105 protein-coding genes and 1 tRNA gene (1 of these 106 only partly in view) are annotated in these 112086 nt (G+C 69.3%); 59 read left to right on the forward strand and 47 right to left on the reverse strand.

Going from position 1 to position 112086, the window contains the following annotated elements:
• A partial coding sequence (locus tag MKK67_RS26630; protein ID WP_243971167.1) for a PQQ-binding-like beta-propeller repeat protein occupies positions 1–1412 on the reverse strand: 1412 nt, incomplete at its 3' end.
• Positions 1413–1754: 342 nt separating this feature from the next.
• Here MKK67_RS26630 and MKK67_RS26635 point away from each other — a divergent pair.
• A complete protein-coding gene (locus tag MKK67_RS26635) occupies positions 1755–2054 on the forward strand; it encodes a hypothetical protein (RefSeq protein WP_243971169.1) in 300 nt (99 codons plus the stop codon).
• 372 nt (positions 2055–2426) lie between these two features.
• Here the strand turns inward: MKK67_RS26635 and MKK67_RS26640 are convergent, their stop codons facing one another.
• Positions 2427–2960 carry an ankyrin repeat domain-containing protein gene (locus MKK67_RS26640; protein ID WP_243971171.1) on the reverse strand — a complete coding sequence of 178 codons (534 nt, stop codon included), beginning with the start codon at positions 2958–2960 and terminating at the stop codon, positions 2427–2429.
• Positions 2961–3185: 225 nt separating this feature from the next.
• On the opposite strand from MKK67_RS26640, the gene MKK67_RS26645 reads away from it, so the two are divergent.
• The 3 genes from MKK67_RS26645 (at position 3186) to MKK67_RS26655 (ending at position 4991) form a co-directional block, all read left to right on the forward strand.
• Positions 3186–3776: a flavodoxin family protein gene (locus tag MKK67_RS26645; RefSeq protein ID WP_409568452.1), complete on the forward strand. Its 591-nt coding sequence runs from the start codon at positions 3186–3188 to the stop codon at positions 3774–3776.
• Complete coding sequence (locus tag MKK67_RS26650; protein WP_243971175.1) at positions 3773–4666, forward strand: sigma-70 family RNA polymerase sigma factor; 894 nt, start codon at positions 3773–3775, stop codon at positions 4664–4666. Before MKK67_RS26645 ends, MKK67_RS26650 begins: the two co-directional genes overlap by 4 nt.
• A 106-nt stretch (positions 4667–4772) precedes the next feature.
• Positions 4773–4991 (forward strand): hypothetical protein, encoded by a 219-nt coding sequence (locus MKK67_RS26655; protein WP_243971177.1) that lies wholly within the window; start codon positions 4773–4775, stop codon positions 4989–4991.
• Between the two features lie 478 nt (positions 4992–5469).
• On the opposite strand, the gene uvrB is transcribed toward MKK67_RS26655, so the two are convergent.
• On the reverse strand, positions 5470–8211 hold the full coding sequence (gene uvrB / locus MKK67_RS26660; protein ID WP_243971179.1) for an excinuclease ABC subunit UvrB: 2742 nt from the start codon (positions 8209–8211) through the stop codon (positions 5470–5472).
• Positions 8212–8293: 82 nt separating this feature from the next.
• On the opposite strand from uvrB, the gene MKK67_RS26665 reads away from it, so the two are divergent.
• The 10 genes from MKK67_RS26665 to MKK67_RS26710 all read left to right on the forward strand — a co-directional run bounded on the left by MKK67_RS26665 (position 8294) and on the right by MKK67_RS26710 (position 19069).
• The gene (locus tag MKK67_RS26665) at positions 8294–8779 is read left to right on the forward strand and encodes a VOC family protein (RefSeq protein WP_243971181.1); all 486 of its coding nucleotides are present in this window, start codon (positions 8294–8296) and stop codon (positions 8777–8779) included.
• Positions 8780–8937: 158 nt separating this feature from the next.
• Positions 8938–9555 (forward strand): hypothetical protein, encoded by a 618-nt coding sequence (locus MKK67_RS26670; RefSeq protein ID WP_243971183.1) that lies wholly within the window; start codon positions 8938–8940, stop codon positions 9553–9555.
• Complete coding sequence (locus tag MKK67_RS26675; protein WP_243971185.1) at positions 9542–9931, forward strand: transcriptional regulator; 390 nt, start codon at positions 9542–9544, stop codon at positions 9929–9931. The genes MKK67_RS26670 and MKK67_RS26675 overlap by 14 nt, the downstream gene beginning before the upstream one ends.
• A gap of 77 nt (positions 9932–10008) precedes the next feature.
• On the forward strand, positions 10009–10728 hold the full coding sequence (locus MKK67_RS26680; protein WP_243971187.1) for a di-trans,poly-cis-decaprenylcistransferase: 720 nt from the start codon (positions 10009–10011) through the stop codon (positions 10726–10728).
• A gap of 50 nt (positions 10729–10778) precedes the next feature.
• Positions 10779–12047 carry a bifunctional phosphopantothenoylcysteine decarboxylase/phosphopantothenate--cysteine ligase CoaBC gene (gene coaBC / locus MKK67_RS26685; protein ID WP_243971190.1) on the forward strand — a complete coding sequence of 423 codons (1269 nt, stop codon included), beginning with the start codon at positions 10779–10781 and terminating at the stop codon, positions 12045–12047.
• Between the two features lie 482 nt (positions 12048–12529).
• Positions 12530–13897, forward strand: coding sequence for a carbohydrate porin (locus MKK67_RS26690; protein ID WP_243971192.1), 1368 nt, complete (start codon positions 12530–12532; stop codon positions 13895–13897).
• A gap of 566 nt (positions 13898–14463) precedes the next feature.
• Positions 14464–16530 carry a methyl-accepting chemotaxis protein gene (locus MKK67_RS26695; RefSeq protein ID WP_243971194.1) on the forward strand — a complete coding sequence of 689 codons (2067 nt, stop codon included), beginning with the start codon at positions 14464–14466 and terminating at the stop codon, positions 16528–16530.
• Positions 16531–16626: 96 nt separating this feature from the next.
• Entirely contained in the window at positions 16627–17043 is a 417-nt protein-coding gene (locus MKK67_RS26700) for an FKBP-type peptidyl-prolyl cis-trans isomerase (protein ID WP_092043916.1), read from the forward strand.
• 36 nt (positions 17044–17079) lie between these two features.
• Positions 17080–18450 (forward strand): Wadjet anti-phage system protein JetA family protein, encoded by a 1371-nt coding sequence (locus MKK67_RS26705; protein ID WP_243971196.1) that lies wholly within the window; start codon positions 17080–17082, stop codon positions 18448–18450.
• Positions 18443–19069 carry a DUF4194 domain-containing protein gene (locus MKK67_RS26710; RefSeq protein WP_243971198.1) on the forward strand — a complete coding sequence of 209 codons (627 nt, stop codon included), beginning with the start codon at positions 18443–18445 and terminating at the stop codon, positions 19067–19069. Before MKK67_RS26705 ends, MKK67_RS26710 begins: the two co-directional genes overlap by 8 nt.
• A gap of 116 nt (positions 19070–19185) precedes the next feature.
• Here the strand turns inward: MKK67_RS26710 and MKK67_RS26715 are convergent, their stop codons facing one another.
• Positions 19186–20862 carry a methyl-accepting chemotaxis protein gene (locus tag MKK67_RS26715; RefSeq protein WP_243971200.1) on the reverse strand — a complete coding sequence of 559 codons (1677 nt, stop codon included), beginning with the start codon at positions 20860–20862 and terminating at the stop codon, positions 19186–19188.
• A 173-nt stretch (positions 20863–21035) separates the two neighbouring features.
• Here MKK67_RS26715 and MKK67_RS26720 point away from each other — a divergent pair, with 173 nt between their 5' ends.
• Positions 21036–24473: an SbcC/MukB-like Walker B domain-containing protein gene (locus tag MKK67_RS26720; protein WP_243971202.1), complete on the forward strand. Its 3438-nt coding sequence runs from the start codon at positions 21036–21038 to the stop codon at positions 24471–24473.
• Between the two features lie 75 nt (positions 24474–24548).
• Here the strand turns inward: MKK67_RS26720 and MKK67_RS26725 are convergent, their stop codons facing one another.
• Together MKK67_RS26725 and MKK67_RS26730 are read right to left on the reverse strand one after the other, a co-directional pair.
• The gene (locus MKK67_RS26725; protein WP_243971204.1) at positions 24549–24848 is read right to left on the reverse strand and encodes a CCDC90 family protein; all 300 of its coding nucleotides are present in this window, start codon (positions 24846–24848) and stop codon (positions 24549–24551) included.
• A gap of 258 nt (positions 24849–25106) precedes the next feature.
• Positions 25107–25322: a hypothetical protein gene (locus MKK67_RS26730; protein ID WP_007569315.1), complete on the reverse strand. Its 216-nt coding sequence runs from the start codon at positions 25320–25322 to the stop codon at positions 25107–25109.
• Positions 25323–25727: 405 nt separating this feature from the next.
• Between MKK67_RS26730 and MKK67_RS26735 the strand changes: the two genes are divergently transcribed.
• The 3 genes from MKK67_RS26735 to MKK67_RS26745 are packed head-to-tail and all read left to right on the forward strand — an operon-like array spanning position 25728 to position 27856.
• Positions 25728–26858, forward strand: coding sequence for a S1C family serine protease (locus MKK67_RS26735; protein WP_243971206.1), 1131 nt, complete (start codon positions 25728–25730; stop codon positions 26856–26858).
• Positions 26855–27106: a hypothetical protein gene (locus MKK67_RS26740; RefSeq protein WP_243971208.1), complete on the forward strand. Its 252-nt coding sequence runs from the start codon at positions 26855–26857 to the stop codon at positions 27104–27106. Before MKK67_RS26735 ends, MKK67_RS26740 begins: the two co-directional genes overlap by 4 nt.
• Positions 27107–27109: 3 nt before the next feature.
• Complete coding sequence (locus MKK67_RS26745; RefSeq protein ID WP_243971210.1) at positions 27110–27856, forward strand: J domain-containing protein; 747 nt, start codon at positions 27110–27112, stop codon at positions 27854–27856.
• Positions 27857–27966: 110 nt separating this feature from the next.
• Here the strand turns inward: MKK67_RS26745 and MKK67_RS26750 are convergent, their stop codons facing one another.
• Positions 27967–29463 (reverse strand): D-alanyl-D-alanine carboxypeptidase, encoded by a 1497-nt coding sequence (locus tag MKK67_RS26750; protein WP_243971212.1) that lies wholly within the window; start codon positions 29461–29463, stop codon positions 27967–27969.
• A gap of 865 nt (positions 29464–30328) precedes the next feature.
• Here MKK67_RS26750 and clpS point away from each other — a divergent pair.
• The 4 genes from clpS to MKK67_RS26770 all read left to right on the forward strand — a co-directional run bounded on the left by clpS (position 30329) and on the right by MKK67_RS26770 (position 34985).
• Complete coding sequence (gene clpS, locus MKK67_RS26755) at positions 30329–30694, forward strand: ATP-dependent Clp protease adapter ClpS (RefSeq protein WP_243971702.1); 366 nt, start codon at positions 30329–30331, stop codon at positions 30692–30694.
• A gap of 37 nt (positions 30695–30731) precedes the next feature.
• A complete protein-coding gene (clpA, locus tag MKK67_RS26760) occupies positions 30732–33242 on the forward strand; it encodes an ATP-dependent Clp protease ATP-binding subunit ClpA (RefSeq protein WP_243971215.1) in 2511 nt (836 codons plus the stop codon).
• Positions 33243–33332: 90 nt separating this feature from the next.
• The gene (locus MKK67_RS26765) at positions 33333–33617 is read left to right on the forward strand and encodes a hypothetical protein (RefSeq protein WP_243971217.1); all 285 of its coding nucleotides are present in this window, start codon (positions 33333–33335) and stop codon (positions 33615–33617) included.
• Between the two features lie 69 nt (positions 33618–33686).
• The gene (locus tag MKK67_RS26770; protein WP_243971219.1) at positions 33687–34985 is read left to right on the forward strand and encodes a flavin monoamine oxidase family protein; all 1299 of its coding nucleotides are present in this window, start codon (positions 33687–33689) and stop codon (positions 34983–34985) included.
• A 97-nt stretch (positions 34986–35082) separates the two neighbouring features.
• On the opposite strand, the gene MKK67_RS26775 is transcribed toward MKK67_RS26770, so the two are convergent.
• The 3 genes from MKK67_RS26775 to egtB are packed head-to-tail and all read right to left on the reverse strand — an operon-like array spanning position 35083 to position 38402.
• Positions 35083–36099 (reverse strand): adenylate/guanylate cyclase domain-containing protein, encoded by a 1017-nt coding sequence (locus MKK67_RS26775; RefSeq protein WP_243971221.1) that lies wholly within the window; start codon positions 36097–36099, stop codon positions 35083–35085.
• Between the two features lie 41 nt (positions 36100–36140).
• Positions 36141–37115: an L-histidine N(alpha)-methyltransferase gene (gene egtD / locus MKK67_RS26780; RefSeq protein ID WP_243971223.1), complete on the reverse strand. Its 975-nt coding sequence runs from the start codon at positions 37113–37115 to the stop codon at positions 36141–36143.
• Positions 37116–37133: 18 nt separating this feature from the next.
• Positions 37134–38402, reverse strand: a complete 1269-nt coding sequence (gene egtB, locus MKK67_RS26785; protein ID WP_243971225.1) for an ergothioneine biosynthesis protein EgtB — start codon at positions 38400–38402, stop codon at positions 37134–37136.
• A gap of 261 nt (positions 38403–38663) precedes the next feature.
• Here egtB and murI point away from each other — a divergent pair, with 261 nt between their 5' ends.
• The 3 genes from murI to MKK67_RS26800 all read left to right on the forward strand — a co-directional run bounded on the left by murI (position 38664) and on the right by MKK67_RS26800 (position 40662).
• Positions 38664–39539 carry a glutamate racemase gene (murI, locus tag MKK67_RS26790; protein ID WP_243971227.1) on the forward strand — a complete coding sequence of 292 codons (876 nt, stop codon included), beginning with the start codon at positions 38664–38666 and terminating at the stop codon, positions 39537–39539.
• Between the two features lie 169 nt (positions 39540–39708).
• A complete protein-coding gene (locus tag MKK67_RS26795; RefSeq protein ID WP_243971229.1) occupies positions 39709–40425 on the forward strand; it encodes a cache domain-containing protein in 717 nt (238 codons plus the stop codon).
• Between the two features lie 15 nt (positions 40426–40440).
• On the forward strand, positions 40441–40662 hold the full coding sequence (locus tag MKK67_RS26800) for a hypothetical protein (RefSeq protein WP_243971231.1): 222 nt from the start codon (positions 40441–40443) through the stop codon (positions 40660–40662).
• A 17-nt stretch (positions 40663–40679) separates the two neighbouring features.
• On the opposite strand, the gene MKK67_RS26805 is transcribed toward MKK67_RS26800, so the two are convergent.
• Entirely contained in the window at positions 40680–40871 is a 192-nt protein-coding gene (locus MKK67_RS26805; protein WP_243971234.1) for a hypothetical protein, read from the reverse strand.
• A 353-nt stretch (positions 40872–41224) separates the two neighbouring features.
• On the opposite strand from MKK67_RS26805, the gene MKK67_RS26810 reads away from it, so the two are divergent.
• The 4 genes from MKK67_RS26810 (at position 41225) to MKK67_RS26825 (ending at position 42614) form a co-directional block, all read left to right on the forward strand.
• Entirely contained in the window at positions 41225–41449 is a 225-nt protein-coding gene (locus MKK67_RS26810; RefSeq protein WP_243971236.1) for an antitoxin MazE family protein, read from the forward strand.
• Positions 41446–41769 (forward strand): type II toxin-antitoxin system PemK/MazF family toxin, encoded by a 324-nt coding sequence (locus MKK67_RS26815; protein WP_243971238.1) that lies wholly within the window; start codon positions 41446–41448, stop codon positions 41767–41769. The genes MKK67_RS26810 and MKK67_RS26815 overlap by 4 nt, the downstream gene beginning before the upstream one ends.
• Positions 41770–41997: 228 nt before the next feature.
• Positions 41998–42210: a hypothetical protein gene (locus MKK67_RS26820; protein WP_243971240.1), complete on the forward strand. Its 213-nt coding sequence runs from the start codon at positions 41998–42000 to the stop codon at positions 42208–42210.
• A gap of 134 nt (positions 42211–42344) precedes the next feature.
• Complete coding sequence (locus MKK67_RS26825; RefSeq protein WP_243971242.1) at positions 42345–42614, forward strand: hypothetical protein; 270 nt, start codon at positions 42345–42347, stop codon at positions 42612–42614.
• Positions 42615–42678: 64 nt separating this feature from the next.
• On the opposite strand, the gene mqo is transcribed toward MKK67_RS26825, so the two are convergent.
• The 5 genes from mqo to leuC all read right to left on the reverse strand — a co-directional run bounded on the left by mqo (position 42679) and on the right by leuC (position 48151).
• Positions 42679–44409, reverse strand: a complete 1731-nt coding sequence (gene mqo, locus MKK67_RS26830) for a malate dehydrogenase (quinone) (RefSeq protein WP_243971244.1) — start codon at positions 44407–44409, stop codon at positions 42679–42681.
• A 454-nt stretch (positions 44410–44863) separates the two neighbouring features.
• Positions 44864–45385: a lipocalin-like domain-containing protein gene (locus MKK67_RS26835; RefSeq protein WP_243971246.1), complete on the reverse strand. Its 522-nt coding sequence runs from the start codon at positions 45383–45385 to the stop codon at positions 44864–44866.
• A 434-nt stretch (positions 45386–45819) separates the two neighbouring features.
• Entirely contained in the window at positions 45820–46086 is a 267-nt protein-coding gene (locus MKK67_RS26840; protein ID WP_243971248.1) for a hypothetical protein, read from the reverse strand.
• A gap of 484 nt (positions 46087–46570) precedes the next feature.
• Positions 46571–46655, reverse strand: a tRNA-Leu gene (locus tag MKK67_RS26845).
• Between the two features lie 83 nt (positions 46656–46738).
• Positions 46739–48151 carry a 3-isopropylmalate dehydratase large subunit gene (gene leuC, locus MKK67_RS26850; protein ID WP_243971250.1) on the reverse strand — a complete coding sequence of 471 codons (1413 nt, stop codon included), beginning with the start codon at positions 48149–48151 and terminating at the stop codon, positions 46739–46741.
• Positions 48152–48394: 243 nt separating this feature from the next.
• Here leuC and MKK67_RS26855 point away from each other — a divergent pair, with 243 nt between their 5' ends.
• Entirely contained in the window at positions 48395–49360 is a 966-nt protein-coding gene (locus tag MKK67_RS26855) for a 2-hydroxyacid dehydrogenase (RefSeq protein ID WP_243971252.1), read from the forward strand.
• On the forward strand, positions 49357–50256 hold the full coding sequence (locus MKK67_RS26860) for an AprI/Inh family metalloprotease inhibitor (protein WP_243971254.1): 900 nt from the start codon (positions 49357–49359) through the stop codon (positions 50254–50256). Before MKK67_RS26855 ends, MKK67_RS26860 begins: the two co-directional genes overlap by 4 nt.
• Before the next feature lies 1 nt (position 50257).
• Here the strand turns inward: MKK67_RS26860 and MKK67_RS26865 are convergent, their stop codons facing one another.
• The 4 genes from MKK67_RS26865 to MKK67_RS26880 form a co-directional block, all read right to left on the reverse strand.
• Positions 50258–50872 carry a cytochrome b gene (locus MKK67_RS26865; RefSeq protein WP_243971256.1) on the reverse strand — a complete coding sequence of 205 codons (615 nt, stop codon included), beginning with the start codon at positions 50870–50872 and terminating at the stop codon, positions 50258–50260.
• A gap of 147 nt (positions 50873–51019) precedes the next feature.
• Positions 51020–51592 carry an NAD(P)H-dependent oxidoreductase gene (locus tag MKK67_RS26870; RefSeq protein ID WP_409568446.1) on the reverse strand — a complete coding sequence of 191 codons (573 nt, stop codon included), beginning with the start codon at positions 51590–51592 and terminating at the stop codon, positions 51020–51022.
• 206 nt (positions 51593–51798) lie between these two features.
• Entirely contained in the window at positions 51799–52458 is a 660-nt protein-coding gene (locus MKK67_RS26875) for a class I SAM-dependent methyltransferase (protein ID WP_243971258.1), read from the reverse strand.
• A 2-nt stretch (positions 52459–52460) separates the two neighbouring features.
• Entirely contained in the window at positions 52461–53624 is a 1164-nt protein-coding gene (locus MKK67_RS26880) for a glycosyltransferase family 4 protein (RefSeq protein ID WP_243971260.1), read from the reverse strand.
• Positions 53625–53755: 131 nt separating this feature from the next.
• Here MKK67_RS26880 and MKK67_RS26885 point away from each other — a divergent pair, with 131 nt between their 5' ends.
• On the forward strand, positions 53756–55006 hold the full coding sequence (locus tag MKK67_RS26885) for a DNA topoisomerase IB (protein ID WP_243971262.1): 1251 nt from the start codon (positions 53756–53758) through the stop codon (positions 55004–55006).
• A 599-nt stretch (positions 55007–55605) separates the two neighbouring features.
• On the opposite strand, the gene MKK67_RS26890 is transcribed toward MKK67_RS26885, so the two are convergent.
• Positions 55606–56274: a LuxR C-terminal-related transcriptional regulator gene (locus MKK67_RS26890; RefSeq protein WP_243971264.1), complete on the reverse strand. Its 669-nt coding sequence runs from the start codon at positions 56272–56274 to the stop codon at positions 55606–55608.
• A 214-nt stretch (positions 56275–56488) separates the two neighbouring features.
• Positions 56489–57385 (reverse strand): GGDEF domain-containing protein, encoded by an 897-nt coding sequence (locus MKK67_RS26895; protein ID WP_243971266.1) that lies wholly within the window; start codon positions 57383–57385, stop codon positions 56489–56491.
• A gap of 77 nt (positions 57386–57462) precedes the next feature.
• Here MKK67_RS26895 and MKK67_RS26900 point away from each other — a divergent pair, with 77 nt between their 5' ends.
• Positions 57463–57816: a hypothetical protein gene (locus MKK67_RS26900; protein ID WP_243971268.1), complete on the forward strand. Its 354-nt coding sequence runs from the start codon at positions 57463–57465 to the stop codon at positions 57814–57816.
• Here MKK67_RS26900 and MKK67_RS26905 read toward each other — a convergent pair.
• Complete coding sequence (locus MKK67_RS26905) at positions 57791–58171, reverse strand: hypothetical protein (RefSeq protein ID WP_243971270.1); 381 nt, start codon at positions 58169–58171, stop codon at positions 57791–57793. The genes MKK67_RS26900 and MKK67_RS26905 overlap by 26 nt on opposite strands.
• 124 nt (positions 58172–58295) lie before the next feature.
• Positions 58296–58535 (reverse strand): hypothetical protein, encoded by a 240-nt coding sequence (locus MKK67_RS26910; RefSeq protein ID WP_243971272.1) that lies wholly within the window; start codon positions 58533–58535, stop codon positions 58296–58298.
• 252 nt (positions 58536–58787) lie between these two features.
• Here MKK67_RS26910 and ruvB point away from each other — a divergent pair, with 252 nt between their 5' ends.
• The 3 genes from ruvB to ybgC all read left to right on the forward strand — a co-directional run bounded on the left by ruvB (position 58788) and on the right by ybgC (position 61523).
• Positions 58788–59837, forward strand: a complete 1050-nt coding sequence (gene ruvB / locus MKK67_RS26915) for a Holliday junction branch migration DNA helicase RuvB (protein WP_243971274.1) — start codon at positions 58788–58790, stop codon at positions 59835–59837.
• 367 nt (positions 59838–60204) lie between these two features.
• Entirely contained in the window at positions 60205–60933 is a 729-nt protein-coding gene (locus tag MKK67_RS26920; RefSeq protein WP_243971276.1) for a DUF4142 domain-containing protein, read from the forward strand.
• A 182-nt stretch (positions 60934–61115) separates the two neighbouring features.
• Entirely contained in the window at positions 61116–61523 is a 408-nt protein-coding gene (gene ybgC, locus MKK67_RS26925; RefSeq protein WP_243971278.1) for a tol-pal system-associated acyl-CoA thioesterase, read from the forward strand.
• On the opposite strand, the gene MKK67_RS26930 is transcribed toward ybgC, so the two are convergent.
• Positions 61520–62308 carry an HpcH/HpaI aldolase family protein gene (locus MKK67_RS26930; RefSeq protein WP_243971280.1) on the reverse strand — a complete coding sequence of 263 codons (789 nt, stop codon included), beginning with the start codon at positions 62306–62308 and terminating at the stop codon, positions 61520–61522. The genes ybgC and MKK67_RS26930 overlap by 4 nt on opposite strands.
• Positions 62309–62625: 317 nt before the next feature.
• Between MKK67_RS26930 and tolQ the strand changes: the two genes are divergently transcribed.
• From tolQ to tolB, 4 genes are all read left to right on the forward strand, one after another.
• Entirely contained in the window at positions 62626–63342 is a 717-nt protein-coding gene (gene tolQ, locus MKK67_RS26935) for a protein TolQ (protein WP_092043862.1), read from the forward strand.
• A 25-nt stretch (positions 63343–63367) separates the two neighbouring features.
• A complete protein-coding gene (locus MKK67_RS26940; RefSeq protein WP_058192919.1) occupies positions 63368–63814 on the forward strand; it encodes an ExbD/TolR family protein in 447 nt (148 codons plus the stop codon).
• Between the two features lie 10 nt (positions 63815–63824).
• Positions 63825–65126, forward strand: a complete 1302-nt coding sequence (gene tolA, locus MKK67_RS26945) for a cell envelope integrity protein TolA (RefSeq protein WP_243971281.1) — start codon at positions 63825–63827, stop codon at positions 65124–65126.
• A gap of 65 nt (positions 65127–65191) precedes the next feature.
• Positions 65192–66550: a Tol-Pal system beta propeller repeat protein TolB gene (tolB, locus tag MKK67_RS26950; RefSeq protein WP_243971283.1), complete on the forward strand. Its 1359-nt coding sequence runs from the start codon at positions 65192–65194 to the stop codon at positions 66548–66550.
• 25 nt (positions 66551–66575) lie between these two features.
• On the opposite strand, the gene MKK67_RS26955 is transcribed toward tolB, so the two are convergent.
• From MKK67_RS26955 to secA, 7 genes are all read right to left on the reverse strand, one after another.
• The gene (locus MKK67_RS26955; protein ID WP_243971285.1) at positions 66576–67667 is read right to left on the reverse strand and encodes a nucleotidyltransferase domain-containing protein; all 1092 of its coding nucleotides are present in this window, start codon (positions 67665–67667) and stop codon (positions 66576–66578) included.
• A gap of 154 nt (positions 67668–67821) precedes the next feature.
• Positions 67822–69054 carry an MFS transporter gene (locus MKK67_RS26960; RefSeq protein ID WP_243971287.1) on the reverse strand — a complete coding sequence of 411 codons (1233 nt, stop codon included), beginning with the start codon at positions 69052–69054 and terminating at the stop codon, positions 67822–67824.
• Between the two features lie 51 nt (positions 69055–69105).
• Entirely contained in the window at positions 69106–71658 is a 2553-nt protein-coding gene (locus MKK67_RS26965) for a sensor histidine kinase (RefSeq protein ID WP_243971290.1), read from the reverse strand.
• Positions 71659–72041: 383 nt separating this feature from the next.
• A complete protein-coding gene (gene ahcY, locus MKK67_RS26970; RefSeq protein WP_243971292.1) occupies positions 72042–73442 on the reverse strand; it encodes an adenosylhomocysteinase in 1401 nt (466 codons plus the stop codon).
• A 137-nt stretch (positions 73443–73579) separates the two neighbouring features.
• Positions 73580–75526, reverse strand: coding sequence for a potassium transporter Kup (locus MKK67_RS26975; RefSeq protein ID WP_243971293.1), 1947 nt, complete (start codon positions 75524–75526; stop codon positions 73580–73582).
• A 270-nt stretch (positions 75527–75796) separates the two neighbouring features.
• On the reverse strand, positions 75797–76468 hold the full coding sequence (gene bioD, locus MKK67_RS26980) for a dethiobiotin synthase (RefSeq protein WP_243971295.1): 672 nt from the start codon (positions 76466–76468) through the stop codon (positions 75797–75799).
• A 13-nt stretch (positions 76469–76481) separates the two neighbouring features.
• On the reverse strand, positions 76482–79379 hold the full coding sequence (secA, locus tag MKK67_RS26985; RefSeq protein WP_243971297.1) for a preprotein translocase subunit SecA: 2898 nt from the start codon (positions 79377–79379) through the stop codon (positions 76482–76484).
• Positions 79380–79628: 249 nt separating this feature from the next.
• On the opposite strand from secA, the gene MKK67_RS26990 reads away from it, so the two are divergent.
• Positions 79629–80546 (forward strand): peptidylprolyl isomerase, encoded by a 918-nt coding sequence (locus MKK67_RS26990; RefSeq protein WP_243971299.1) that lies wholly within the window; start codon positions 79629–79631, stop codon positions 80544–80546.
• 223 nt (positions 80547–80769) lie between these two features.
• Here the strand turns inward: MKK67_RS26990 and MKK67_RS26995 are convergent, their stop codons facing one another.
• Positions 80770–80928, reverse strand: a complete 159-nt coding sequence (locus tag MKK67_RS26995; protein WP_243971301.1) for a hypothetical protein — start codon at positions 80926–80928, stop codon at positions 80770–80772.
• 94 nt (positions 80929–81022) lie between these two features.
• Entirely contained in the window at positions 81023–82105 is a 1083-nt protein-coding gene (hemH, locus tag MKK67_RS27000; RefSeq protein ID WP_243971303.1) for a ferrochelatase, read from the reverse strand.
• 224 nt (positions 82106–82329) lie between these two features.
• Between hemH and MKK67_RS27005 the strand changes: the two genes are divergently transcribed.
• On the forward strand, positions 82330–83019 hold the full coding sequence (locus MKK67_RS27005) for a uracil-DNA glycosylase (protein WP_243971305.1): 690 nt from the start codon (positions 82330–82332) through the stop codon (positions 83017–83019).
• Positions 83020–83386: 367 nt separating this feature from the next.
• On the opposite strand, the gene MKK67_RS27010 is transcribed toward MKK67_RS27005, so the two are convergent.
• Entirely contained in the window at positions 83387–83809 is a 423-nt protein-coding gene (locus tag MKK67_RS27010; protein WP_243971307.1) for a hypothetical protein, read from the reverse strand.
• A gap of 273 nt (positions 83810–84082) precedes the next feature.
• On the opposite strand from MKK67_RS27010, the gene MKK67_RS27015 reads away from it, so the two are divergent.
• From MKK67_RS27015 to MKK67_RS27030, 4 genes are all read left to right on the forward strand, one after another.
• Positions 84083–84544, forward strand: coding sequence for an AMP-dependent synthetase (locus tag MKK67_RS27015; RefSeq protein ID WP_243971310.1), 462 nt, complete (start codon positions 84083–84085; stop codon positions 84542–84544).
• 93 nt (positions 84545–84637) lie between these two features.
• A complete protein-coding gene (locus tag MKK67_RS27020; RefSeq protein ID WP_243971312.1) occupies positions 84638–85444 on the forward strand; it encodes an enoyl-CoA hydratase in 807 nt (268 codons plus the stop codon).
• Between the two features lie 124 nt (positions 85445–85568).
• Complete coding sequence (locus MKK67_RS27025) at positions 85569–85883, forward strand: hypothetical protein (RefSeq protein ID WP_243971313.1); 315 nt, start codon at positions 85569–85571, stop codon at positions 85881–85883.
• Positions 85884–85949: 66 nt separating this feature from the next.
• Positions 85950–87386, forward strand: coding sequence for a phospholipase D-like domain-containing protein (locus MKK67_RS27030; protein WP_243971315.1), 1437 nt, complete (start codon positions 85950–85952; stop codon positions 87384–87386).
• Here the strand turns inward: MKK67_RS27030 and MKK67_RS27035 are convergent.
• The 3 genes from MKK67_RS27035 to MKK67_RS27045 form a co-directional block, all read right to left on the reverse strand.
• A complete protein-coding gene (locus tag MKK67_RS27035; protein WP_243971317.1) occupies positions 87304–88083 on the reverse strand; it encodes an endonuclease/exonuclease/phosphatase family protein in 780 nt (259 codons plus the stop codon). The two genes, MKK67_RS27030 and MKK67_RS27035, sit on opposite strands and share 83 nt — an antisense overlap.
• Positions 88084–88279: 196 nt before the next feature.
• Positions 88280–89182 (reverse strand): alpha/beta fold hydrolase, encoded by a 903-nt coding sequence (locus MKK67_RS27040; RefSeq protein ID WP_243971319.1) that lies wholly within the window; start codon positions 89180–89182, stop codon positions 88280–88282.
• A gap of 23 nt (positions 89183–89205) precedes the next feature.
• Entirely contained in the window at positions 89206–89541 is a 336-nt protein-coding gene (locus MKK67_RS27045) for a GIY-YIG nuclease family protein (protein ID WP_243971321.1), read from the reverse strand.
• A gap of 118 nt (positions 89542–89659) precedes the next feature.
• Here MKK67_RS27045 and MKK67_RS27050 point away from each other — a divergent pair, with 118 nt between their 5' ends.
• The 3 genes from MKK67_RS27050 (at position 89660) to MKK67_RS27060 (ending at position 95235) form a co-directional block, all read left to right on the forward strand.
• Positions 89660–90265, forward strand: coding sequence for a DUF2239 family protein (locus tag MKK67_RS27050; RefSeq protein ID WP_243971323.1), 606 nt, complete (start codon positions 89660–89662; stop codon positions 90263–90265).
• A gap of 244 nt (positions 90266–90509) precedes the next feature.
• Positions 90510–91748, forward strand: coding sequence for an exonuclease SbcCD subunit D (locus MKK67_RS27055; protein WP_243971325.1), 1239 nt, complete (start codon positions 90510–90512; stop codon positions 91746–91748).
• A 10-nt stretch (positions 91749–91758) separates the two neighbouring features.
• The gene (locus tag MKK67_RS27060) at positions 91759–95235 is read left to right on the forward strand and encodes a YhaN family protein (RefSeq protein ID WP_243971327.1); all 3477 of its coding nucleotides are present in this window, start codon (positions 91759–91761) and stop codon (positions 95233–95235) included.
• A 369-nt stretch (positions 95236–95604) separates the two neighbouring features.
• Here the strand turns inward: MKK67_RS27060 and MKK67_RS27065 are convergent, their stop codons facing one another.
• The 5 genes from MKK67_RS27065 to MKK67_RS27085 form a co-directional block, all read right to left on the reverse strand.
• Entirely contained in the window at positions 95605–97095 is a 1491-nt protein-coding gene (locus MKK67_RS27065; protein ID WP_243971329.1) for a carboxypeptidase M32, read from the reverse strand.
• 103 nt (positions 97096–97198) lie between these two features.
• Complete coding sequence (locus MKK67_RS27070) at positions 97199–98998, reverse strand: ATP-binding cassette domain-containing protein (protein WP_243971331.1); 1800 nt, start codon at positions 98996–98998, stop codon at positions 97199–97201.
• A 51-nt stretch (positions 98999–99049) separates the two neighbouring features.
• Positions 99050–99286, reverse strand: a complete 237-nt coding sequence (locus tag MKK67_RS27075; protein ID WP_243971333.1) for a hypothetical protein — start codon at positions 99284–99286, stop codon at positions 99050–99052.
• Positions 99287–99366: 80 nt separating this feature from the next.
• Complete coding sequence (locus MKK67_RS27080; protein ID WP_243971335.1) at positions 99367–99681, reverse strand: polyhydroxyalkanoic acid system family protein; 315 nt, start codon at positions 99679–99681, stop codon at positions 99367–99369.
• A gap of 119 nt (positions 99682–99800) precedes the next feature.
• On the reverse strand, positions 99801–100151 hold the full coding sequence (locus tag MKK67_RS27085; protein ID WP_409568447.1) for a septal ring lytic transglycosylase RlpA family protein: 351 nt from the start codon (positions 100149–100151) through the stop codon (positions 99801–99803).
• Positions 100152–100724: 573 nt separating this feature from the next.
• Between MKK67_RS27085 and MKK67_RS27090 the strand changes: the two genes are divergently transcribed.
• A complete protein-coding gene (locus MKK67_RS27090) occupies positions 100725–101915 on the forward strand; it encodes a site-specific DNA-methyltransferase (RefSeq protein WP_279595006.1) in 1191 nt (396 codons plus the stop codon).
• A gap of 138 nt (positions 101916–102053) precedes the next feature.
• On the opposite strand, the gene mutY is transcribed toward MKK67_RS27090, so the two are convergent.
• The gene (gene mutY, locus MKK67_RS27095) at positions 102054–103394 is read right to left on the reverse strand and encodes an A/G-specific adenine glycosylase (protein WP_243971338.1); all 1341 of its coding nucleotides are present in this window, start codon (positions 103392–103394) and stop codon (positions 102054–102056) included.
• Between the two features lie 127 nt (positions 103395–103521).
• Between mutY and MKK67_RS27100 the strand changes: the two genes are divergently transcribed.
• The 7 genes from MKK67_RS27100 to MKK67_RS27130 all read left to right on the forward strand — a co-directional run bounded on the left by MKK67_RS27100 (position 103522) and on the right by MKK67_RS27130 (position 107708).
• Positions 103522–104004 (forward strand): DUF721 domain-containing protein, encoded by a 483-nt coding sequence (locus MKK67_RS27100; protein WP_243971340.1) that lies wholly within the window; start codon positions 103522–103524, stop codon positions 104002–104004.
• A 100-nt stretch (positions 104005–104104) separates the two neighbouring features.
• Positions 104105–104749 carry a DsbA family protein gene (locus tag MKK67_RS27105; protein WP_243971342.1) on the forward strand — a complete coding sequence of 215 codons (645 nt, stop codon included), beginning with the start codon at positions 104105–104107 and terminating at the stop codon, positions 104747–104749.
• Positions 104750–104938: 189 nt separating this feature from the next.
• A complete protein-coding gene (locus tag MKK67_RS27110) occupies positions 104939–105313 on the forward strand; it encodes an AtpZ/AtpI family protein (RefSeq protein WP_243971344.1) in 375 nt (124 codons plus the stop codon).
• Between the two features lie 73 nt (positions 105314–105386).
• Entirely contained in the window at positions 105387–106142 is a 756-nt protein-coding gene (locus MKK67_RS27115; protein WP_243971346.1) for a F0F1 ATP synthase subunit A, read from the forward strand.
• Positions 106143–106249: 107 nt separating this feature from the next.
• Positions 106250–106477 carry a F0F1 ATP synthase subunit C gene (locus tag MKK67_RS27120; RefSeq protein WP_007566773.1) on the forward strand — a complete coding sequence of 76 codons (228 nt, stop codon included), beginning with the start codon at positions 106250–106252 and terminating at the stop codon, positions 106475–106477.
• Positions 106478–106627: 150 nt separating this feature from the next.
• Positions 106628–107206 carry a F0F1 ATP synthase subunit B' gene (locus MKK67_RS27125; RefSeq protein WP_243971348.1) on the forward strand — a complete coding sequence of 193 codons (579 nt, stop codon included), beginning with the start codon at positions 106628–106630 and terminating at the stop codon, positions 107204–107206.
• A 16-nt stretch (positions 107207–107222) separates the two neighbouring features.
• Positions 107223–107708 carry an ATP F0F1 synthase subunit B gene (locus MKK67_RS27130; RefSeq protein ID WP_243971709.1) on the forward strand — a complete coding sequence of 162 codons (486 nt, stop codon included), beginning with the start codon at positions 107223–107225 and terminating at the stop codon, positions 107706–107708.
• A 236-nt stretch (positions 107709–107944) separates the two neighbouring features.
• Here MKK67_RS27130 and MKK67_RS27135 read toward each other — a convergent pair whose 3' ends face one another.
• On the reverse strand, positions 107945–108820 hold the full coding sequence (locus MKK67_RS27135) for a LysR substrate-binding domain-containing protein (protein ID WP_243971350.1): 876 nt from the start codon (positions 108818–108820) through the stop codon (positions 107945–107947).
• 19 nt (positions 108821–108839) lie between these two features.
• Between MKK67_RS27135 and MKK67_RS27140 the strand changes: the two genes are divergently transcribed.
• Together MKK67_RS27140 and MKK67_RS27145 are read left to right on the forward strand one after the other, a co-directional pair.
• Positions 108840–109328: a tautomerase family protein gene (locus MKK67_RS27140; RefSeq protein WP_243971352.1), complete on the forward strand. Its 489-nt coding sequence runs from the start codon at positions 108840–108842 to the stop codon at positions 109326–109328.
• Between the two features lie 85 nt (positions 109329–109413).
• Positions 109414–110694, forward strand: coding sequence for an NAD(P)/FAD-dependent oxidoreductase (locus MKK67_RS27145; RefSeq protein ID WP_243971355.1), 1281 nt, complete (start codon positions 109414–109416; stop codon positions 110692–110694).
• A 9-nt stretch (positions 110695–110703) separates the two neighbouring features.
• On the opposite strand, the gene MKK67_RS27150 is transcribed toward MKK67_RS27145, so the two are convergent.
• Positions 110704–111573, reverse strand: coding sequence for a formate/nitrite transporter family protein (locus tag MKK67_RS27150; protein WP_243971358.1), 870 nt, complete (start codon positions 111571–111573; stop codon positions 110704–110706).
• 41 nt (positions 111574–111614) lie between these two features.
• A protein-coding gene (locus tag MKK67_RS27155; protein ID WP_243971360.1) for a competence/damage-inducible protein A crosses the window boundary here: on the reverse strand, positions 111615–112086 show its 3' portion. It continues 269 nt past the right edge of the window; 472 of the gene's 741 nt are visible here — the last part of the coding sequence; the start codon falls outside the window, past its right edge; the stop codon is at positions 111615–111617.

Genomic DNA, 112086 nt, shown 5'->3' on the forward strand with positions numbered 1-112086 from the left:
TCGCCCTTCGCCTCTCCTGTCTCGGTGTAGCGGATTTCCGGCCGGTCTCCGGAGGCCGGCACGGTCTTGACCGTGTAGGTCGTCGCCCCGTGGCGGACCTGCACGTAGGCGAGGCGCCCGTCATAAGCGGTGGGCGGCCACGAGACGGCGCCGAGGGGCCCCGGCGCCACCACGGTGCCCTGCGGGGTCGGCGGCGCGAACAGGTTCTTTTGCTCGATCAGCGGGGCCGAGCGTTCGAGCAGCTTCCCCGTCGCGCGGTCGTGGACGTAGATCCAGCCGGTCTTGCTCGCCGAGGCCACCGCCTTGGTGCCGTTCGGCCCGTCGAGCAGGAACGGCGGCGCGGCGACGTCGTAGCCCCACTCGTCATGCGGCACCTGCTGGGAATACCAGCGCAACTGCCCGGTGCGGACGTCGAGCGCCACGAGGCACATCGTGTAGAGGTTGTCTCCCGGGCGCGAGAGGCCGAAATTCTGCGGCGCCGGATTGCCGGTGCCGAGAAAGATCAGGCCGAGATCCGGGTCGTAGGCCGGGGTCATCCAGAGCGAGCCGCCGCCCACGCGCCAGGCCTCGCGATTGGCCGGGGCCGCCGCCTTCTCGGCGGCGATGTCCCGCTGGAGCGGCACGCCGTCCACGGTCTGCGCGACGAAGCCGCCCTCCCAGCCCTCCGACGGGGTGACGTACCAGCGCCAGCGCTCCGCACCGGTCTTGGCATCGTAGGCCGCAAGCCAGCCGCGCCGTCCGTAGCCGCCCTCGATCCCGACCACGGCGCCGCCATCGAGCCCGCCGGCCTCGTCCTCGACATGCAGGCCGTAGCCCGCGCCCGTGACGCCGACGATCACCAGCCCTTCGGCCACCAAAGGCGGCATCTTGAAGCCGAGCCGGCTCGACCCCTGCACCGCCTTGCCGCCGAGCTTGGCGGTGAGGTCCGAGGCGGTCTCGCTCTCGCCCTCCTCCGGGCGCACCGCCTCCTTGTCCCAGACCACCCGGCCGGTCTTGGCATCGAGCGCGATCAGCCGCCCGTCCATGGTCGCCTCGAACACGAGGCCGTCCGACACGGCAAGCCCGCGGTTCGAGGGCGGCCCGAAGATCTTTTCCGTGCGGGCCTTGTGCGCGTAGGTCCAGAGCGGTCGGCCGGTGCGGGCATCGAGCGCCGCGACGTTGTTCTGGGTCGTCGAAATGTAGAGCGTGCCGTCGACCATCACCGGCTGGGCCTGGAAATAGCCCGTCACCCCGGTCTGGAACATCCAGGCCGGCCGCAGCCGCCCGACGCTGGCGCGGTCGATCTGAGTGAGGTCGGAGAAGTTGCGGTTGCTGTGATCGTGCCCGAAGGCCGGCCAAGGGGTCTCGGCGGCGATGGCCGGGAGTGGCAGGAGGGTCGCGAGGGCGATCAGCGCGGGGCGAAATCCGGTCATGGGCGGCACGGCGTTTCCTCTTGTTGGTTGGTTCTCTGTTCACTCATATGCACCGCTCGCGAACACAACGCGCTGCCTCCGGCGCTGCATGGCCGTGGCGAACTCAGCGGGAATTGCCGCCACCTGCGGTTTCAGCTCTCCTTGGGGTTGCCACCGCCGTCTCGATTCGGCTCGTTGAGATCGCCTTGAAAGCTTCGGATAAGTGACCGGCTCATGATCCGGGCACATCATCCCATTCGCAAAAGACATCGACAGCCCGCACCAAAGGTCTATGCTGAGTTCATCTTCGGCCCGATGTCTGCTTCGAACGTAGATCGTCCTCAGGCGCGGTAGGGCACGGACATGATCGGCACCGAAATCTCCCCGGCGCTTCAGGCCGCGATCGAAGCCGTCGTTCGGCAGGAACTCGGCCGCTTCGGTGTCAGCGAGGTCGAGGTCATCGATTCCGAGGACGCCGATGGGGATCCCCTCATCCTCGTCAACGTCCATTATCGGGCTTCCGAAGCCGAGCCCGATTTCAAGGTGGCATCCAAGACGCTCACAAAGCTCAACGACAAGCTGTTCGAACTGAAAGAGCCGCGCTTCGCCTACATAAGGCACAAGGTACCGGAAGCCACGCCCGAGCCGCGCGGCCGGCGGTGAGCCGAGAGCTTCTTGGGACTGCTCGGCGGTTGGCGCGGGCGAATCCCGGCAAGCCGCGGCAGTCGGATCTCAAGCGCGTGATGAAGATTGCTGAAAACATCGTTCTTCCAAGGCCTCTTAAGGGGCCTGGAACTCTAGCATCCACCTCGTCATTCCGGGGCGCCGGAGGCGAGCCCGGAATCCAGAGCCGCCGACGGCGCAAGATCTTGAAATGTCGGTGTTTCTGGATTCCGGGCTCCGCTGCGCGGTCCCGGAATGACAGGGTAATTGGTCTTGTTGCCGTCGCCTAATCAAACGAAGAAGAAAACCGAGACATCGCGATCGTCCTAAGGGCGTCGTCTCCTGCAACCCCGGCCGAAACTCTCTGACCCCTCACCCCGCCTTCCGCGCCGCCGCGTCGAGCTGGCCCGGGGTCGCCTGGGCGCCCATGGCCCGGGCCATGTCGGCGGCGCTCTGGCCGGCGGCATCGCGAAAATCCGGGTCGGCGCCGTGCTCGAGGAGCAGCGTCACCATCTCGGTGCGGTCGAACATCGCCGCGGTCATCAGGGCGGTGCGGCTGCCGGTGCCGGTGCCGTCCACCGCGGCGCCGTGCTGAAGCAGCAGCCGGGCGACGGCGAGGTCGTTCTTGAAGGCGGCGCCGGCCAGCGGGGTCTGGCCGCGGTCGTTGGCGAGTTCCGGGTCGCCGCCGGCCTCCAGGATCACCCGGGTCGTCTCCGACTGGCCGTTATAGGCGGCGAGCATCAGCAGGCTGTCGCCCTTGTCGTTGCGCAGGTTCGCCGGAAGCCCCTGGCCGAACAGCTCGGCCAGCTCCTCGGCATGGCCCATCCGGGCGTACTGGAAGACCCGGCCGGCAAAGGCCAAGGTCTCGTCGTCGAGGACCGGGGGCGTGTTCGTCTCGGGGTTCATCGTCACTCGCCTGCTGCAACCACGTGCAGATCTGGGACGGCAAGCCGGCCCTGTCCAGCACGGCGCGGAGCGCTGTCTCGGAGATTGTCGGTGCGGGATACGCGCCGATGTCACACCGGGCCGGGCTTCCTTGTCATGTCATCCGGGACTGGACCGACAGGGGGGATCATGGCCGACATCATCGTGCAGGCGCTTCGTGAGGACCGGGCGACGGAGCCCGAACCGATGCGCATCGCCATCGTGTTTCACACCGGCTACGGCCATACCGGTCGCCAGGCCGAAGCCGTAGCGGAGGGTGTGCGGCTGGTCGACGGCGCCGATGCCCTGCTTGTGCCCGTCGCGGAAGTGGAGCGGTCCTGGGCCGTCCTCGAGGCCGCCCCGGCGATCGTCTTCGGCGCGCCGACCTACGTGGCCGGACCGTCCGCGGCGTTCAAAACGTTCCAGGAATCGACCTCGAACCTGGTGATGGCCAAGGGCTATCTGTGGAAGGACAAGTTCGCCGCCGGGTTCACCAATTCCGGCGCGATGGCCGGCGACAAGCTCGCGACGCTCATCCAGATGGCCCTGTTCGCGGCGCAGCACGGCATGCACTGGGTCAGCCTCGACCTCCCGCCCGCGAATTGTTCGACCACGGGGTCGGAGCAGGATCTGAACCGGCTCGGCTGCTGGCTCGGCGCGGCGGCACAATCGAATACGGACGAGGGTCCCGACCGCGCGCCGCCGGAGGCCGACCTCGCGACCGCGCGCCATCTCGGCCGGCGCGTCGCGCAGGTCACGCGCCAGTTCGTGCGCGGCCGGGAGGCGCTGAGCCTGTGATCGCGTCGTCCAACGGGGTGGCCCCCGAAACAGGCTTCCAGGCGTCGCGTCCAGGCCTGATCCGGCTCGCCTACCGCATGCTGGGTTCGATGGCCGATGCGGAAGACGTGGTGCAGGACGCCTATGCCCGTTGGCTGGCCGCCGATCAGGTGGCGGTGCGGGAGCCGGCCGCGTTCCTGCGGGTCGTGGTCACGCGCCTCTGTCTCAACCAGCTGAAATCGGCCCGCCATCGGCGGGAAACCTATCTCGGGCCGTGGCTGCCCGAGCCGATCTTCGATCCCGACGAGCCGGACGATCTCGACGACATCACCCTGCCGCTGATGATCGCGCTGGAACGCCTGTCGCCTCTGGAGCGGGCGGCGTTCCTGCTGCACGACGTGTTCGGCATGGCGTTCCCGGAGGTGGCCGAGGCGATCGGGCGGGAAGAAGCGGCGTGCCGCAAGCTCACCAGCCGTGCCCGCGTGCATCTCCGGGAGGCCCGGCCGCGCTTTGCCGTGCCCCGGGAGGACGGCCTGAAGATCGCCGCCGCGTTCTTCGCCGCCTCGCGCAGCGGCGACATGGCCGCGCTGCGCGCCCTCCTGGCCGACGATGTGGTCGCCACGGCCGATGGCGGCGGCAAGGTTCCCGCATCGCCGGAGCCGCTGGTCGGGCAGCCCGCGGTGCTCGCACGCCACGCGGCCATGGCGCGCGACTTCATCCAGACTCCGTCCCGGCTCGTGCGCTACGCCGTCATCGACGGGTTGCCGGGCTTCGTCACCGTCGAGGCGGGCGGCCTTGTCCAGACGACGGCTCTGCACGTTCAGGAGGACAAGGTCGTCGCCATCTACGTGGTGCGCAATCCGGACAAGACGCGGCGGGTTTCTCGCGATGGGGTGCCTGGGAGCGCGTGAGGCTGCGGCGAGTCGATCCGTCCGGCCTGTGGGAACGCTTTCGCCCGGACGGCCGTTGCAGCCGCCACCCGGGCCGTATCGGCCCGATGCCGCCGGAGCGACGACCATGCCGCGCCCCTATGAGCCCTTCGCCGACGCGCTGCGCGTCGCCCGCGAGATCGTCCGCGACCGGGTCGGTGCGGTCACCCGCGCTGCCGTCCAGGCGGATCCGCATGCCTATGACGAGGCCTGCAACGCCCTCGCCCTCAGGATCGCCGAAGCGTTGGTCGACGAGGGCGAGGCGGTGGCGAGCCGCTTCGCCGGCCGGGACGACCGGGCCGCCTAAAGTCTGCGGGCTACACGAGTTCGAGGCGCAATCGTTTGTGCAGGGCTCGACGCGCCCCCCTCTCCCGCGCGGGCTAGGATAGTCAAACATCTGCGGACGAAGCGTGGGTCCCCTCGCCCCGCTTGCGGGGAGAGGCCCGCACGGACCTCGTCGTCCGTGCGGGAAGCGCAGGCGAAGCCGGAGCGGCGGTGAGGGGGCGGCTCAGAGCGGGGCGCGCGTCTTGAGCCGCCCCCTCACCCTCGGCTGCCGCCTCGCTCCGGCGACGACGAGGTCGCCGGAGCCCTCTCCCCGCAAGCGGGGCGAGGGGATACCCGCATCGATGCTGGACCCGAAGCACGGGCCGTCGCGCAAAAACGGCCGACCCCGATGTGTGAATCCGCTAACCCGAGCGGAAGAGGGGACCCGCGCCTTCTGCGCCCACGGCATCACGGCGGCTACAAGCGAAATCGGTGTAGCCCGTAGAGCCTGACGGCGCCGGTCACCCCCGCTTCCGTCCGCCCCCGCCCTTGTATTTTGGCTTCTGGCCGCCGAGGCCCTGGGTCGAGCGGGGCTTGGGCCGCTCCTGCCACGGCACGGCATTGGCCGGCATCTCCCGGTCGGTGCCCGGGCCCATATTGTCGAGGTCGGGCTTCGAGATGCGGGTAGAGCCCGCGCCCCGGGGGGCCTTGCGGCCGTATTTGCCGGCCTCGCGCTCCACGTCCCCCTGCCGGGCCATGGGATCGTCCGAGACCAGCAGCTCCGTGGCCTGGAGCCGCTTCAGCTCGTCGCGCAGGCGCGCCGCCTCCTCGAAGTCGAGATCCGCGGCGGCCGCGCGCATCCGCTTCTCCAGGTCGGCCAGCACCGCCTTGAGATTGTGGCCCACCGTGATCGCGTCCTTGGCCAGGCCGGTATCGACTTGGACGTGGTCGCGCTCGTAGACGCTGTTGAGGATGTCGCTGATCCCGCGCTTCACGCTCTGGGGCGTGATGCCGTGCTCTTCGTTGTAGGCGAGCTGCTTGGTTCGCCGCCGCTCGGTCTCGGCCATCGCCCGCTCCATCGAGCCGGTGATGGAATCCGCGTACAGGATGCAGCGCGCGTCGGCGTTCCGGGCCGCCCGTCCGATGGTCTGGACCAGGGAGGTTTCGGAGCGCAGGAACCCTTCCTTGTCGGCGTCGAGGATCGCCACCAGGGCGCATTCCGGGATGTCGAGACCTTCCCGGAGAAGGTTGATGCCGATCAGCACGTCGAAGGCGCCGAGCCGCAAATCGCGAATAATCTCGATGCGCTCCAGGGTGTCGATGTCGGAGTGCATGTAGCGCACCCGCACGCCGTTCTCGTGCAGGTACTCGGTGAGGTCCTCGGCCATGCGCTTGGTCAGGGTGGTCACCAGCGTCCGGTAGCCGGCAAGGGCGACCGCCTTGACCTCGCCCAGCAGGTCGTCGACCTGCGCGCGCGCCGGGCGGATCTCGATCACCGGATCGACCAGGCCGGTCGGGCGGATCACCTGCTCGGCGAAGACGCCGCCGGTGCGCTCCATCTCCCACTTGCCGGGCGTGGCCGAGACGTGGACCGTCTGGGGCCGCATCGCGTCCCATTCCTCGAACCGCAGCGGCCGGTTGTCCAGGCAGGACGGCAGGCGGAAGCCGTACTCCGCCAGCGTCGCCTTGCGGCGGAAGTCGCCCCGGTACATGCCGCCGATCTGGGGCACGGTGACGTGGCTCTCGTCGGTGAAGACCAGGGCGTTGTCGGGCAGGTACTCGAACAGGGTCGGGGGCGGCTCGCCGGGCCGGCGGCCGGTGAGGTAGCGCGAATAGTTCTCGATGCCGTTGCAGGCGCCGGTGGCCTCGATCATCTCGATGTCGAAGGTGCAGCGCTGGTCGATGCGCTGGGCCTCGATCAGCCGGCCCATCTTGGTCAGCTCCTCGATCCGGCCGTTCAGCTCATTCTTGATGCCCTTGATCGCCTGCTGCAGCGTCGGCCGCGGCGTGACGTAGTGGGAATTGGCGTAGACCTTCACGAATTTCAGCTCGGCGATCTTCTTGCCGGTGAGCGGATCGAACTCGACGATCGACTCGATCTCGTCGCCGAACATCCCGATCCGCCAGCCGCGATCCTCCAAGTGGGCCGGCCACAGCTCGATCGAATCACCGCGCACGCGGAAGGTGCCGCGGGCGAAATCGGACTGGATCCGCTTGTACTGGAGGGCCACGAGGTCGGCCACGAGCTGGCGCTGCTCGATCTTCTCGCCGAGGCTCACGGTGAACGACATCGCCGTGTAGGTCTCGACCGAGCCGATGCCGTAGATGCACGACACCGAGGCGACGATGATCACGTCGTCCCGCTCCAGCAGGGCGCGGGTGGCGGAGTGGCGCATCCGGTCGATCTGCTCGTTGATCGACGATTCCTTCTCGATGAACGTGTCCGAGCGCGGGACGTAGGCCTCCGGCTGATAGTAGTCGTAATACGAAACGAAATACTCGACCGCGTTGTCGGGAAAGAACGACTTGAACTCGCCGTAGAGCTGCGCCGCCAGGGTCTTGTTCGGGGCGAGGATCAGCGCCGGGCGCTGGGTCTGCTCGATGATCTTGGCCATCGTGAAGGTCTTGCCCGAGCCGGTGACCCCGAGCAGGACCTGGTCACGCTCCAACGCGCTGATGCCGCCGACCAGTTCGGCGATGGCGGTGGGCTGGTCGCCGGCCGGCTCGAAGTCGGATTTCAGCGTGAACCGGAGGCCGCCTTCCGATTTCTGCGGCCGGTCCGGCCGGTGCGGCACCCAGGTCTGGCCGTCCTTGAACAGGGGGTTGCCCTCGATCAGCAGCCGCTCCAGCGCCGTCACGGTCGCGGAGGCGCCGCCATCGCCCGCCGGATCCGGCAGCTCGGCGCCCTCGGGCACAGGCCCGTCCTCGGGCGGAATCAGCCCGAGCGCCTGGGCGAGGCGCGGATCGACCTCGGCCGCGTCGCCGAGCGCGTAGCCGGCCTGGGGCGCCTCGGCGAAGCCGTCGCGGGCGATCTCGGCGCGGCGGGTGGCGGCCTTGCTGATCGGCTCCTTGGCGGGGCGCCCCTTGGGCTTGCCCGGGCGCGGCTTCTCCGGCTCCGGCGCGATCGGCGGCGGCCGATTGCGGTTCAGCGCCGGGTTCAGCAACGCGGCCAGATAGGTGTCGAGCGGCTTCAGTTCGGGCTTCGACGCCTTGGCGGAGGTGGCCGAGACGTACGCGGCGCGCGGTTTCTTCGGAGCGGGCATACGCTCAATATGGGCTGCGCACACGCCGCGAGAAACCCTATGCGGCGCAGAGTTTTTCGGCATCCCCGGAGGAGCCTCATCGATGAGCGAACCGATCCATCCCGAGACCCGCATCGGGCACGTGCATCTCAAGGTCGCCGACCTGGACCGGGCGCTCGGCTTCTATTGCGGTGTCCTCGGCCTCGGCCTGACTCAGCGCTACGGCGAGCGCGCCGCCTTCGTCGCGGCCGGCGGCTACCACCACCATATCGGGCTCAACACCTGGGAGAGCCTCGGCGGATCGCCGCCGGCCCCAGGCACCACCGGCCTGTACCATCTCGCCCTGCTCTACCCGAATCGGGCCGCCCTGGCCGATGCCCTGCGGCGGGTCGAGGCCGCCGGCATCCCCCTGGACGGCGCCAGCGACCACGGCGTCAGCGAGGCCCTGTACCTGCGCGATCCGGACGGGAACGGCGTCGAGCTGTACCGGGACCGACCGGAGGCGGAGTGGCCCCGCGACCCGGACGGCGCCCTGCGGATGGTCACGGTGCGGCTCGATCTGGACAATCTCCGCCGCGAAGATGGGTAATTTCAACGTGTAGGTAGAATTCGCCGTGCATTGGCCTGGACCAACCGGGCCGATGCTGAGAAAATTTGCCATCATCACCCGGCGAATTGGCTTGCGGCGGCCGAGGCCCGCCGGTACTTTGCAGTGCAAAGCATGATGCAGCGCGGGGGCTGAAGCTCATGCAGGATCTGGACAAGGCCTTGGCCGACATCGTGGCGATCCGTTCGCAGATCGCCCGCGACACGGCGTTCCGCGGCTTGGGCGCGGCCACCGTCGCCGGTACGGGCGGCCTGGCACTGGCCTGCGCAGTCGGCCAGGCCCTCTGGCTCGGCGATCCGGCGGGTCGGCCGGTTCTGTTCTTCGGCCTCTGGATCGCCGCCGCCCTGGTGGCCTTCGCGCTGATCGGCGTCGAGGCGGTCCGGCGCAGCCGCCGGCTCCATTCCGGCCTCGCCGACGCCATGGTCTGGAACGCCATCGAAGTGTTTTTGCCGGCCGCCGGCACCGGGGCCTGCCTCGCCCTGGTCATCGCCCGCTTCGCCCCGGCCGAGATCTGGATGCTGCCCGGCCTCTGGCAGGTTCTGGTCGGCCTCGGTCTGTTCGCCTCGGCGCGGATCCTGCCCCGGGCGGTCCAGGGGGTCGGCGCCTGGTATCTGCTCAGCGGCCTCGCCGTGCTCGCCATCTCGGCCGAGAGCCACGCCCTGTCGCCCTGGGCCATGGGGCTTCCCTTCCTGGTCGGCCAGAGCTGGCTGGCCGGCATCATCCATCGCGGCGCCCGGGCCTTCGATGATGACCTCTGACCGCGACGACGGACGCTTTTCCTACGAGGGGCTCGACCGGATCATCCACGAGCGGGCGCGGCTGAGCGTGCTCACCTCCCTGGTGGCGCATCCCAAGGGCCTGCCGTTCCCCGACCTCAAGCGCCTGTGCGGGCTGACCGACGGCAACCTGAGCCGGCACTTGGCCGTGCTCAGCGAGGCCGAGCTGGTGAGCCTCGAGAAGGGCTTCGCCTTCAACCGCACACAGACAATCTGCCGCATGACGCCGACCGGGCGCAGGCGTTTCATCGGCTATCTCGGGGTGCTCGAGCAGGTGGTGCGCGACGCGGCCTCGGCGGCGGAGCGAAGTCCCGAGGGCGGGGTGCGCGGCCTCGATCCGGCCACGAAACCGGCCTGAGACCGCCGGATCGCGCAGAGATTGTCAACGCAAACCGCATAAACCTCAACGCTACGCCCATGCCGGGAGACTTTACGATGCAAAGCGAAGCGGGGCCGGGGGGGCTGCACGCCGCGATCATCATGGACGGCAACGGGCGCTGGGCGACGCAGCGCGGCCTGCCGCGGCTCGCCGGCCATCATCGCGGCGTCGAGGCGATCCGGCGCACCGCCGAGGCCTGCCCGGATCTCGGCATCGGCACGCTCACGCTCTACGCCTTCTCGGCCGACAACTGGCAGCGTCCGGAGGACGAGGTCGGCGGCCTGATGCGGCTGCTGCGGTCCTACCTGCGCAACGAGACCCAGCGGCTCGCCCGCACCGGCACCCGGCTGAGCGTCGTCGGCCGGCGCGACCGCCTGCCCCGGGGCATCCCGGAGGCGATCGCCGCCGCCGAAGAGGCCACTGCCGCGGGCCGCCGCCTGCATCTGCGCATCTGCGTCGACTATTCCGCCCGGGACGCGATCATCGCGGCGGCGCAGGCCCTTCAGGGCGCCGACGCCACCCGCGAGAGTTTCGGCGCGCTGGTCGCCGGACAGATGCACGGCTCGCCGGTCGACGTCGATCTGGTGATCCGCACCGGCGGCGAGCAGCGGCTCTCGGATTTCCTGCTCTGGGAGGCGGCCTATGCCGAACTCCACTTCACCGACCGGATGTGGCCCGATTTCGGCCCGGACGATCTCGCCGCGGCGGTGGCCGAGTTCGCCCGCCGGGACCGCCGCTTCGGCGGCCTGAAGACGGCGGTTCCGGCGGCGGCCTGAACGCACGCGCCCGCTTGACGGGCGCGCCGCCTCAGGCAGAGGCTTCCACCATGACCGAGACCCTCGCCAGCCGCCGCGTCCTGCTCGTCATCGGCGGCGGCATCGCGGCCTACAAGGCCCTCGACCTGATCCGGCGCCTGCGCGAGCGGGGCGCCAGCGTCTGCCCGGTCCTGACCGCGGGCGCGCAGGAATTCGTGACGCCCCTGGCCGCGGCGGCGTTGGCCGGCGAGCGGGCCCATACCGACCTGTTCGACCGGGCCGAAGAGGCCGATATCGGCCATATCAAGCTGGCCCGGCAGGCGGATGCCGTGGTGGTGGCGCCGGCCACCGCCAACCTGATGGCCCGTATGGCCGGGGGCCACGCCGCCGACCTCGCCACCACGATCCTGCTGGCCACCACCCTGCCGATCCTGATCGCCCCGGCCATGAACGTGCAGATGTGGGCGCATCCGGCGACCCGGCGCAACCGTGCCACTCTGGAGGCCGACGGCGTGCGCCTCGTCGGGCCCAATGCCGGCAAGATGGCCGAGGCGGAAACCGGTCCCGGCCGCATGGCCGAGCCCAACGAGATCGCCGACGCCGTCGAGCGGATGCTAGCCGAGGCCGGTACCGGGGCTCCCGGCCTCGGCTTCCTGTCGGGCCGCCAGAGCACGCCCGCCCGCCCCCTCGCCGGAAGGCGGATCGTGGTGACCTCTGGGCCGACCCACGAGCCGATCGACCCGGTGCGCTACCTCGCCAACCGCTCCTCCGGCCGCCAGGGCCACGCCCTCGCCGCCGCCGCCGCCGCGGCCGGCGCCACCGTCACGCTGGTCTCCGGGCCGGTCTCGATCCCGGACCCAGCGGGCGTCACCGTGGTGCGGGTGGAGACCGCCCGGGAGATGCTCGCCGCCGTCCAGGCGGCCCTGCCGGCCGACATCGCGATCTTCGCGGCCGCCGTCGCCGATTGGCGCCCGGAGACCGAAGCCGGTTCGAAGAAGATCAAGAAGGACGGCAGCGGCCCGGCGCCGCTGACCCTCGTGGAGAACCCCGACATCCTCGCCACCGTGTCGCGGATGGAGGCCGGGCGCCCGCCCCTGGTGGTCGGCTTCGCCGCCGAGACCGACACGGTGCTGGACCACGCCCGGGCCAAGATCGCCCGCAAGGGCTGCGACCTGATCGTCGCCAACGACGTCTCGGTCGCGGGCGGCGTCATGGGCGGGACCGACAACACGGTCCACCTGATTCACCGCGACGGCACGCTGGAGACCTGGCCGCGCCTCGGCAAGGACGAGGTCGCGCGCCGGCTGGTCACGCATCTGGCCGGCTTATTGGGACGCTGAGCCGGCGCTGCGCCGGCAAAATGCAACCGGACGTTACGATTTCGCCGCGGGTGTTGCCGCGAGTCCCCAATCGGTCTCGGCCTTGTCAGCTTGCCGAAAGATCATCTTTCGGTTGCGGTCGCCAGACCGGTGATGATGGCGAATTCGGTCGCAGCCCAATTTGACGGCGGAGGATTTCTTTATCTTTCTGAACTTTACCGCACGTGTACTGTTATCTAGTGCAGCGTTTGCGTTTAAAATCGGCAATCTTGTTGAGAAATCGATCGATATTATGAGAATAAATTTCGCGTACGAGGTTTAATTAAGATCGATATAAAAACAGTACTCGTCAAAAATTTGCGTTTTGCCGTTTTTGAAGGCTTTAGGTCCTTGGCGCCGAACAGAAAACTGTCGGCTCGGGGGCATTATGGATCATGTCACGTAGGCTTATCTTGAGATGGTCAGCCGCTTTGCTGGTCGTCGGGTCGAGTTCATTGGTCGGGATGGCGCAGGCACAGCCTTCAGCGCCCGAAGACACGGAAGAATCAACGCTTCTGCCGGCGCCGAACGCACCGCAGCGCTTGCCCCTCGAGCGGCCGCCGACGCCGGCGCCGAGCACGCGTCCCGCCGCCGGCTCGGCGGATTCGCAGAACCCGAAGCCGCAATACGGACTGCTCGGCAATCTCGGCGGGGTCCGCGACCTCCTCTGGGATCGCGGCGTCCTGTTCAACATGGATTACGTCTACGAGGCTGCCACAAACGTGGCAGGCGGTGACCGCGGGCCTCTGTTGCTCGGGGCCGGCCAGCTCGCGATACGCGGCCTGTTCGACTTCCAGAAAATGTTCGATTGGGAAGGCGCATCCGGCGGGATCACGATCAGCCATCGCGAGGGGCGCAGCCTGGCACTGGATGCGCATCTCGACACGCACACGAGCGTTCAGGAAATCTACGGACGCGGCCGGATCTGGCGATTGAGCCAATTCTGGTACGATCAGAAGCTCGGCCCGTATGTCGATCTGAAATTCGGCCGTCTCCCGGTGAACGACGATTTTGGCGGCTTCGCCTGCGAATTCCAGCTCAATTCCCTGTGCGGCTCCGTCGTCAGCAAGATCGCGTCGAACTACATCTACACCTTTCCGGTCAGCCAATGGGCGACCCGTCTCCGCATCGGCACACCGGATAGTGTCTATCTGCAAGTCGGTGCTTATCAGGTCAATCCGGACGACGTGAACGAAGGGTTCAGCTTCGGTTTCAGCAACGCGACCGGCGCGCTCATCGTCACGGAAGCGGGCTGGCTTCCCAAAATCGGAGGCGACGCCTTTGCGGGAAGCTACAAGATCGGTGGCTGGTATGAGACCGGCGGCGGCAACGACGTATATTTGAACCAACGGCATCTCCCGCTCGCGATGTACAAGGGTCAGCCCCTTCACCGCGGCGATCGGACCGGCTTCTACTTTACCGGCGTTCAGGAAATTTACCGCCCGGATCCCGCGAACAAGACGCGCAACATCTCGGCTTTCGTCCGAGCGGCCGCTGCCGATGAGGAGACGGCTACCTACTCGGCGCTGGTGACGGCCGGGGTGATCTACAAGGGCTGGTGTGCCGAGCGCCCCAACGACTGGCTCGGGCTCGGCGTCGGGCAGACCACCCCCAATCCCAGACTGGTCGACGCCCTTTCGATGAGCAACCTGCTGAGCGCCAGGCCCAGAAAAATTCCGACCCAGGAACGTTACATCGAGGCGTTTTACAGCATCGATGTGGCTGACAATATCGTCATCAGGCCCAACATCCAGTATATTACCCGAAACGGTAGTCCGGTGCGGAAGACCGACGCGGTGGTGTTGGGCTTGAAGTCACTGATCACCTTCTGAAATCGCGTTCCGATCCGCGATTATCGGAACGACGCACGATCGAAGACCGGAGCATCGCCGCGGATTCCAAATCCGCGGCGATGCTTTTTTGTGCGCGCTGCCGCAAGCCGTGTCGTCAGATCGAAGACGCGGAGCCGGCTATGACTCTGCTCTCCCAACCGCGCGGGTCCGTGAGCCGCTCCGCGCTACACGTGTGATGGCAGCCCAGCACAACACGTCGAACGAGGCGACCGGAGGTCGTCTCACGGGCTGCGATGTCGCCCAGCGGGCTCGAGCGCCGGGTTTGCGGCTCCCGATTATGATCAATGATGGCATTGAATGCGACGGTAAACACGCGGTTGGTCTACTTGTATAAAAAACAAAGCCGACAAAACGAACTTGCAGATGAAGATATGGCTTGTAAAACGATCAATAATAATCCAAATATCTAGCCATTCTCTCGGACGGATCAGCAAATTTAAACGTAATTCTCATCGACAAATGAGATTATCTAGGACATTAGCTCGCGATCATCAGGTCGCTGGAGTGGTGCGATGATTCGCCTGCAGAATATTTCGATCCGAACGATGATGGGCCTGGTATTCTTCGTCTTGGGCCTGATCATCTTCATCTATGCATCGAACGCGCTCATCGGTGCACGACAGCAGGCGGTTCAATCGGAGGCCGGCATCTCCCTGGTTCGGGCGAGCCGGGCGCTGCTCCAGACCCTGTACGCGACGCGGCTGGAGCGTGGCGCCACCCTGCAGTTCCTCGCCGCCGACCAGCCTATGGATGCGGAGACGCTGTCCTCGCTCTACGCGGAACGGCAGCGGGCGGTGGCCGGCATCGCCGAGGCGACGGCTCTGGTGGGCGATCTGGATCTGCCCTCCGTCAAGGCGACGCTCGGCCCGCTTCAGGCGGCACGCGAGCGCGTCGAACGGCTCCGGCCCCGGGTCGATGCGGCCCTGAAGGTGTCCAAGGCCCAGCGGGACGGGTCGGTCATCCCGGAGGCGCAGGCGGCGTTCCTCGCCATGCTCGACACCCTGACGGCGACGACGGATGCGGTCGATGCCGCGATCCCGCGCTCCGACACGATCCTGGAGCGCGACCTCGCCCTCAAGCGGGCGGCCTGGGCCACCCGCATGTCGGTCGGTGCCGTCGCCCTGCGGATCCAGACTTCCCTGTCGGCCGGCACGCCCTGGTCTCCGGCCGAGACGGTGGCCGCCGCCGAGGAGCGCGGCCGTCTCGACGCCACCTGGAGGGCGGCGATGGATAATACGAACGACCTCTCGGACAAGGTCCGGGCGGCGTTCGAGAAGGCCCGGGCCAACAATTTCGAGGGCGCGCCGCTGGCCCGGCGTCTGGCCGTCTCGACCGCGCTGGCTCAGCACGAGCCGCCGAAGATCACGCTCCAGGAGGCGCGCAAGCTCGACACGCCGGAACAGGCCACCATCGTCGATCTCGCCTATGCCGCCCTCGACGAGATGATCGCCCGCGCCGAGACCCTGGCCCAGGAGGCGCGCAGCGGCCTGATCCGCAACGTCGCGGCCCTCCTCGGCTCCACGCTGCTCGTCGTGCTCGGCCTCTATGCCCTGGTCCGCTACGTGCTCCGGCCGATCCGGACCATGACCGGCACCATGCAGGCTCTGGCGGACGGCGACGCATCGGTGGCGGTGCCCCTGCGCGACTGGGGCAACGAGATCGGCGCGATGGCGCGGACGGTTCAGGTGTTCAAGGACAACCTGATCCGCACCCGCGCCCTGGAGGCGGAGACCGCGCAGGCGCGCGCCGCAGCCGAGGAGCAGCGCAAGGCCGGCATGCGCCAGATGGCCGAGAGCTTCGAGACCGCCATCGGCGGCATCATCGGCATGGTCTCGTCCTCGGCCACCGAGTTGCAGGCCACCGCCCAGACCATGACCGCCACCGCCACGCAGACGGCCAGCCAGTCCACCACGGTGGCGGCTGCCGCCGAGCAGGCTGCGTCCAACGTCAACACCGTGGCGGCCGCCGCCGAAGAACTCGGCTCGTCGGTCCAGGAGATCGGCCGGCAGGTCGACGGCTCGGCCAAGCTCGCTCTGGGCGCTGCCGCCGAGGCCGGGCAGACCGCGAGTCTGGTGCAGGAGCTGAGCAGTGCCGTCGCCCGGATCGGCGACGTAGTCGGGCTGATCTCATCGATCGCCGGCCAGACCAACCTGCTGGCCCTGAACGCGACCATCGAGGCGGCCCGGGCCGGCGATGCCGGCCGCGGTTTCGCCGTCGTCGCCTCCGAGGTGAAGGCGCTCGCCGAACAGACCGCCAAGGCGACGGAGGAGATTTCCGGCCAGATCGCCCGGATCCAGGCCTCCACCGGCGGCGCGGTGACGGCGATCGGCTCGATCACCGCCCGCATCCAGGAGATCAGCGGCGTCGCCACGACCATCGCGGCGGCGGTCGAGGAGCAGGGCGCGGCGACGCAAGAGATCGTCCGCAATGTCGGGCAGGCGGCGGCGGGTACCGGCGAGGTCACCAGCAACATCGCGGGCGTCGCCAGTGCCGCCGACGAGACCGGCAAGGCGGCGAGCCAGGTCCTGAGCGCGGCGACGGAACTGTCCCGCCAGTCGGAGACCCTCACCGCCGAGGTGGCGCGGTTCCTCGACACGGTGCGGGCGGCCTGACCCGCCGATCGCCCGCCTCCCTGGCCTGGACGGACCCAAGTCGATAGAAGGCCCCCCGACGGCCGGCGCGGACGGCGCCGGCTCCAGGGAGAAACCATGCCTCGCCTGTCCCTCATTGCCGGAGCCGCGTTGATCGCCATGACAGCAGCCGCGAATGCCGAGATCGTCACCCTGCCCTCGGGCCTGAAGTATCAGGACGAGGTCGTGGGCACCGGGCCCGAGCCGAAGGCCGGCCAGCAGGTCACCGTGCAGTACACGGGCTGGCTGGATGAGGGAGGCAAGAAGGGCAAGAAGTTCGATTCCTCGCGGGACCGCAACCAGCCCTTCAGCTTCCCGCTCGGCGCCGGCCAGGTGATCCAGGGCTGGGATCTCGGCGTCGCCACGATGAAGACCGGGGGCAAGCGCACCCTGATCATCCCGCCGGAGCTCGGCTACGGCGCCCGCGGCGCCGGCGGTGTGATCCCGCCGAATGCCACCCTGATCTTCGACGTCGAACTCCTCGGCGCGAAGTAAGATTTTAGGCTGCGCGACAGCGAAAGTCCCAAAAGAATGCTGTTCGCGCAGCTGCCCGACGAGCTGTTCAAGCCCCTGGCCTCGCCGAGCCGGGGCTTCAACGCGGCCCTGCTGCTGCACCTGCACCGGCGCGTCCTCGGGGCGGAGCCGGTGCGCAAGGCCGAATTGCTCGCCGAGATCGGCGATTTCGCCGCCGGCTGGAGTGACCCGGAAATTCTCGGCGACGAGCCGATTTCCGCCGACCCGGCCGAGCGCCGCACCGCGCTCTACCGCCGGCTCCTCGAGACCGGCTGGCTGATCGAGCGCCGCGAGCGCTACGTGCCGGTGGTCGAGTTCGACCCCGAGGCGCGCCTCCTCCTCGAAGAGCTGTCGCGCCTGGAGCGTGGCGAGACCCGCTCCTATGGCGGCGCCGTGCTGGAGGTGCTGGGCGGCCTGGAGAGCGCCGTGTCCGATCCGGGCAGCCGGTCCGAGGCGCTGTCCAACGCCGCCCGGGCGTCCGCCGCCTTCCTGGCGCATGTGCGTGGCCTCGCCGCCGGCATGCGCAAGGTCGAGGAGCGGATCCTGCGCGAGCCCGACCGGGCCAAGACCTTCCGGCTGTTCTTCGAGGATTTTGTCGAGCGCCACCTGATCAGCGATTACCGGACCCTGCACACCCGCTTCAACCCGTTCCGGTTCCGGGCCAGCGTGGTCCGCGAGGCCGGCCGGGCCCTGCGCGACGCCCTCACGGTGCGGGCGCTGGCCGAGGGCCTGATCCGCGAGGGCCGCAGCCCGGATCTCGACACCGCCCAGCGGGCGGTCCGGGCGGATCTCGCCCAGATCCTCTCGGTGTTCGAGGGGCTCGACAACCATCTCGACGCGGTCGACGCCGTCGTGGCGCGCCTGGAGCGGCGGATCGGCGCCGCGCTCCACGCCATGGACCGGCCGGATCCCACGGGGATCGAGCGCACGGCTGCGATGCTGCGGGCCGTCGGCGCCGCCGAGGTGACGCCCGACGTGCCCCCGGGGGTGTCGTTGCTGCGGCCGCCGATCGGCCAGGCCCACCTGCAGACGCCCCGCGCCCGCCGCAGCGCCATCGATGTCGAGCCGCTGCCGGATGTCGATGACGACCCCGCGGTCGATGCCTTCGCGGCCGCCAAGGCGGAGTTCCGCCGCCGCACCACCGTGACGCCGGAGACCATGACGGCCTTCGTCGAGGCGCGGCTCGGCAAGGCCGTGTCGCTGCGGGGCTCGCAGATCAGGATCGAGGGCGTGGACGATTTCGTGGTGTTCCAGCGCCTGCGCGAGATCGACGTGCTGTTCGATGCGCGGCTGCGCGACCGCTACGCCGTGGTCCGGCTGCCCGAGCGGCTGGCCAACGGCTGGCTGGACTGCCCGGATTTCGTGTTGGAGCGTCGCGTCGGTGCTTGAGGGATTTCGCGCGATCATCGACGGCGACGAGCCGCCGCCGCCCGGCGCCCGCGCCCCCGACGCCGAGGAACTGTGCCGCGCCCTCCAGGTGATGCTCAAGGGGCAGGTGATCTACGCCGACACGCCCGGCATCGGCCGCTCTTACGAGCTCGCCCGGCACTACGCGCCGTTCTTTGCCGACTACTTCGCCTGCCTCGGCTACGCGCTCACGGTCTCGCACCGCGACCAGATGGTGTCGCTGAGCCCGGCCGCGGACGCGCCCCGGCACGACATCGCCTCCGAGCGCCTGCGCAAGGACGAGACCCTAGTGCTGCTGGCGCTCCGGCTTCTCTACGAGGAGGGCCTGCGCGACAACCGCGCCGGTACGGACGGGATCGTCGAGTGCACCACCGACGAGATCGTGGAAAAAATCCGCGCGGTGGCGCGCAACGATCCCCCCGAGGAGGGCCGCCTCGCCGACATCCTGCGCCTCTACGCCCGCCGCGGCGGCCTCCGGATGGGCGAGCGCGACCGGGTCGAGCGGGTGACGCCGCTGTCGCTGCTGCCGGGCTTGGCGGTGCTGGCCTCCGACGCCTGGCTGGAGCGCCTGCGGGCGTGGTCCGAGGCGGGGGAACTCTGAAACCAGCCCTTTCCGTCCTTGCGAGCGCAGCGAAGCAACCCAGAAAAAGCGCCACCCTCGGGGATCGCGCGCCGCCCTGGGTTGCTTCGCTGCGCTCGCAATGACGGCGCGGCACCTCAGGCCGCCCGCACCGTCGCCAAAAAGTGCTCCACCTCTTCGCCGAGCTGCGCCGCTTGCCGCGCCAGCTCGGAGGCCGAATCCAGCACTTGCCCGGCCGCGCTCCCGGTAGCCTCGGCGGCACCGGCCACGCCGGTGACGTTGGCGGTGACGGCCTCGGTGCCGGTGGCGGCCTGGGTGACGTTGCGGACGATTTCCTGGGTCGCCGCCCCCTGCTCCTCCACGGCGGCGGCGATCGCGGTCGCCATGCCGCTGATCTCGCGGATGCGGGACGCGATGCCGTCGATCGCCCGCACCGCCTCGCCGGTGGAGCCCTGGATCTGGGCGATCTGCGCGGAAATCTCGGCGGTGGCCCGGGCGGTCTGGGCGGCGAGCGCCTTGACCTCGGTGGCGACCACCGCGAAGCCGCGCCCCGCCTCCCCGGCCCGCGCCGCCTCGATGGTGGCATTGAGGGCCAGCAGGTTGGTCTGGTCGGCGATCGACGCAATCAGCGAGACGACCTCGCCGACCCGGTTCGCCCCGGCGCTGAGCGCCTGAACCAGCTGCGCGGTTGCGGCCGCCTCGCGGACGGCGGTCTGGGCCAGATCCGCCGAGGATCCGACCTGCCGCCCGATCTCGTCCACGGTCGAACCCAGCTCCTCGGCCGCCACAGCCACGGTGGTCACGTTCGTGGAGGCCTGTTCGGCTGCCGCGGCCGCACTGGTCGACTGGCCGGCTGTCTGCGTTGCCGTCGCGCTCAGGCTTTCGGCCGTTACCTGCAACCGGGTCGCCGCCGCAGTGACCGAGCCGACGATGCCGCCGATGGCGCCCTCGAACCGGTCGGCGAGCGTCCGCGTCGCCTCTCGGCGCTGGGTCTCGGATTCGGCGCGGGCCCGGACGGCCTCGGCCTCGAGGGCGCGGGTATGCAGCAGGTTCTGCTTGAACACCGCCACGGTGGCCGACATGGCGCCGATCTCGTCCCGCCTGGCCGCATAGGGGATCTCTGCCTGCGTGTCGCCGTCGGCGAGGCGGCGCATGGCCTGGGTCATGACGGTGATCGGCCGCGACACGCCCACGAAGCTGTACAGAGTCGCGCCCAGCGCGAGCAGCAGCGTGACGCCGAGCATGATCATGGTCGAGCGGACCGCCTCCGCCTGGCTCTGACGCGCGCTCCGTCCGGCCTCGTCGCCGGCCTTGATGTTCATCTCGGCGAGCGCGTGCGCGGCCCCGGCGGCGGCGACGTAATGGCCGTTCATGCTGCCGCGGAAATACGCCATTGCCGGTTCGCGCTGGTCGAGGGCGAAGCCGCGCAGGCGCTCCCAGTCGTAGTGCTGCACCTTGAGCTTGGCGAGCAGGTCGTCGAACCGGGCCTTCTCGTCGGGCGAGGCGATCAGTGCCCGGTAGGCTTCGACCTTGACGTTCCGCTCCCGGATCAGCCCGTCGACCTCCTTCACGGTGAGCTGCCGCTCGGTCTCGGCCGCCGCGGTGACGAAGCGGACCTGGGCGAGCCGCGTCCGGATCACCAGAGCCTCGATGGCCTGCGCCTCGTTCATCGACAGGACCGCGTGGTCGAGCAGCGCTTCGAGCTGCCGGTCGAGGGCGACCATCTTATGGATCGCGAATCCCCCCTGAAGCGCTGCGGCCAGGAGGAGCAAAGCGAATAGGCCGCTCAATTTGAGCTTCAGGCTGGCGCGCATGGTTTTTATCAATCCCCCCGGGCGGGGACGATACAGGTGCGAAATTGTCTGACAAGTCGTGAATCGTGGTCGCGGTGACAACGCAGCGCTGCGAAGGCCGAAGCTTGCATGCGCGGCCGAACCCGGCCAACTGGGCCGCGCGTTTCCCTGCAGCGGCCCGGCCTTCCGACATCGTGTACGTCCTCACCGATATCGCCATCTCGAACTGGTACCTGATCCGGCGGGAGCAGATCCGCCTGCGGGGCGCCGCCGCCCTGGTCGGGCCGACCGGGGCCGGCAAGTCCACGATCTTCGACGCGGTCGGCACGGTGCTGGCCGGCAACAATGCCAGCCGGCTGGCGCTGAACGCCTCGGCTTCCGGGCGCAGTGCCCGCACGGTGCGCGACTATTGCCTCGGCTGGATCAGCGATCCGGCCGAGGGCGGCCGGCCGACGCGGGAATCCTGCGAGACCGTGCTGGCCCTGGTGTTCGAGAACCCGGCCTCGGGCCGCACCGTCACGGTCGGGCTGGCGCTGGCGGCCCGGGCCGTGGAGCCACGCGAGACCGTGCTGTCGCGCTTCATCGCGGTCGGGCACCGGTTCGAGATCGCCGATTACGCCCGCACCGCCCCGGGGGGCAGCTTCACGGCGCCGTGGAGCGAGATCGCCGCGGATCTGCGCGCCCGGGCGGCGAGCTTCACCGAGTATCGGACCTCCGGCGAGCGCTTCACCGCGGACATCCTGGCGACCCTGCGGGAGGGCGCGCCCTCCCCCGAGCCCCGGCACTTCCTGCGCAGCTTCGCCAACGCGGTGGCGTTCAAGCCGATCTTCGACACCAGCGCCTTCGTGCGCGCCTTCGTGCTCGATCCGGAACCGCTGGATGTGGAGCGGGTGCGGCTCTCCATCGCCAATTGGCGCCGGCTGCTGGAGACGATCGGCGAGCTGGAGAGCCGGCTCACCCGCCTGCGCCGCCTGCGCGATCGCTACGATGCCTGGAGCGAGGCGGTGCTGGCTGCCGCCAACCACGAATTCCGCGCCGCCTGCGCCGAGCTGCGCCGCCGCAGCCTCGACCTCACCGCGGTCCGGCTGCGCTTGAACGAGGGCGCCGACATCCTGCGGATCGCCCGGGAGCGGGTCGCGGCGAGCCGCGGGCACGTGCGCGAGATCGACGGCGAGATCGCCGAGAAGAAGGCCCTGCTCGCCGGCAGCGCCGCGGAGGGCCGGCTCGCCGCCTCGACGCTCGGCCTGTCGATGCTGGAGCGGGACCGAAAGGAGCTGGTCGCGCGGATTTCCGACCTCGTCGGAATCGTCGGCCAGATGGGCAAGCTCCAGCCGGTCGCCCCGATCCTGCGCCAGGCCTGCCCGCCGGCGGCGCGGCTCGCCGAATCCTGCGCCCGGGCAGGCCTGCGCCGGGAATCCTCGCCCGAAGAAATCCTGCGGCCGGACGGGCCCCTGGCCGAGCTGATCGACGGGCTGGCGCGCCTGCCCGAGTTCGACGAGGCCCTGGAGCGGGCCGCCGAGGATGCGGCGCTCAAGGCCCGCGCCCAGGAGAGCGAGGCCGAGCGCACCGCGCCGCGCACCGGAGCCGGCCCGGCGGCGCGCCTGTCCTCGGACACGGTGGCGTTCCGCGGCGAGCTTGAGCGGCGCGGCATCGACGCGCTGCCGATCTGCGAACTGGCCGAAATCGTCGATCCGACCTGGGGGCCGGCACTGGAAGGCCTGCTCGGCCGCGCCCGCGAAGCCCTGGTGGTTTCCCCCGACCGGCTGAGCGAGGCGCTCGGCGTTCTCCAGTCGGGCCGCGACCGGTTCCACCGCTGCATCCTGGTCAAGACCACCGACACCGCCAAGCAGCGGCCGCGCCGCTACGATGACGGGCCGCTCACCGTGATCGAGACCAGCGACCCGCACGCTGAGGCGTTTTTGGGGGTGCGGCTCGGGGGCTACGACCTCGCTCGGGACGATGCCGAGCTGGCCCGCCTGTCCCGCGCCGTGGCGCCGAGCGGCCGGACCACCGCCGGCATGGCCTATTCGGTCACCCGCAACGTCGATCTGCTGATGACCCGCGGCCATCGCGGCCCCACGGTCGACAGCCGCCGGGCGCACGAGGCCGCGGTCGCCGAGGCAAGGCGGCTGCGCGGCGAGGCGGCGGTCCTGCGCGAGGCCGCCCGCACTGCCGCGGCGGTGCGGGCCCGGATCAGTCGCGGCCTCGACGATATCGACGCCCTGCGGGGCGAGCTCGACGGGCTCGAAGGACGGCGGCGCACCCTCCAGACCGAGCGCGAGGGCATCGAGAAGCGCGACAATGCCGGCCTCACCGCCGAGATCGCCGCGCTGACCACCGAGCGGGTCGGTTACCTGCGGGAATTGTCGGAAGAGCTGGAGCCGAAGCTCGACCGCCTGCTCGCCGACGAGGCGGCGCTGCGCGCGCGTCTCGGGACCGTGCGCGAGGCGGCCCGGGCTGCGCTCTCGGCAAGGCGCTCGGCCCTCCGGCAACTCATGGGCGGCGACGCGGCGCGGGTGCGCCTCGCCCGCTCCGAACCGTTCAGCGTCGCGGTGATCGCCGAGGCGCGGCACGCGCTCGCGGGCCTCGACGCCAAGGCCGCCGGCACGCGGGCCGCCACCGAGCGCGGGCTCGCCCGGGAGGCCGCCGAGGCGGCCCGCTCCCACGGCCGTGTCGCCGAGCGCGAGCTGACCGAGGCCTGCTCGGCTTGGCGGGTCGAGAACCCGCTGAATGCCGGCGACGCCCCGGCGATCGACGGCTACGCCTGGGTCCGCAAGGAATACGAGGCCGTGGAGGGCCACGAGCTGCGCCGCTACCGCGCCCAGGCCGAGCGGGCCGAGGTCGAGATGCGCCGGCTCATGACCGAGGACCTGCTGACCCGCCTGGCCGACCGGTTCGAGCGGGTCCATGCCAGGCTCGCCGCCCTGAATGAGCGGCTCTCGGCGCGCAGCTTCACCGGCCAGACCTACGCGTTCGAGGCGGCGGTGGACCGGCGCTACGCCGCCGTCCACGCGCTCGCCACCGAGACCGCCCGCTCGCCGGAGGCCGCGCAGGCGCTTCTGGCGGGCGAGACCGAGGGGCCGATGGCGGCGGCGCTCGAAGAGATCACCGCGCTGATCGCCGGCCAGGAGGATGCGGCCCGGCTCGCCGATTACCGCAACTATTTCGTCTACGAGATCGGCATGAAGGACGCGGCCGGCAACCGCACGACCATGTCGGCGCGGGCGCTGCGCGGCTCCGGCGGCGAGGCGCAGGCGCCGTTCTACGTGGCGATCGCGGCCTCGCTGGCGAGCGCCTATTACCCCGGCGACCGGCCCGGCGACGAGAATCCGGGGCTGGGGCTCTGCCTGCTCGATGAGGCGTTCTCGAAGCTCGACGTGCGCAACAGCCAGGCGCTGGTCGATCTCTACCGCGCCTGGGGGCTGCAGCTGCTGATCGCCGCCCCCGAGGATAAGCGCACGACGTTGACCGAGGTGATGGACACCATCGTCACCGTCTACAAGAGCCCGGATCTGACGTCGGTGCGGATCGAGGCCGAGCACCCCCTCGAGGCGGCCCGGCGGGCGCTGCACGCGATCAACCCGGACCAGGTCGGGATCGAGGGCTTCCGCCGCTCCGACGCTGCGGAGTGAGCCGGCGGGGCAGCCGGACGAGGCGGGCCGCGATCCCCGGTATCCCCGCTGTTCCGAAGATGCGAACGGGTTCGCTCAGTGCAGGCCCCGCGCCAGGGCTACGATGCCGCCGACGATCACGAGCGCCTGGAACCCGATCGCGCCGATCATCCACTTGATGAGCTCGGCCTTCGTGTCGGCGAGATCGGCCCTGTTGGCGAGCCGCAGCGCCTCGATGTCCGTCCGGACCGCGGCGATGTCGGTCTTGGTCGCCAGATCGTTCTGGATCGCCTCGGCGATGGCGTCGGCCAGACCCTCGGCCTGCTCCGAGGACATCTTGGCCTTGTCGCGGAGCGTGCGGACAAACCGCAAGGTGTCGAAGGCAACGGCGGTCACGGACGCGGCTCGCGTTCTCAAGACGAGGCTTCCCCAAAGCGCAGCTTCAGGCCCCTTTCGTCTAGCATAGGAACGGCCTTGGCGCACGGGCGACGTGACCTTGGCACCTCGGTCGATCGCATCGCCGTCTAGCGATGCGCGTGGCACGACCGTTCGGCAATTGTCACGGCGCCGCCGATCGGCGGGGCTCTGCGCTGCGAGGACCCCCGCAGGTCGATCCTCTTCGCGCAACGCCACTTCAGAATCCGCTGAAACCGCTCAGTTCAGGTAGGTGCGGATCCAGTTCGGGGAGAGGATCTCGCCCTCTTCGGTGATGATCCAGGGCTGCTTGGCCGGATCGGTCAAGGCACCGGCGGCGGCGGCGATCGCCTCGCGCAGGGTGCCGTACCGCTCGGGCTGCGCGAGCGGGGTGCTCGCCGGGGCCGTGCGCCAGATCGTGAGATCGGCCGGGCGTTCCAGAGCTTCGGTTTCCATGATGTCGTGTCCTTCCGAACCGTTTGGGACCGTTCAGAGTCCCGCAGCCCGGACGAGCCGGCCTGCTGCGGGGACTGAAAGGCTGAGCGTCAATGCAAGCATCTCTGCGGCAGCTTTGCGATCAATTTGGGCATTTCAGGCACCAGCATTGAGTCCTAGTACGTAGGATAAGACGCAGTACCGTGTTCCATGCTCAAACCGGCCGTGACTGATCCGCCGTGAACTTGCGAGAATTGTGGCCATCGATTGATGACCATTCCGTTAGCCAAGTGCGCCAGTCTCCGACGTGCGCCAGAACACGTCTGGGGCCAGTCGGCGACGGCGCTCTGTCTGTGTTGACGCCCTGATCCTGAACGCGCACTTAAGGCCCGCGCCCGCATCCGGGCCCTGATTGGAGACAGACCCTTGCCGGATCGTACCGTGCGCTTCGTGCTCGCCGCGGTCCTGGTCCTGCTGGCGCTCTACGTCGCCCAGCCCTACCTGCAGCCGCTGCTCTACTCGGCCGAGGCGCCCCGGGTGGTGGCTGCCCGCGGCGATCTGGCCCAGTCCGAAACGACCACGATCGCGCTGTTCGAGCGGGCGAGCCCCTCCGTGGTCCACGTCTTCGCGCAGAGTGCCGCCACCGGGCGCGACCTGCTCGACCCGGACGACGAGGGCGGGGAGCAGAGCGGTACCCAGACCGGCACCGGCTTCGTCTGGGACGGCGCCGGACACGTCGTCACCAATACGCATGTGGTGCAGAATGCCGCGCAGTCGGGCGGCTCGGTCTCGGTCCGGATGAGCGACGGTGAGGTGGTCTCGGCGACCCTGGTCGGGCTGGCGCCGTCCTACGATCTGGCGGTGCTACGGCTCGGACGTGTGACCAAGATGCCACCACCGCTGGCGATCGGATCCTCGGCGGATCTCAAGGTCGGCCAATCGACCTTCGCCATCGGCAACCCGTTCGGCCTCGACCACACTCTGACCACCGGCGTGATCAGCGCGGTGCGCCGACGAATGCCGACCAGCGCCGGCCGCGAACTCTCCGGAGTCATCCAGACCGATGCGGCGATCAACCCCGGCAATTCCGGCGGCCCGTTGCTCGACTCCGCCGGGCGGCTGATCGGGGTCAACACCGCCATCGTGTCGCCCTCGGGGGCCAGCGCCGGGATCGGCTTCGCGATCCCCGTGGACGTGGTCAACCGCGTCGTCCCGGAGCTGATCCGGGTCGGCCGGGTGCGCAATCCCGGCATCGGCATCATCGCCGCCCAGGAGGCCGCCGCCGCCCGGCTCGGGATCGACGGCGTCGTGGTGCTGCGGGTCCTGCCCGGATCCCCGGCGGCCCAGGCCGGCCTGCGCGGCGTCGATCCGCAGACCGGCGACATCGGCGACGTGATCGTCGGCGCCAACGACCAGCCGGTCCATCGCTTGGCCGACCTGACGGCGGCGATCGAGGAGGCCGGCCTCGGCGCGCCCGTGACCCTGAAGGTCGAGCGCGACGGCCGGATCCGTCAGATCCGGATCACCACCGCGGATGTCGCGGAGAACCGCCGGTGACGCGCCTGTCCGTCCTTGCGTCCCTGTTCCTGATCGCCGCCGGCGCCGCGTCGGCGGCCGAGCAGCCGGTGCGCTCCCGCCTCTGCCCGGAGGACCTGCCCGAGGGCGTCCGCCTGCCGCCGCGACCCGGATGCGACGTTCCGGCCCACAAGCCGACGACGCCCCGGCGCGGTTTCTACGATCTCGGGGACGGGACGACGGTACAGATCGGCGGCCGCGTCGGTGCCGAGTTCGGCACGCGGCGATAAGTGATGGTGTTGTTTGCGGCCCTTCTGGCCTGCCTGACGCTCTGGTGGCTCTCGAAGAACGGCGACGGCTTCGGCGGCCGGCTCGGGCGCGCCTTCGGCAAGAGCGTGACCGCGATGGTGGGCGCGATCCGGCCTGAAAAGATCGGCGGCGTCCTGGCCCTCGGGGCGGCCGGGTTCCTGCTGCTGCACGGCAACTTCGTTCTGGCGGCCCTGCTCGGCCTCGGCGGTGTCTGGATGATCGAGGGGCAGGCGGCGATGAATGCGCGCCTCACTCCGATCCTCAAGCCCTGGGTCGATCGCGGCCGCCGGCACCGGACGGCGCTGATCGAGATCCGCCGGCGCTCGGACGGCAGTTTTGGCGAAGGCCGGGTGATCGCCGGACCCCGGGCCGGGGCCTGGCTCGATGCCCTGCCGGTGGCGGTCGTGGCCGAACTGCTCGCCACCTGCCGCCAGAGCGATCCCGAGGGCGCGGCCCTGCTAGAGCCGTATCTCGACCGCCGGGCGCCCGGCTGGCGTGTAGACGCTGAGCGCGATCGCGACCCGCGGCCGGGACGCCCGACGCATCCAGGGTCGATGACGCAGGAGGAGGCGTACCAGATCCTGGGGCTTCAGCGCGGGGCGTCCGCTGAGCAGGTCCGGACGGCCCACAGGTCTCTGATGAAGCTCACCCACCCCGACCAGGGCGGAAGTGCCGAGCGGGCGGCGCGGGTCAACGCGGCCCGAGACAGGCTTTTGAACCGACATCGCTGAACTCCACGCGCGTTGTCAGATACTTACTGATTCGCAGCCGCGGGCAAACACAGCCGCGGCTCCGCCGTACCGGCGCACCTTGTGGGCGCGACGCTGGTTGTCGAGGCTGCTCAGCTGCGGGTTGCGAAGCAGCTGAAGCCGCTGCGCTTCAGAGAGGTGCAGGCATCCTGCGCCGCATCCTGCTCCGAAAAACCCGAGAAGCGGGCGCGGTAGAGCGTGGTCCCGCCATGCTCGACCTTGACCGTGTAGGGCGCCGCCTTTGACAGGCTGCCCCCGGCCTTGGCGCGGGCCTCCGAGAGCATCGCGCGGGCCTTGGTCTCGTCGTCCATGGCGCCGAGCTGGATCACCCAGGCGGTGGGGACGACGCGGCTTCCGGTGACGGCCTTGGGCGGCTCGTCGCGCTCCGAGGAGGCCATCCGGGCCACGGTCTTGGACGCGCCCGGGAACGGCGCCTGCGCGCTGCTGGTGCCGGCATAGGCCTGGGCCGCCTTCGGCAGCGATTGTGAAACGCCCTGGGGACCCGGCTTCCAGGTTCCGCCCGGCGTCGTGGTGGCCCGCGAGGGCGTGATGTCCAGGGGCTCGCCGGTGGTGCCGGTGGTCTCGACATCCTCGTCGTCGGCCGAGGCGACCTGCGTGCGGGTGCGCGAGACTGCATCCGCCACCACGGCGGGCCGGGCCCGCTCGGCAACTTCGGTGACCGGCGGCGCCTGGCGGAGGCCGGCATAGGCCCGGGGCAGGCTGGAGCGGACGAGGTCGGCCATGATCCGGTCGCGGCTGCCGCCCGACTTGCCGCCGAGCACGATCGCCACGATCTGGCGGCCCTCGGATTTCGCCGCGGTCATCAGGTTGAAGCCGGAATCCCGGGTGTAGCCGGTCTTGATCCCGTCCACGCCCTGGACGTTGCCGAGCAGGTGGTTGTGGTTGCCGATCACCCGGCCGCGGAACGCGAAGGACCGGGTCTGGAAGTAGCGGTAATAGTGCGGGAACCGGTCCTGGATGGCCCGGGCCAGCACGGTCAGGTCGCGGGCGGTGGTGAGCTGGTCGGGATCCGGCAGGCCCGACGCGTTGGCGTAGCGGGTCCGGCTCATGCCCAGCGCATGCGCCTTGGCGGTCATCATCTGGGCGAAGCGCTCCTCGGAGCCGGCGATGTTCTCGCCGATGGCGCAGGCCACGTCGTTGGCCGATTTGGTGACGATCGCCTTGATGGCGTCCTCGACCGAGATCGTCTGGCCGGGGCGCAGGCCGAGCTTCGACGGCGCCTGGGCAGCGGCGTGGGCCGAGATGGTCAGGTCGGAATCGAGGGCGAACTTGCCGCGCTCCATCTGCTCGAACAGCATGTAGAGCGTCATCACCTTGGTGATCGAGGCCGGGTGGCGCAGCGCGTCCTCGTTGACCGCGTGCAGCGTCTTCCCGCTCTTCACGTCCACCACCATGGCGGCGTAGGGCGGGTTGTAGCCGCCCCCGGACGCGTGGTGATGGTGATGCCGGCCCCGCCGGGCCTCGGCCGGTGCCGCCAGGGCGGTCAGAACCGCGGCGGCTGCCAGGGCGGCCGGAATGGCGGCCGGCAGCGCGGGGGTCGTCCGAAAGCGGCCTACAACGCTACGCATCACGCCTGATTGCCTCGCGGGACCGGCAACGGCCGGTCGTCTCTCTGGTGCGGGCCGGCGCTGATCGCGTGGCCCCGCTGCATCGTTTGAGAATTAGGCGGGTGCAGTTACAGGCCCGTTAATGCGATGCCCGCGACTTCCGAATCCTGTCGGTCCGGGCGCCGCTTGACGATGGCGGAGGCGGCGCACAATCTCTGCAAAAACCCGGTTTCGCCATCCGTGTCGGTCGCGTCAGGCTGGCCCGGCGGCGCCAAGGAGGCCGGCCATGCAGCGATCCCCCGCCCGCCCCGCGGCCCACGCAATCGCCATATTGGGCCCCATGTCGGGGGTCGGATTTTTGGCGCGGCAGCCGTCATCCCCTATCTGCACGATGCCGGATGTGGCGCGGGTCCCCTCTCCCGTGCGGGAGAGGGACAGGGTGAGGGGGGCGACCTCTCCGGAGAAACCTGATCCCTCACCCCAACCCTCTCCCGCACGGGAGAGGGAGCACGTCGCGGCCTGCCCAAGGCGAGGTCTGACTATCGGAAGCCGGCACGGCGAGGAGTGTCCCGCCGCCATCCCGGCCGAGTCGTGCGATGCGTGACGCCCGCATCCCCTCCGGTCAGGCGAGCCCATCGCCCTGCCCGCCCCCCGGCCGAAGAAGCCGGGCGACAGCGATGCGCCGGGCACAAGCTTTGCGGGGCGGACAAGTGCGCGCAGGCGTCTGGCGAAGTCGCCTCACGGTCTGTAGATTAATGTCCGCTGACCCAGACGCCGCTCCCGGCAGGGTCATGACAGGATCGGATTGGGGGACGGCGACGCCCGCTCCAATCGAGGGATCGGTTCGACGCACATGACACAGGTTCCCCTGCAGGGCACCGCCACGATGACGTTCCACCAGCCGGCGCAGCCCGCGGTCACGGCCTCCGGGTCGCGCGCGCCGGGCGGCGACGACCGGTCCAACACCGCGATCATCACCCGGACCAAGCCGAAGACGAAGAAGCCCAGCCTCTACCGGGTACTGCTTCTGAACGATGACTATACGCCGATGGAATTCGTCGTGCTGGTCGTCGAGCGCTTCTTCAACAAGAGCCATGAGGACGCCTACCACATCATGATGCACGTGCATCAGAATGGGGTCGGCGAGTGTGGGGTCTTCACCTACGAGGTGGCGGAGACCAAGGTGACGCAGGTCATGGACTTCGCGCGCAAACACCAACATCCTCTCCAGTGCGTTATGGAAAAGAAATAGGCGCCGTTCGCGGTAGGCACCCACACAGAGGCCAGCTTTGCCAAGCTTCTCACGCAGCCTAGAACAAGCCCTCCATCGAGCCCTGGCGCTCGCCGGCGAGCGACGGCACGAATACGCGACGCTGGAGCACCTCCTGCTCGCCCTCGTGGACGACCAGGATGCGGCCGCGGTCATGCGCGCCTGCAACGTCGAGATCGACACGCTCAAGCGCAGCTTGGTCGATTATGTCGACACGGAATTGTCGAACCTGACCGGTGACGGACGCCAGGATGCCAAGCCGACGGCGGGCTTCCAGCGGGTGATCCAGCGGGCGGTGATCCACGTCCAGTCCTCGGGCCGCGAGGAGGTGACGGGCGCCAACGTGCTGGTGGCGATCTTCGCCGAGCGCGAGAGCCACGCCGCCTACTTCCTGCAAGAGCAGGACATGACCCGCTACGACGCGGTGAACTACATCAGCCACGGCATCGCCAAACGCCCCGGCGCCTCCGAGGCGAAGCCGGTGCGCGGCGCCGAGGAGGAAGGCACCCCCGAGCGTCCGAGCGACGAGGGCGATCCCCGCGGCGGCGCCAAGAAGAAGGGCGACGCGCTCGACGCCTACTGCGTCAACCTCAACAAGAAGGCCCGGGACGGCAAGATCGACCCGCTGATCGGCCGTCACTCCGAGGTCGAGCGTACGATCCAGGTGCTCTGCCGTCGGCAGAAGAACAACCCACTGCTGGTGGGCGACCCCGGCGTCGGCAAGACCGCGATCGCCGAGGGGCTGGCGCGCAAGATCATCCAGCACGAGGTGCCGGAGGTTCTGGCGGACGCCACCGTGTTCTCCCTCGACATGGGCACGCTGCTCGCTGGCACCCGCTACCGGGGCGACTTCGAGGAGCGCCTCAAGCAGGTGATGAAGGAGATCGAGGCGCACCCGAACGCGATCATGTTCATCGACGAGATCCACACGGTGATCGGCGCCGGTGCGACCTCGGGCGGCGCCATGGACGCGTCGAACCTGCTGAAGCCGGCGCTGGCCTCCGGCACGCTCCGCTGCATCGGCTCGACCACCTACAAGGAGTACCGCCAGTACTTCGAGAAGGACCGGGCCCTGGTGCGCCGGTTCCAGAAGATCGACGTCAACGAGCCGTCGATCCCGGACACGATCGAGATCGTGAAGGGCCTGCGCCCGTATTTCGAGGAGTTCCACAAGCTCAAGTACACGACCGAGGCCGTGAAGGCCGCGGTGGAGCTGTCGGCCCGCTACATCAACGACCGCAAGCTGCCCGACAAGGCGATCGACGTGATCGACGAGACCGGCGCCTCGCAGATGCTGGTGCCGGAGGCGCGCCGCAAGCGCACCATTGGGATTAAGGAGATCGAGGCGACCATCGCCACGATGGCCCGCATCCCACCGAAGACCGTCTCGAAGGACGACGCGGTGGTGCTCCAGCACCTCACCGAGAATTTGAAGCGGGTGGTCTACGGCCAGCCGAGCGCCATCGAGGCGCTGACCTCGGCGATCAAGCTCGCCCGGGCGGGCCTGCGCGATCCGGACAAGCCGATCGGCTCGTACCTGTTCGCGGGACCGACCGGCGTCGGCAAGACCGAGGCGGCCAAGCAACTGGCGTCCTCTCTGGGCGTCGAGATGCTGCGGTTCGACATGTCGGAATACATGGAGCGCCACACGGTCAGCCGCCTGATCGGCGCGCCCCCCGGCTATGTCGGCTTCGACCAGGGCGGGTTGCTCACCGATGGGATCGACCAGCACCCGCATTGCGTGCTGCTGCTCGACGAGATCGAGAAGGCCCACCCGGACCTGTTCAACATCCTGCTGCAGGTGATGGACCACGGTAAGCTGACCGACCACAACGGCAAGCAGGTCGATTTCCGCAACGTCATCATCATCATGACGACCAACGCGGGTGCCTCGGACCTGGCGAAGTCGGCCTACGGCTTCACACAGACGAAGCGCACCGGTGACGATGTCGAGGCGATCAACAAGCTGTTCGCGCCGGAATTCCGCAACCGCCTCGACGCGATCATTTCGTTCGGCCACCTGCCCAAGGAGGTCGTGGCCAAGGTCGTCGACAAGTTCGTCCTCCAGCTCGAGGCGCAGCTCGCCGACCGCAACGTCACCATCGAGCTGTCGGACGAGGCTCGGGAGTGGTTGGTGGAGCATGGCTACGACGACGCGATGGGCGCCCGCCCGATGGCGCGTCTGATCCAGTCGACCATCAAGACGCCGCTCGCCGACGAGGTCTTGTTCGGCAAGCTCAAGGATGGCGGCGCCGTCAAGGTCGTGGTGCGCAAGCCCGAGGACGAGGAAGCCAAGGCCGGCGCCAAGGACAGCCTCGGCTTCGAGTTCCCGGCCGGGCCGGTCACGCCCAAGCCGGAGGCGGATGTCACCAACGCGGCCAAGCGGCACAAGCGGGCCAAGCCCCGCACGGCCACGCGCAAGAAGGCCCCGAAGGACGACAAGGGTGGCGGCGGTGAGGGCGGCGGTGAGGGCGGCGGTTCCGGCGGTGGGATCCGCACCGTGCCGAAGGTGCCACTCGTGCGCGCATAAGGCACGCTGGCCGGCCGGCAGGCTTCCGGACACAGCCCTGCCGGTCTATGACCGCCGCGACGCGAACGCGCCGCGGCGAGGAGGCGCCTGATGACAGAAGACTTGCACGAGGGGCCTCTGTCCCCCGTTGCGCATCCTGCGCCCCCCCAGAAATTGACCCGGCGCGAGGAGCGCCGCCGTCGTCGGCAGCGCCGCCGCCGGGGCGAGGAGGTGCTGGCCTGGGTGCTGGTGCCGCTGATCTGCTTCGGCCTCTATTGGGGCGTCTACGCGACCTTCGACTTCTTCGGGACCTCGCCGGGTGTGGTCTGGGACCAGATGATGCAGGTCAAGACGATGATGGAGAAGCGCTCCAACAGCCAGGGCGCCCGCGGCTAGCGAGCAGCCGACGGGTCGCTGAAGGGGGGCATCGTCCAACGACGGACCACGGGACCTGGGCGGGACGCGATGACACCGACCCGACGAGCGATCCTGGCCTCCGCGCTCCTGACGGCCCCTGCCCTGCGCGCAACGGCGCGCGACGGAACGGTGGTCGTCGTCGGCGCCGGTGCCGCTGGCCTGGCGGCGGCCGCGACGCTTCGGGCGGCCGGCCGGAGCTTCACCCTTATCGAGGCGCGGGACCGGATCGGCGGCCGCGCCTTCACCGACCGGGCGCTCGGCCCGGATTGCCGCTTCGACGCCGGCGCCGAGTATATTCACTGGGCCGAGCGTAACCCTTGGGCGCCCATCGCCCGGGCGGCGGGCGTGCGCTTCGCCCAAGAGGGCGGCTGGGCGCGCACGCTGACGATCGACGGCCGGCCCGCGACCGAGGCCGAGAACGCGAACCGACGTGCCGGCTTCTCCGGGCTCGACGCCCTGCTGGCGCCGAAGGGGGGCGACCTCTCGCTGGCCGAGGCGGCCCGGTCCGGCGGCCCGAATGCCGAGCTGGCCGCGGCCGGACTGAGCCGGCTGTCGCTCGGCGAGGATCCCGAACGGGTCTCGGCGGTCGATTACGACCGGCTCTGGTCCGGTACCGACCTCTGGGTCGACGGCTACGGCGACCTCGTGGCGCGTCGCTTTGCTGACCTTCCGGTACGGCTGAGCTGTCCGGTGCGGGCGATCGACTGGTCCGAAAAAACCGTCCGGGTCGAGACCGAGGGCGGCACCCTCGCGGCGGCGGCGGTCATCGTCACTGTACCGGTGGGCGTGCTCAAATCCGGCGCGATCCGGTTCACGCCGCGCCCGCCCAATCCCACCGAGGCGGCCCTCGATGGCCTCCAGATGGGCGCCTACACCAAGATCGGTCTGCGCCTCGACCCTGCGAAGGTCGATCCGGCGGCTCTAGGCGACGCGGTGTCGGTGATCACCGGCGGCCCGACCGTGTATTTCGAGATGGGGCCGTTCGGCCGCCCCCTCGCGGTTGCCAATCTCGGCGGCGACCTCGCCCGAGACCTGTGCCGCGCGGGCGAGCCGGCGGCCGTGGCGCTGGCCACCGAGCGGCTCGGTACGATCCTGGGATCGAAGGCGAAAGGTGCGGTCCAGGCCGGGCGTCTCGCCGGCTGGTGGACCGACCCGCATGCCTTCGGCTCGTACTCGATCGTCGCCCCCGGCCATGCGGACGCCCGGGACCGCCTACGCGATCCGGTGGGCGAGCGCGTGTTCTTCGCCGGCGAAGCCTTGGCCGGCGGCGGCGCGATGACGGTGGGCGGCGCCACCCTCGATGGCGAGCGCGCCGCCCGGGACGTGCTGAAGGTGCTGGGCGCCTAAAGCATCGTCCCGAAAGGTGGCCGCCGGCTTTCGGAAAAAGACGATGCCAATCAAAAAGCTAGCGCGTCGTGCCGGTTCCGATATCCGGCACGACGCGTTAGAGGCGTTTTCGGATCGCCGCCACCGCCAAGGGCGCGTCGCGGCCCCGCAGGGCGTGGGCGCCGAGATCCTCGGTCACGAGATCGGGGGGCAGCGGGCCGATCCGGTCCAGAAGGTCGGCCGAGACCAGCACATGCACGCCGAGGCTCTTGGATAGGCTCTCCAGCCGGGCGGTGGTGTTCACGACGTCGCCGAAATACGCGATCTTGTGCCGTTCCAGCCCGACCTCGGCCGTGACCACCGGGCCGCAATGCAGGGCGGCGCGGAATTCCGGGACCTGGCCGAAGCGCTGCGTCCAGGCCTCGGACTCCTCGGCGAGCCGCGCGGCGAAATCGAAGACGCAGCGCAGGCAGGCCGCATCCCGGATCCCCCGCTCGATCGTCCAGGTAACCAGCGCCATGTCGCCAATATAGTCGTCGATCGCGCCGCGCGAGCGCGAGACCGGCAGGGCCAGGGCGTTGAACACCTGCCCGAGATAGGCCTGCGCCGCCCGGTCGCCGTGCCGGTCGGCGAAGCGGGTCGAACCGGTCACGTCGAGGAACAGAAAAATCCGCTCCTCGCTGATCGGGCGATGGTAGCGGCCGATCAGCAGGTTGGCGAAGACACCCGGGCCGATCAGGTCCCGCACCCGGAACACGAACACCGTAAAAGCCGAGATGCCGAGGGCGTAGAGCACGCCGGATTGCGACATCAGCATCGCGTTCCGCTCGCTGTACATGAAGTGGAACAGGCGGTTCAGCACCGTGCTGGCGGCGGCGTTGCCGACCACGATCATGAAAATGTAGAGCGCCATGGTGGCGAGCAGGAACAGCGGCGTCGCCATCTGGCGCACCCGCTCGCGCATCCGCGGGAGCAGGAGCCGGCGCTCGTAGAGCAGGATCGGCGTGCCGATGATCGCGCCGCGGATCGCCGAGCCGAGCAGCGGACCGACTGCGAAGACCGATCCGTAGAGCAGGCCGGCCAGGGCGCCGAGCCCGGGGGCGACGAGGTAGAACCAGCGTGGGTTGAAACGCATCCGGGCGTCCTCACCCCACGCGCCGATCCGCGGCGCCGCTCTCAGTCCTGCCGCAGCGCGTGGACGGAGAACAGCCCCTCCGGATCGGTCCAGACCTGGATCCAGGTCCAGCCGGCCCGTTCGACGAGGGCCCGGAAGGTCTCGACCGTGTACTTGTAGCTGCTCTCGGTGTGGATCGTCTCGCCGTCCGCGAACCCGATCGTGTCGGAGCCGATCCCCACGTCCTGCGCGCCCTCCGAGACGAGGTGCATCTCGATCCGCGAGGCTTGCGGGTTGAACACGGCCCGATGGGAGAAGGCGCCAAGGTCGAAGCGGCCGGCGAGCTCCCGGTTGATCCGGGTCAGCAGGTTGAGGTTGAACGCCGCGGTGATGCCGGCGGCATCGTCGTAGGCCCGCTCCAGGATCGCGGCGTCCTTCACGAGGTCGACGCCCACGATCATGTGGGCGCCTTTCCCGAGGATCCGACCGAACCGCCGCAGCAGTTCCTCGGCCTCACTCGGCTCGAAGTTGCCGATGGTCGAGCCCGGGAAGAAGCCGGCGCGCGGCATGCCGGCAAGGCTCTCGGGCAGGTCGAAGTCGCGGGTGAAGTCTGCGACTACCGGCTCAACCCGAAGATGCGGGAAGTCGCCGCTCAGGACCTCCGCCTGCGCGCGCAGGAACTCGCCGGAGACGTCCACCGGCACGTAGGCGGCGAGCTTGTCGAGGTGGCGCAGCAGGCGGCGCAGCTTGTTGGTCGAACCGCTGCCGAATTCGACCAGCGCGGCCTTGGCGGGCAGCAAGGCGGCCATCTCCGGGCCGCTGCGGTCGAGGATGCCGACCTCGGTGCGGGTCGGGTAATATTCCGGCAGCCGCGTGATCGCCTCGAACAAGTCGGAGCCGGCGGAATCGTAAAAGTATTTCGGCGAGAGCGCCTTCTGCGTGCGGGACAGGCCGTCCCGCACGTCGGCCAAGAAGGCCAGTTCGGGCGTGTCCAGGGCGACCGGGGTCGCGTCGGAAAAGCTGGGCTTGACGGTCAAGGGAGGCTCCGGGGCGCGTCAGGCGGCGTCGGCGAGGCGCAGGCCGGTGAACTGCCAGCGCTGGTGCGGATAGAAGAAGTTGCGGTACGGCAGCCGGGCATGGCCCTCGGGCGTGGCGACGGACGAGCCGCGCAACACGAACTGGCTAACCATGAACTTGCCGTTGTATTCGCCCAGGGCCCCCGGCAACGGCCGGTAGCCCGGATAGGCGACGTAGGCGCTCCGGGTCCATTGCCAGACGAGGCCGAACGCGTCCGGCAGGGCACCGTCCCGGGCCGCGACCTCCCACTCGAACTCGGTCGGCAGGGTGCGGCCGGCCCAGCGTGCGTAGGCGTCGGCCTCGTAGTAGCTGATATGGGTGACCGGCGCGTCGAGCTCCACGGGGCGGATGCCGCCGAGCGTCATCGTCGCCCAGCCGTCCCCGTCCCGGCGCCAGTAGCCCGGCGCCTCCCAGCCCTCGGCCTGGCCGGCATACCAGCCGTCCGAGAGCCACAGCTCCGGCTTGGCGTAGCCGCCGGCCTCCATGAATTCGAGCCATTCGCGGTTGGTTACCAGTGCCTTGTCGATCCGGCCCGGCAGGATCAGCGCTTCGTGGCGGGGCGATTCGTTGTCGAACGAGAAACCGTCGCCCGCGTGCCCGATCCAGGCGATGCCCCGGGCGAGCTGGGCTTGTCCCTCGTGCCCTGCGGCGGCCGGGAAACGCCACGCGGCGTCGTAGACCGGCCCAAGCGGGTTCTGAGCGAAGGCATGCAGGATATCGGTGAGCAAAAGCTCCTGATGCTGCTGCTCATGGTAGAGCCCGATCTCGAGGATCGGCAGCACGGCCTCCAGGGCACCCTCCGCGGCCTGGCCGAGCAGCGACTCGACCGCCCGATCGATATGCGCCCGGTAGGCTGTCACCTCGTCCATGGTCGGCCGGGTGATCATGCCGCGCTGGATGCGCGGCTGCCGTGGGCCGGCGGCGACGTAATACGAGTTGAACAGGTAGTGGAGGCGCTCGTCGTAGATGGCGTAGCCCGGCAGGTGCTCGCGCAGCAGGAACTGCTCGAAGAACCACGTCACATGCGCCCGGTGCCACTTGGTTGGGCTGGCATCGGCCATCGACTGGACCTGCTGGTCCTCCGCGGAGAGCGGCGCGGCCCGGCGCTCGGTCTCGCTGCGGACGAAGCGAAAGGCCGCGATCCAGGCGGCGCGATCGATCGGCCGTGCCGTTACGGGCGGCGGCGGGAAAGCCGCTACCGTTTGCGCGCGCGTGTCGCCGGAGCGAAGTGCCGCCGTGGCTGCCATGCGGATCTTCCCTTATTCGCATCTCTCCTGGGATCGTCTTATCGACGCCCAGCTTGGTCGCAGAAGATATGTCCCCGCCGTGGTCAGACAACCTCCGCTAGTGATTCTGCCGCCGCCCAGTCCGATCCGCTCATTCGCCGGTGCAGCCGGCGCGGTTAACGGGGAGAACTGGAATGGGCGGGTCTTTTTTGCGCCGCAGTGAGGAGCTTTTAACCCTCGGCATCGAGACTCGATGCGCTGAGTGCGGAGTCCAGAATTTCCATGCGGATTGATCTGATGGCCGGGGCCAGCTTGTCCGCCGCGGCGTTCCGTGTGTCGCCGGAGCCGACCATCCTAGTGTTCGACTCAGGGCTGGGCGGCCTCACCGTCCTCGATGCCGTGCGCCGCGCCCGCCCCGACGGGCGCTACGTCTATGCCGGCGACGATGCCGCCTTCCCGTATGGCCGGCTCGGCGAGGCGGCCCTGGTTGCCCGGGTGCTCGCCGTGATGGAGCAACTCGTCGCGACGCACCGGCCCGATCTGGTCGTGATCGCCTGCAACACCGCCTCGACCCTGGTCCTGCCGGCCCTGCGCCAGCGCTTCGCGACCCCGTTCATCGGCGTGGTACCGCCGATCAAGCCGGCCGCCGCGGCGACGCGCTCGGGCCTGATCTCCCTGCTGGCCACCCCCGGCACGGTGGCGCGCTCCTACACGCACGACCTGATTGCGACCTATGCCGGCGCGTGCGCGGTCACCCTGGTCGGCTCGCCGAACCTCGCAGGCTTCGCCGAGGCCGAACTCGCCGGGACGCCGATCGACGACGCGGCCCTGGCCGCCGAGATCGCGCCCTGCTTCGTCGCGGATGCGGACGGTCGGCGCACCGACGTGGTCTGCCTCGCCTGCACGCATTATCCGCTGCTGCTCCCGCGCCTCGAAGCCCTCGCGCCGTGGCCGGTGACTTGGATCGATCCGGCCCCGGCCATCGCCCGGCGGGTGGTCCAGCTGATCGGCCCGGCCCGGCGCGATGCCGACCATGACGGGGCCGTGCACGGCGCCTTCACGGCCGGGACCTGCCTGACCGCGCCGCTGCGCGCCTCGCTCGCCGCCCGCGGGATCGGCGAGATCGCCGTCGAGGCGCTGCCGCTTCCGATGCAGTAGGCCGCCCGGACCCGGTCGCGGGTCCGGCGCTCCATGCGGCTGCGCCTCGCCCACCGCTGCGTCGTGGCCTGTCCGGTCCGCGGCGACAATAATGCGCGCTTGCATAATCAATCGATCCGGTTTTCTATCCCCGTTATCGAAGTGACTATATTGATTTCGGGGGCGTCGCATGGCTCTGCGGGCAGCGCTGCTGGCAGCATCACTGATGTGCGCCGTGCAGCCGGGTACGGTCGCCCTGGCTTGCGGCGACGGTGAGGCTCCGACCTCCTGCGACGATCCGAGCCCGAATGGCTTCGCCTCCTGGATGCTCGGGCGCGTCGGCCGGGCTCTTCAAGCCGATTCCGCCAAGGCGCTGACCGAATTCACCACGGGGACGAACGGCTTCCGCACCGCCGACACCTACGTGTTCTGCGTCGCACCGGATGGCGTCATGAGCGCCCATCCCAACCCGATCCTGAAGGGGCACGACGTTCGCGACCTGCACGACAAGACCGGCAACCACTTCATCCAGACGATGCTGGATACCGCCAAGCCCGGGCAGATCGCGGTGATCCACTATCTGTTCCCGAAGCCCGGCAGCACGATCGAGGAACCCAAGACCACGTACTACACGAAGGCCGGCGACCAGATGTGCGCGGTCGGCGTCTACGACACCGACCAATCCGCGCCGTCCGCCGCCACCCCGGATGGCCGGGTCGCGCAGCTCCGGCAGAAGCTCGACGGGGAGATCCCGAGCCAGGCGCGGGCGGATTGGATCGCCTTCCTGGAGGCGCTCAACGCGCAGGGCGACGCGAAGGCGGCGGCGATCGCGCAGGCCCGGCGCGATATGCGGGCCGCCACGACCGCCCTGGACTCGGCCGGCCTCAGACAGGCGGGGACCGAGTAGGCCGCGTCGTCTGGCATGGGGCCAGTGCCGATCCTGCCGCTGACCGAGGCCGCGACCTTCACGATTGGGTGTGCCGTGCTGCAATCGGCACGGATCGATCCCGAGCGCGTGGCGATCGTCCTGGTCCTGGCCGCTGCGATCCTGGCCGCCGCCGTGCTGATCGGGCTGACGCCGGCGGATGTCGCCGGCGATGCCGCGTCCCTGGACCCGGCGAACCTCTGGCCGAGGCTTCCCTGACTGGCCGAGCGAGCCGACTACCGGACGATTGTGACGGCGCTCGCGGGCTCGCCGGAGGCTTCGGCCTCTTCCGGTACCACCAGGTGAACGAACAGCATCCCGGCGGCGACGATCAGCGCGAGGGCCAGGATCCGCCAGAGCTCCATGATCGGTTCTTGGGTCGTGGCTTGGATCGGCTCTTGGGTCGTCGTCTCGGTCTCGCGCGGCATCGCTTCCGGTTCCCTGTTTCGCATGCTGTCCTGCGGATGGGGCCCTCGCCCATCGTGAAAGTCCCGTTCCGCCGGAGGCCTGGATCGGCGTCCGGCTGGGACCAGGGGACACCTAGAGGATGAACGAGTCGTAAATCGCACACCCCAAGGCGGTCCGTTCAGCCGGTCTGCGGCGTCCGGGATTCTCTGGCGTGCCTGCGGGGCGGCTTTATGGCTGCGATCGAAAGATCCGTTCCAGGGCGCCGCATTCGGGGTCGCGATCCGGGTGAGGAGCACCGACGCATCACCCGTCGTCTTTTCCGCTCGTGCCAGCCGATCTATGTTACATGTAACGAGATCGGAAGGATGACGTCATGCCCGCACCCATCCGCCAGCGCGTCCAGAAGCGCCGCGATGCGCTGCGTGCCGCCGGCCTGCGGCCGATCCAGATCTGGGTTCCCGATACCCGCCGGCCTGGATTTGCCGAGGAATGCCGGCGCCAAGCGCAGGCGGTGGCCGCGGCCGACGCGGCCGATCAGGATCTCAGCGCCATCCTGGACGCGGCCCACGATGATCTCGACCCCGAGGGCGAGGCGTGAAGCGCGGGGGTCTGGTCACGATCGCGCTGACTGGTGACTTCGGCAAGCCGCGCCCGGCCCTCGTCATCCAGTCCGATCTGTTCGATCAGACCGGGACGGTCACGGTCCTGCTGATATCCGGGACCCTGGTGGACGCGCCCCTGATCCGGACCGATATCGCGCCGACGCCGTCCAACGGATTGCGCAAGCCGTCTCAGGTCATGATCGACAACGCGATGTCGGTGAAGTGCGACCGGATCGGCCCGACGATCGGCCATCTCGAAGCGGAAGCCATGCTGGCCGTGACCCGAGCCTTGGCGGTGTTTCTCGGTATCGCCTGACCCGGAATCGCGGCGCCCAATTTTGTCGGAACACGACTCTCGGACCGTGGGCGCAATCAGCGAAGACTGATCGTCCTTGGCGATGGCGGCTGTCGAAATCGCTGTTCTTGCGCAGGATATTCCGGCGGATATTGATAAGTGTGCAAAATAACTGGCGCAGTCTAGATTCCGCCGCAATTTCGATCAGACTTCACGCCTATGTGAGGACTCGCCGATCGGAAGGACCAGATGTTCGAGAGCCTGTTCTGGGGCGCCGCGATCGTCGCGTTGGTCGGATCGGCCGCTCTGGTCGCGATCGGAGCCGCCGTGCAGCCCCGGCTCATCCAGAAGGATGACCTCGCCGCCGGCATCATCGATCCGCGTCGGACCTTCGGACGCAAGCGGCGGTGGCGCCGCTCGTTTCGCGCCACGCGCCGCCTTGGCTCGCTCCCCCTGCGGTAGGGCTCGGGATTTACTACATCGGACAGTAAATCTGTCTGTACCAAAGACGTACATCTCCCGCTGCAAACCCGGATGCTAGGATCCGACGACTGCAAGACGGCAGTCAAACGGTTGCGCGAGAGGGCTCAGGACTGATGAGCGTGCGTCAGATTTGCGATCAGGTGCGGGTCACCGAACAGGCCTTCACGGCGGCGCTCGGCGCCATGAAGGCGACGGGGCTGCGCGAGGAATTGACCCGGGAGCTTCAGGAGATGGAAGCCGCGGAGATCGAGGCCGGCCAGGACGAGGCCTCGGCCCGCTCGGCCTCGTGGAAGCGGGTCAAGATGCTCCACGGCCTCGGGTATCCAGTGGATTTCGGCTGGCTCCACCTCGCCAGCCGCGCGGCCGCGGTTCGATCCGCCTGAGCGGTTCGACCGGAGCCGATCCCGGGCCTCACTCCAAGGAAGCGAGACCCGGGATCGTGGCGGCTCAGGGGGCTAGGTCGTGGACCGGCGCCGGGACGGTGGTGTTGCTGCTGTTCAGCACCGTGCTGCTGGTCGGGACGGCCTTGAGCGCCGCCTTGTCGATCTGCGGGGGCGCCGGCAGCTGCAGCTGCTCGCTGGTATAGGCCCATTCCTCGGCGACCCGATCCGGATCGTCGTTGAGCTTGGTGCCGTAGCTCGGGACGATCTGCTTGATCTTGGCCTGCCATTCGGGCGTGGCGACGTTCTTGGCGAACACCTTCTCCAGGACCTGCAGCATGATCGGCGCCGCCGTCGAGGCGCCCGGGGAGGCCCCGAGCAGGGCGGCGATGCTGCCGTCCTTGGCGTTGACGATCTCGGTGCCGAGCTTCAGCACGCCGCCCTTGTTCGTGTCGCGCTTGATGATCTGCACGCGCTGACCCGCCTGCCAGAGGCGCCACTCCTCCTTCTTGGCCTTCGGGAAGTACTCGCGCAGGGCCGCGATCCGGTCGTCATCCGACAGCATGAGCTGGCCGGCCAGGTACTCGACCAGGGGGTACTCGTCGATTCCGACCCGGACCATCGGCCAGATGTTGCTGGTGGTGGTCGAGCTGAGGAGGTCGAGATACGAGCCCTCCTTCAGGAACTTGGTCGAGAAGGTCGCGAACGGTCCGAACAGGATCACGCGCTTGCCGCCGAGCACTCGGGTGTCCAGGTGCGGCACCGACATCGGCGGGGAGCCCACCGATGCCTTGCCGTAGGCCTTGGCGAGGTGGAGCGTCGCGACGTCCGGGTTCTCGTTGATCAGGAACGAGCCGCCGACCGGGAAGCCCGCGTAATCCTCGCCCTCCGGGATGCCCGACTTCTGCAGCAGGTGCAGGGCGCCGCCGCCGGCGCCGATGAACACGAACTTGGCGTCGACGCTGCGCCGCGACCCGTCCTTGGTGTTGCGGGAGGTGACCCGCCAGGAGCCATCCGCGTTCTTGGTGATGCCCTCGACCTCGGTCGAGAGGTTCAGCTTGAAGGTCGGCTGGCCCTGCAGATGGGCGACGTACTGGCGGGTGACCTCGCCCCACTCGACGTCGGTGCCGAGCGGCGTCCAGGTGGCGGCGACCTTCTGCTTCGGGTCGCGCCCGTCCATCATCAGGGGCACCCAGGTCTTGAGCTGCTCCGGATCGGTCGAGTATTCCATGCCGGCAAAGAGCGGGCTGGCCTTCAGGGCCTCCCAGCGCTTCTTCAGGTAGGTGATGTTGTCGTCACCCCAGACGAAGCTCATGTGCGGGGTGTAGTTGATGAAGGAATGGGGGTTCTTCAGCACACCGGTCTTGACCAGGGAGGCCAGGAACTGGCGCGTCACCTGGAAGGCCTCGTTGATCTCCACCGCCTTGGCGATCTCGACCTGGCCGTTCTTCTTCTCGGGGGTGTAGTTCAGCTCCGCCAGGGCCGAGTGGCCGGTGCCGGCATTGTTCCAGCCGTTGGAGCTTTCCAGGGCGACCTGGTCCAGGCGCTCGACCATCTGGATCGACCAGGTCGGCTCGAGTTGGTTGAGCCACACGCCGAGGGTGGCGCTCATGATGCCGCCGCCGATCAGCAGCACGTCGACCTTGCCGTCGGCGCTGTCCGCGAAGGCCAGCGAGGTCGGCAGCGAGGCGGCCGCGAGCCCGGTGGCCGCGGTGCCGAGGAGCTGCCGGCGGCTGAAGGCAAGCCTGTCCTGCGTGGAGATCCCGGACCGGGGCTTGTTGGTGTCGTCGGCACGCATCGCCACATCTCATCGTTTGCGGACCGGGACAGCGCGGCTGGCACGCTCCGGTCCTGAAGGCGTCGGATCGACACGATCGGGAGACCCGCGCGTCCAGCCTTCCAGAACGTTCCCCCCGCAGGTGATGCGGTACATTGTGCGTGATCGATCGTTCTTATGCGATCGCGTTTTTGTCTATCGGTCGGAGCGGCTTGAGGGCCGCCGACGAAAGTAGTTTCCAGAACTCGAATTCCGGATCGAATCGTCTATTATCAACCAACGGCCGGGTTCGGAATGGCAACGCCGAATAGAGCCAGGGTCGGATTTGGAGGCCGCACGGAGTTCGGCGACCGCCGAAGGCGAAAACACGCTGGCCGACTTGGCCCAGCGGGTCGATGCCCGCGTCTTAGAGGATGAGGTCTGAAAGAACAATCTACGGTGTTGGACAATCGGACGCCCCGCCGGGGACAGACCGCTATCGGGCGCGCCGGAAGCGGATGATGCTGCGCGAGAGCCGGCCGGCATCCCAGTTCGGCATGATACGCCAGGGCGTCATCACATCCGCCTCGTCGCCGTGGAGCTTGATCGAGCGCCGCTGCTCGGTGTTGACCCATTCCGGCGCCCAGGCGGTCTGGACCTGGGTGATCCACTGGTCGCCCTCGATCCGGTAGCGGCCGATATAAGCGACCAGCGTCTTCATCAGCGCGGCGCGGTCGGCGTCGGTCTCGGCCGGCTTGCGGTCGGTGCCTTCAAGGTTGAACGCGACCCAGCCGTCCTGGGTGAAGATCACCCGGCCCCGCGGCGCGCTGCCCATCGCGTCGATCAGCGCCCCGGTCGCCTTGTCCTCGACTTGGTAGGAGACGAGTTCCCAGGTCCCGACGATCTTCTCGGCGAGATCGCCCTCGTCGGCATGCGCCTGGGCTTGAGCCTCCGTGGTCTGGCCGGGAGACGCCGCCATGAGCAGGGCGGCCGCGAGCGTCGTAGAGAACTTCGTCATCCCGTGATCCACCTTCCGGCGTGCTGCGACACCTGATCCAAGCGGGGTCAGGGTCTCTCCAGGGTGCGGTCGTTCCCCCGTACGACGGGCTGCCGACCCCGGATAGACGGCGGGCGGCGATCCCATGACAGGTCTTGGTGGCGCGAAGCTGGAATGGGAGCGGGACTGCGCCGTATCGGCCGACACGGACCCGATGGCGACTTCGATCGGCGGCCGAGGGGGGCGGACGGGACCAACGCGAGGGATCGCGACCGATGCGTCCCAAAAAAAGGGCGGGGCTCTCACCCCGCCGTCCGTCTATCGGATCGTCTGCGTCACGGCCCCAGAAGCACGGCGGCCGAGCCAAGGGCCGTCGCCAGGAGGCTGCAGGCGAACACCACGATCATCGCGTAGGAGAACAGCCTGAGCTGCACGGTCTCGACCGGGACCGGTAATCAGCAGCGGTTGCCGCCCGCGGTCTGGCCGTACTGCTTGACCGGGAAATTCTGCTGGTTGGCGTTGCCTTCGGCCGCAGAGCTCTGGGAGCAGGTGATCGGGTTCCGGTCATAGCGGCTGCCGAAGGGAGCACCGAGCGAACCCGTGGTCTCGACCTCGTCGGGCGCGTGGCGCCACCGGGCGGAGCCGTCGAAGGCCATAGTGGACGAGATTGGAGCGATGCCGAGGACGAGAGCGGTGGCGACGACGGCAATACGGATCTTCATAACGTCGTTTGTACCCTTAAACGCAGTACAGTCCGGATTGTCCGGCCCATTTTTTCTTGCGTCAGACAGAGATGGGGATGGGTGTCACGCTATGACGTGCCGTCGCGCACGTGGCGCCGCGGAATAAATCTATGCCGTTGCAGACCGGAGTGCCGGAGCGCGCGCCACGCTCCAAAGGCTTGCGGCCGGACTGCTCGCTGGGTCCTGCCCGGCGCCGCGCGCCAAGCCGGCCCGCCTGACCGGCGCGCAAATTCCGCTCCGGACGCGACCGAGCATCAGATCAGGGCGATGTCGCGTTGGAGAACGTCCAAGATGCCTAAGCGCGAGATCCGCACAGATCGGCGGAAGCAACTCGGCTGCGGTGCCAGGCACTGGATCGATTGAGAACGTCGGGGGTCAGGTAAAGTCCCACTGTTCGAGGCTCTGAGAACCGATGGGACTTTTAGGGGGAAACCGCTGTGAAATCCGGTCCGATTTCAGCGATTGGTGCCCAGGAAAGGACTCGAACCTTCACCTCTTGCAAGACTGGTACCTGAAACCAGCGCGTCTACCAATTCCGCCACCTGGGCTTGCCGCCGACCCTGCGGTCGGCGACGGCTTCGTTTATTCGGACGGACGGGGTCCGTCAATCGGGATTTCTGGCTTTCTGGCCTCAGCCCTGCGGCCAGTCCCGGATGTCGACGAAGCGGCCGGCGACCGCCGCCGCCGCCGCCATGGCGGGCGAGACCAAGTGCGTGCGCCCGCGATGGCCCTGGCGGCCCTCGAAGTTGCGGTTCGACGTCGAGGCGCAACGCTCCAGCGGGTTGAGCCGGTCGGCGTTCATCCCGAGGCACATGGAGCAGCCCGGCTCGCGCCAGTCGAAGCCCGCGGCCTTCAGCACCCGGTCGATGCCCTCGGCTTCGGCCTGCGCCTTCACGAGGCCGGAGCCCGGCACCACCATGGCCGAGACGCTCTCGTGCACCTTGCGGCCCTCGACCATCTGGGCGACGACCCGCAGGTCCTCGATCCGGCCGTTGGTGCAGGAGCCGATGAACACCCGGTCCAGGGTGATGTCGGTGATCGGGGTGCCGGGGGTCAGGCCCATATAGGCCAGCGCCTTCTCCTTCGACTGCCGCTTGTTCTCGTCGGCGATCGCGGCCGGATCCGGCACGCGTCCCTGCACCGAGATCACGTCCTCCGGGCTCGTGCCCCAGCTGACGATCGGCGGCAGGCTCGCGGCATCGAGGCGGACCTCGCGGTCGAAGAACGCGCCCTCGTCGGTGAGCAGGCTCTCCCAGTAGGCCCGGGCCTTGTCGAAGGCCGCGCCCTTGGGGGCCTTCGGGCGGTCCTTCACGTAGGCGTAGGTGGTGGCGTCCGGCGCCACCAGGCCGGCGCGGGCGCCGCCCTCGATCGACATGTTGCAGATCGTCATCCGGCCCTCCATCGAGAGGGCGCGGATCGCCTCGCCGGCATACTCGATCACGTGGCCGGTGCCGCCCGCGGTGCCGATCTCGCCGATGATCGCCAGGATGATGTCCTTGGCGCCGACGCCGGCCGGCAGCGCGCCGTCCACCGTGACGCGCATGTTCCTGGCCTTCTTCTGCACCAGCGTCTGGGTGGCGAGGACGTGCTCGACCTCCGAGGTGCCAATGCCGTGGGCCAGCGCCCCGAAGGCGCCGTGCGTCGAGGTGTGCGAGTCGCCGCACACGATCGTCTGGCCGGGGAGCGTAAAACCCTGCTCCGGGCCGATGATGTGGACGATGCCCTGGCGCCGGTCGAGGGCGTCGTAGAACTCGATGCCGAAGTCGCGCACGTTCTCGGCGAGCGCCTCGAGCTGTGTGCGGCTCTCGGGATCGTCGATGCCCTTCGAGCGGTCGGTGGTCTGGACGTTGTGGTCCACCACCGCCAGCGTCTTCTCCGGATGCCGGACTTTGCGGCCGGCCACGCGTAGACCCTCGAACGCCTGCGGGCTCGTGACTTCGTGAACGAGGTGCCGGTCGATGTAGAGGAGGCTGGTGCCATCCGGCTGGACATCGACGACGTGGTCGTCCCAGATCTTGTCGTAGAGGGTGCGCGGGCTGGTCATCGGTTTTCGTCTTCGGATGGGATCGGTGCAGAGCTCTCGCGATAATGCGGGTTCCTTAGTAGGCATCGCGCGCGGTTTTCGGAAGAGGCAAGTCCCCGCCCTGTCAATTGGCCGCTCGGCGCTTGGCCCCCGATGTCACGGCCGGAGGCTGAGCGTGGCTGGCGCCGCACCGGGCACTGGCCCTATGCCGAAGCGAGCATGACCGGCCGCATCGGCGGTCGTTCAAAAACAAGGGAGTGTGGGATGTCCGAAGCGCCGCCCGAGATCCTGTTCCTCAAGAAGATGCACCCGCTGGTCGAGGCCGCCTTCGAGGGGCGCTTCACCGTGCACCGGCTCGCGGGCGCCGCGGACCCGGAGGCACTGCTCGCCGAGATCGGCCCGCGGATCCGCGGTCTCTGCGTCGGCGGCCAGGTCGACGCCGCCCTGATGGACAAGCTGCCGAAGCTCGAACTGATCGCGAATTTCGGCGTGGGCTACGACGCCGTCGACGCCGTCGAGGCGCATCGGCGCGGGATCGTCGTCACCAACACCCCGGACGTGCTCACCGACGAGGTCGCCGACCTCGCCGTCGGCCTGGTTCTGGCGACCGTGCGGCGGCTGCCGCAGGCCGACCGCTACCTGCGCGAAGGCCATTGGCCGAAGGCGCCGTTCCCGTTGACCGCTTCGCTGCGCGGGCGGCGGGTCGGCATCCTGGGCCTTGGCCGGATCGGGAAGGCGATCGCCCATCGCCTGGAGAGCTTCGGGGTCGCGATCGACTATCACGGCCGCAGCCGGAAGGCCGACGTGTCCTACACCTTCCACGACAGCCTGATCGGTATGGCGCGGGCGGTCCATATCCTGATCGTGGTCGCGCCCGGGGGCGACGACACCCGCGGCCTGGTGGATGCGTCCATCCTTGAGGCGCTGGGCCCGGAGGGCATCCTGATCAACGTCGCCCGCGGCAGCCTCGTCGAAGAGGCCGCTTTGATCGCAGCGCTCCGGGCGGGCACGATCCTGGGGGCCGGCCTCGACGTGTTCGAGAACGAGCCGCACGTGCCGGCTGAGCTCGCCGCCCTCGACAACACCGTGCTGCTGCCGCATGTCGGCTCCGCCTCCGAGCATACCCGCACGGCGATGGCGCAGCTCGTCGTCGACAACGTCCTGTCGTGGTTCGAGGGGCGCGGCCCGCTGACCCCCGTTTCCGAGACACCCTGGAGCCCGCCCGCGTGAGACCCGCACTGGCCGCGCTGCTCGCTGCCCTGGCCCTGATCCCGCGGCCGGTGGCGGCGCAGCAGGACTTCGCCGCCCCCGCGACGGCGCCCGAGCCGAGCCTCCTGGACCCGGGGACGCTGGCCGCGCCTCCGACGCTGACTCCGGCAGCGCCCCCGGCCCCGCCGAGCCTGCCCGAACGGCTCACCGAGGTGCCCGGGACCTGGGACCTGTCGCGCGACGGCACCAACCGGCGCTGCGTGATGACCCTGCGGAGCGAGGTCGGTGAGGCCGGGCAGCGGATCAGCTTCCCGGCCGGCTGCCGGCGCGCCCTGCCGATCGTCGGCGGGGTCGCCGGCTGGCTGTTCAGCGATCGGGGCGTGCGCCTCGTCGACCGGAACGTCCGCCCGATCCTCGAATTCGTCCGGCGGCCGGACCAGCGCAGCCTCGTCGCCAAGACCGAGGGCGGCGAGACCTACAGCCTGGTGCCCCTCGACATCGCGGCAATGCGTCCGGCCGCTTCGGCGGCCCCCGACATCGCCGGGATCGAGACCGCACCCGCGCCGTCCGCGTTCCAGACGGCGCCGGCGGTGCCGGCCGAATTGCAGCGCAGCCCGACCGCGACCGCCACGGCGGCGCCCGGTCCTGCGCCGGGGGTCTACGCCCTCGACCGGTTCCAGGAGCGCGACACCTGCCGGATCACCCTCGACGGGTCCGGCGGCGGCGTCCACGTCGTCCCGGGCTGCCACGATGGCGGCCTGGAGGTGTTCGATCCGGTCCGCTGGCGCTACGCCAACGGCCGCATGACGCTCACCGCCAAGCGCGGCCACACCATCGATCTCGTGCCCACCGATGACGGGCGCTGGCGGCGCGAGCCGGAGGTCGGCACCACCTTCGTGCTGCGCCGGGTCGACTGAACTACCGGGAGCCGCGGCCGTCCTGGACCGGGAGCATCCGCTCCAGCAGGCCGTCCCGGCGGATCACGAGGTGCCAGACCGTGCCGGCAATGTGGAGCAGCACCAGGGCGTAGACGAACCACTGTCCGACGAGGTGGATCGATTCGGCGATCTTCTGCGGGCCCTCGTCCTTGGTCAGGCCCGGGACGGTGAACAGCCAGAAATACGGCGTGTCCCGTCCCGACAGCGCACTGAGCAGGTAGCCGCTGATCGGCATGATCAGGAAGATTGCGTAGAGCAGCCAGTGGTTGACCCGGCCGATCAGGGTCAGCAGCCGCGGCGCCTGGGGATCGGGCGGCGCCGGCCGGATCATCCGCCAGACGATCCGCAGGACCACGATCGCCAGGATCGTCAGCCCCACCGACTTGTGCAGCACGAAGATGTTGCCCTTGAGGGGCGCCGGCGGCAGGCTCACCGCCACCCAGGCCAGCGGCAGAACCGCCAGGGCCAGAGCGGCCGTCACCCAGTGCAGCGCCTGCGAGACCGGATGGTAGCGCGGCAGGCCCGAGGCCGTGACGTAGGTGGCGGGCAGCGGCGTTCCCGCCTGCTTGCCGGCCGTGACGGTTGAGCCTGCCATGATCCCTCGCGGATGGGCGTCGTTCACCGTGGATCTAAGCAGACCGACGGTGCCGGACCAATCCCACGTTAGATCAAGTTTTAGAACAATCCCATTTTATCGTCGTCGGACACATCAAACTTACTGCAAGCGCCGGTTGCACCCGCCTCACGCGGCAGCGCCGGCGTCGATCGCCCGGGCCACGTCGAGCAGGGCGGCCAGCTCCACCGCCGCGGTGGCGAGCCGGGCGGCCACCGTCGCGTCGGTGATGCGGCCGTCGGCCATGTCCTCGGGGCCGGCATAGACCGAAGTCGGCGCCACATGGGCGGCGAAGAAGCCGAACAGGGGCCGCAGACCGTGCTCCACCACCAGAGCGTGGCGCAGGCCGCCGCCCGTGGCGGTGAGCGCCACCGGCATGCCCGCCATCCGCGCCGGATCGACGAAGTCGAAGACGTGCTTGAACAGCCCGGCATAACCGCCCTGGTAGACCGGCGTTCCGACGATCAGGGCATCCGCCCCCTCGATCGCCTCGATCAGGTGCGCGGCCGGCAGGGGCAGATCCTCACGCAGCGCCACGCCGATGCCCGGCCCGGCATCGATCAGGTCGTAGACCGTGAGGTCGATCCGGCGCAGGCGCCCCAGCTCGGCGCCGACCGCCTCCACGAGATCGCGGGTCCGCGAGGGGCGCTTGGCGCTCCCGGAGAAGGCGACGACACGGGGCAGGCTCGGGTTGACGCTCACGACTTGACGCTCACTGGAATGACTCCGCCGCTGCCTGCGCCCGGCGGGACGCGCAAAAATTCGAGCCTGCCGAGCGCCGGAGGGCGACTCGCAGCGATGTACCCCCGTACATCACGGTCCGGCAGCAACGTAACGCATTCCGGCCGCGGATGAAGCCTCGCAGCACCGCCCGGAGCGATTGGACGCGTCACGGCCGGGCCATTCTCTCAGCCGTGCAATCGCCAGACGTGGCTCTGCTTGATCTCGGCATCCTCCAGCGCGCGGGAGACCGGCACCGCGTAGCTCGCCAGGCATTCGAGACGAGCCCGCGGCAGGTAGGTGCGCCCGGGATCGCCGATCAGCACCGTGCGCCCGCTTGCCTGCAGGTCGGTGAGCCAGGCGGTGACCGCCTCGGCGAGGTCGCGCTCGTAGAATACGTCGGCGGCGAAGACGAGATCAGCCTCTGGCACCGTGCCGAGGAGGTTGGTCGCGACCGGTTGGATCAGGCCGCCGACGCCGTTGGCGGCGGCGTTGAGGCCGATCGCCGCCACCGCGAACGCGTCGAGATCGCTGGCGACGACGTGTTGCGCGCCCGCCCGGGCTGCGGCGATCGCCACGAGGCCCGAGCCCGAGGCGAAATCCACGGCGCGGCGCCCGCGCGCGATCTCGGGATGATCAAGGATGTAGCGGGCCAGCGCCTGCCCGCCGGCCCAGGCGAAGGCCCAGAACGGCGGCGGCAGCCCGATTTCCTGCAATTCGTCCTCGGTCTTCTGCCAGAGCGCGGTCGCCTCGTCGGCGACGTGGAGCTGGATCTCCGGCGCGTAGGGAACCGGCAGCAGCCGGGTATGGGCCGCGATGAAGCCGCGCGGATCGTCCGGGGCGCGCATGATCAGGCGTCCAGCAGGTCGCGCCAGACGGCGCAGACCTGATCGGTCACCGCGGCCTCGGTGAAGCCGCCCGCCTCGATCCGGGTCCGGGCGGCGGCGCCGAGGCTCGCCACCAGGGCGGGATCGCCGCTCAGGCGGACCAGCGCGTCGGCCAGGGCCGGCGCGTCGCCGGGGGGCACGAGCAGGCCCTCGATCCCGTCGCGCACCAGACTGCGGCAGCCCGGGACGTCGGTGGTGACCAGCGCCCGGCCGCAGGCGCCGGCTTCGAGCAGGCTGCGCGGAAGCCCCTCCCCGCCCCGGGACGGCAGGCAGGCGACGTGCTGGCTTGCCCAGACGGCGGCCACGTCCTCGGTCGGGCCGTGCCAGGCGACGCCGTCCCGGCTCCAGTCGCGCAGGGTCGCGGCGTCGATGGAGCGGCGGTTCGATAGGTCTGGTGCGCCGAACAGGGCAAGCTCCACGGCCGCGCCCCGGGCCCGGGCCAGGCGGGTCGCCTCGACCGCCACGTCGATGCCCTTCGACCAGAGCATGCGCGCCACCACGGCGACCTTGAGCGGCGGCATCTCTGGCAGCGGCCGCGGCTGGAACGCAGCGCAATCGACCCCCGCCCCGCCGATCACCGTGACGGATTGCTCAGACGGGTCGAGGCCGAGCGCCAGGGCGTCGTCCGGATTCTCGAACAGGAAGCGGGTGCGCCCCGAGGCCAGCGGCCCGCGGATCAGCGCTTTCAGCCCGAGCCGGGCCGCGCGCCCAATCCGGTCACTGCGGGCGCCGACGAGGCCGAGGCCGGTCAGCGCGTAGACCCGCGCCGGGATGCCGGCCATGGCGGCGGCGGTCCCGCCGACCAGGATGCTGCGCAACGCGATGCAGTGGACGATGTCGGCGTTCAACGCCTTCAGGATCCCGGCGAGCTGCCCGGCGGCGTAGCCCGCCGCCATCGGGTTGAGGCTCGCCCGCTCCGCCTCCAGCGGCACGACGCGCGCCCCCGTCGCCTCGATGATGGCGCGGTGCGCCCGGACCCGGGTGACGACAGTGACCGCGAGCCCCATGCCGATCGCGGCCCGGGCCATCGGCAGGAAATGCGAGGCGAAGAACCAATCCTCGGTGACGACGAAGACGAGGCTTCGCATGGGCGTGGGACGGGTTTCGCGGGCGGGTTCGGAATCCATGCCGTCCCTCTAGCATGCTCCGCGTCAGGCTGCGGCGGATGCGCAGATCCGGAACGGCGGTCGGCCGCCGCCGGTTGATCAGCGCCTTCTCGCCGGGCGGTACCCCGGCGGCGTATCCGGGAGGGGCGGCGATGGCGGAAGTCGAGACGGATCAGAACGGCGGAAGCCTGCGTGCGGCGGCCGAAGAGGCGGGCCTCGTCTATGTCGACGACAGCCGGCCGGGCCTGACGCGCAAGCGCAGCGGCACGGGTTTTCGGTATCTCGACGCGAAGGGGGCGCCGGTGCGGGACAAGCGGATCCTCGCCCGCATCCGCGCCCTGGCGATCCCGCCGGCCTACACCGATGTCTGGATCTGCGCCCGCAGCAGCGGCCATATCCAGGCCACCGGCCGAGACGCCAAGGGCCGCAAGCAGTACCGTTACCATCCCGATTTCCGGCAGGCGCGCGAGGCCAACAAGTTCTCGCGGATCATGGCCTTCGCGGACGCCCTGCCGGGCATCCGTCAGCGCGTCGATGCCGACATGAAGCGTCCGGGCCTGTGCCGGGAGAAGGTGCTGGCCACTGTGGTCCACCTGCTCGAGACCACGCTGATCCGCGTCGGCAACGACGATTATGCCCGCACCAACAAGAGCTACGGCCTGACCACCCTGCGCGATCCCCATGTCCGGATCGCGGGCGCGGAACTGTCGTTCCGGTTCAAGGGCAAGAGCGGCAAGACCTGGGACGTGTCGCTGAAGGACCGGCGCGTCGCCCGGATCGTGAAGGCCTGCCAGGACCTGCCCGGGCAGGAGCTGTTCCAATATATCGACGCCGACGGCGTCCAGCGCGACGTGACCTCGTCGGACGTGAATACGTATCTGCGCGAGATCACCGGCGAGGATTTCACCGCCAAGGATTTCCGGACCTGGGCCGGCACGGTCCTGGCGGCCCTGGCCCTGCGGGAGTTCGAGAGCTTCGACAGCGAGGCCGGTGCCAAGCGCAACGTCCGGACGGCGATCGAGAGCGTCGCCGGCCGGCTCGGCAACACGCCGACGATCTGCCGCAAATGCTACATCCACCCCCAGATCCTCGACTGCTACCTGGAGGGCGATCTCCTGCTGCAGGTGAAGGATGCGGTCGAGACCGAGCTGAGCCAGGACCTCGGCAAGCTCCGCTCCGAGGAGGCCGCGGTGCTCGGGCTGCTCCAGGCGCGACTGGCTGCGTCGGAGGGCGACGCCCTGGCCGGCAAGAAGGTCAAACCCGCTGCGTCTCAGGCCCGCAAACGGAGCACGGCGAAGAAGGTGGTGTCCCGGGCCAAGGCGGCGGCCAAGTCGTTGGCGAGCGGGAAAAAACCGTCCGGGCGTTCGCGGTCCCGCACCGGGGCGCAAGTCGGCGCGGCTTGACACGGTCTTGTAACGGCGCGCCCTGACGCTGCCGGACGCGTGTCCGACCGATTCAAGCGGAAGCCGCATGCGCTGCATTCGGCCTCGATGTCCTCAGCGTATGAAGCTAGGGGCTACACAGGTTGGAAGATTCATCTCCTGAGGATTGATGCCCCATACCTGATGACCCGCGCCGTCATTCCGGGGCGTCGCAGGCGAGCCCGGAATCCAGAAACGCCGTCGGTGCAAGATCTTGGCACGTCGGCGGCTCTGGATCCCGGGCTCCGCTGTGCGGCCCCGGGATGACGGCGCGTGGCGGCATCGGTGAGGCCTTCACTTGAAGAACAAGACTGAGCTTTCCGCGCCGGGGAGAGATGAAAATTCTAACCTGTGTAACCCGTAGTCGTATGAAGCGTGCCCCTTTCCCGGACACCTGGAACGTTAGTGGAAGGTGATCCGGGACCCAGCGCAGAAAGGGCCGCGCAAGCGGCACGATCGAGACACAAAGAGGACGCTACGCGTCGTCTCGTGCTGGGTCCCGGATCGCATTCCGCTCACGCTGCATGCGCCCGGGAAAGGGCGAAGGGGGGCAGCCCCGCCGGGGCTGCCCGGTATCCCGGTCAGTGCCGGGACTGATTGCCGGAGCCGCCGCCGCGGCGGTTCTGGTCGCTGTCGACCACGGGGGCCAGGCCGAGCTGGCGCGCCAGCGAGACCAGGTCCTTCAGCCGCCCGGTCTGGGTCTTGCGGCGTAGGTTGAGCCGGTGGGTCTCCACCGTCCGGACGCTGAGCGCCAGGCGGCGGGCAACTTCCTTGTTGCTGAAGCCCGAGCTGAGGAAGCGCAGCACCTCCGCCTCGCGCGGCGTGAGTCCGAGCGCGTCGCCCTGTTCCCCCGGCACCACGGCCTGCTGCTCCGGCGGCACGAGACAGTCCGAGCCCTCGGCGAGCGCCAACAGGGCCGCGCCCAACTCCCGCGGCGACTTCGAGCGTGCCACGAAGGCATCGGCGCCCGCAGCGAGCAGCGCCCGCAGATCGTCGGCGGTGAGCGCCCCGAAGGCCACGAGCGTGCGCAGGTTCGGCTGCCGCTCCTTGAGGCCGACGAGGCGTGCGATCCCATCCGCCAGCCGGATCTCGTCGAGGAAGATCAACGCGACCGCGGATCCGGCATCGGCCCGGTCCAAGTCTTCGACGCCGATCGTGTGAAACTCCGGCATATGCTCCAGAGTGGCGCGAACAGTCGCGCTCAGGTCCTGCGGTTCATCCAGGATCAGGACGCCAACGGCCGTACTCATGACCTCGCACCTTTCGTCTCCCGGCGATACAAAGGGGCCGGGATCGGATGCGTAGTTCCAAGATCCATTCCACGAGTTTGGGGTGAATATTAAGCTTTATATTCGCGGATTCGGTCGATTTCTGTCTTCATCGCACGAACTGATGTGCCAATATGGAGCGCGGTCTTTAACCATGCTGCGCATGCGCGTCCCACGCTGGGGCGGCTTGGCCGTCTCAGCTTGCGACGGCCAAAGCGGCGCCGCCCCGGTACGGCACGACACGGTTACGCCCGCCATCCTTGGCGGCATAGAGCGCGAGATCGGCCCGCTTGATCAGGGCGTTGACGTCGTCGGCCTCGATCCAGGTGCTGACGCCGAAGCTGCAGGTCAGGCCGATCGCATGTTTGCTGCCGCGGATGCGTAGAGCCTGGACACGCGCCCGCAGACGCTCGGCCTGGGCGGTCGCCTCATCGAGGCTGCAGCCCGGGAGCACGATGCCGAACTCCTCGCCGCCCAGGCGGCCGCCGATGCCGTCGCTGGCGATCAGTTCGGCCACGGCCTTGATGGCGACATCGCCGATATCGTGACCGTGCTCGTCGTTGATCCGCTTGAAGTGGTCGATGTCGGCCAGGATCGCCGAGATCCGGCCTGGGCGGCCGCCCTGCTCCGCGGCGAGACGCGCCCGGTCGAAGAAGGCGCGCCGGTTGTAGACCCCGGTGAGCGGATCGGTCTCGGCCAGCCGGATCAACGCCTCCTGCATGGTGATCAGGCGTTCGGCCGCGCGCAGCCGGGCGTTCAGCTCCTCGGCGCTCGGCGGCTTCTCGATGAAGTCGTCGGCGCCGCTGTCGAGGGCCTCGGCGAGGCTGCGGACGTTGCGGGCGGACGACATGGTGATGACGTGCAGCGGCCGGCGTTCTTCCGCGAGGAGGCGGGCGGACCAGCAGAGTTCGAGCCCGCAGAGCGGCCGGACCTCGACACTGGTGATCAGGACCCGGACCGACGGGGTCGCGGCGAGGTATTGCAGCGCCTGGGCGGAATCCGTGAACGCGTGCACCGTGTGACCGCGCGGCTCGATCAGGGAGGCGATGATCTGGAGGACGACGCGGCTCGAATCGACGACGACGATCTGCATGGCATGACCCGGACCCGATATCTGGGGTCTAAGGGGCAAGACTTAACTTCGACCCAACACCGGAGCCGAATTCCAGCATGAGCGAGGTCATCACCACGCCCGACTTGCGCTATATCGTGGTCCGTAACCGCTTGTGGCGGCGCGCCAATCCTCACCTGTCGCCGGAGCATCGCGCGACGCTGGTGGCCCGGCTGATGGATGGGCGCCGGGCCGTGAAGGCGGCCAAGGCCTCCGAGCGGGCGGGCGAGCCGGAGGCCGCCGCCGCGATGAAAGCCGCCCGGGGCGAGGTCGACGCGGCCAAGACGGCGCTCGGCGAGCGCGGCCCGGTCTGGTGGAACGACGGCGCGCCGGACCTGAACCGCCACCTCGTTCGGAACACGCCCTATGCCGACTGGTTCGCCGCGTTCAGCGCCGGGGAACCTGGACCGTGATGACCTGCGCGCCGGCGACGCGGCTGTCCGAGACCCGCTCGGTCCGCCGCTCGCGCGTGGGCCGGGGCGCCGGACCGGTGGCGTTGATGACCGTGATGCTCGGCAGCTGGGCCGGCGGCGCGGCGATGCCCGTGACGGTCGGGATCCCGTAGGTCCCGTAGCTCCAGGCCGAGGGCACGATCTCGGTCGGACGCGGCACGCGGGTCAGGGGGGCGCCGATATAGGTGCCGCGCACGAACGGGCCGGCGAAGTCGGCCTCGCTCGTCGTCACCTGCCCGTAGGGATAGACGCCCTGCGCAGAGGCCGGTGCGGCCAAGAGGAGGGCGGAGAGCGTGAGCAGTGTCCGGGAGATCATGCGGCCGGCTCCGAGACTCGACGGGAGGAACGCGTCAGGAACGATCCTGGGTAACCGACACGATCACCGGCCGTTCCGGGTCGCCAGCCGCGGTGACTGCGTATGGGCGCCCTCCCCCACAGTTTCAGCGGCAGGTCGTGATCCGGCGTACCACCCAGCCCTCACCCTCGATCCACAGCCGCCGCCGCGCGCGGCTGCAGCTGGCCTCGTCGTCGCGCTCGACGGCGGCGACCGGGTGGACCTGCGGCGGTGCGGCCTCGGCCACCTTGGTCTCGGTCGCGCCCGGCGCGGCCTGGGCATTTGCGAGGCTGGCGAGGAGCAAGAGGGCGCTGGCCGCGCCGGCTGCGGTCGATCGGATGGTCATGGTGGAAGCGTGCCCTGCGGCCGAGTTTGCGGAGTTGCCAGTGGAATGCGCGGCGCAGCAATTCGGTTTCATCGATTGCGGCGGTTCTCGGCACGGGACCGGCGGCCGGCGGGCGTGACGGTGTGCTGCGGCACAGGCCGCGCGACCCGCTTAGACTTCGCAGCCGCCGCGTATTAGGAGAAGCGGCCCGGACGCGACGGCTCCCGTGGACCCCTAAAACCAGCGGGCGAGCCGGTCCACGAGCGAAGGTCCATGAGCAAGCCGAAGCCCCCGACCAACGTGCTCCTGACGCCGGAGAAGCGCGCCGAGGACGTGGACCAGACGATCCGGCCGCTGAGCCTGGCCGAGTTCGTCGGGCAGAAGGCGGCGCGCGCCAACATGCAGATCTTCATCGAGGCGGCCAAGATGACCGGCCAGGCCCTCGACCATGTGCTGTTCGTGGGGCCGCCGGGGCTGGGCAAGACCACGCTGGCCCAGATCGTGGCGCGTGAGCTCGGGGTGAACTTTCGTTCGACCTCCGGCCCGGTCATCGCCAAGGCCGGTGACCTCGCCGCGCAGCTGACCAATCTCGAAGAGCGCGACGTGCTCTTCATCGACGAGATCCACCGGCTCAACCCGGCCGTGGAAGAGATCCTCTATCCGGCCATGGAGGATTACCAGCTCGACCTGATCATCGGCGAGGGGCCGGCGGCGCGCTCGGTGAAGATCGAGCTGCCGAAATTCACTCTGGTGGGGGCGACCACCCGGGCGGGGCTGCTGACGACGCCGCTGCGCGACCGGTTCGGCATCCCGATCCGGCTCGAATTCTACGAGATCGACGAGCTTGAGAAGATCGTGGCCCGCGGCGCCCGGGTGCTCGGGATCGGCATGTCCGACGAGGGCGCCAACGAGATCGCCCGGCGGGCGCGCGGCACGCCGCGCATCGCCGGCCGGCTGCTGCGACGGGTGCGGGACTTCGCCATCGTGGCCGAAGCCGAGACCGTGACGCGCGCCATCGCCGACCGGGCGCTGAAGCTGCTCGACGTGGATTCGGTCGGCCTCGACGTGATGGACCGCAAGTACCTGACGCTGATCGCGACCTCGTTCGGCGGCGGCCCGGTGGGGATCGAGACGATCGGGGCGGCGCTGTCCGAGCCGCGCGACGCCATCGAGGACATCATCGAGCCGTATCTGATCCAGCGCGGCTTCGTGCAGCGCACGCCGCGCGGCCGCGTCCTCACCAAGCACGCGTTCCGGCACATGGGCTTCGCCGAGCCGCGGCGCGAACGGGACGGCCTGTTCGACGACGGCGACGCCTCCTGAACGATCTCCGGCTAACCTCCATGCGGTCGAGACGGGGCTGGTTCACGCCTGGTTCATGGACAACTGCGCCCACCTCCGTAGCCGAGCTCGCTAGACATGTGCGCTGCACAAGAGCCAAGCACCTCAGCATATTCGGGTTTCGGACCAGCCGCCCCCGGCGCGAACGCCAAGCTTTTGCGTAGTCGCGTGCCGCAACCGCTCACGCAAACGCGATCATAGCGGCGGAACAGCCTCAAAACGCGGCAGTTGTGATGACGACCGCGCCAGATTGCGTGGCGCTGGCAGGATTGCGGGACTGTGGTTCAGGCTACGAAATCCCGACACATCTTTGAGCCATCAATAAGAACACCAGGGACTATCTTCCAACATGAAGAACATCACACTCGCCGTCCTCGGCCTTTCCGCCGCTGCGCTCTCGACGCCGGCTTTCGCCCAGGACGCGCTGCCGATCCGGATCCTGCCCTTCGCCAACCAGCAGCAGGGCGTCGGCGCTGCCGCCACCGAGACCCCCGCATTCCGCGCCGAGGCGCTGCGTTCGGATGCGACCAGCATCGAGGCGAGCCGCATCGCCCTCGAGCGGTCGCGCAACCCGCGGGTCCGGAACTACGCCAACCGCGTCTTGGTCGAGCGCAAGGCCACCACCGAGGCCCTGCTGCCGCCGAACACCTCCCTGTCGCGCAACGGCACGGTGGTCTCGGACAACCAGGGCATCAAGACGGACCTGAGCAACCCCGTCGGCTTCGTGCTGGCCCCGGTGACCATCGCGGCCAACCTCGGCACCAGCATCGTCGGCGGCGCGCTGGGCGCGGTCGGCATCGTCGACAACAGCCCGACCGAGCCGGGTCGTCGCGTCGCCCTTGGCGAGCGCGGCCAGGCCCGTTTGGCGCAGCTCCAGTCGGCTCCGAACGGCCGGTCCTTCGACCGCGCCTATATCGACCAGCAGGCCCGGTCCGACGCCCAGACCCTGTCGCTGTACGATGCCTACGCCAAGCAGGGCGACAGCGCCCAGGGCCGTCGCTTCGCCAGCGAGGCGCTGCCCTACATCGCCGATGAGCATGCCCACTCGGCGAGCCTGGCCGCCCGCATCGGCGGCTGATCCGTCAGCCCAGACCTGACCACGCGAGGGCCGCCCCAGGGCGGCCCTCGTCGTGTCGAGCACAGGCCGAGCCGCAAGCCGGCGCGACTGTTTCAGCGGTCGGGTTTCCCCGCTTCCGCACGATGCCGTAGACGACGCCGATGAGCGGACCGAACTCTTCCGACGATGCGCCGACAGCCGACATGGCCGCCCCCCATCGGCTGGCCGTGCGGGTCTATTACGAGGACACCGATTTTTCGGGCTTCGTCTACCACGCGAGCTACCTGCGCTTCCTGGAGCGCGGCCGGACCGAGCTGCTGCGCGGCTTGGCGGGCGACCAATCCGATCTGCACCGCGAGGCGCACGGCCTGGTCTTCGTGGTCCGGCGCATGACGCTCGATTTCATCCGCCCCGCCCGCATGGACGACCAGCTCACCGTCGTGACCCGCACGCAGCAGCTGCGCGGCGCCTCGATGCAGCTCGCCCAGGAGGTCCGCCGGGGCGACGAACTGCTCGTCGCCGCCGAGGTCACGGTGGCCTGCGTGCGCGACGGCCGCGCCATCCGGTTGCCGGAGGCCCTGCGGCGCCTGCTGGCGCCTGGCGAAACCTAGGCGACCCGCGTCGGGTCCGCGTCGCGCAGGAGCTTGGCGAAGGCGTTGACGATGGTCATCGCGTCGTACTCCACCGAGACCAGCTGGAAGCCCATGGCGACCATCTCCCGGGCCCGCAGCGGCGACGGTGAGAAGGCGCAGGGCAGCTTGCCGGCCGCCCGGGTCTTGCGCACGATCTCGCCGAGGGCGGCCGTGACCGCCGCACCGGCCGGGTCGATGGCCGTCCCCTTGGACAGGGCGATCGACAGGTCCGCGGGCCCGACCAGAATGCCGTCGATGCCCGGCAGGGCCAGGATCGGCTCCAGCGCGTCGATCGCCTCCGATGTCTCGCACATGGCGATCGTCAAGGCCCGGGCGTTGGCGCCCGCAAGATACTCGGACGCGTCGCTCTGGCCCGACATCCACATGGCGCGGTCCGGCCCCCAGCTCCGCTGGCCGACCGGCGGGTACTTGGTGGCGGCGGCCAGCGCCCGCGCATCCGCTACGCTGTTGATCATCGGCGCGACGATGCCCGAGGCGCCGGCATCCAGCATCCGCGACGCCATGGCGAAGTCGCCTACCGGGATCCGGACCAGGCTCGGCTTGCCCGCGAGCGCCACCTCGGTGATCGCCGCGCAACACGAGTGGTAGTCGTGCGCGCCATGCTGCTGGTCGAGCAGCACGGCGTCGAAGCCCGAGCGCGCGAGGGCGCCGGCAATGACCGGATCGGCGATACAGGACCAACCGAGGAATCGGGCCGGCTCGGCGGGCAGCAGGCCGTGAAGGCTCGGGACGGGCAGGGTCATGGCGCTTCCTGTACTGAGACTCGCGGTGCGCGCGGCACTCTGACGCCACGAGAATAAGGGCGTCGGTTTCGCGAGGTCCAGCCTCCCAAGCGACTCGCGCAGCCGATACTTCGGAATGCCTTGGGATCGCCCGGAACGAAACCGATCCTTAACCCTATCGCGCCCTTAACGGAGTCGATGCAAGCCGGCGTGTTTCGGCGCGAAGACGGCCCTTACTTTCGACAGATTCGCGGACGATAGCATTGATATCGCTCACGGATCCGGCGGACGCGGGCCTCGCCCGGCGCATCGCGATCCGGAGCAGGAGACCTCGACGGATGAACCCAGCCGACGCGATGCAGGCCGCGCCTGTTGCCGACATGACGCTGCTCGGGCTGTTCCTGCAAGCCCACTTCGTCGTGAAGATCGTGATGGTCGGGCTGCTCAGCGCGTCGATCTGGTGCTGGTCGATCATCGTCGACAAGACGCTGCTGTTCCGCCGCACCAAGGCCGAGATGGATGCGTTCGAGGACGCGTTCTGGTCCGGCCGCTCCCTGGAAGAACTGTTCCGCTCGTTCAACGACCGCCCGGCCACCGGGCTGGCGGCGGTGTTCGTGGCCGCCATGCGTGAGTGGAAGCGCTCGTTCGAGGGCTCGGGCCGTCAGGTCCAGTCCCTGTCGCAGCGCATCGAGAAGCAGCTCGACGTCACCATCCAGCGCGAGGTCGAGCGGCTCGAATCGCGTCTGCTGTTCCTCGCCTCGATCGGCTCGGCCGGCCCGTATATCGGCCTGTTCGGCACGGTCTGGGGCATCATGACCGCCTTCACCTCGATCGCGGCTTCCAAGAACACCTCGCTCGCCGTCGTCGCCCCCGGCATCGCCGAGGCCCTGTTCGCCACCGCGATCGGCCTGTTCGCCGCGATCCCGGCGGTGCTCGCCTACAATAAGCTCCAGGCCGAGGTCTCGAAGTCGCAATCGCGGCTGGAGGGTTTCGCCGACGAGTTCTCCGCGATCCTCTCCCGCCAGATCGACGAGCGCCTCTCGCTCGCCGCCTGACCGCGCCGATCCAGGAGATTGATCCATGAGCATGGCGGCGGGGGCATCCCACGGCGGCAAGCGGCGGCGGCGCAGGGGCCGGCGCGGCGGTCCGATCAACGAGATCAACATGACGCCGTTCATCGACGTCGTCCTGGTTCTGCTGATCATCTTCATGGTCGCGGCGCCGATGATGACGGTGGGCGTGCCCCTCGATCTGCCGCAATCCAAGGCGTCGCCGCTCAATTCCGACGTGAAGCCGGTGACGATCTCGATCCGGCAGACCGGCCAGGTCTTCCTCGGCGAGGACGAGCTGACCGACGAGACGATCATCCCGAAGCTGCTCGAGACCGCCAAGACCGGCACCGAGGAGCGCGTGTTCGTGCGCGGCGACAAGCGGGTCGATTACGGCCGCGTCGCGCAGGTGATGGCGATCGTGACCGGTGGCGGCTTCAAGAAGGTCGCCCTCGTGACCGAGCCTGAGCATCAGTAGGGCCTGGACCGTGGAGTTCCACTTCGACCGCAAGGAACCGGGTGTCTGGATCTCCGCCGGCACCCACGTGGCGCTGCTGGCCTTCGCGCTGTTCAGCGTGGCGGCCCCGGCCCTGCCCGAGGCGCAGGAGGGCGTGCCCGTCGAGGTGATCACCGAGAACCAGTTCTCCGAGATCACCAAGGGCGAGCGCCAGGCCGACAATCCGATGACGAACGCCCAGCCGCGGGCCGATCGCCAGGCCGAGAAGGTCGAAGATCGCGAGCCCGAGAACGCCAAGACCGACGCGCCGACCGCGCCCAAGCGCACGGCCGAGATGAAGCTCGCCAACGCGGAGGAGATGCCCCTGCGCGCCGAGCCGGATCCGCAGGAGGTGGCGAAAGCCGCCAAGGCCGCCGAGGAAAAGCGCGAGGCCGAGAAGGCCGCCGCCAAGGCCGCGGAAAAGGCCGCCGAGAAAGCTGCAGCCGACAAGGCGGCTGCCGCCGAGAAGGCTTTTGCGGCCAAGGCCGAGGCGAAGGCGGCCGCGAAGGCCGAAGCCGAGAAGCGCGAGCAGCTCGACAAGCTGATCGAGCGGCAGGAGGCTGAAGCTGCCGCTGCAGCCGCGAAGGCTGCGGCCGCGAAGGCCGAAGCCAAGGCGAAGGCGGATGCCGCCAAGGCCGAGGCTGCCCGCGAAGCCGCCCGGAAGGCCGCGGAAGCCAAGGCCGAGGCGGAAGCCGAGCGTCAGAAGGAGATGGCCGAGGCCAAGGCCGCGCACGAGAAGGCGGAGGCCGCTGCCAAGGCCGAGGCTGCCGCCAAGGCGAAGGCCAAGGCGATGGCGGACGCGAAGGCCAAGGCCGACGGCGAAGCCAAGGCGCGCAAGCAGGCCGAGCTCGCCGACAAGTTCAACGCCGGCGACATCCGCTCGGTGCTGGCCTCGAAGGCGCCGTCGCAATCCACCGGCGCCACCGGCCATACGGTGCAGAAGGTCGCGGCCCTGGGCGCCGCGACCGGCACCGCGCAGCGCCTGTCGCCGTCCCTGCGCGACGCCCTGGTCGGGCTGCTGCAGCAGCAGATCGAGCGCTGCTACTCGGCGCCCCCCGGCGCCGCCCAGGGGGTGGTCCTGCCGGTGCTCGACATCCGCCTGAACCCGAACGGCTCGCTCAGCACCGAGCCGCGGATCATGCGCGGCGGCACCAGCGGCGTCGACCAGTCGATCGCGCAAGCTGCGCTCCGGGCGGTCCGCCGCTGTGCGCCGTACAACATACCGGCCACCTACGCGCCGTATTACAACGACTGGAAGGCCATCAACGCGGAGTTCGAATTCACGGCGACCTGAGGTCGCTTTCCGCGCAGCCTGCCATCAACAGCCTCCCCGTCTGATCGCCACTTCGGATCCGACCCATGCACAGCACTTCCTCCGCCGGGCGCCTTCCGGCGCCCCCAGCCGCGCGCCTGATCGCGCCCATCGTCGCGTTTCTGGCGCTGCTGACGGTCGCCCTCGGCTTCGCGGCGCCGGCCCAGGCGCAGCTGCAGCTGCGCATCGGCGGCGGCAACTTCCAGCCGTTGCCGATCGCGATCGCGGATTTCGGCGGCGACCCGAGCCTCGGCGGCCTCGTCTCCGGCGTGGTGACCAACAACCTGCGCCGCTCAGGCTACTTCACGCCCCTCGACCACGCCCGCTTCCCCGAGCAGCCGAACTTCGACGCCGCGCCGAACTTCGAGAAATGGCGGGCCACCGGTGTCCAGGGTCTGGTCACGGGCCGCGTCTCGCGCGACGCCTCGGGTAAGCTGAAGGTCGAGTTCCGCCTCTGGGACGTGACCTCCGGTCAGCAGATGACCGGCCAGCAATACGGCACGGACACCGCCAACGCCCGGCGCACCGGCCACCTGATCTCGGACGCGGTCTACACCAAGATCACCGGCCTCGGCCCCTGGTTCGACAGCCGCATCGCCTTCGTGGACGAGAGCGGCCCCAAGGAGAACCGGCGCAAGCGCCTGATGGTGATGGACCAAGACGGCGCCAACGTCCGGGCGATCACCAGCGGCGAGACGTCGATCGTCGCGCCGCGCTACTCGCCGGCCACGCAGGACATCGCGTTCATGTCCCAGGCCACCGGGCACCAGCCGCGGGTCCAGGTGATCAACCTCGAGACCGGCGCCCGCCAGGCGCTCGGCAACGTCGATTCGATGAGCGCCAGCCCGCGCTTCTCGCCGGACGGCCGTCGCCTGGTGATGAGCGTCCAGCAGGGCGGCAACGCCGATATCGTGACGATGGACATCGCCTCAAAAGCCCAGCACTCGGTCACCAACGGCATGGCGATCGATACCTCGCCGACCTACGCCCCGGACGGTTCGCAGATCGCGTTCGAATCGGATCGCGGCGGTTCGCAGCAGGTCTACGTGATGGGCGCGGACGGCTCGAACCCGCACCGCATCACCTTCGGCACCGGCTCGGCCTCGCAGCCGGCCTGGTCGCCGCGCGGCGACCTGATCGCCTACACGCGCCAGCGCAACGGCGGCTTCGCCATCTGCGTGTCGAAGCCCGACGGCACCGGCGAGCGCGTCCTGACCGAGGGCTACCACAACGAGGGGCCGACCTTCGCGCCGAACGGCCAGTACGTGCTGTTCTTCCGCGACCCGGGCGGCCAGGGCGGCGGCAAGCTGTTCATGGTCGACATCACCGGCAAGGTGGAGCAGTCGATCCCGACGCCCTCCTACGCCTCCGACCCGACCTGGTCGCCGCTGCTGGCGGGGCGCTGATTTTTTTTGGGATTTTGGAGCTCGGCTACCAGTCGGGCTCCAGGGCCTCGTTCGTTTCGCGTCCCGTGACGGCAGGGGTGAGCGTCGCGGCCTGATCCCGCAGTGCTTTCGGCAGAGCCCCGAGGACGGGATCGTCGAAACCGAGATGCGGCAGGTAGCGGGCGATGAGTCCGGCAATAAGCTTGGCCTGTGCTGCGTCGCGGCGGCGCTTCTCGGGATTCCGATCCGGTCTCTCCGACAGCCAGGCCTTGTGGAGCGCGAAGGCGCGCGGATCGGGCACGGTCATCTCGGCCGGGTAGCCGCGCAGATCGAGCACCGTGACCCGGACCTTGGGACTGTTCACGAGCCAGGCCAGACCAAAAATCTCGACGGCGACGAGATCGTCGGGATCGCGCCCGATCGGCTTTACGTCGCTTGGGCGTATGGGGTCCTTCGCAGCGGGCGTGATCAGATCGACGATGTAGCCGTCGCGGTTTGCCGCACGAAACCCGCGCTTGCCCATGACCTCGAAGGAGTGATCGACCTTCCTGAGAAGGCCGACGATTTCGGAGGCTGCGACCTCGGGCACGATGAGTTTCAGGCTGGCCCGCGCATCGTACAGCAGGTCGAAATCGGCTGTTTCGAGGACCGCCTGGTCGATCTGCACGCCGGCCATCCGCTCATAGGCGAACAGCGCATTGGTGCCGACGGTGGCGACCACCGGTTCCGTCAGACGGGCGTCGGACAGAGCCCGCAGGATCCGGGCGGCGATCACCGGCATCCGGCCAAGCCGCTGTGCTCGGTTAACGGCCGCGATCCTGTTCAGCCGTTCTGCGAGCGAAGTGCTGCGCATTTTCGCGTGCGAACGGCCATCGACGAAGCGTTGGTGAATAGCCTCCGTCTCCTCCGAGCGAGGACCGAGGGATTTCCAGACGCCATCCTTGAAACGATAGAGGTAACTGCGCCCCACGACGGATTTCCAAGCCATCGAACCGGCAAATCGGCTCTGCAAGGTTGATCGCGCCGCGCGATAGGCATCGAAGACCTGCTCGGCGTTGATGAGTTGCCGGGCCTGTTCGTCGTCGAGTTCCCTGTAAGCATGGTGCCCGTCCCCGCAGACGTTCAGGGCGCAATGCATATCATCTAAGTCTATGATTGGAAATAAGTTATCCATTTTCCGATTGGCCTGAGGCGCAAAATGGATAATTGAACGCGACGTCGCCGGACCCACCCACAGGCCTGGAAAATCCTGCTGGATGCCGAGCCGTGCCTGAGAAATGATGGACTGGATATTATCCCTGCACCAGCAACCAGTCCCGCGCCCGCAGGGCCGGAAAAAACCGGCCCCAGAGCAGCGCGACGGCAACGGTCGCGGCGCCGCCGGCCACCACCGCCGCGACCGCCCCAATCGCGGCGGCGAGCACGCCGGATTCGAACTCGCCGAGTTCGTTCGAGGCGCCGATGAACACCGTGTTCACCGCCGAGACCCGGCCGCGCATGGCATCCGGGGTCTCGCCCTGCACGAAGGTCTGGCGGACATAGACCGAGATCATGTCGGCCGCGCCGGTGACGAACAGACAGGCCATCGACAGGGGCAGCGAGGTCGAGAGGCCGAATACCACCGTCGCCGCGCCGAACACGGCGCACGCCCGGAGCATCCGCACCCCGGCATGGCGCCGGAGCGGGCGATAGGCCAGCAGGACTGCCATGGTGACGGCTCCGAAGGCCGGCATGCTGCGGAGCGCCCCAAGGCCGAGGGGGCCGACATGCAGCACTTCGCCGGCATAGATCGGCAGGAGCGCCGTCGCGCCGCCGAGCAAGACGGTGAATAGGTCGAGGCTGATGGCGCCCAGCACCACCGGCTGCGAGCGGATGTAGCCGATGCCCGCCGACAGCGCCGCCCAGGTGATCGGGGGCCGCTCGGTCACCGCCGCGGGCCGGAAGCGGATCAGCCCGGTCAGGAGGCTCGCCAGCGCGAAGCTCGCCGCCGCGCCGCCGAACACCACCGCGGGCCCGAGGGCGTAGAGTAGGCCGCCGAGCGCCGGACCCATCACCGACGCGCTCTGCCAGAGCGAGGCGTTCCAGGCGATGGCCGAGCCGAATTGCGGCCCCGGCACCAGGGTCGGCAGCAGCGCCTGCAGGGCGGGGTTGGCGAAGGCCCGGGCTGTGCCGACGACGATCACCAGGGCGTAGATCGGCCAGACCGCCTGGAAGCCGGCCAGCGCGTAGGCGAGGAGGCCGAAGCTTGCTAGGCTCTGGAGCCCGAAGGCCGCGGCACCCACCAAGCGGCGGTCATAGGCATCCGCCACATGGCCGGTGATCAGCGCGCAGATCACCGCGGGCAGAAAACCCGCCAGCCCGACGAGGCCGAGGGCCAGGGCGGAATGGGTCAGGTCGTAGACGAACCAGCCGATCGCCACCGCCTGCATCTGGTAGGCGAGGCCCGTCAGGAAGCGGGCCGAGCCGAACAGGCGGAAATCGCCGATGCCGAAGACGGCCCAGCCGGAACGATCTTTTTGGGACATGCGCCCTGCTGAGCCCGGCCGGGGGATTAATCAAGCCCGGCGATGTTGCCGTCAGTGAAGCGCGAAGCCCGGCTTGCGCATCGCGGCCGCGGGCGGGGCGGTGAAGGGCCGGCTCATCTCGTGCTGATCGAGGCGCGGCCCCTCAGTAGGGAAAAGCGGGAAGGTACAGGTCACCTGGGTCCCGGCCCCGGGTGCGGTTTCCAGATGGACCCGCCCACCATGGAGTTCGACGAAGGACCGCACGATCGACAGGCCCAGCCCGACCCCGCGATGGCGGGTGCCCAGGGTGTGGCTCTCGAAGCGGTTGAAGACCGAATCAGCGATCTCCGGCGGCATGCCGCGGCCGTGGTCGCGCACGCTCAGGATCAGGTCGTGCGCCTCCCGGCGGGCGCGGACCTCGACGCGCTGCCCGGCATCCGAGAAGCCGACGGCGTTCGAGAGCAGGTTGAACAGGATCTGGCGGACCCGCTTCCCGTCCGCATGGACGCTGCCGATATCCTCCGGCACGTCCAGGGCGAGGGTGATGTGGGATTCGGCCAGCCGGTCCTCGATGCCGCGCACGGCAGCTTCGATGGTGGACTGGACGTCGACCTCCTCCCGCTGAAGCTCCAGAGAGCCGGCATCGATCGAGGCGAGGTCGAGAATGTCGTTGATGATCACGAGCAGCGCCGCCGAGGAGCGCATGATGTGGTCGGAATACTCGCGCTGCCGGTCGTTGAGCGCTCCGACCGTCTCGTCGCCGAGCAGTTGGGTGAAGCCGATGATGTTGGTGAGCGGCGAGCGCAGCTCGTAGGACACGTGGTGCACGAAGGTGTCGCGCAGCTGCGCGGCTTTCTCCAGCGCGTCGTTCTTCTCGGTCAGCGCCCGCTCGACGTTCACGCTGGCGGTGACGTCGATCAGGGTCAGCAGGGTCGCGCCCTCGGGCAGCGGCTGCGCGGCGCAATCGAGGACGGTGCCGTCCACCACCGCCAGGCGGCAGGACCGGGCGGTGCGCGATTCGAGACCGACCACGGCGTCGCGGATGTCGAGCCACGGCTCCTCGGCCGGCGCCAGGTGTCGGCAGGCCTCGATGACGGCATCGACGTGGGGCCGCTCCTCCACGGTTGCCGGATCGAGTTGCCAGACGGTGCAGAAGGCCCGATTGGCGAGGGTCATGCGCCCGTCGGCGCCGAACACCGCCACCGGCTCGGCCAGGGTGTCGAGGGTCTCGGCCTGGAGGCGGCGCAGGGCGATGTAGCGGGTTTCGGCGTTCAAGCTGTCGGAGACGTCGTCGAACAGGTAGGTCAGGCCGCCCTGCGGGTTCGGGTCGGCGACCACCCGGAGCGTCCGTCCGTCCGGCAGGTACCACCAGCTCTGGTTGGCCTCGGCGGCCCGGTAGGCGGCCAGAACCCCCTGCTTCCAGCCGCGGAAATCCGCGTGCTCCTCAAGCTTCCGCTCGGCCCGGAGGTGATCGAGGATCTCGCCGTCGGCGGGACGGCTGTCGAGGAAGGCCTGATCGAGGTCCCAGAGCTGGCGGTAGGCGGCGTTGTGGAAGATCAGCCGCTGCGACACGTCGAACATCGCCACGGCGGTCGGCAATTGGTCGAGGGTGCGGACGTTGGCGTTCATCTGGCGCTGCAGGTCGGCGCGGACGCTCTCCAACTCGGACACGTCGATGGCGATCCCGACGCGGCCGCTATCCAGGGTGGCCTCGAACACGTCGAGCATCCGCCGGCTGCCGGCGACGACGGCCGAGAGACGCGGGACGCTCCGGGTCAGGCCGGCGGAGCGCGCCGCCTCGTCGCGGATGATCGCCTCGCGGGCCGGACGGTCGAACAGCTCGATGCCGCCATCCAGTGCCGCCTCGCGGGTCTCGGCCTCGACGGCCGCCACGTAGGCGGCGTTGACCCAGCTCAGGCCGCCCTCGCGGTTGCGCCGCCAGACCGGCTGCGGGATCGCGTCGAGCAGGCCGGCCAGGGCCGAGAGGCCGCGGCGGGTCTCGTCCAGGGTCGCGCGCAGGTCGGCGATCTCGCAGCGCTCCTGGCTGGTTTCGCGCAGGCGCAGGAGTGCGCGGCCGGCGACCGCCTGCCCGTGGGCGTCGATGCTGCGCCCGGTCTGGGTGCGCAGGCTGAGGGTGAAGCTCGTGCCGCGTGCCCGCAGGGTCTCGACCGCGGCCTCGACCGCGGCGGCATCCGAGGCGACCAACCAGGTGCCGAAGGCCAGCACCCGCCGGGCATAGCCCGAGGTCGGCCGCTCGCCATAGATCGCCAGGCTGATATCGCCCTCGACCACCGGCTCGCTGCGCCGATCCCAGGTGACGATGATCTGGCGCTCGGCGTTGAGTAGCATCTCGGCGCGGTCATGGGCGCCGCGCAGCACGTCGAGGGCGCCGGCGAGTTCGCGCTCCCGGCGGGTCCAGCGCCCGCGCTCGTAGAGGTGGAGCAGCGACAGGATCACCGCGAAGGCGACCAAGCCGCCGAAGATCGCCAGGGCGGCGACGCTGTGCATCTCGCGCGGCGCATGCGCGGCGGCAGTCTCGGGCAGTTCGGCGAGCGCAGCGCTCGCCGCGGTCAATGTGAGCGTACCCACGCAAATTCGAACGTGCGCGGCACGACCGACACCCATGATAGCCCTGCCCCCACCCTGACGATCCGAACGCGCGTGCAACCGCACGGCGCAGAACGCACCGTTCCCGCAGCTGATTCTCTCGAACCGTCGCGGACCCACCGATCAAAGATTCGCCCGCACCTTACCGTGCGGCGGAATCGACCCGTAAGGGGAACGAAGCGTGGCTATACGCCTGCCGCTCACAATCATCCGTTAACGACACTTAGAAGACACAGTGCGGTTGCGCCAAACCGGCTTGACAAACGAAAGGGCCCGACGCAGTGCGCCGGGCCCTCTTGTCTAGGTCGTTGGCTAAGCCAGGACCGTACCGGTCGCAATCGCGCCGGTCGGGACTTCAACCCCCAGTTCGACGCGGGCGCCGAACCGGGGCGGTTACCGGCTCAGTAGCGGTAATGCTCGGACTTGAACGGGCCGGACTCGGAGACGCCGATATAGGCGGCCTGATCGGGGCGCAGCTTCGAGAGCTTCACGCCGATTTTCTCCAGGTGCAGGGCGGCGACCTTCTCGTCGAGGGTCTTGGGCAGGGTGTAGACCTGCTTCTGGTACTTGCCCGGGTTGGTCCAGAGCTCGATCTGGGCCAGCGTCTGGTTGGTGAACGAGGCCGACATCACAAAGGACGGGTGGCCCGTGGCGTTGCCGAGGTTCACCAGGCGGCCCTCCGACAGGAGGATGATGCGGTGGCCGTCCGCGAAGGTGATCTCGTCCACCTGCGGCTTGATGTTCGACCACTTGAGGTTCTTCAGGCCGGCGACCTGAATCTCATTGTCGAAGTGGCCGATGTTGCAGACGATCGCCCGGTCCTTCATCGACCGCATGTGGTCGAGGGTGATGATGTCCTTGTTGCCCGTGGCGGTGACGAAGATGTCGGCGCGCGGGGCGGCATCCTCCATGGTCACGACCTCGTAGCCCTCCATGGCGGCCTGGAGCGCGCAGATCGGGTCGATCTCCGACACGAGCACGCGGCAACCGGCGTTGCGGAGCGACGCGGCCGAGCCCTTGCCGACGTCGCCGAAGCCCGCGACCATGGCGACCTTGCCGGCCATCATCACGTCGGTGCCGCGGCGGATGCCGTCGACCAGCGACTCCTTGCAGCCGTAGAGGTTGTCGAACTTCGACTTGGTGACCGAGTCGTTCACGTTGATCGCCGGGAAGAGCAGCTTGCCCTCCTTGGCGAGCACGTACAGGCGGTGGACGCCCGTGGTGGTCTCCTCGGAGACGCCCTTGATGCTGTCGGCGAGGCCGGCGAACCAGCCCTTCGGCTTCTGGCTGAGCTTCTTCTTGAGCAGCGCGAAGAAGACCTCTTCCTCCTCGCTCTCGGGCTTGTCGAGGAAGGCGGTGTCGCCGTTCTCGGCGCGCAGGCCCAGATGGACGAACATGGTGGCGTCGCCGCCGTCGTCGAGGATCATGTTCGGCACGCCGCCGTCATGCCAGTCGAACAGGCGCGAGGTGTAGTCCCAGTACTCCTCCAAGGTCTCGCCCTTGACGGCGAAGACCGGGACGCCAGCGGCCGCGATGGCGGCGGCGGCGTGGTCCTGGGTCGAGTAGATGTTGCAGGAGACCCAGCGGATGTCGGCGCCGAGCGCCTTCAGGGTCTCGATCAGCACGGCGGTCTGGATCGTCATGTGGAGCGAGCCGGCGATCTTGGCGCCCTTCAGGGGCTGCGCGGCGCCGTACTCCTCGCGGACCGCCATCAGGCCCGGCATCTCCGTCTCGGCGATCGAGATCTCCTTGCGGCCGTAATCGGCCAGCCCGATGTCCTTGACGATATAATCCTTGGCCATGAGTCGGCGGCTCCGTGTGTTCGCGTTGCGGTTCGGGGCCAGCCCGTACCACTTCGCGGCATACGAAGCAATCAAGACATAAACATGTCTTTATGCGTTCCAAGCTGCGGGGCGGGCCCAGGCAGCGCCCCGCTCCCCTAGATTTCGATCTCGGTGCCGACCTCGACCACCTGCCGCGTCGGCACGCCGAAGAAGGCGCCGGTGCGCTCGGCGTTGCGCTGCATGAAGGCGAACAGGTTCTCCCGCCAGGGCGCCATGCCGCGCTTGTCGTTCTTGGGGATGATGGTCTCGTGGCCGACGAACACGGTCATGTCCTCGATGACGTTCGCCGGCAGGTGGCGGGCGGTGACTGCGCAGGCCAGCCCCTCCGGGATCGAGGCCTCCTCCATGAAGCCGTAGCGCAGGATCACCCGGTAGAAGTCCGGCGCCAGGATCGTCACGTGGGCGCGCTGCTCCACCGGGACCGTGGGGGTCTCCTCGTAGAGGGCGGTGATGATCAGGATCCGCTCCATCAGGGCGCGGTTGCGCTCGACGAAGCGCGAGAGGTGGAGCGGGATCCCGTGCTCGGCCGCCGACAGGAACGCCGCGGTGCCGGGCAGGCGCAGCAGGTCGCGGTGCTGGAGCCCGGCCAGGAAGGCGTCCTCCGGCAGCCGCAGTGCGACCCGCGCCTCCTCGACCAGCTCGTTGCCCTTCTTCCAGGTCAGCATCATCAGCGCGACGAGGCCGGCGAGCACCAGGGGAAACCAGCCGCCTTCCAGGATCTTCACGCTGTTGGCCGCGAAGAACACGGTATCGATGGCGAGGAACAGGCCGTTGACCGCGAAGACCAGGATCGGGTTGTAGCCCCAGCGCAGCGCGATCAGCGCCGCGAGCAGGGTGGTGATGGCCATCAGCATCGAGACCGCGATGCCGTAGGCGCCGGCCAGCGCGTCGGAGGAGCCGAACATCACCACCGCCACCAGGGTCGCGGCGGCGAGCAGCCAGTTCACCATCGGCACGTAGATCTGGCCGCGCTCCTCCTTGGCCGTCTGGACGATGCGCATCGCCGGCAGGAAGCCGAGCTGGACCGATTGCTGGGTCAGGGAGAACACGCCGGAGATGATCGCCTGCGAGGCGATGATCGTCGCGAGCGTCGCCAGCGCGATCAGCGGGTAGTGGCCCCAATCCGGGCAGAGCCGGAAGAACGGGTTCTCGATCGCGTCGGGCGAGGCGAGCAGCAGGGCGCCCTGCCCGAAATAGTTGAGCACCAGCGCCGGCAGCACCAGGACGAACCACGCCACCCGGATCGGCATCGCGCCGAAATGGCCGAGATCGGCGTACATCGCCTCGCCGCCGGTCACCGCCAGGAAGGCTGCGCCCAGCATGGCGAAGCTCACGTGCCAGCCGGCATGCAGCATGAACTCGACGGCGCGCAGCGGGTTCAGCGCCGCCAGGATCTCCGGCTTGTCGAGGATGCCCGCGACCCCGAGGGCCGCCAGCACCACGAACCACACCAGCATCACCGGGCCGAACACCCGGCCGATCGCCGCCACGCCCTTGTGCTGGACGGCGAACAGCGCGACCAGGATCGCGATGGTGATCGGCACGACGAAGTGCCCGAGAGTCGGCGCGTCGACCTTCAGCCCCTCGATGGCGGACAGCACCGAGATCGCCGGGGTGATCGCGCCGTCGCCGTAGAGCAGGGCCGCGCCGATCAGCCCGACCACCAGCAGCGCTGCCTTCCAGGTGCCGTGCCGGGCCTGCCGGGCGCCGAGCAGGGCCAGCATGGCGACGATGCCGCCCTCGCCCTTGTTGTCGGCGCGCAGGATCAGCACCGCGTATTTCAGCGACACGATCAGGATCAGCGACCACAGGATCAGCGACACCGCGCCGGTGGCGGCTTCGGGCACGGAGGCACCGCCCGCGGTGGCGGCCTTCACGGCTTCCTTGAAGGCGTAGAGCGGGCTGGTGCCGATATCGCCGTAGACGACGCCGAGTGCGCCGAAGATCAGCGTCGGCTTGAGCCGGCCCTTCTCGGACGCGGCGTCGTCGCCGGCACCGGCCGGGGAACCCGGAGCCGCCGCGGGGGCAAGGGACTGACTCAACACACGGCTCCCGCGGGATCGGACTCACCGCCCTGGCGGCACAGGTAGAGCGCCGTTCGTCTCAGTGGAAGCCGACGCGGCCGGATCCGCTTGTTATCGAAGGGTGCGCCATCGACCCTCACGTCATTGCGAGCGCAGCGAAGCAACCCAGCGTGGCGCGCGGTTTCCAATCGTAGCGGATCCCTGGGTTGCTTCGCTGCGCTCGCAATGACGGTGTGGGATATTGGGCGAGTCGATCAGACCGACGCCGTGTTGAGACCCGCGCCCCGGTCACACCAGATCGGCCAACGCCTCCGGGCAGGCCTCGCCGCGCCGCAGGCCGAACACCGGCACGCCGGCATGGCGGGCGATCGACGCGGCGACGGTGGCGAGCGGCGCCGGCGCGCCCTCGCTCTCGCTCACCGCGATGGCGAGGAGCGGGATGCCGTGCAGGCGCAAGGTCTCGCGGGCGGTGAGCGCGTGGCTGATCGCCCCGAGATAGCTGCCGGAGACGAGGAGCGTCGGCACGTCGAGCGCCTTGAGCCAGTCGAGCCCGGTCGCAGCCTCGGTGATCGGGCTCATGAGCCCGCCGACGCCCTCGACGATCAGGGTCCCCTCGGTGCGGGCGACCTGCGCCCGGCACCAGCCGACGAGGTCGGCCAGCGCCAGGGACCGGCCTTCCAGCACGGCGGCCTGATCGGGGGCGAGCGGGGCCGCAAACCGCCAGGGCGAGCAGGCCTCGACCGTGTCGTCCTCGACGGCGAGGCCCTGCGCGTCGAGCAGCCGGGCGGTGTCGCTCTCCGCGAAGGCCGGGTCGTTCAGCGGCGGCACGCCGCTCGCGAGCGGCTTCAGCGTCCGCACCGGCCGTCCCTGCCCCCGCAGGCGCCGGGTCAGCGCCGCGGTGACGTAGGTCTTGCCGATCTCGGTTCCGGCGCCGGCGACGAAGACCGTGCGGGCGGCCATCCCGAAGGCCGCCTCAGGCCTGGAAGGTGCCGTGGCAGTGCTTGTACTTCTTGCCCGAGCCGCAGGGGCACGGCTCGTTGCGCCCGACCCGGCCCCAGGTGGCGGAATCGTTGGGGTCGCGCTCCAGCACGGCGCCGTCCACCGACAGGCCCTGCGCGGCGTAGCCGTAGGCCGGACCGCCGCCGCCATCGCTGCCCGAGCCGCGCCCCTCGTAATCCATCTCGTTCTCGCCGGTGACCGGATCGAGATGCTGAGCGAACATCTGCGGCAGCTCCGGCGGGCCGCCCGGGAAGGCCTGCTGCTGGTCGGGCTGCTGGTGGACGATCTCGACGCGGGAGAGCTGCGCCGTCACCTGCTCGCGCAGGGCCGTGACCAGGTTGTTGAACAGGTCGAACGCCTCGGACTTGTACTCGTTGAGCGGGTCGCGCTGAGCGAAGCCGCGCCAGCCGATCACCTGCCGCAGGTGGTCGAGGGTCACGAGGTGCTCGCGCCACAGGTGGTCCAGGGTCTGAAGCAGGACCTGCTTCTCGATATAGGCGGTGATCTCGGTGCCGTTCTTCTCGGCCCGCTCGGCATAGGCGGTCTCGGCGGCCTTGAGCAGGCGCTCGCGCATCTCCTCGTCGGCGATGCCCTCCTCCTTGGCCCAATCCTCCACCGGCGCGTCGAGGTTGAGCACTTCCCGGACCTGCTCGCGTAAGGCCGCGACGTCCCACTGCTCGGCATAGGCGTTCTGCGGGATGTAGCGGGCGACGAGGTCGTCGATCACGCCCTCGCGCATCTCGTCCACGGTCTCGCGTACGCTCTCCTGGGCCATGAAGTCCCGGCGCTGCTCGAACACGACCTTGCGCTGGTCGTTCATGACGTTGTCGTACTTCAGCACGTTCTTGCGCATGTCGAAGTTGCGCGCTTCGACCTTCTGCTGCGCCTTCTCGATCGCCTTGTTGATCCAGGGGTGGATGATCGCCTCGCCCTGCTCCAGGCCGAGCTTCTGCAGCATCCCGTCCATGCGGTCGGAGCCGAAGATCCGCATCAGGTCGTCCTGAAGCGACAGGTAGAACTTCGAGCGGCCGGGATCGCCCTGGCGGCCGGAGCGGCCGCGGAGCTGGTTGTCGATGCGCCGGGATTCGTGGCGCTCGGTGCCGATGATGTAGAGGCCGCCCGGCAGGGCCTTCTTGCGGCCGGCTTCCGGGTCCGCCGGCTCGCCCGAGGCCAGCACCTTGGCGCGGTTGTCGGCGATTTCGGCCTTGATCGCCTCGATGGCGGCGTCGCGCTCCGGCCCGTCCGGGAGCTGGCTCAGCTCCTTCTCGATCCGCATCTCGAGATTGCCGCCGAGTTTGATGTCGGTGCCGCGGCCGGCCATGTTGGTGGCGATGGTGATCGCGCCGGGTACTCCCGCCTCGGCCACGATATAGGCCTCCTGCTCGTGGAAGCGGGCGTTCAGCACGGCGAAGCGCTTGGTGACCCGGCCCTCGCGGGCGGCCTTGTAGACGTCGGTGAGCGCGTTCGGATCGGAATAGTCGAGCAGGGTGTAGCCGGCCTTCTTCAGCATCTCGGCCAGGTGCTCGGATTTCTCGATCGAGCCGGTGCCGACCAGGATTGGCTGGTGGCGGCTATGCGCCTTGTCGATCTCCGCGATGATGCCGTCGTACTTCTCGCCGACGGTGCGGTAGACCTCGTCGTCCTCGTCGACGCGCTCGACCTCCTTGTTGGTCGGGATATCGACCACGTCGAGCTTGTAGATCTCGGCGAACTCGTCGGCCTCGGTGGAGGCCGTGCCGGTCATGCCCGCCAGTTTGTTGTAAAGGCGGAAATAATTCTGGAAGGTGATCGAGGCGAGCGTCTGGTTCTCGGGCTGGATCGTCACCCGCTCCTTGGCCTCGAGCGCCTGGTGCAGGCCTTCCGAGTAGCGCCGGCCCTGCATCATGCGGCCGGTGAACTCGTCGATGATCACCACCTCGTCGTTCTTGACGATGTAATCCTTGTCCCGGGTGAACAGGGTGTGGGCGCGCAGGGCCTGGTTCACGTGGTGGACCAGGCTGACGTTGTGGGCGTCGTAGAGGTCGCCGTCCTTGAGCAGGCCGACTTCGCGTAGGGTCTCCTCCACGAACTCGTTACCGGACTCGGTGAGCGAGACCGTGCGCTGCTTCTCGTCGAGGTCGTAATGCTCGCGCACCAGCCGGGGCAGGATCGCGTCGACCGACACGTACAGCTCGGACCGGTCGTCCACCGGACCCGAGATGATCAGCGGCGTGCGCGCCTCGTCGATCAGGATCGAGTCGACCTCGTCGACGATCGCGAAGTTGTGTCCGCGCTGCGCGAGCTGCGACAGCTCGTACTTCATGTTGTCGCGGAGATAGTCGAACCCGTACTCGTTGTTGGTGCCGTAGGTGATGTCGCAGGCATAGGCCGCCTTGCGCTGCTCGTCGTCGAGCCCGTGCACGATGGTGCCGACGGACAGCCCCAGGAACCGGTAGAGCTGGCCCATCCACTCCGCGTCGCGGGCGGCGAGGTAGTCGTTCACCGTGACGACGTGGACGCCCTTGCCCTCCAGGGCGTTCAGGTAGACCGGCAGGGTCGCCACCAGGGTCTTGCCCTCACCGGTCTTCATCTCGGCGATGGCGCCCTCGTGCAGGACCATGCCGCCGATCAGCTGCACGTCGAAATGGCGCTGGCCGAAGACGCGCTTGGCCGCCTCCCGCACCGTGGCGAAGGCCGGGACCAGGATGTCGTCGAGGCTCTTGCCGGCGGCGAGTTCCGCCTTCAGCATGTCGGTCCGCGCCCGCAGCGCGTCGTCCGACAGGGCCTGGATCTCCGGTTCCAGCGCGTTGATCAACGCCACGCGCGGGCGATAGCCCTTGACGCGCCGGTCGTTGGAGGAGCCGAAAATCTTCTTGGCGATGGAGCCGAGCATCGTTGACCTGCGGACGCGCGAGCCCGCCCACGGGTGAGCGTGGCGGGCCGGCCTTGGCGGAGTTGGCCGGGCTTATAGAGGTAAACATCGGCCGGCGCACCTGAAAGAGGCGGCCTCCGATCCGTCGGGGGTTCGGGCCGGTGAAACGGCAGCGCTTGCCTTCTCGGGCGACCCGCGCCACCTGTGCCGCGGCCCGCCGCCCGGCCTCAACGGGGCGGCGCCGAGACGTTAGCCGAGGACCACGCCAGCATGCCGAACCCCGCCCTCCTCCGGCGCGCGAGCGCGCTCGCCCTGATGCTCGCGATGCCCGGGATCGCGCTGGCGCAGGCCCCCCAGGCGGCGCCGGCCCCGGCCCAGACCGCGACGCCGGCGGCGAACACCGCCCCCCCGAGCCCCGATACGGTGGTGGCGAGCGTCAACGGCAAGCCGATCACGCAGGGCGACCTCGCCATCGCGTCCGACGACCCGGCCCTGTCGCTCCCGGGGGTGGACGAGGCGCAGAAGAAGTCCCTGCTGGTGGATTACATGGTCGACCTGCGGGTCGGCGCGCAGGCCGCCGAGGCCGCCAAGATCGGCGACTCGCCCGAGTTCAAGCGCAAGCTCGCCTATTTCCGCGATAAGCTCCTGCTCGACGACTACCTGGAGCAGGAGGCCAAGCGCGCGGTGACGCCCGAGGCCGAGCACGCGATCTTCGACCAGACCGTCAAGCTGATGAAGCCAGAAGAGGAGGTGCACGCGCGCCATATCCTCGTGGACAACGAGGGCGACGCGAAGAAGATCGCGGCCCGGATCAAGGGCGGCGAGGATTTCGCCAAGGTCGCGGCCGAGACTTCGAAGGATCCCGGCTCCAAGGCCGAGGGCGGCGATCTCGGCTGGTTCACCAAGGAGCGGATGGTCCCGGATTTCGCCAACGCCGCCTTCGCGATGAAGCCCGGCCAGGTGTCCGACCCGGTCAAGAGCCAGTTCGGCTGGCACGTGATCAAGGTCGAGGAGAAGCGCACCAAGCCGCAGCCGACCTTCGACGAGCTGAAGGAGCAGATCGACCAGCACCTCGTCCGCAAGGCCCAGCAGGACCTGATCCTGAAGCTGCGCGCCGAGGCCAAGATCGACCGCACCGACGCGGCGCCCGCTGCGGCTCAGCCGGCGCCGGAGACGAAGAAGCCGTGATCGGGTAGGGACGAATTTCCCAACCGCGACCTCATCCTGAGGTGCGTTCGCGCAGCGGACGCCTCGAAGGAGCCCTCCAGATGTCTCAGCGACTTCTGGAAGCCTCCTTCGAGGCTGCTTCGCAGCACCTCAGGATGAGGGTGTGGGTTGGAAGAGGCGTCAAAATCCAAGGTTGTTCGACGTGAGCCTCGGGTCGGCCCGCTTCACGACCCTTCTCAGCCTCTCAATACGGCCGGTCGGGATGCAGGTACGCCGAGCTTGCGGGGGCCGCCGGTGCCGTGACGCCGAGGGTGGCGAGTTCGGCCGTGCGGCGGCCTTCGGCGATCCGATCGAGCACCGCGATCAGCAGCCAGGGACATGCGATCCCGATGAAGAACGCCATGTGATCCTCCGACGCCGGATCTGAGAATTGTCCAGCTTCGGACGATGATAGGCCGGCCGGGGCCGTCCGCAAGCGGCGCGCCGGCGGTTTTGCGTCAGAGCCAGCCCTGAAGCTCGCGGCGCACCACGTGCTCGATGACTTTCATGCCGAGATCGGAATCGTTCAGGCACGGGATGTAGGCGAAGCGCTCGCCGCCGTTGCCCTCGAAATAATGGCGGTTCTCGCCATCGAGTTCTTCCAGCGTCTCCAGGCAATCGGCCGTGAAGCCCGGGGCGACAATCGCCATGCGCTTGACGCCGGATTTCGCCAGCTCCGTCACGGTCTCGTCGGTGTAGGGCTTGAGCCATTCCTCGTTGCCGAAGCGTGATTGGAACGTCACCCGCATCCGCTCCGGCGACATCCCCAGCGCCTCACGGATCAGGCGCCCGGTCTTGTGGCACTGGCAATGGTAAGGATCGCCCTTGAGCAGGTAGCTGCGCGGCACGCCGTGGAACGAGGTCAGGATCACCTCGGGCTCGAAGTCGAGCTTGGCCAGGCCCTGGCGGATCGAATCGGCCATGGCGGCGATGTAGACCGGGTCGTCGTGATAGGGCGGCGACACGCGCACGGTCGGCTGCCAGCGCATGTCCATGAGCGCGCGGAACGCCTGGTCGCAGGCGGTGGCCGAGGTGGCCGCCGCGTATTGCGGATAGAGCGGCACCAGCAGGATCCGGTCGCAGCCCTGGTCGAGCAGCGCCTGGAGCCGGTCGGCGACCTCCGGCTTGCCGTAGCGCATCGCCCAGTCGACCACGACGGAATCGCCCATCGCGGCCTGCAGGCGCTCGCTCTGGCCGCGGGTGGTGGTCTTGAGCGGGCCTTCGTTGCGGTCGGTGTTCCAGACGCTGGCGTAGTCGCGGCCCTTCGGCCCCGGGCGCTTGGTCAGGATGATCAGGTTGAGCAGCGGCCACCAGATCAGCCGGGGCACCTCGATGACCCGCCGGTCCGACAGGAATTCCTTGAGATAGCGCCGCATCGGCCAGTAGCTGGTGCCCTCGGGCGTGCCGAGGTTCATCAGCAGGACGCCGACGCGGCCCCAGGCCACCTTCGGGTGGTCGGCCGGGAAGCCGCCTGCGGCGGGGACCAGGGTTGCGAGGGGCCGGCCTTCCGCCAGCGCGGCGGGTTCGACGCGTTCGTTCATGGCAGCGTTCCGGCGCCGCGCGCCGAGTCCTTCTTCTGGCTTCAGATACCCAGCAGCCGGCGCACGCGCTTGGGCCGGAGGCTTCCCGGTGTCAGGTGCAATCCCATGTAGGGTGCCGCGCCGCCCAGCGAAGGCCGGCTGCGACATGCTGCACCGGGCGGCCCATGCGTGGTCGACCGTTCCTCCCTAGCCACCGTGGCCCCGCCCCGCAACCGCGAGATCCGATGTCCGACACGCCCGTGGCCGCCGCACTGGCCGCCTTCCGCGCCTCCGGATCGCCGTGGCTGGCGCTGCCGTTCTTCACCGGCGGGGCGGCCGACGCGGTCGCGGCCCGGGTCGATGCCCGGATCGCCGAAGGCGCCCGCGTCCTGCCGGCGCCCGCCGACATTTTCCGGGCGCTCACCGAGACGCCGCTGCCGGCGGTGCGCGCGGTCATCCTTGGGCAGGACCCCTACCCAACCCCGGGCGACGCCAACGGCCTCGCCTTCTCGTATGTGGGCGCGGGCCGGCTGCCGGCCTCCCTGCGGGTGATCCTGGGGGAGGCCGGCTCCGAGCGATCCGCCGGCGGCGACCTGACGCCCTGGGCGCGGCAGGGCGTGCTGCTGCTCAACAGCGCGCTCACCGTGGAGGCCGGTAAGGCAGGCGCGCATCTGCGCTACGGCTGGTCGGCGCTCACCGACGAGGCCGTCGCCGCCGTCTCGGCCCGGCCGGAGCCGGCCGTTTTCCTGCTCTGGGGCGCCCAGGCCCGCGCTCGGACGGCGCTGATCGATTCGGCCCGGCACGGCGTGTTCGAGAGCGGACACCCCTCCCCGCTCAACCGCGCCCGGGATTTCCCGGGCTCGGACCCGTTCGGACGGGCCAATGGCTGGCTGGCTGAGCGCGGGGTTCCACCGATCGCGTGGCGTCTGGGCTAGGGCGCTCGTCGCCCAAGCGGATGCCGGTTCGGCCTCGGCGCGGGCGTCGGATCAAAAATTCATGGCTGGGGACGATCGCAATGCCACGCGGTCGTGTGGCGACGCGGTGAGGGATGTACCGGTTCGCGCACGCCGCCAGGTCGATCCCACCCATCCCCCTCATCCTGAGGTGCCGAAGCGGAACGGAGGCCTCGAAGGAGCCCTCCAGGGATCGCAGGGGTCTCTGGAGGGCTCCTTCGAGGCACAGCGCTCTTCGATCGCCGGGCACCTCGGATGAAGGGGATGGGTTGGAGGGGCGCTAGTGAAGGCGAGGTGCGCCCCTCCGTCGTGTCCCGTCTTGCGCCGCGATCAGGGGCGGCTCCGTCGATCACTGCGCCGGCTTGACAGTCTCGGCCGGCTTGGCGGGCTCCGCCGAGGGCGGTGCACCGGTGGTCTGTCCGGCCGGCAGCAGGACGTTCTTGGCGACCGCGCCCTCCGGCCCGTACTCGCCGGCCACGGCGATGCAGGCCTGGTCGCGGTTCTGGGCCATCTGATTCGACATCAGCGTGAACATGGTCTGCACCCGGTTGCCGAACGGCCCCCGCGGCTGGACGTCGTCCACCCGCACGTTCTGCTTGGCCAGGAGGCCCTCGAACGCCTCGTTGCCGATCCGGTAGCCGCAGACATTCGAGGCCGCGAAGATGTAGGCGGCGAATTCCAGGGCGCGGGGTGACGGGGCGTTCCGGATCTGCGCCTGCGCCGGAAGGGCCGCGAGGGTCAGGGCGAGGGCGGCGGGGGCGATCTGGCGCATGGGTCGGCGTTTCCTCGGTCGGCGCGACCTCTTCCGGGTCGCCCGTCTCACGCGGGACATAGGCCGCCCCGCGCCGGGGGCCAATGCGACCGAATTCGCCTGCAAATTGCGGTCGGCCGTTCATCATCGATTCGGCATAGGCGCAGTCCCAGCCGTCCGGAGCCGTGAAAAGCGGCCAGTGTTCCGGTGATCTGCGAACGTGAGACAGAGTGTTAACCCGCCCGCGTCACGCCAAGGTCCACCGTTTATCCAGATCCAGGCGGTTCGCAGCGTATGTTTGGCGTGAACTCCACTGTCGCAGACATTCCCGTCCCCACGCCGGTCGCGCGTGATGCCGATCGGCGCCTCCGATCCGGGCTCGCCCTCGCCTCCGGCGACCGGCGCGCCGCCCCGGCGATCTGCCCCAACGGGGTCGCCCACTGGGCCTTCGGCGAAGGCCTGCGCCCCGGCGAGACCGTCGCCCTCCTGGTCCGCGACCTCGCTCAGGCGGAGGCGATGCGCCTCGGCCTGGCCCGGATCGGGGTCCGGGTCGTCGCGCTCGACGGCAGCCGCCGCGGCGAGGCGCTGGCAGACAGCCTCGCTCTCACAGGCGCCACGCTGGTGATCGTCGATACCGCTCTCGCCGACGCCTATGCCGGCGTGATGGGCCGCCTCGCCTCCTATCCGAGCGTGTGGTGGAACGGCCCGGGGGCGGATTTCGCCAGCCTCGATCTGGCTCTGGCTGAGCAGGGCTGAGGTCGGCCTTCTGCACCACGCCACCGGCATGCTAGCCTCCCGGCCATAAACCGGCTCCGCACGATCAAAGGGCCGGAACCGGGAGACGTCGCCATGTCCGCAGCCCTCGCCGCGCCCAGCCCCGCGGACGCCCCCGTCCTGCTGCGCCACGATGCCGACGGTGTCGCCACCCTGACGCTGAACCGTCCGCAGGCGCGCAACGCCCTCTCGATGGCGCTCATGAACGCGCTGCAGGATGCCCTCGACGCGATCCGGGAGGATTCGTCGGTGCGCGTCGTGGTCCTGCGCGGGGCGGGGCCGGCCTTCTGCGCCGGGCACGACCTGAAGGAGATGCGCGCCGATCCCTCCCGGGCGGCGACGGAGGCGGTGTTCCGCACCTGCGCCCGGCTGATGCTGAGCCTCACGCGGCTGCCGCAGCCGGTGATCGCCCAGGTCCACGGCATCGCCACCGCGGCCGGCTGCCAGCTTGTCGCCACCTGCGACCTCGCGCTCTGTACCGAGGAGGCCCGGTTCGCCACGCCGGGCGTGCAGATCGGCCTGTTCTGCTCCACCCCGATGGTCGCCCTGTCGCGGGCGGTGTCGCGCAAGGCCGCCCTGGAGATGCTGCTGGTCGGCGAGCCGATCGACGCGCGGGAGGCGCTGCGGATCGGCCTCGTCAACCGCGTCGTGCCGGCCGCGGAGCTGGAGGGCGCGGTGGCCGCGATGGCGCAAAAAATCGCCGGGAAGGCGCGGCGGGTCGTGGCAATTGGCAAGGCGGCGTTCGGCCGTCAGATCGAGATGGGCCTGGAGGAGGCCTACGGCTACGCCGCCGAGGTCATGACCCGGAACATGTTGATGGCCGACGCCCAGGAGGGCATCGATGCCTTCATCGGCAAGCGGCCCCCGCGCTGGGAGCCTTGAGCGGGCCCCGCGCGATACGACGCAGGCCCCATGCGCCGGGATGCGTAGGTTCCGGGCCCGTCCTGCCCTAGGATAACGGGATGTCCTGTCCTGCCGGGCGCGGCGCCTCCCCACGGAACGGCTGATGAGCAGCATCGACCTGTTCGGACTGACGCTGGCCTTCGTCGGTGCCATGCCGCCGCCCCGGCCGCCGCGTCCGCGGCCGGACCGGGCGACCTGGGCCGCCGCCCTGCTGTTCGGCGGCATCTGCCTCGGCACGGTCGGGCCGATGATCACGATCTGGAGCTTCCACCGCCCCTATGCCGAGGCCAAGGCGCGCTGCATCGCCGATGGCGGCCGGATCCTGTACGCGGCCCTCGACGGCAGCGGCCCCTATCGCTGCGCGCGGCCCGTGGGCGCCGCGGATGCCGGCGCGCAGACGGCCCTGCGGGCGTATTAAATCCGCGCTCCGGCGTTTCCATCGGCTATATCCGGCGCCGTCTGACGCGAACCGGATGCCGAGACCTTGGAAGACGCGCTGTATCGGTGGCTGCAATCCACCGCCCTGTTGCGGGCGGATGTCGCCGCGCTCATCGGCATCACCCTGGCGCTCGGCGTCACCCTGCACGCCCTGCTGCGCAAGCGCCGGGTCAGCGTCGCGGTTGGGTGGATCGGTCTCGCTTGGCTGTCGCCGATCTTCGGCACCGCGCTGTACCTGACCTTCGGCATCAACCGGGTCTCCCGGCGCGCCCGCAAGCTGCGCACAAAACCCTCCGACGCGACGCATCTCCCCGATACCGACGACGCCGTGGTGCCGGAGACCCTCTGGCCCCTCGATCGGGCGATCCGGCGGATCACCGGCCTGCCGGCGTTTGCGGGCAACGACGTGCAGATGTTCCGAAACGGCGATACCGGCTACCCGGCCATGCTGGAGGCGATCCGCGCCGCGACGGCCAGCATCGGCCTGTCGAGCTACATTTTTCGCGACGACGCGACCGGCCGCGAGTTCTGCGATGCCCTGGCCGAGGCGAAGGCCCGGGGCGTCAAGGTCCGGGTCATCATCGACGGGATCGGCGGCGGCTATTTTCGCGCGCCGGTCTATCACCGGCTGACGGCGCTGGGTGTGCCGGCGGCCCTGTTCATGCACTCCGCCCTGCCCTGGCGGATGCCGTTCCTCAACCTGCGCTCGCACAAGAAGCTACTGATCATCGACGGGCGTGTGGCCTTCACGGGCGGCCTCAACATCTCGCAGCCGAACCGCGTCGCGCTGAAGCCCGAGCACCCGATCCGCGACACGCATTTCCGGCTCCGCGGACCGGTGGTCGAGCAACTCGCCGCGGCCTTCGCGGCCGACTGGGCCTTCGTCGACGGCGAGATGCTGGATTCCGCGCCCTGGTTCGCCGACCTGGAACCGGAGGGGACCAGCATCGCCCGGGTCGTCACCTCGGGGCCGGACGCCGACGTGGAGAAGATCGAGCAGGTCGTCCTCCAGGCGCTCGCCTGCGCGCGCCGCACCGTCCGGTTCGTCACCCCCTACTTCCTGCCCGACGAGCTGGTCACCGGCGCCCTCGCCCAGGCCGCGACACGGGGCATCACCGTGGACGTGATCATCCCCCGGGTGAGCGATCACCCGTTCATCGACTGGGCGACGCGGGCCCATCTCGACCCGCTGCTCCGGGCCGGCGTGCGGGTCTGGCTCGACGAGCCGCCCTTCGACCACTCCAAGGCGATGGTGGTGGACGACGTCTGGTGCTTCGTCGGCAGCGCCAACTGGGACATGCGCAGCTTCCGGCTCAATTTCGAGTTGAACGTCGAGATCATCGACCCGGATCTGGCGGCTCAGCTCGACACGTTCATGCGCGGCAAGATGCAGGCGCGTCTCAGCCGGGAGGACCTCGCCGCACGCGCATTGCCGATCCGTTTGCGCGACGCAGGCGTGCGACTGCTGCTGCCATACCTTTGAAGCGCGCGGGGGCGTGTGCCTCCGGCGCCGGCCCGAGATGGACCACGATCGGCCGGTGGTCGGAGGGTCCGCGCGGCAGCACGGCGTGCGCGTGGCAGATCAGGCCGCGGGCGAGGCAGCGGTCGAGCCGGAGCGGCAGCACCTCGACCATGGCGTGGGTCGGCCGGCGGGGGCCGACATCGCGAAAACCCGGGATCATCGCCGGGCCGACGATGTTGTAGTCGCCGAGCACCGCCGCCCGCTGCGGCAGCTCGCCGACGATGCGGCGCAGCTGGCGGCGGTTCAGCATCTGCCCGTGCGACAGGTGGACGTTGGCGATTCCGAACTCGCCGAGATCGAGCACTTGGCAGACCCGGTGCACCAGGGCGCCGGCGGGGAGCGTGATCACCCGCGGCGCGTTCGGGAACGGTTTCGGGCTCCACATGGCGAGCCCGTGGATCCGCCCGGGCAGCGGCGCCCAGGCGTAATGGCCGCCGATCCGGTCGCGCAGGAAGCCGATGCCCCGCGTCGCCTCCTGCATCAGCAGCAGGTCCGGCTTCTCCTGTTCGACCAGGGCGACCACGTCGTCCACCGCCGCGCCGGTGCGGCGCAGCAGGTTCCAGCTCACGATCTTGAACGGCGCGTGCGGGTGGTCCGCCGGCCGGATCGGGAGCGCCGCGGCGAGGCCGGACCGGGCCGGAGGGGTGACGCTGTTCATCGAGCCGGACTCGTACCTCACCGGGCGGTCCCGCCGCCACCGCCGCGCTTCAACGCGCCGGAGGCTTGGGCGTTCGCTCGGGGGTGAAGCCAATCGGCTTTTGTGGAGGGGGGCTGCTTGCGAACCAACAACGTCATAGAAATGGCGCTGCTGCCTTCTCGAAAGCGGTCGTTCGAACCCTTGGGATGGTGCTCTTCTACCCTCCTGATGCCGAGATGGTTGAACGGCGAGCGGTTCGCTCGATTGCATCGGCAATGGCTCGGTACAAGGATGGCGGCAGATCATGGCCCATCCCGGCGATCAACATCATCTCCGCATCCGGGATCGAGGCTGCGGTGTCCTCGCCGCAGGCAGGAGGAAAGAGAGGATCGTCCGTCCCGTGGATGACGAGTGTCGGCGCCGTGATCGCGGCAAGCCGTGAGCGACGGTCGCCAGCTACCCCAACCGCCGCGAGCTGTCGTCCGAACCCACCCGGCGCACGACCTCGCCGAACCTCCTCCCGGAGGAGAGCGCGGAAGCTCTCTTCGTCGAACGGATGAGCAGTGCCAGCAATGCGGCGTCCGAAGGTGACGCCGTGATCGAGGAAGCCCGCCTCGTCCAAGACGGGATCGGGAGCGGGACGCATCATCATCGTCATGGCGTCGGGTTCGGCCGACGGCATGACCGGATTGCCCGTGGCCGACATGATCGAGGTGAGCGAGAGAACGCGGGACGGGTGCTCGCTCGCCAGGATCTGGGCGATCATGCCGCCCATCGAGCGGCCGACGATGTGGGCTCGGCGGATGGACAGGGCATCGAGCAGGCCGAGCGCGTCCGAGGCCATGTCGTCGAGCGCGTAGGCGAGTTCCGGCCGTCGCCCCTCTGCAAGCATTGCGGCCAAGGCCGCGAAATCCATCGCGCCGTGCTCGGTAAAGTGGGTCGAGCGTCCTGTGTCCCGGTTGTCGAACCGCACGACACGATAGCCGCGCGTCACCAACTCGCGGCAGAAGGGGGCGGCCCAGCGGATCATCTGCGTACCGAGCCCCGCGATCAGAAGGATCGTCTCGGCCGCCTCGTCTCCGAAGCTGTCATAAGCCAGGGTGACGCCGTTGGCCGTCAAACGTGCTGGTCTGGGTTCTGTGCTCATATCCGGACAGCCCGAAGCTGCTCTGACCATAGGACAAGACGCTCCTTCATCACCCGGTCGCGGACGTATCCGATCTCTTCAGCATCCAACCGCTCGACGAGCTCGAAGCTGAACGCCTCCGCTCCATGCGCATTCCAAGCAATCTGGAGCGAACGGTGTGTGTTCGTGCCCTGCCGGAGGGTAAACCAGAGGCGGTTCTGGATCTTCGAGAGGTCGGGCGCGCCACCGACCCACACCTCACCGGACGCCACGCAGCGGACGGCGTAGATGCCGCCTTCGACCTCCCGCTTCTTGTAGGCGTTCACAGCCACCTTTCGGTCTTCGGTTCTCATCACATGCCCTCGTAGATCGGCAGCGACGCTATCGAAGGTGATACTTACGCGCAATATCATCCGGGTAAAATTGACGACAGGGGCTTGCTCTGGCTATGACGGTCAGGATGGAGGTGCCATGCCAGAAGACCAAATGAGGACGTTCACCGCGTTTGTGGGCGTGCGGCGCCTCGCCAGCGGTCGCTTGATAGACGTGGCTCTCGCCGTGAAAGCGCAGGCGGCGGAAGAAGGCGATCCGATCTTGACCTTCGACGACAGGTCGGGTGCCGTCATCGACCTCGATCTGCGTGGAACCGAAGCGGAGATCACCGCACGGTTCGCCGAACGCGCGAATGCGGAAGACGCCACGAGCACCGTCGAGAGCCGACCGGATCCCAATGGTGCTCCAAGGAGCCGTGGTCGCCCAAAGCTCGGGGTCATAGCTCGCGAGGTGACGCTGCTTCCCCGTCAGTGGGAGTGGCTTGCCTCCCAGCCGGGCGGTGCATCGCAAGCGTTGAGGCGCCTCGTCGACGAAGCGCGGCGGGTAGATGGTGGGCAAACCCGGATGAAGGCAGCGAGAGAGGCCGCCTACCGCTTCCTCTCAGCGTTGGCGGGCGATCTGCCTGGGTTTGAGGAGGCAATCCGGGCGCTCTTCGCCGGGGATGCCGAAGGCTTTGCCGACCACATGACGGCATGGCCCACGAACATACGAGACCATGCGCTTAAGCTTGCAGCGCTCGCCTGAGCAAACGCCCGGCGGGCGGCTCAAGTCTGCGTTCGAGCACCGTCGGCTTTTCAAGATCCACGTCAGCAAGCTGACATTCCGGAAACCAACCTTCTCAGACATCCCCACGGCCCTGCTGACCGAGTTCAACCCCTCAAGACCGTCACACGCGCCCCGTGCCTGTGCAGCAATGCGCCGTCGGCGCTTGAGGCCGCACGCCCCGGCGGCCTAAGACCCCGGCTCACCGATCGCTCATCGGAGACCGATGTCGGGCTTCAGCTTCATCCACGCGGCGGATCTGCATCTCGGCAGCCCGCTTTCGGGCCTCGCCACCCGCGACGCCGAGCTCGCCCGCCGCCTCGCCACCGCCGGGCGGCAGGCCTTCGAGGATCTGGTCAGCCAGGCGATCGAGCGGCAGGTCGCCTTCGTGGTCGTGGCCGGGGACATCTATGACGGCGACTGGGCCGACAACACGATCGGGCTGTTCTTCGCCCGGCAGGTGGCCCGCCTCGACCGGGCCAGCATCCCGACGATCCTGGTGCGCGGCAACCACGACGCCGAGAGCGTGATCACCCGCTCGATCACCCTGCCGCCCTCGGTGCACGTGTTCCCGGCGGCCCGAGCGGACACGCTGCGCCTCGAATCCCTGCGGGTCGCCGTGCACGGCCGAAGCTTCCAGGCCCGGGCCGTGGAGGAGAACCTGTCGCTGACCTACCCGGCCGCCCTGCCCGGCTGGTTCAACCTCGGCGTGCTCCACACCTCGTGCACCGGCCACGCGGCGCACGAGACCTACGCCCCCTGCTCGGTCGCCGACCTCACCGCCCGGGGCTACGATTACTGGGCGCTGGGCCACATCCACGAGTATGCCGAGCTGTCCCGGGACCCGTGGATCGTGTTCCCCGGCAACATCCAGGGCCGGAGCGTGCGCGAATGCGGCGCGAAGGGCGCGGTCCTGGTGGAGGTCGCCGACGGGCGGGTGACCGGATTGAGCCGCTTGCCCCTCGACCGGGCGCGGTTCGAGCAGGTCTCCGTCGACCTGAGCGAAGCCGCCGACACCCGCGCGGCCCTCGAGAGTGTGGAGACCGTCCTGCGGCCCCTGGCGGAGATCGCGGCCCAGCGCCTCGTGCTGGTCCGGGTGCATCTCGCCGGCACGACCGCGGCCCATGACGCGCTCTCGGCCGACAGAGAAAACGTCACCGCCGAGATCCAGGCCGCCGCCCACCGGCTGCACGAGGATATCTGGCTGGAGCGCCTGAAGATCGAGACCCGCCGGCCCCGCGCGCCGGTCGAGGCCTCCGGGGCGGCGATCGACCCGGCCGCGCTGCTCGCCGATCTCGACCGCGATCCGGATTTCCGCAGCCGGGCCAAGGCCGCGCTCGCCGAGATTGGCGCCCGCATGCCGGCCACAGCCGCCGCGGAGGCCGATCTGGAGGCCGAGTTCGACGCGCTCTGCGCCGAGGCCGAGGCGCTGATCCTGGGCCGCCTCGGCGGCCGGCATTGCTGAGGCGCGCAAAATGCGGCTGATCCGCCTCGCCCTGGAGCGCTACGGCGCCTTCACCGACCGGACCGTGACCTTCCGGCCCGAGGCCCGCCTGCACGTGGTGCTGGGGGCCAACGAGGCCGGCAAGAGCACGGCGCTCGCGGCGGTCACCGACCTGCTGTTCGGCTTCGAGAAGACCACCCGCTACGCCTTCTTGCACGACATGCCGCTGCTGCGCCTCGGCGCCGAGGTCGAGGCCGCTGACGGGCGCCGCCTGGCCTTCCGCCGCCGCAAGGGCAACACCCGGACGCTGATCGACGCCGCCGAGGCGCCGCTGCCCGACGACGCCCTGGCGCCGTTCCTCGGCGGCATCTCCCGCACCGTGTTCTGCCGCGCCTTCGGCCTCGACGCCGGCAGCCTGCGGGCGGGCGGGCGCGAGATGGTCGATGTCGAGGGCGAGGTCGGCGCCAGCCTGTTCGCGGCGGGATCGGGCTTGCGCGGCCTCACCGAATTGCAGACCGCCCTGGACGCCGAGGCCGAGGGCATCTTCGCCCCCCGCCAGGCCAAGCACCGGACCTTCTACCAGGCGCTGGAGCGGCACGAGACCGCCCGCAAGGCGATCCGCGAGAAGGGCCTCCGGTCCGGGGATTGGCGTGCGCTCAACGACGAGATCACGGCCGCCGCCCAGCAGCTCGACACGCTCCGGGCCGAGCGCGAGCGCGTCGCGACCGAGCGCGCCCGGCTGGAACGCCTGAAGCGCGCCCGGCCGATCGTCGCCGAGATCGACGCTCTGGATCACCGCATCGCCGCGGATTCCGGCCTCGCCGAGGCGGATTCCGCCTGGATCGAGCGCCTGGGCGCCGCCCTTGAATGCTGCCGCAAGGCCGAGGCCGAGGCAGCCCGCGCCGAAGCCACCCTCGCCCGGGCGCGGGGCGAGGCCGAGTCCGTGCCGGTGGAGCCGGCCCTGATCCTGCGCGCCGAAGAGATCCTGGCGGCGTTCAGCGGCACCAAGGAATTCGAGAAGGGCGGCACCGACCTGCCCCGGATCGAGGGCGACGCCCACAAGGTCGGGCTCGACCTAGAGCGCCTGCGCGCCCGGATCGGCGCCCCGGACCTCGCTGCCCTGGAGGCCGACCAGCCCACCGACGCCGCCCGGGCCCGGGTCGAGCGGCTGCTCCGCGACGGCCGGACGCTCGCCGCCGCCGAGGACCAGCTCACCCGGGACGCCGCCGCGGCCCGGGCCGAGCGTGATCGGCTGTCCCGGGAGGTCGAGGCCGCCGGCGCCACCCACGATCCGACGCCTTTGCGCGAGGCCCTGAAGCCGCTCGCCAAGCTACACGAGCGCCTTGCCGCCCACGAGGCGCTGGACACCGCGATCCGGCGGGAGACGGCGCTGCTGCGCAACCAGGCGGCGCGCCTGTCGCCGCCGGTGGCCGACACCGCCGCGCTCGCCCGCATGCCCCTGCCCAGCGCCGACACCATCGCGCGCTATCGCGGCCTGCTCGACGGCAAGCGGCGCGAGCAGGAGCGCGCCACCGACCGCAGGGACGCGGCGCGGGCCCAGGCCGACGCCACCCGCACGCGCCTGCGCGAGCGCGAGGCCGGCCGGCCGATCGCCACCCGGGAGCGGCTCGAGTCCGTGCGGGCCGCGCGCGACGCCGCCTTCGCGCCCCTGCGCGACGCCCTCGCGGCCGGCCGGACCACCGAGCCCGGCACGCTGGCCACCTACGAGCGCGCCCTGTTCGAGGCGGATCGCCTCGCCGACGAGCGCGCCACTGACGCCGCACGGGTCGCGGCCCACGCGGCCGATCTCGACCGCCTCGCCGCCGAGGATGCGGCGCTGGCGGCGGCCGAACAGGTGCTCGCCGGGATCGCGGACGAGATCGCCGAGGGCGAGGCCGCCTGGCGCGAGGCCTGGCAGCCCGTCGGCCTCGTCCCCGGGCCCCCGGCCGAGATGGCGGCCTGGCTCGCCGAGACCGAGAGCCTGATCGACGGGGAGCAGCAGCTGGCCGAGCAGCGGATCGAGCGGGACCATCTGAAGGCCCGGATCGAATCCGCCCGAGCGCCGCTCGCCGACCTGTTCACCCGCGCCGGGCTCGATCCGGAGCCGGAGGGCGAGATCGGCCAGGCCCTCGAACGGCTCGAAGCCCGGGTCGCCACCCTGGCGAGCCGCTGGGAGGCCAATCTTGAGACCGGCGGCCGCCTCCGCGCCGCCGCCGCGACGGCGGAGAAGTTGGAGGCCGCCTTGGCCGAGACCGCGTCACGCCGCTCCGCCTGGCAGGCGGACTGGGCGGAGGCGCTGCGTCCCCTCGGTCTGCCCGCCACCGCCCGCCCCGAGGAGGCCGAGGGCGCGCTGGAAGCCTGGCGCACGGTGCCGGACCGGCTGACGGCCCGCGCTGAGTTGCAGCGTCGGGCCGCCGGTCTCCGGCGCGATATGGACGGCTTTCGGAGCAAAGCGTTCGCCCTGGTCGAGGCCCTGGCGCCGGACCTCGCCGACACGCCGCCCACCGGCGCGATCCGCATCCTGCAGGCCCGCCTTGTCGCCGCCCAGGCCCGGGAGGCCCGCCGGGCCGAGCTGGACCGCCGCCTGGAGGAGGCGGAAGCGTCCCTGCGCCACGCCGTCGGCCTGCGCGACGCCGCCCGGACAGACCTGACCCGCCAGGTCGCCGACACCATGCCGGATCTGGCCGGATCGTCGACGGCCGCAGTCGAAGACATATTCGGCCGGCTGAACGCCCGGGAGATGCTCAGGGCCGAGCGCCTGCGGCTGCGCGGCAGCCTCGCGGGCGCCGCCGATGGCCTGCCCGAATCCGAGATCCGCGCCGGCCTCGACGCCCTGCCCCCGGAAGCCGTGGAGGCGGAGCTGGCGCGCCTCGCCATGGAGGCCGAGGAGCAGGCCGAGCGCGGCCAGGTCATCTTCGCCGACCGCGACCGGGCCGAAAGGCGCCGGGCGGAGCTCGAAGGCGGCAGCGGCGCCGAGCTGGCCGCCGCCGAGCGCAAGGCGGCGGAAGCCGACCTCCAGGCCGCGTCCCGCTCCTGGGCGGTGCTGCGGCTCGCCGGCCTGATGCTCGGCCAGGCGGTGGCCCGGCACCGGGCCGGCCAGCAGGACCCCCTGGTGGCCCGCGCCGGTGCCCTGTTCCTGGCCCTCACCGGCGGCGCCTTCACCGGCCTCGCCCAGACCTACGACGAGGCCGACACGCCCAAGCTCGCCGGCCAGCGCGCCGGCGGCGGGCTGGTCGGGATCGAGGCGCTCAGCGAGGGCACCCGCGACCAGCTCTACCTCGCCCTGCGGTTGGCCTACCTGGAAGATTACGCCGGCCGCGCCGAGCCGGCGCCGTTCATCGGCGACGATTTGTTTTCAACGTTTGACGAGGCCCGCACCGGCTACGGCCTCGACGCGCTCGCGGAGATCGGTGCCAGCGTCCAGCCGATCCTGTTCACCCACCACCGCCACGTGGCCGAGATCGCCCGGGATCGGTTGGGGGATGCGGTGGATGTGTTGGAGCTGTAGGAAGCGGTTTTGACCGAAGAGCGCGGCCTTCCGTCAACCTCCTTCGGTACCGCCGTCACAACGGTGGCAGGATAAACCTCTCCGTCATTCCGGGGCGCCGCAGGCGAGCCCGGACCCGGAGGGGCCGCCAAAGGCGGCAATCCAGAACCGCGGACCGTGCAAGTCCTTCAACGGTCGGTGGTTCTGGATCCCGGGCTCCACTGCGTGGCCCCGGGATGACGAGGCGGGTGATCGTGCGGTTTGTGAACCTTCAACTGCTGCGGCAAGGGCGTTTCGTCCCTTGAATGCCCCGCTCCGCTGAAAGAAGGCGCGCTGTCCTCGCGGAGAAAAGGTGCTCGTTGGGTTCCGGCCCTTGCCGTGGTGGACCTCTCAAACCCCCAGATACCGCCCCTCCAGATGCGCCCGGAACGCCGCCGTCCCGAGGGGCGCTCCCGTTGCCCGGACCAACAGATCATCCGTCCCGAGCAGGCTGCCGACCTCGTGGACGTTGGCGCGCAGCCAGGTGCGCAGCGGCGCGAAATCGCCCGCGGCGAGGCAGCCCGGCAGGGCCGGCTCCGCGGTCCGCGCCGCCCGGAACAGCTGGGCCGCGGCGAGCGCGCCCAGGGTGTAGGTCGGGAAATAGCCGAAGGCCCCGCTCGGCCAGTGGATGTCCTGCAGGCAGCCGAGGCGGTCGTCCGGCACGGTGAGGCCGAGGAGGTCGCGCAGGCCGTCGTTGAAGGCGCCGGGCAGATCGGTGACCGCGAGGTCACCCGCGATCATCGCGGTCTCCAGCCGGTAGCGCAGCAGGATATGGGCCGGGTAGGTCGCCTCGTCGGCATCGACCCGGATGAAGCCCGGCCGGACCTGCGTGTTCAGGGCGTGCAGGTTCTCTGGCGACCACTCCGGCCCGGACCGGCCGAACGCCTCGCGGAGCAGCGGCGCCAGGTAGGTGAAGAACTCTCGGCTGCGGCAGGCCTGCATCTCGACGATGAGCGACTGGCTCTCATGCAGGCTCATGCCCCGGGCTGCGCCGACCGGCTGGTGCCGCCAGGCGGCGGGGCGGCCCTGCTCGTAGAGGGCGTGGCCGGTCTCGTGCAGCACGCCCATCAGGGCGCGGCCGAAATCGGCCTCGTCGTAGCGGGTGGTGATGCGCACGTCGTCGGTGGCGCCGCCGCAGAACGGGTGCAGGCTGATGTCGAGCCGGCCGCGGGCGAAGTCGAAGCCCAGCGCGGTCATCAGCTTGAGGCCGAGCGCCCGCTGCGTGCCCGTGTCGAACGGCCCCTTCAGGGGCAGCGGCGCCGGGCGCGAATCCTGGATCGCCCGGGCGCGGGCGATCAGGTCCGGCAGCCAGCTCGTGAGGTCGGCAAACAGCGGGTCGATCACCGCGCGGCGCATGCCGGGATCGTAGCTGTCGAGCAGAGCGTCGTAGGGGTCGAGCCCGAGCGCCGCGCCCTTGGCCTGCCCGATCTCCCGCTGGAGCCGCAGCACCTCGGCGAGATACGGCGCCAGCCGGGCGAAATCGGAGTCCCGCCGCGCCTCGCGCCAGACCATCTCGGACCGGGACACGGCCCGGGAGCTGGCCTCCACGAGATCCCGGGGCACGGCGCCGGCATGCGCCTGGGCCCGCCGCATCTCCCGCAGGTTGGCCGCCGTCCAGGCATCCAGGCCGCCCTGCTGCTCGGCGGCGGCGAGCTCGTCCCGCGCCTCGGGGGCCGTTAGCATCTCGTGGGCCAGCCCGCGCAGGATCGCCAGCTGGTCGCCCCGCGCCTCCGCGGCCCCGTCCGGCATCAGCGTCTGCGCGTCCCAGCCGAGGATCCCGGCCGCGCCTTCCAGGGCCGCGAGGCGGGAGAAGCGCTGTTCGAGGGTCTGGTAGGCGGTCATGCGATCATCCGTTCCGGTCGGTTCGCGATCGTTGCGGCCCCGCGGGATCGTGCCCGCGGAGGACTTATAAGACATATTTCCTATAATATGTCAAGGGCTGGCGTCACCCCGCTTGCAGCATCTCCAGCTCCAGCCAGCGATCCTCCGCCTGCGACAGCTCGGTCTCGGCCTGGGCCAGCATGGCGGTGGCCTTGTCGAACCGGGCGGGGTCGCGGGCGTAGAGGTCGGCATCGTCGAGGATCGTCTTGAGCTGGGCGATCGCCGCCTCCAGCTTCGCGATGCGGGCCGGGAGCGTCTTCAGCTCGTGCTGGTCCTTGAAGCCGAGCTTCGGCTTTCCGGCCGGCTGGGCGGCCGAAGCCGTCCGCTCGCGCGGTTCCTTCTTCGTGGGCGCGACCGTGCGCGCCTCGACCCCCTGCCCGCGCTGGACCAGCATGTCGCTGTAGCCGCCGGCATATTCGACCCAGCGGCCGGCGCCCTCGGAGACCAGCACGCTGCTGGCCACCCGGTCGAGGAAGTCGCGGTCGTGGCTCACCAGGATCAGCGTGCCCTGGTAGTCGCCGAGCATCTCCTGCAGCAGGTCGAGGGTCTCGAGATCGAGGTCGTTGGTCGGCTCGTCCAGCACCAGGAGGTTGGCCGGTTGCGCCAATGCGCGGGCGATCAACAGGCGGTTGCGCTCGCCGCCGGACAGCACCGAGACCGGGGTCCGGGCCTGCTCGGGGGCGAACAAAAAATCCTTGAGGTAGCCGACCACGTGGCGGCTCTGGCCGTTCACCGTGACGCTGTCGCCGCTGCCGCCGGTGAGCACCTCGGTGACAGTCATGCCGGGCTCCAGCGTCGCCCGGGCCTGATCGAGCACCACCGGCATCAGGTTGGTGCCGAGCACGACCTGCCCCGAATCGGGGGCGAGCCGGCCCATCAGCAGGTTGATCAGCGTCGACTTGCCGGCGCCGTTGGCCCCGACGATGCCCAGCCGGTCGCTGCGCATCACCCGCAGGGACAAGCCGTCAACGATGGTCCTCTCGCCGTAGGATTTGCTGATCTCCCGGGCCTCGACCACGAGACTGCCGGAGGATTCGGCATCGGAGGCGTTCATGCTGACGCTGCCCACCGGGCGGCGGACGTCGCGGCGATTCTGGCGCAGCTCGTGCAAGTTGCCGAGGCGGCGGACGTTTCGCTTGCGGCGGGCCGTGACGCCGTAGCGCAGCCAGTGCTCCTCGGCGGCGATCTTGCGGTCGAGCTTGTGCTGGTCCCGCTCCTCCTCTTCGAAGAATGCGTCGCGCCAGGCTTCGAAATTCGAAAAGCCCTGCTCGATTCTTCGCGTCTCTCCGCGATCCAGCCAGATCGTGGCGCGCGATAACGCGGAGAGAAACCGCCGGTCGTGGCTGATCAGGACCATCGCGGCCCGGGTTCCGCGCAGCTCCGCTTCCAGCCACTCGATCGCCGGCAGGTCGAGATGGTTGGTCGGCTCGTCGAGCAGCAGCACGTCGGGCTCGGGGGCGAGCGCCTGGGCCAGCGCCGCGCGCCGCCCCTCGCCGCCCGAGAGCTTTTTCGGATCCTCGGCCCCCGTCATGCCGAGACTTTCCAGCAAGTATCTGGCGCGATGGGCGGATTCGCCCGGCGGCAGGCCGGCCTCGACGAAGTCCAGGGTGTTGGAGAACCCCGAAAAATCCGGCTCCTGCGCGAGGTAGCGGATCGTGGTGCCGGGCTGGACGAACAGCCGTCCCTTGTCCGGCTCGACCAGGCCGGCGGCGATCTTCATGAGCGTTGACTTGCCCGAGCCGTTCCGCCCGACGAGGCAGGTGCGCTCGCCGGGGGAGATGGTCAGGTCGGCGCGGTTGATCAGCGGCGTGCCGCCGAAGGTGAGCGCAACGTCCTGGAGGGTCAGAAGTGGGGGAACGGCCATGCCGGGCTTATGGCAGTGCCAGGCGTCCGGTTCAAACGGCGCCCCCGTCCCTCAGGCAATCGGGTTGGCCAGCCCGGTGGGCGGGCTGATTTCCGGCGGACCCGGATCGTTGACCGGAATCTCCGGCGGCTGAATGCCGGGCGCCTCGGCCGGGGTGTTGCCGGGGATTTCGGGGCCGGGCGGCTGCGTCGGCGCCTGCGGCGGATCGTACGGGGTGTCGGGCGCCGGCGTGGGCTGCGGCGGCACCTCGGGGACTTGGCCCGGATCGGCGAGGGTGAAGTCTGGCATGGTTCTCCTCCAGAGGGCCCGCGGCGCTGTTCCGCGCCGTTCGGGCAGCAACGAGGGCCTGAGGCCGGAGTTCCGGGCCGCTACTTCTTGGTGAGCAGCAGATTGCCTTCCTTGCTCGCCACCTTCTGGATCTTCTCGGCGAACAGGGCGAGCAGGAACGGCAGCTTCACTTCGAGGCGTACGCTCTCGGCGCCGACATCGATCGTGCCGCCGATCTTCTGAGTCATGGCCGAGACGCCGAAATCGAGGCGGTCGCCGGTCCAGGCGAGCTGGTCGACCGTAACGCCGCTCTTGGCCAGGAAGGCTCGCGCCTGGTCGGTACCGTGCTCGAGGCGCCGCTTGGCCTCGTCGCGGCCGAGGTCGTGCGGGATGTCGACGATCAGGGGTTTGGGCATGGGTCGGCTGGATCCGGGCTGCTTTCGCAGCACATGGGGCCTCCCGATGCCGCAGACAACGTCGGGAGGCCGCAGGGCTTCAGGACGTGTTCGACCTGGAAGCCGTCAGCACCGGATGCTCAGTTGAGGACCTGGAGCGAGACGTAGCTCGTGCCGCCCATGCCGAGCGCACGGGCCGAGCCCCGCGAGAGGTCGATGATGCGGCCGTGCACGAACGGGCCGCGATCGTTGATCCGCACCACCACCGAGCGACCGGTCCGGCGGTTCTCGACGCGGACGCGGGTTCCGAACGGCAGGCTGCGATGGGCAGCGGTCAGTCCGTTGGGGTTGAAACGCTCGCCGTTCGCGGTGCGATGGCCGCTCCCGTACCAGGAGGCCGCGCCGCTCTGGGCGGCAGCCGGGAGGGTCGTTCCGACGATGGCAGACAGCATTCCAACGGTGGCCACGAACTTACCGAAACCAGATGTCATTCTTCCCGCATTCCCTTGTTGTTACCGGGGCGGCGCCAGTCGTTTCAGAAATCGACCGGAATATGGCGGGATTTCAAGGCGGGTTCAGGTCACATTTTGGCCTGTTTTTGCCTGGTCATGAAGATGACTTAGGGTTTTACTGCGGGATATTTTCGGTCTCGACTTAATTTGTATCGTCGACTGTCGTGCGCGGTAATCGGCAAGTCGCATCGACGGGCCGCAGGTTGATCCTTAGATCGGCTTATTGTCCCAAGGCTTGCGCCGGGCGTGACCCAGCATCCCGCTGAGGTGGAGGCGGACCCTGCCGGAGGCCGACATGTGTCATTCCGTGCATCGCAAAAGGATTGGGCGCTAAACGACGGTTCGGCGGCCAGTTAAGACGGATCGGCGCAAGAGACGGCACGCGTCAACGCGGTGCGACACACACGCCTCGACTACGGAATGACTGGTTGGGTTCACGGTAGGCAAAAACTGCAGCCCCAGAACGGGACGCCGGCCGGGCAATTTCGACAACGCGACCTTTACCGTGTCCGACGCATGGTCTGCCGGTCAGTCGCGTAACCGGTGTTTGCCATGGCTTCCCCGCGTACCGTGGTTGCCGACGCCGTCGCCCGGAAACAGGTCTCGCGTGCCGGGCGGCCCGCGTCGGCGCCACGGATGGGTCTCGTACCCGTCCAGCGTCCCCTCCCCCTCGACCAAGTGCTGGTCGGGGATTGCATTGCGGCCATGAACGCGCTGCCGGCGTCCAGCGTCGACTGCGTCTTCGCCGACCCGCCCTACAACCTGCAGCTCGGCGATGCCGGCCTGCTGCGTCCGGACCAGAGCCGTGTCGACGCGGTCGACGACGACTGGGACAAGTTCGCGACCTTCGAGGCTTACGACGCCTTCACCCGGGACTGGCTCGCCGCCTGCCGGCGCGTGATGAAGCCGAACGCAACCCTTTGGGTGATCGGGTCGTACCACAACATCTTCCGAGTCGGGAGCGCGTTGCAGGATCTCGGTTACTGGATCCTCAACGACATCGTCTGGCGCAAGGCCAACCCGATGCCGAACTTCCGCGGCAAGCGCTTCACCAACGCTCACGAGACCCTGATCTGGGCCTCGCGCTCGGCGGAGTCGAAGGGCTACACCTTCCATTACGACGCGCTGAAGGGGGGCAACGAAGACCTCCAGATGCGTTCGGACTGGTTCATCCCGCTCTGCACCGGCGAGGAGCGGCTGAAGGATGCGGAGGGCCATAAGGTCCATCCGACCCAGAAGCCCGAGGCCCTGCTCGCCCGGACCCTGATGGCGGCGACCAATCCCGGCGACGTGGTGCTCGATCCGTTCTTCGGCACCGGCACCACCGGCGCCGTCGCCAAGCGCCTCGGCCGCCGGTTCATCGGCATCGAGCGCGAGGCCACCTACGCGAAGGCCGCGATGGAGCGGATCGCCGCCGTCCAGCCGCTGTCGAAGGCCGCCCTCATGGTGGCGCCGACGAAGCGCGCCGAGCCGCGGGTGCCGTTCCTTTCGGTGATCGAGGCCGGGCATATCCGCCCGGGTGAAATCGTCACCGACGAGCGCCGCCGTTTCCGCGCTACGGTGCGTCCGGACGGCCAGCTCGACAACGGCCTGGTGATTGGCTCGATCCACAAGATCGGCGCCCTGGTCCAGGGCCTCCCGGCCTGCAACGGCTGGACCTTCTGGCACGTCGAGCGCTCCGGCAAGCCGGTGGTGATCGACAGTTATCGGGCCGGGCTGCGCCAGGCGATGGCGAACGGCTGAGCCGTCCCCGTATCGGCCATGGGCTCCCAAAGGGCTCAGCCCTTTGGCGGGTGCAGGGCGGAGCCCTGCGAATAGCTTGGGGCTTTGCCCCAAACCCCACCAAAGGGCTCGCCCTTTGGGAACCCGTTACCTTTGCATCTAGCGACGCCGCGCCGCGCTCGGCCGGCGCGTCGGCAGCCGGGCGCGCACCGGGGCCGGCGGCGCCTCGGGCTCGCCATCCAAAAAGTCGTCCGTGTCCGGCGGCGGCTCCGGCGCCGGTTTCGGCCGGGGCTTGGGGACTGCGCGCACGCTCGGCCGCGGCTCCGGATCCTCCATCGTGATCGGCGCCTCCATGGCCGCGAGCAGCGGCATCGGCGGCGGTTCCTTCTTCGGGCGGCCGCGCGGCTTCTTCTCGGGCTCCGGCTTCGGATCGAAGGCGTGGGCCAGCACCTTCCGCATCAGGCCGGGCAGCGGCTCGTCGTCGAGCGCAGCGCGCGGGGTGAAGCGCATTCCCGGGGGCGTCGGGGTCGAGAGCGCGACCCGGGCCGAGAACACGGTCAGCTCCAGCGGGAAATGCGTGAAGCCGTGGCGGACGAGGCCCGGCAGGCGCTTCCATCGGGCGTCGAGGGGCGCGTCCAGCAGGGCCGAAGCCACGTCGTAATCCGGCTCCCAGGCGCTGCCGGGCGGCTCGGCCATGTTCCCCAGAAGTCCTTCGGGCGCGCGCGTCCGCAGCAGCACAGCCTCGTCGCCGCTGCGGATCGCCACGAAGGCCGCGCCGCGGCGGAGCGCCCCTTTCGCCAGCTTGATCTTGCGCGGGAACGTGTCCTGCGTGCCGAGCGCCCGGGCCTGGCAGGGCAGCATCCAGGGGCAGAGCGCGCAGGCCGGGCGCTTGGGCGTGCAGATCGTCGCGCCGAGATCCATGAGTGCCTGGGCGAAATCGCCCGGCCGGTCGGGCGGCACCAGGGCTTGCGTCAGCCGGCGGATCTCCGGGCGGCTGCCGGGTAGCGGCGCTTCCACGGCGAAGACCCGGCTCAGCACCCGCTCGACGTTCCCGTCGACCGCGGCTTCCGCTCGCTCGAACGCGATGGCCGCGATCGCACCGGCCGTGTAGGCGCCGATTCCCGGGAGCTTGCGCAGGCCCTCGGCCGTATCGGGGAAACGGCCCGCGGCGGCGACCGTCTTGGCGCAGGCATGGAGGTTGCGCGCCCGGGAATAGTAGCCGAGCCCGGCCCAGGCCGACATCACCGCCTCCTCGGGGGCTTCGGCCAGCGCGTCGATATCCGGAAAGCGCGTCAGGAAGCGCTCGAAATACGGTCGCACCGCCGCGATCGTGGTCTGCTGGAGCATCACCTCGGAGAGCCAGACCCGGTAGGGATCGGGCACCTCACCGGCGAGCGCGCGCCACGGCAGGACCCGGCGGTGCCGGTCGTACCAGGCGAGCAGGTCGTCGGCGCGTGGTCCGGGACCGGACCCGGAATCCGTGGGTGGGCAGGTCGGCATGGGCCAGGCTGCATAAACGGAGGGGCCGGCCGATCATAGGGCCGTGAAACGTCAGCGCGTGCTCCCTTCGTCAACGAAGCTGCGCTAACCTCGTGCGACTCACGAGATGGGCGAGGCCCGAACCACCATGGCGCGCGTCAAACCGCTGGCCGAGCTGATCGAGAGCTGCATCGGGCCGGCCTTCGCGGCGCAGGGCTTCGCGTCGACCGACATCCTCGCCGCCTGGCCGGAGATCGTCGGCGAGCGGCTGGCGCGCTATTGCCGGCCGTCGAAGCTCGAATGGCCGAAGCGCCGCCGCAAGGATGGCGACACACCCGAATCCGGGACGCTGGTGGTCCGCGTCGAGGGCGTCTTCGCCATCGAGCTCCAGCATCTTGCGCCAGTGGTGATCCAGCGCATCAACGCCCATTACGGTTGGGCCTGCGTCTCCCGCATCGTGCTGCAGCAGGACCGGGTCGGCCGCGGCGGCCGGCCGGCGCCGCGCACCGGAATCGACCCGTCCCGGGCCGTGGAGGTGAAGCGCGCCGTGGCGGCGATCGAGGATGACGGCCTGCGCGCCGCCCTGGACCGGCTCGGGATCGCGGCCGTGGCGACCCGGCCGGAGCGCTGAGCCGCAAGATCCGGCGGCGATTCCGTCGCCTTGCCAGGAGAGCCGCGCCCGCGTACCGAACCGGGACGCCAAGACCGAACTAATCCGGCGGAGCCTGCCCATGACCACGCGACGCGACGCTCTCAAGTTCACCGGCCTCGCGCTCGGCGCCGGCCTCGCCATGCCCTATCTCATGCGCTCCGCCTGGGCGCAGAACGCCGACTTGGCGGCGCTGATGCAGCCCGGCCCGCTCGGCGATGTCTGGCTCGGCCCCGCGGATGCCAAGTGCATGATCATCGAATACGCCTCGATGACCTGCTCGCACTGCGCCGCGTTCCACCGCACCACCTGGCCGGTGCTCAAGGAGCGCTACATCGACACCGGCAAGGTCCGCTTCACCCTGCGCGAATTCCCGCTCGACCCACTGGCGACGGCAGCCTTCATGCTGGCGCGCTGCCAGGGCGATGCCAAGTATTACCCGATCACCGACCTGCTGTTCGACCAGCAGCCGGCCTGGGCCTTCACCCAGAAGCCCGTGGACGCCCTGGAGCAGATGCTGCGGCAGGCCGGCTACACCAAGGACACGTTCGAGGCCTGCCTGAAGGACCAGAAGGTCTACGGCGCGGTCAACGCCGTGAAGCAGCGCGGGCTGGACGTGATGAAGGTCGATTCCACGCCGACCTTCTTCATCAACGGCGAGCGCTACACCGGCGAGATGACGATCGACGGCATGGAGAAGGTGATCAAGCCGATCCTTGGCGCTTGATCGGCTGTGCGGGGCGATGCGCGAAGCACCACGCCCTGGACCGGGCCAAAAGCCGAAATCACCATATCCGTCAAAGGGTTACTATGTATCGGCGTCGCCTTGACACTCAAGATAGGCGAAACTATGGTGCGCCCGCTTGATGGGGGCGTCCAGCCGGTTTCAGATCCTCCCGCCCTGTGAGTTTCAGCCGTGAGCGGCGACGATTCCAGGGACGGGAACGGGACCGAGGGAACGCCGACGGACAGCGAACTCTCCGCGAGGCTCAGACGTCTCGAGACGCAGATCGAACGGAAGCGGCCGCAAGCCGCTCCCGATCCTTCCTTGCGGCCTCGGGGCACCGGGCCCTCCTCGCTTGGTCAGGCCATGACGATCTCCACGGAGTTCGTCGCGGGCGTGATCGCGGGGGGCATTCTCGGCTGGATCGTCGATCATGTCTTCGGGACGAAACCCTGGGGCCTGATCGTCCTTCTGATGCTGGGGTTCGTGGCGGGGATCTACAACGTGATGCGGGTGTCAGGTTTTGCCGGCGCGCGTCCCGGACGAGGCGACCGGCAAGAGCCATAAGGCACGCCGGTCGACAGGGGTTTGAGGCGGCCGAGTGTATCGGCGCGCCGGATCAAGAGGGGCGGAAGCGAGAATGGCGGTCACGATCGACCCGATCGAGCAGTTCGAGCTGAAGCCGCTCGTATCCCTCGGCCATATCGGCCATCAGCAACTCGCGTTCACGCAATCCGCCCTGTACATGTTCGCCGCCGTCGGTGTGATCGCGCTGATCACCGTGGTGGCGACGGCGTCGCGCTCGGTGGTGCCGGGGCGGATGCAGTCTCTGGCCGAAATCTTCTATGAGTTCATCGCCGACACGCTGCACCAGGCCACCGGCGACGGCGGCAAGCGCTTCATGCCGCTGGTGTTCTCGCTGTTCATGTTCGTGCTGATCCTGAACCTGTTCGGGATGATCCCCTACGCCTTCGCTGTGACCAGCCACCTGATCATCACCTTCGGGCTGGCCGCCCTGGTGATCTCGGTCGTGGTGATCTACGGGGTGATGAAGCACGGTACGCACTTCTTCGGGCTGTTCGTGCCGTCGGGCGTGCCGAAGCCGCTGCTGGCGATCCTGGTGCCGATCGAGATCATCTCGTTCGTCTCGCGGCCGATCAGCCTCTCGGTCCGTCTGTTCGCCAACGTGCTCGCCGGCCACATCGCGATGAAGATCTTCGCGTTCTTCGTGGTCCAGCTTCTTCTCGCGGGTGCGTGGAGCGTGCTATCGCCGCTTCCGCTGTTCCTGACGATCGCCCTGACCGCCCTCGAGTTCCTCGTCGCGGCGCTTCAGGCCTACGTCTTCGCGACGCTGACGGCGATCTACCTCAACGACGCGCTCCATCCCGGCCACTAGGCGAACGCCCCGGCCGCCCAGCTTCACCCCGGCCTCCGGACTTGGCCGGCTCCACCCGCCGCGAACGTCACCGCACGTTTCGATCTGAAGAGACCTCAGGAGTTATCATGGATCCCGTCGCTGCGAAGTACATCGGCGCCGGCCTCGCTTGCCTCGGCATGGCGGGTGCGGGCATCGGCCTCGGCAACCTGTTCGGTCAGTTCCTTGCCGGCGCCCTTCGCAACCCCTCCGCGGCCGACGGCCAGCGCGCCACCCTGCTCCTGGGCTTCGCCCTGACCGAGGCGCTGGGCATCTTCTCGCTGCTCATCGCGCTGCTGCTGCTCTTCGCCGTCTGATCGACGCGCTTCGGGGGCCGCGGACGACGCGGCCTCCACCGGGCAGTCCACCGCCCGACCACCAGGTGGGCGCTTCGCGAGCGAGGCGTCCGCCTTCTTCCGTCACCGCGTCGGCGGTGATCCTGCGAACGGTGTCAGTGTAGCGGTCCCATGGCGCAGCCGAATTCCCTCACCACGCCGCCCCCGGGCGCCGACACGCAGATCGTGCCCGGCCATGTCGAGCACACGGAGGCGCATAGCGGCGCCTTCCCACCCTTCGAGACCTCCGGTTTCCTGTCGCAGCTGATCTGGCTCGCGCTGGCCTTCGGTCTCCTCTATTACCTGATGGACAAGGTCGCGCTGCCGCGGATCCAGGCGATCCTGCACGCCCGCGCCGAGCGCCTGCGCGCCGATCTCGACCAGGCCCAGGCGATGAAGACCGAGGCCGACGCCGCCGGCATCGCCTACGAGACCGCGCTCCGCGACGCCCAGGGCAAGGCCCGCGACATCGCTCAGACCACCCGGAACGAGCTGGCGGCCGAGGCCGAGACCAAGCGCAAGGCACTCGAAGCCGAACTGAACGCCAAGCTGTCGTCCGCCGAGGCGACGATCCGCACCCGCACCGAGGCCGCGATGGGCAATGTCCGCAGCATCGCCGGCGAGGCCGCATCGGCGATCGTGGAGCGCCTGACGGGCCAGGCGCCCGATCCGGCGACCCTGAATCGCGCCCTCGACGCCACCGCACACTGAACGGGAACCCACGATGCTGCTCGAAGCCGAATTCTGGGTCGCCGTCGCGTTCGTCATCTTCCTCGGCATCGCCTGGAAGGCCGGCGGCTTCTCGGCCATGACCAAGGGCCTCGACGGCCGCGCCAACCGCGTCCGTCATGAGCTCGACGAGGCCAAGCGCCTGCGCGAGGAGGCCGCCACCGTGCTGGCGGACTTCAAGCGCCGCCGCGCCGAGGCCGAGAAGGAGGCCGAGTCGATCATCGCCGGCGCCCGCGAGGAAGCCAAGCGCGCCGCCGAGGAGGGCCATCGCAAGCTCGACGACTTCCTGGCCCGGCGCACCAAGGCGGCCGAGCTGAAGATCTCGCAGGCCGAGGCCCAAGCCGAGGCCCAGGTTCGCGCCGCCGCCGCAGAGGCTGCCGTGAAGGTCTCGGAGACGATCCTGCGCGAGCGGATGCAGGGCGACGCGGCCCAGGGCCTGATCCGCGCCAGCCTCGGCGAGGTCCGGACCCGCCTCCGGTCCTGATTTTTTCCAAACGTCATCCGGTCTACAAGAAGCCGCCTTCGGGCGGCTTTTTCGTTCGAGCGGCCTTTCGGTAATCGGCCGGCCCCGAGCGCCATCACAATGGAGACTGACGGAGCGGAGCGGTGCCGGTCTCGCGCAATCCCCGTCCTGGGCGCATGCAGCGGAAGCGGAATGCGACCCGGGACCCGGCACGAGACGACGCGCGTTTGAGATCGTCCCTCCCCGCAAGATGTCCGTCAGGCCAAGTGTTCGGCCAGCATGGCTCTGGCCTCCAAGATGACGGATGGCGCGCCAGGGCGCGATGGGACCAGGCAGAACGCGACCTCCGGCAGAGGCGGCAGCCGCGGGTTCCCGGTCAGCGTGACGGCGCCCTCGGGCACAGCGGACGCGTTGAGGCAGGTGATGCCCAGGCCTGCCGCGAGCGCGAGATGCAATCCGCCGATCCCGGAAGCTGAATGCCCGATCGCATACGGGACGTAATGGGCGTCGAGCGTCTTCACGATGAAGCGTTGCAGCGAACAGGTGTCGGGCAAGACGACGAGCGGAAGGATATCCGTCTCTCCCATGCGGAAGGATTGATCGGCAACCCAGAGCAGGGGTTCGCGGCGCAATTGGATGTAATCTTTGCTGTCGTGAATGCTGGATCGATCCCCGGCCAGCAGGGTCATCGAAAGTCCGATATCGAACGATCCTGCCGCGGCCTCCTCTTCGATCCGGGCGCTTTTCTGGATCGAGACATGCATGCGCAGCCGAGGAAACCGCTCGCGCACGCGCCGAAGGATGCCCGGCAAGGCTTGCGGCCGGAAATAGTCCGTGATCGCCAGACGTAGGTCGCCGGCCAGTCGAGCGCCCTGCATGTCCCTGTAAGCAGCGTCGCTCAGGGCGAGCAACTCGCGCGCATGGGCGACGAGGCGCTTGCCCGCTGGCGTCAGGCTCGCACCGGTCTTGCCGCGAACGAGCAGCGGGACGCCGCACATTTTTTCGAGCTTGCGGATCTGTTCGCTGACCGCCGATTGCGAGCGGCACAGGAGCGGCGCGGCCGATGACAGGCTGCCCGTCTCCGCGATCATCACCAGAGCCTTGAGGCGGTCAAGATCGAACAGCTGGGCCATTCATCCATTCGGTAAACCGATGGATGGTATCGTATCTTCCCGCTTTTGTGATCACAAGCCGCGCGGCATGCTGGCTTCGGCCGTAACGCAACAGGTAGGAGTCGAGATGCCCGGTATCACACTGACTGTATCGGGGCAGCCCGATCAACATCTGACCCGTCGCCTCGCCGAGGACATCTCTGCGCTGACCTGTCGTGTCCTCAAGAAAGAGTTGAACCGCACGGCAATGATCGTTCAGTATCAGTCGGATGATCAATGGTTCATCGCAGGACGACCGTTGTCCGAGCTCGGCAAGAAAGCGTTCCGTCTTGAGGTGAAGATCACGGACGAGACGAACACGAAGGCCGAGAAGGCCGATTTCCACAGAGCCGCATTCGACCTCCTTTCGAGCCTCATCGGCAACCTGCACCCGCATTCGAACATCCACATCATCGATAGTCGAGCGGCGGCCTATGGCTATGGCGGTATCACGCAGGAATATCGGCTCCATCGCGCCGAGTCCGACTGAGCGAGCCTCGAGCGCCGCGTAATTCAAGCCGCGAACATCGGCCACCGCCCTGCGTTCACCGGGAGCGAAAAATCCTGGAGACGGCATGGCGGATCGAGCGCGGATCGTGATCATCGGCGGCGGGGTTGCGGGGATCGAGGTGGCGACCAGCCTCGGGCGAGGCGGCAAGGCCGAGGTGGTGCTGGCCGATCGCAGCCTGTCCCACGTCTGGAAGCCGATGCTGCACACCTTCGCGGCCGGCACCGCCCGGCCCGACCGCCAGAAGGTCGATTTCTTCGCACAGGCGCGCCGCAACGGATTCCGGTTCCAGCCGGGCACCCTCATCGGGATCGACCGCCCGGCCCGGCGGGTGCGGCTCGCGGTGGAGGCGGCGCAGGGGCGGCCGGAGGCCGATCTCGGCTACGATCTCCTGGTCCTCGCCATAGGCAGCCGGGCCAACGATTTCGGCACCCCCGGGGTCGCCGAGCATTGCCTGACCATCGACGACCTCACCGAGGCCGAGTCGTTCCACCGACAGTTGCGGCGCCATCTCCTGGCCCGGCTCGACAGCCCGGAGATGCTGGAGATCGCCATCGTCGGCGGCGGCGCCACGGGCGTCGAGCTGGCCGCGGAACTGAAGCACGCGATCAACTTGGCCTCGGCCTACGGCTCCCCCGACCTGCCGCGGCGCCTGCGGCTGACCCTGATCGAGAGCGGCCCGCGCCTCCTGCCGGCCTTCCCCGAGCGGGTCTCCCGGGCGGCCGCTCGCACCTTGTCCGACCTCGCCGTGGAGGTCCGGACCGGCGCCATGGTCACGGGTGCGGACGCGGAGGGCTTCACCCTGAAGGACGGCAGCCGCATCGCCGCCGGGCTCAAGGTCTGGGCGGCCGGGGTCAAGGCGCCGGACGTGCTCGGCTCGGTCGAGGGGCTGGAACACTCGCGCACCGGCCAGCTCGTGGTCGGTCCCGATCTGCGCACGACTCGGGATCCGGCGATCGTCGCCCTCGGGGATTGCGCCAGCCAGGTCGATCCCAAGACAGGCAAGCCGGTCCCCGCCACCGCCCAGGCGGCGCGCCAGCAGGCGCAGCACCTCGCGTCGCACCTCGGGCGTGCGCTCGCCCGGGGCGACACCGCGACGACGGAGCTGCCGCCGTTCCACTATGTCGAGAAGGGCGCCATCGTCTCGCTGGCCGATTTCAACGGCTGGGGCACCCTCGGGCGCTACACGTTCGGTGGCGGCCGGCTGAACGGCCTCTCGGCGCGGCTCACCCACGACCTGTTGTACCGCCAGCACCAGATCGGCCTGTACGGGCCCTTACGCGGAACGATGACCTGGATCCTCGACGACCTCGACCATCTGATCAGTCCGCCCGTAAGCCTGGACTGAGCGTGCTCATCAGTCGGGTCGCTCGCCCTCGACCTCCTTGGTCTCCTCCACCTGCGGCGCGACCTGGCCGTAGTTCAAAACGGCCACCAGGGTGACGCCGCCGATGGTGTTGCCGAGCAGCGTCGGCAGGAAGAAGTGCAGCCCGTAATCCTCCAGCGAGGCGGCACCGGTCACCAGGAGGAAGAAGGCCTCCACCGAGCCGGCGACGATGTGGGCCAGCCCGCAGAGCGAGACCAGCCAGGTCATCAGCATGATCACGAAGGGGGCGGCGCCGCCGGTCGCGGGCAGGAACCAGACCATCAGGGCGATCATCCAGCCGGCGAACACCGCCTTCACGAAGGTGGACCAGAACCCGTGTCCGAGGGCGTCGTGGCTGATCGCGGCGAAGGCTTTGAGCACCGGCGGCTCGAAGGCGCCGGCATGGGCCAGCACCGTGGCGATGGCGAGCGTCCCCAGGATGTTGCCGCACAGGACGATGAACCAGAGCCGCACGACTCGGAACGCGGTCTTCATCGAGCGGTCGTGCAGCAGCGGCAAGATCGGCGTGATGGTGTTCTCGGTGAACAGCTGCTGACGCCCCAGGACCACCACCAGGAAGCCGACCGAATAGCCCATTGTGGTGACGATCTTCACCCAATCGGCCTCGGGCAGATGGCTCTTGAGCACCCCCGGCACGATCAGCGACAGCGCGATGCTCAAGCCTGCCGCGAAGGCGGAAATGAACAGGGCGAAGCCGTGGCGGCGCAATTCCTCGTCGCCGCCGAGCCGTATGACCTCGTGCAGCACGTAGGCGTCGGGCCGGCCGACCTCGGAGACCTCCTTCAGCAGCGCGTCGCGCCGCGCCTCCTTGTCGGCCCGGTCGTTCCGATTCCGAATCATCCGCTCAGCTCCGCGACGCTACCCGACCGGATGATGGGCCTTCAGGCCGAGAGCCGTGCGACCAGAGCCGCGACGGCGTCGCGTGCTTCCGCGAGCGCCTGCGCGTCCCGGCTGCGCACGACGATCCGGTTGCGAAACCCGTCGGGCGTCATCGCCGGGTAGGAGCCGATCGACACGGCCGGACGCGCCTTGGCGATCTCGCCGAGCTCGCCCGCATAGTTCCCTTCGGGCAGACCGGCCGCCTCGATGGTCTCGGAGATCATCGCGGCGCCGCCCTTGAGGGTCGGCGCGATGGCGTCGAGCATGGCCTGCATCACGCTCGGCACGCCGGCCATGACGTGGACGTTGCCGATGCGGAAGCCCGGGGCTTTCGAGACCGCGTTGGGGATCAGGTCGGCGCCGAACGGGATCCGCGCCATGCGCAGGCGGGCCGCGTTCAGATCCTCGGGCTTGTGGCGCTCCAGCAGCATCGCCCGCGCCCGCTCGTCGATGTCGATGCCGACCCCGAAGGCC

Source organism: Methylobacterium sp. J-072, from assembly GCF_022829425.1.
Taxonomy (GTDB): domain Bacteria; phylum Pseudomonadota; class Alphaproteobacteria; order Rhizobiales; family Beijerinckiaceae; genus Methylobacterium.

Bases quoted from the DNA above. Each gene is read 5' to 3' on its own strand.
- ruvB (WP_243971274.1), top strand. From the start codon at position 58,788: ATGAGCAAGCCGAAGCCCCCGACCAACGTGCTCCTGACGCCGGAGAAG.
- uvrB (WP_243971179.1), bottom strand. From the start codon at position 8,211: ATGCCCGCTCCGAAGAAACCGCGCGCCGCGTACGTCTCGGCCACCTCC.
- ybgC (WP_243971278.1), top strand. From the start codon at position 61,116: ATGGCCGCCCCCCATCGGCTGGCCGTGCGGGTCTATTACGAGGACACC.
- MKK67_RS27100 (WP_243971340.1), top strand. From the start codon at position 103,522: ATGGCGCGCGTCAAACCGCTGGCCGAGCTGATCGAGAGCTGCATCGGG.
- MKK67_RS27085 (WP_409568447.1), bottom strand. From the start codon at position 100,151: ATGACATCTGGTTTCGGTAAGTTCGTGGCCACCGTTGGAATGCTGTCT.
- MKK67_RS26910 (WP_243971272.1), bottom strand. From the start codon at position 58,535: ATGACCATCCGATCGACCGCAGCCGGCGCGGCCAGCGCCCTCTTGCTC.
- MKK67_RS26820 (WP_243971240.1), top strand. From the start codon at position 41,998: ATGTTCGAGAGCCTGTTCTGGGGCGCCGCGATCGTCGCGTTGGTCGGA.
- MKK67_RS27075 (WP_243971333.1), bottom strand. From the start codon at position 99,286: ATGCCAGACTTCACCCTCGCCGATCCGGGCCAAGTCCCCGAGGTGCCG.
- MKK67_RS26895 (WP_243971266.1), bottom strand. From the start codon at position 57,385: ATGCAGATCGTCGTCGTCGATTCGAGCCGCGTCGTCCTCCAGATCATC.
- MKK67_RS26670 (WP_243971183.1), top strand. From the start codon at position 8,938: ATGCAGGATCTGGACAAGGCCTTGGCCGACATCGTGGCGATCCGTTCG.
- MKK67_RS26665 (WP_243971181.1), top strand. From the start codon at position 8,294: ATGAGCGAACCGATCCATCCCGAGACCCGCATCGGGCACGTGCATCTC.
- MKK67_RS26635 (WP_243971169.1), top strand. From the start codon at position 1,755: ATGATCGGCACCGAAATCTCCCCGGCGCTTCAGGCCGCGATCGAAGCC.
- MKK67_RS26690 (WP_243971192.1), top strand. From the start codon at position 12,530: ATGGCGCAGGCACAGCCTTCAGCGCCCGAAGACACGGAAGAATCAACG.
- MKK67_RS26730 (WP_007569315.1), bottom strand. From the start codon at position 25,322: ATGGAAACCGAAGCTCTGGAACGCCCGGCCGATCTCACGATCTGGCGC.
- MKK67_RS26905 (WP_243971270.1), bottom strand. From the start codon at position 58,171: ATGATCTCCCGGACACTGCTCACGCTCTCCGCCCTCCTCTTGGCCGCA.
- MKK67_RS26645 (WP_409568452.1), top strand. From the start codon at position 3,186: ATGCGCATCGCCATCGTGTTTCACACCGGCTACGGCCATACCGGTCGC.
- MKK67_RS27070 (WP_243971331.1), bottom strand. From the start codon at position 98,998: ATGGCCGTTCCCCCACTTCTGACCCTCCAGGACGTTGCGCTCACCTTC.
- MKK67_RS27115 (WP_243971346.1), top strand. From the start codon at position 105,387: ATGGCGGTCACGATCGACCCGATCGAGCAGTTCGAGCTGAAGCCGCTC.
- MKK67_RS27060 (WP_243971327.1), top strand. From the start codon at position 91,759: ATGCGGCTGATCCGCCTCGCCCTGGAGCGCTACGGCGCCTTCACCGAC.
- MKK67_RS26640 (WP_243971171.1), bottom strand. From the start codon at position 2,960: ATGAACCCCGAGACGAACACGCCCCCGGTCCTCGACGACGAGACCTTG.
- murI (WP_243971227.1), top strand. From the start codon at position 38,664: ATGCGGATTGATCTGATGGCCGGGGCCAGCTTGTCCGCCGCGGCGTTC.
- MKK67_RS26840 (WP_243971248.1), bottom strand. From the start codon at position 46,086: ATGAAGATCCGTATTGCCGTCGTCGCCACCGCTCTCGTCCTCGGCATC.
- MKK67_RS26875 (WP_243971258.1), bottom strand. From the start codon at position 52,458: ATGCGCGCCCCGGACGATCCGCGCGGCTTCATCGCGGCCCATACCCGG.
- MKK67_RS26775 (WP_243971221.1), bottom strand. From the start codon at position 36,099: ATGCGTTTCAACCCACGCTGGTTCTACCTCGTCGCCCCCGGGCTCGGC.
- MKK67_RS27050 (WP_243971323.1), top strand. From the start codon at position 89,660: ATGCCAGAAGACCAAATGAGGACGTTCACCGCGTTTGTGGGCGTGCGG.
- MKK67_RS27020 (WP_243971312.1), top strand. From the start codon at position 84,638: ATGTCCGCAGCCCTCGCCGCGCCCAGCCCCGCGGACGCCCCCGTCCTG.
- MKK67_RS26960 (WP_243971287.1), bottom strand. From the start codon at position 69,054: ATGTCCCAAAAAGATCGTTCCGGCTGGGCCGTCTTCGGCATCGGCGAT.
- MKK67_RS26855 (WP_243971252.1), top strand. From the start codon at position 48,395: ATGTCCGAAGCGCCGCCCGAGATCCTGTTCCTCAAGAAGATGCACCCG.
- MKK67_RS27005 (WP_243971305.1), top strand. From the start codon at position 82,330: ATGTCCGACACGCCCGTGGCCGCCGCACTGGCCGCCTTCCGCGCCTCC.
- MKK67_RS27025 (WP_243971313.1), top strand. From the start codon at position 85,569: ATGAGCAGCATCGACCTGTTCGGACTGACGCTGGCCTTCGTCGGTGCC.
- MKK67_RS26680 (WP_243971187.1), top strand. From the start codon at position 10,009: ATGCAAAGCGAAGCGGGGCCGGGGGGGCTGCACGCCGCGATCATCATG.
- ahcY (WP_243971292.1), bottom strand. From the start codon at position 73,442: ATGGCCAAGGATTATATCGTCAAGGACATCGGGCTGGCCGATTACGGC.
- MKK67_RS26930 (WP_243971280.1), bottom strand. From the start codon at position 62,308: ATGACCCTGCCCGTCCCGAGCCTTCACGGCCTGCTGCCCGCCGAGCCG.
- MKK67_RS27055 (WP_243971325.1), top strand. From the start codon at position 90,510: ATGTCGGGCTTCAGCTTCATCCACGCGGCGGATCTGCATCTCGGCAGC.
- MKK67_RS26770 (WP_243971219.1), top strand. From the start codon at position 33,687: ATGACACCGACCCGACGAGCGATCCTGGCCTCCGCGCTCCTGACGGCC.
- MKK67_RS26700 (WP_092043916.1), top strand. From the start codon at position 16,627: ATGCCTCGCCTGTCCCTCATTGCCGGAGCCGCGTTGATCGCCATGACA.
- MKK67_RS26655 (WP_243971177.1), top strand. From the start codon at position 4,773: ATGCCGCGCCCCTATGAGCCCTTCGCCGACGCGCTGCGCGTCGCCCGC.
- clpS (WP_243971702.1), top strand. From the start codon at position 30,329: ATGACGTTCCACCAGCCGGCGCAGCCCGCGGTCACGGCCTCCGGGTCG.
- MKK67_RS26835 (WP_243971246.1), bottom strand. From the start codon at position 45,385: ATGACGAAGTTCTCTACGACGCTCGCGGCCGCCCTGCTCATGGCGGCG.
- MKK67_RS26765 (WP_243971217.1), top strand. From the start codon at position 33,333: ATGACAGAAGACTTGCACGAGGGGCCTCTGTCCCCCGTTGCGCATCCT.
- MKK67_RS26715 (WP_243971200.1), bottom strand. From the start codon at position 20,862: ATGCGCGCCAGCCTGAAGCTCAAATTGAGCGGCCTATTCGCTTTGCTC.
- MKK67_RS26955 (WP_243971285.1), bottom strand. From the start codon at position 67,667: ATGCATTGCGCCCTGAACGTCTGCGGGGACGGGCACCATGCTTACAGG.
- MKK67_RS27010 (WP_243971307.1), bottom strand. From the start codon at position 83,809: ATGCGCCAGATCGCCCCCGCCGCCCTCGCCCTGACCCTCGCGGCCCTT.
- MKK67_RS26865 (WP_243971256.1), bottom strand. From the start codon at position 50,872: ATGGCAGGCTCAACCGTCACGGCCGGCAAGCAGGCGGGAACGCCGCTG.
- MKK67_RS26795 (WP_243971229.1), top strand. From the start codon at position 39,709: ATGGCTCTGCGGGCAGCGCTGCTGGCAGCATCACTGATGTGCGCCGTG.
- MKK67_RS27120 (WP_007566773.1), top strand. From the start codon at position 106,250: ATGGATCCCGTCGCTGCGAAGTACATCGGCGCCGGCCTCGCTTGCCTC.
- MKK67_RS26750 (WP_243971212.1), bottom strand. From the start codon at position 29,463: ATGCGTAGCGTTGTAGGCCGCTTTCGGACGACCCCCGCGCTGCCGGCC.
- MKK67_RS26920 (WP_243971276.1), top strand. From the start codon at position 60,205: ATGAAGAACATCACACTCGCCGTCCTCGGCCTTTCCGCCGCTGCGCTC.
- MKK67_RS26705 (WP_243971196.1), top strand. From the start codon at position 17,080: ATGCTGTTCGCGCAGCTGCCCGACGAGCTGTTCAAGCCCCTGGCCTCG.
- bioD (WP_243971295.1), bottom strand. From the start codon at position 76,468: ATGGCCGCCCGCACGGTCTTCGTCGCCGGCGCCGGAACCGAGATCGGC.
- MKK67_RS27035 (WP_243971317.1), bottom strand. From the start codon at position 88,083: ATGAACAGCGTCACCCCTCCGGCCCGGTCCGGCCTCGCCGCGGCGCTC.
- MKK67_RS27080 (WP_243971335.1), bottom strand. From the start codon at position 99,681: ATGCCCAAACCCCTGATCGTCGACATCCCGCACGACCTCGGCCGCGAC.
- tolQ (WP_092043862.1), top strand. From the start codon at position 62,626: ATGAACCCAGCCGACGCGATGCAGGCCGCGCCTGTTGCCGACATGACG.
- MKK67_RS26990 (WP_243971299.1), top strand. From the start codon at position 79,629: ATGCCGAACCCCGCCCTCCTCCGGCGCGCGAGCGCGCTCGCCCTGATG.
- MKK67_RS26890 (WP_243971264.1), bottom strand. From the start codon at position 56,274: ATGAGTACGGCCGTTGGCGTCCTGATCCTGGATGAACCGCAGGACCTG.
- mutY (WP_243971338.1), bottom strand. From the start codon at position 103,394: ATGCCGACCTGCCCACCCACGGATTCCGGGTCCGGTCCCGGACCACGC.
- MKK67_RS26900 (WP_243971268.1), top strand. From the start codon at position 57,463: ATGAGCGAGGTCATCACCACGCCCGACTTGCGCTATATCGTGGTCCGT.
- MKK67_RS27140 (WP_243971352.1), top strand. From the start codon at position 108,840: ATGGATGGTATCGTATCTTCCCGCTTTTGTGATCACAAGCCGCGCGGC.
- MKK67_RS26695 (WP_243971194.1), top strand. From the start codon at position 14,464: ATGATGGGCCTGGTATTCTTCGTCTTGGGCCTGATCATCTTCATCTAT.
- tolB (WP_243971283.1), top strand. From the start codon at position 65,192: ATGCACAGCACTTCCTCCGCCGGGCGCCTTCCGGCGCCCCCAGCCGCG.
- MKK67_RS26825 (WP_243971242.1), top strand. From the start codon at position 42,345: ATGAGCGTGCGTCAGATTTGCGATCAGGTGCGGGTCACCGAACAGGCC.
- MKK67_RS26805 (WP_243971234.1), bottom strand. From the start codon at position 40,871: ATGCCGCGCGAGACCGAGACGACGACCCAAGAGCCGATCCAAGCCACG.
- MKK67_RS27015 (WP_243971310.1), top strand. From the start codon at position 84,083: ATGTTTGGCGTGAACTCCACTGTCGCAGACATTCCCGTCCCCACGCCG.
- MKK67_RS27145 (WP_243971355.1), top strand. From the start codon at position 109,414: ATGGCGGATCGAGCGCGGATCGTGATCATCGGCGGCGGGGTTGCGGGG.
- MKK67_RS27065 (WP_243971329.1), bottom strand. From the start codon at position 97,095: ATGACCGCCTACCAGACCCTCGAACAGCGCTTCTCCCGCCTCGCGGCC.
- leuC (WP_243971250.1), bottom strand. From the start codon at position 48,151: ATGACCAGCCCGCGCACCCTCTACGACAAGATCTGGGACGACCACGTC.
- MKK67_RS26810 (WP_243971236.1), top strand. From the start codon at position 41,225: ATGCCCGCACCCATCCGCCAGCGCGTCCAGAAGCGCCGCGATGCGCTG.
- MKK67_RS26675 (WP_243971185.1), top strand. From the start codon at position 9,542: ATGATGACCTCTGACCGCGACGACGGACGCTTTTCCTACGAGGGGCTC.
- MKK67_RS26940 (WP_058192919.1), top strand. From the start codon at position 63,368: ATGAGCATGGCGGCGGGGGCATCCCACGGCGGCAAGCGGCGGCGGCGC.
- secA (WP_243971297.1), bottom strand. From the start codon at position 79,379: ATGCTCGGCTCCATCGCCAAGAAGATTTTCGGCTCCTCCAACGACCGG.
- mqo (WP_243971244.1), bottom strand. From the start codon at position 44,409: ATGCGTGCCGACGACACCAACAAGCCCCGGTCCGGGATCTCCACGCAG.
- egtB (WP_243971225.1), bottom strand. From the start codon at position 38,402: ATGGCAGCCACGGCGGCACTTCGCTCCGGCGACACGCGCGCGCAAACG.
- MKK67_RS26965 (WP_243971290.1), bottom strand. From the start codon at position 71,658: ATGGGTGTCGGTCGTGCCGCGCACGTTCGAATTTGCGTGGGTACGCTC.
- hemH (WP_243971303.1), bottom strand. From the start codon at position 82,105: ATGAACGAACGCGTCGAACCCGCCGCGCTGGCGGAAGGCCGGCCCCTC.
- MKK67_RS26885 (WP_243971262.1), top strand. From the start codon at position 53,756: ATGGCGGAAGTCGAGACGGATCAGAACGGCGGAAGCCTGCGTGCGGCG.
- MKK67_RS26745 (WP_243971210.1), top strand. From the start codon at position 27,110: ATGGTGTTGTTTGCGGCCCTTCTGGCCTGCCTGACGCTCTGGTGGCTC.
- MKK67_RS27150 (WP_243971358.1), bottom strand. From the start codon at position 111,573: ATGATTCGGAATCGGAACGACCGGGCCGACAAGGAGGCGCGGCGCGAC.
- MKK67_RS27105 (WP_243971342.1), top strand. From the start codon at position 104,105: ATGACCACGCGACGCGACGCTCTCAAGTTCACCGGCCTCGCGCTCGGC.
- MKK67_RS26995 (WP_243971301.1), bottom strand. From the start codon at position 80,928: ATGGCGTTCTTCATCGGGATCGCATGTCCCTGGCTGCTGATCGCGGTG.
- MKK67_RS27135 (WP_243971350.1), bottom strand. From the start codon at position 108,820: ATGGCCCAGCTGTTCGATCTTGACCGCCTCAAGGCTCTGGTGATGATC.
- MKK67_RS26800 (WP_243971231.1), top strand. From the start codon at position 40,441: ATGGGGCCAGTGCCGATCCTGCCGCTGACCGAGGCCGCGACCTTCACG.
- MKK67_RS27125 (WP_243971348.1), top strand. From the start codon at position 106,628: ATGGCGCAGCCGAATTCCCTCACCACGCCGCCCCCGGGCGCCGACACG.
- coaBC (WP_243971190.1), top strand. From the start codon at position 10,779: ATGACCGAGACCCTCGCCAGCCGCCGCGTCCTGCTCGTCATCGGCGGC.
- MKK67_RS27090 (WP_279595006.1), top strand. From the start codon at position 100,725: ATGGCTTCCCCGCGTACCGTGGTTGCCGACGCCGTCGCCCGGAAACAG.
- MKK67_RS27045 (WP_243971321.1), bottom strand. From the start codon at position 89,541: ATGAGAACCGAAGACCGAAAGGTGGCTGTGAACGCCTACAAGAAGCGG.
- MKK67_RS26880 (WP_243971260.1), bottom strand. From the start codon at position 53,624: ATGGATTCCGAACCCGCCCGCGAAACCCGTCCCACGCCCATGCGAAGC.